This is a genomic window from Micromonospora sp. NBC_01412 (assembly GCF_045040215.1).
GTDB lineage: Bacteria > Actinomycetota > Actinomycetes > Mycobacteriales > Micromonosporaceae > Micromonospora > Micromonospora rubida.
The window spans coordinates 3940850-4053969 of the sequence record NZ_CP109528.1 but is presented as its reverse complement, the minus strand read 5'-3'; the positions used below and the strand labels follow the sequence as shown (position 1 = coordinate 4053969).

Here is a 113120-nt window from a genome sequence, read left to right as displayed (position 1 = left end):
CCCCCAGGTTGCGCAGGATCCGGTAAACCTCGGTGGCCGACGGCAGCTCCTCCGAGGTCTCGATCAGCAGCACCTCGCCCGCGTGGTCGGCGCCCGCGCCGATCCGGTCGGTGGCCAGCAGCCAGTGCAGGATCTCCAGGTTGCCGCCCCAGGTGCGCCCCCGCACCACCCGCGCCGGGCCCTGCCAGCGCCAACCGGTCCCCGGGAACATCACCGGCTCGGCGGCGAGCGTGGCCGGGTCGCGCCAGTCGTTGGGCTGATCGCCCCACTCGGGGGCGGGGGTGAGGTCGTACCAGCCGGGGGTGAAGAGGGCGGCACGCAGCGAGTCCAGGGTCAGCGGGTGCGGCGTGCCGGGGCGTCCGAGGTGCACCAGCACGGACCCGCCGTGGTACGCCACGATCCCCAGCCGGTGCAGGTGGTTGAGGACGTTCGTGTTGTCGGAGTACCCGAAGTACGGCTTCGGGTTGGCCCGCAGCACGGCGTCGTCCAGGTGCGGGGTGACCGTGATCAGGTCGTCCCCGCCGACGGTGGCGAGCACGGCGGTGATCGTCGGGTCGGCGAAGGCGGCGGTGACGTCCCGGGCCCGGTCGCGCGGGTCCGCGCCCATGACCCGGGTGGTCGGGAACTCGACGGGTTCGAGGCCGAACTCCTCGCGCAGCCGGCGCAGGCCCAGCTCGTACACGTGGGGGAAGATCGCCGGCAGGCCGGCGGAGGGTGACACGACGGCGACCCGGTCGCCGGGCCGGGGCTTCGGCGGATAGCGCAGCGACTCCATAATCAGACGCTACCGGCGACCCCAACCGCTTTTCGGCCCCGCCAGTGGCCCGGCGAAACGCCCCAAGCCGGGAATATCGCGCCCTAGGCTGGCCACGTGGACGAGGAGCCGGACATCCCGGTGCGCGACTGGCTGCCCCGCGCCGCCGCCCTGCTGGTCGGCACGCTGGCGCTGGCCGCCGCGTTCATCGCCGCGTACGTGGGGGCGCTGCACCAACCCACGCCCCGCGACGTGCCGGTCGGGGTGGTCGTCGGCGACCAGCACGCCGAGGCCATCATGGCCGCCGTGCGCGGCCAGACCAACACGATCAAGCCCGTCGAGTACGGCGACGCCGAGGCCGCCGACGACGGGCTGACCGCCCGCGAGGTGTACGGGGTGCTCACCGCCACGCCCGAGGACGGGCTGCGCCTGGCCACCGCCAGCGCCTCCGCGCCCGCCGCCACCGAGGTGGTCGAGCAGGTGCTCGGCCAGGCCGCCCGGCAGGCGAACCTGCCGCTCCAGGTCACCGACGAGGTACCGGTCGAGTCGAGCGACCCGCGCGGCCTCGTCCCGTTCTACCTCGCGGTCGGCTACGTGCTGGGCGGCTACCTCGCCTCCACCGCCCTGGGCCTGAAGACCGGCACCGCGCCCCGCAGCCTCGCCCGGGCCGGGCTGCGAATCGCCGCCCTCGCCGCGTACGCGGTGGTGCTCGGCGTGGTGGGCGCGCTGATCGTCGGCCCGGTGCTGGACGTGTGGGACCACGACGTGCCGGCGGTCGCCGCGGGCGGGGCGCTGGCCGTCTTCGCCGCCGCGATGGTCGCCGCCGCGGTGCAGGGCTGGCTCGGGCTGCTCGGCACCGGGATCGTCATCCTGCTGCTGGTGGTGCTCGGCAACCCCGGCTCCGGCGGCGTCTACGCACCGGAGTTCCTGCCCACCTGGCTGCGCGGGATGCACCTCTGGAACGTGCCCGGACTGACCACCGACCTGATCAAGTCGGCGGCCTACTTCGACCGCCGTTCGATGGCATGGCCGGTGGGCGGCCTGGTGCTCTGGGCGGCGCTCGGCGTCGTGGGATTGCTCACGGCCACGCTGGTACGCGGCCGGCGCAGCACCGCCCGACGGCCGCGTACCACCGCCCCCGCCAGCACGGATACCCGATCCGCGGGGTGAGGGCGGCGACGGCAGCCGGGCATTCCAGGGAAAGGGACGAGCAGGACCCCTTCCGTCCCGATGGGTCGGCGCGGATACGATCCAGGAAGTCGGACAGCGCTGTCCTTCGTACTCACGTAAGGAGCGCATCGTGACCGACCAGTACGACCACGACGGCCCCGACGCCGCACTGCGAGCCGACATCCGCCGCCTCGGCACGCTGCTCGGGCAGACCCTCGCCCGGCAGGAGGGTCGCCCGCTGCTCGACCTCGTCGAGGAGATCCGCGCCCTGGTCCGCTCCGACGTCCCCACCGCCGCGCAGCGCCTCGGCGGGCTGGACGTGACCACCGGCACCAAGCTGGCCCGCGCCTTCTCCACCTACTTCCACCTGGCCAACATCACCGAGCAGGTGCACCGGGCCCGGGACCTGCGCCGCCGCCGGGCGGCGCAGGGCGGCTGGCTCGACCAGGCGGCCAAGATGATCGCCGAGCGTGGGGTGCCGGCCGAGGAGATCGCGGCGGCGGCCCGCCGGCTCGCGGTCCGACCGGTGTTCACCGCCCACCCGACCGAGGCGGCCCGCCGGTCGATCCTGTCGAAGCTGCGGGCGATCGCCGACGAGCTGGACGCCGAGACCGCCAACGCGATCCTCTACGGGGCCAGCGACGAGGGGCCGGCGAACCGGCGCCTCGCCGAACTGCTGGACCTGATGTGGCAGACCGACGAGCTGCGGCTGGACCGGCCGGACCCGACCGATGAGGCCCGCAACGCCATCTACTACCTGCGCGACCTGTACGCCGAGGCCGCCCCGCAGGTGCTCGACGACCTCGCCGACACGCTGCGCACCCTCGGGGTGGAAACCGCGCCGACGTCCCGGCCGTTGACCTTCGGCACCTGGATCGGCGGCGACCGGGACGGCAACCCGTTCGTCACCCCGGCGGTCACCCGGGAGGTGCTGCAGATCCAGCACGAGCACGGCATCGCGGCCACCGAGGTGGCGATGGAGCACCTGATCAAAGAGGTGTCCGTCTCCCGCCGGCTGCGCGGGGTGTCGCTGGACCTCTCCGCCAGCCTCGCCGCCGACCTGGACGCGCTGCCCGAGGTGGCGGCCCGGTTCCGCCGGGTCAACGCCGAGGAGCCGTACCGGCTGAAGGCCCGGTGCGTGAAGGCGAAGCTGGCCAACACCCGGGAGCGGCTGCGCCGGGGCACCCCGCACGTGCCGGGCCGGGACTACCGGGGCTCGGCCGGGCTGATCGCCGACCTGGAGCTGCTGCGCGCCTCGCTGGCCCGCAACTCCGGCCAGCTCACCGCCGTCGGCCACCTCGCCTCCACGATCCGCACGGTGTCCGCGTTCGGGATGCACCTGGCGACCATGGACGTGCGGGAGCACGCCGAGAAGCACCACGAGGTGCTCACCCAGCTCTACACGGCCGTCGGCGAGGTGCCCGACTACCCGTCGCTGAGCCGCCTGGAGCGGACCAAGCTCCTCGCCGACGAGCTGACCGGCCGCCGGCCGCTGTCGACGCTCGACACCCCGCTGACCGAGAGCGCCCGCAAGACGTTCGACGTGTTCGGCACGATCCGCGAGGCGCAGGACCGGTTCGGCTCCGAGGTCATCGAGTCGTACATCATCTCGATGACCCTCGGCGTGGACGACGTCCTCGCGGCCGTGGTGCTGGCCCGCGAGGCCGGTCTGGTGGACGTGCACAGCGGCCGGGCCCGGATCGGCTTCGTGCCGCTGCTGGAGACCCCGGCCGAGCTGGACTCCGGCGGCGAAATGCTGGACGAGCTGCTGTCGCTGCCCGCGTACCGGGCCCTGGTGGCGGCCCGGGGCGACGTGCAGGAGGTGATGCTGGGCTACTCCGACTCGAACAAGGAGGCCGGCATCACCACCAGCCAGTGGTCGATCCACCGGGCCCAGCGGGCGCTGCGCGACGTGGCCGCCCAGCACGGGGTGCACCTGCGGCTGTTCCACGGCCGGGGCGGCACCGTCGGGCGCGGCGGCGGCCCCACCCACGAGGCGATCCTGGCCCAGCCGTACGGCACCCTGGACGGCGCGATCAAGGTCACCGAGCAGGGCGAGGTCATCTCCGACAAGTACACCCTGCCGGCGCTGGCCCGGGAGAACCTGGAGCTGACCGTCGCCGCGGTGCTCCAGGCGACCCTGCTGCACACCGCGCCCCGGCAGCCCGCCGAGATGCTGGAACGCTGGGACGCGTCGATGGACGTGGTCTCCCATGCGGCGTTCCGGTCGTACCGGTCGCTGGTGGAGGACCCGGACCTGCCGGAGTACTTCTGGGCGTCCACCCCGACCGAACTGCTGGGCGCGCTGAACATCGGCTCCCGCCCGGCGAAGCGGCCCAACACCGGGGCCGGCCTGGCCGGGCTGCGGGCCATCCCGTGGGTGTTCGGCTGGACCCAGACCCGGCAGATCGTGCCCGGCTGGTTCGGAGTGGGCTCTGGGCTGGCGGCGGCGCGGGCGGCCGGCCTGGAGGACGTGCTCTCCGAGATGAACCGCAACTGGCACTTCTTCCGCACGTTCCTGTCGAACGTCGAGATGATGCTGACCAAGACCGACCTGAGCATCGCCCGCCGGTACGTCGAGACCCTGGTGCCCAAGAAGCTGCACCCGATCTTCGCCAAGATCGAGCAGGAGTACGAGCTGACCAAGCAGGAGGTGCTGGCGGTCACCTCCTCGCCGGCCCTGCTGGAGAACTCGCCGGTGCTCCAGCGCACCCTCGCGGTGCGGGACACCTACCTGGAGCCGCTGCACCACCTCCAGGTGGCGCTGCTGCGGCAGTACCGGGACTCGGGCGCGGCCGGTCGGGCCGTGGCCACCGCCCCGGGCGGCCGGCGTGCCCCCAACGACGGGACGGCCCTGGAGCGGGCCCTGCTGACCACGGTCAACGGCATCGCCGCCGGCATGCGCAACACCGGCTGAGACGTGAGAAAGGTCCCCCGCCGGCGCACCTCGCCTGGCGGGGGACCTTTTTCACGCGTGCCCGGCGTCAGAAGTCCCCGCCCCCGAAGTCGCCTCCGCCGAAATCGCCGCCGCCGAAATCGCCCCCGCCGAAGTCACCGCCCTGGTCACCGCCGCCGAAGTCACCGCCCTGGTCACCGCCACCGTCGAAGCCCTCCTGGCCGCCGGCCTCGGCGCCGTACCCCGGGTCGGCGAACGCCGGGGAGAAGAGCGCGTCCGCGATCAGCATCCCGCCGAGCACCCCGGCGCCCGCGCCGAGCGCGGTCTTCCACCACGGCGTCGAGTACCAGCCGGCCGGCACCGGCCGCCCCTGCATCCGGCCGCCCGGGTAGTAGTAGGGCGTGGCCCGGCCCGGCTGCGGGCCGGCCCGGAAGGACTGCCCCTGCACGTTGACCTCGCGCTCCCGGGTGAGCTGGCCGGCGCCCTGCGCGGAGGCCAGCGGCGGCAGCTCGGGGCCGGGGTCGATGCCCAGCGCGATCCGGGCCGCCCGGGCGTACGCCAGCCCCTCCAGGGCCGTCTCCCGGGCCAGCCGGTACTGGTGGACCGTGCGGGCCTGCTCGAGCTGGCTGCCCGCCGCGTTGTACCGCTCGCCGGCGTCGACCAGGGCCTGTCGCACCGCCGGGTCGTCGCCGTGCAGGTTCATCACCTGGCCGCCGAGGCGTTCGTACCAGCGCTGGGCGTCGGCGCGCCCGTCGGCCAGGCTGCGGGCCTCCCGGGCCGCGCTCTCCCGGCGCCACCAGAGGAGACCGCCGACGAGCAGCGCCGCGAGGATGACCACGAGCAGAAATTCCATGCTCTCGAACGTACCCGGCGTCGTCACCTCGTACGCGTTTGGCAAGCTCTGGTGATGAGCTTCTCGACGCTGGCCGTGGTGGTGTTCTGCCTCACCTTCGGCTGCGCGCTGGGCTGGTTCGCTGCCCGGTCCCGGGCGGCGGCCGACATCGCCCGGCTGGAGGCCACCCTCGCCGCGACCCGGGAGGGCGAGGGGCGACTGGAGCAGTCGATGCGGGCGCTCAGCTACGAGGCGACCGCCCAGTCCCAGGAGGCGGTGGCCCGGGCGGTCGCGCCGCTGCACGACACCCTCCGGCGCTACGAGTCTCGAGTCGCCGACCTCGAGCACGCCCGGGTCGACGCGTACGCCGAACTGCGCGAGCAGGTCCGCGCGATGAGCACCGTCTCCGGCGAGCTGCGCACCGAGACCAAGCAGCTCGTGGCGGCGCTGCGCGCGCCCCAGGTGCGGGGCCGCTGGGGCGAGCACCAGCTCCGCCGGATCGTCGAGGCCGCCGGGATGCTGGAACACTGCGACTTCAACGAGCAGGTCACCGCCACCACCGACCACCAGGGGGTGCGTCCCGACCTGGTGGTCCGGCTGCACGGCGGGCGCACCGTGGTGGTGGACGCGAAGGCGCCCTTCGACGCGTACCTGACCGCGATGGAGGCGCGCGACGAACGCGGCCGGAACACCCAGCTCGACGCGCACGCGAAGCACCTGCGGGCGCACGTCGACGCGCTGGCCGCGAAGTCCTACTGGGCGGCGTTCGACTCGACCCCCGAGTTCGTGGTGCTGTTCGTGCCGGCCGACCCGTTCCTGGACGTGGCGTTGCAGCGCGACCCGACGCTGCTGGAGCACGCGTTCGCCCGCGACGTGGTGCTGGCGACGCCGGCCACCCTGGTGGCGCTGCTGCGCACGGTGGCGTACTCGTGGCGGCAGGAGTCGCTGGCCCGCAACGCGGTCGCGGTGCACTCGCTGGCCCGCGAGCTGTACGGCCGGCTGTCCACCCTCGGAGACCACGTCGGCAAGCTCGGCACGTCGCTCGGCGGGGCGGTGACGGCGTACAACCGGGCGGTCGGCTCGCTGGAGTCACGGGTGCTGGTCAGCGCCCGCAAGCTCGCCGAGCTGGGCGTGTCCGACCAGGAGCTGGCCGTCCCCGCGCAGGTCGAGGTGGCCCCCCGCCAGCCGCAGGCGCCGGAGCTGGCGGAGCCGACCTCGGCGGTGGCCGACCGGCCTTGATCGGCGGAACGCCAGCTGTCGCGGGTCATGACGTCGCTGCCGGCTCGAGGAGTTCCGCCTGGTGCGCCGCGGCCCATTGGGCCAGTTGCGCGAGTGGGCCGTTGGCAAACGACTCGCCCAGAGGCGACAGCTCATAGACGACGCCGCGACGCCCCGGCACGCGTTCGTCGTTGCCCTGTCGGGCGATCAGCCCCCGCGCTCGCAGCCGTTGCAGCGCCTGCGTCAGGACCTTGTCGCTGATGCCCGCGATGCGTTCCAACAGGTCGTTGCGCCTCGTGGGGCCGGCGCGCAGCGCCGACAGGACGACGGGATCCCACGCGTGGTTGATCAGTTCGACTGCCGTGCGGACGTGACAGTCCGACACGAAGGTCTGGCAGGTCCCGTCGATCATCCTCCCAGTGTCGCAGCGATCTCCTACCAGGTGGTAGGAGTCGCCCTCCTAGCGTTCTCCAGGTCATCCCACAGATCAAGGAGATCACTGTGAACGTAGGAATCCTGGGAACCGGCAACCTCGCTACAACGCTCGGCCGAGCATGGGCGGCAGCCGGCCACACGCTCGTGGTGACGGGACGCAGTTCGGAGAACGCCAGCCTGGCCGCCGGCCAGATCGGCGACGCGGCTGAGGCCGTCGGGCCCACCGACTTCGCAGCACGGGTCGACGTGGTCGTTGTCGCGGTCGCATGGGAAGGCCTGGAGGAGGCACTCTCCCTCGTCGGCGGGGCCGACGGCTCCCTGAGCGGCATGACGGTGATCGACTGCACCAACGCCGTCGACTACGCCACCGGGCAGCTGAAGCCGACGTCGGGCTCGGCCGCGGAGCTCGTCGCCCGCATCGCGCGGGGCGCGCACGTGGTGAAGGCATTCCACCTGTTCGCCGGAGCGTCCTGGCCCTACACGGGGCCGCAGGACTCGGCACCGGTCGTGGCGATCTGCGGCGACCAGCCCGAGGCGCTGGAACGCACCGGAGCGCTGACCGCAGATCTTGGCGGGCGGACCGCGGTGATCGGTGGGCTGACCAGTGCACGCCAGCTGGAGGAGGCCGCGGGCTTCGTCATGCGTGTCGTGGGAGCGGGGTCGAACCCCAGGTTCGCCGTCCCCGATGTGGATCCGGCGTCCCTCAACGCGGGATCGGCCACGGCCAACTGATCATCGGGGCACCCGAGGGGCCGTGACCCGCCCGATCGCCGACATAGCCAACGGGGGAGATCGACCGCGGACCGGGGCGGAACCATCGCCGGCAGGCCAGGCCACCTGGGTCCACGTCGACGTGCGGCGTCACCGGCAGCCCGTCCCCACCGGGCGGGGCGGGCTGCCGGGTCGTCGTCCCGGGTCGGTCGGGTACGGGTCAGGCTCGGCGGGCGGACTCGACGACGAACGGGATGCCCTGCTGGCAGGTGGTCATCATGTCCGGTTGGGCCTGGCCGGTGACCGTGACCTTCGTGCCAGGTGTGAGCACGTCGGCGGGGCCGCCGACGAGCTGGTGGCCGTCCAGCAGCCGGCAGCCGGGCTCCACCCCGGCCTCGACGGTGCCCGTCAGCGTGGCCGCGCCGGGGCCCGGCGGAAGGCTCGGCCCCTGCCCCGGGGGCTTGGTGGGCGCCTGCGGGGGCGGCACGGCGGAGGTCGGGTCGGCCGGGTCCGTCGGGCCGGTGCTGGTCGCGTCGGTCACCGGCGATCCTCCCGAGGGGCTGGGGGCGGGCGTGCCGTCACCGGCTCCCTGGCCGCCGCAGGCGCTCAGCGCGGCGCAGACGACCAGGGCGACGAGGGTCATCCGAGGAGTTTTCATACCTGCTCGGACGCGCCCGGACGACGATCCGTTCCGATGCCGGGGTCACGGTTCGCCGCTGAGGGCGACGAACCGGCACCGGACCGGACGGGTGAACCGCCGGGCAAGCCCGACTGCCAAGCCCGACGGCCAGGCACGACGGCCGTCGGCTGAACGCCGCCGTTGGGTGGCCGCCGCCGTCGGCTGACCGTCGCCGCTGGGCTGACCGTCGCCGCTGGGCTGACCGTCGCCGCTGGGTGGCCGTCGCCGTTGGGCACCGGGCGCCGGGTGGCCGTCAGGCGCGGGTGGCCGCCGCCGCGGCGGCGGCCTTCATGTCCCGCTTGAGCTCCTGGGGCAGGGAGAAGATCAGCCGCTCGTTGGCGGTCACCACCTCGTCCACGTCGGTGAAGCCCCGCTCGGCGAGGTGCGCCAGCACCTCCTGGACCAGCTCGTCGGGGACGCTCGCACCCGAGGTCAGCCCCACGGTGCGGGCCCCGGTCAGCCAGGCGTCGTCGATCTCGTGTGCGAAGTCGACCAGATGGCCGGCGCGGGCACCGGCGTCCAGAGCGACCTCGACCAGCCGGACCGAGTTCGACGAGTTGCGCGAACCGACGACGAGCACCACGTCGCACTCGGGGGCGATCTCCTTGACCACGTGCTGCCGGTTGGAGGTGGCGTAGCAGATGTCGTCGCTGGGCGGCGACTGGAGCAGCGGCAGCCGAGCTTTGAGCCGGGCCACGGTCTCCAGCGTCTCGTCGACCGACAGCGTGGTCTGGGAGAGCCAGACCACCTTGCTCGGGTCGCGGACGGTGACCTTGTCGGCATCGCCCGGGCCGTCGACGAGTTGGATGTGCGCGGGAGCCTCGCCGGCGGTGCCGACGACCTCCTCGTGCCCCTCGTGGCCGATCAGCAGGATGTCGTAGTCCTCGGCCGCGAACCGCTTCGCCTCCTGGTGGACCTTGGTCACCAGCGGGCAGGTCGCGTCGATCGCCTTGAGCGAGCGGACCTTCGCCTGCTCGTAGACCTCGGGGGCGACGCCGTGCGCGGAGAAGATCACGGTGGCGCCCTCCGGCACCTCCTCGTTCTCCTCCACGAAGATCGCGCCCTGGTCCTCCAGGGTGCGCACCACGTGCTTGTTGTGCACGATCTGCTTGCGTACGTAGATCGGGGCCCCGTAGAGCTTGAGCGCCTCCTCGACGGTCTGCACCGCCCGGTCGACGCCCGCGCAGTAGCCGCGGGGCTTGGCCAGGAGCACGCGCTTGCCGGTCTGGGGGGTCGCCTGAGCCTCGGTCACCCGCCCATCCTACGTGCCGGCCCTGAGCCCGACGGTCGCTGCGACCCCCGCCACAGCCCCGCCGACCGCCGGGCTGGTCCCCCGGCCGCCGCTGCGGAGGCCGCGAGATTCGGGCCGCGAGACGCCCGCCCGGCGACGCGGAACCCGTGATCGTCAGGGGCGTCCGTAGGGTGAGGGGGTGAGTACGGGTGAGAGCGGGCGGAGCAGCTCCGAGGAGCCGTGGCCGGTGCGGGTGGTCAGCCAGAAGGTCGGGGCGTGGATCGCCCGGCTCGGCTGGGTGTGGGTCGACGGGCAGGTGGCGCAGATCAGCCGGCGGCCCGGGGCCAGCACGGTCTTCCTCACCCTGCGGGACCCGTCGGCCGACCTGAGCCTGACCGTGACCACCAACCGGGACGTGCTCGACGCGGGTGCCCCCGAGCTGCGCGAGGGCGCCCGGGTGGTGCTGCACGCCAAGCCCGAGTTCTACGCGGCCCGGGGCACGCTGAGCCTGCGCGCCGACGAGATCCGCCAGGTGGGGCTCGGCGAGCTGCTGGCCCGGCTCGAGAAGCTGAAGAAGCTGCTGGCCGCCGAGGGGCTGTTCGACCGGGCCCGCAAGCGGCGGCTGCCGTTCCTGCCCGGGCGGGTCGGGTTGATCACCGGCCGCGCCTCCGCCGCCGAGCGGGACGTGCTGACCAACGCCCGTCGGCGCTGGCCGGCCGTGGAGTTCCGCACGGTCAACGTGGCCGTGCAGGGCACGGGCGCCGTCACCCAGATCGTCGACGCCCTCCGGGTGCTCGACACCGACCCGACCGTCGACGTGATCGTCATCGCCCGGGGCGGCGGCGGCATCGAGGACCTGCTCCCGTTCTCCGACGAGGCGCTGTGCCGGGCGGTGTTCGCCTGCCGTACGCCGGTGGTCAGCGCGATCGGCCACGAGGCGGACACGCCGCTGGTCGACTACGTCGCCGACGTGCGGGCCTCGACGCCGACGGACGCGGCCAAGCGGGTGGTGCCCGACCTGGGCGAGGAGCTGCGCCTGATCGGGCAGGCCCGGCACCGGTTGGAGCGGGCCGTACGCAATCTGGTCGACCGGGAGTCGCACCGCCTGGACGGGCTACGGTCCCGGCCGGTGCTGGCCCGGCCGCAGGTGATGGTGGAGCAGCGGGCCACCGAGGTCGCCGCGTTGCGCCAGCGGGCCGGGCGTTGCCTGGACCACCGCCTCGGCGCGGCCGGAGAGGACCTGCGGCACACCCTGGCCCGGCTGCGCGCACTCTCCCCCGCCGCCACCCTCGACCGGGGCTACGCGATCGTCCAGCGGGCCGACGGCCATGTGGTCCGGTCGGCCGGCGAGGTGGGCGGAGGCGACCCGCTGCGGGTACGCCTCGCCGAGGGCGAGCTGGCCGCGACGGTCGACGGTTGAGCGCGCGGGGCGAGCCGATGGCTCGGTCGGCGTGACGCGGTCGGCGTGACGCGGCAGTGCGAGGCGGGCGGGCCGATCGGGCGACGTGACGCGGCGGGTCGAACGGGCAGCGTGACGTGGCGTGACGCGGCGGGTCGAACGGGCGACGCGGGACGGAACGGCGGAGCGCCCGGCGTGGCGAACGGACGGGGATGTGCTGGGATGGGACCGATGACTGACGAGAAGAACGCCGGGCCGGACGAACGGCTCAGCTACGAGCAGGCCCGCGCCGAGCTGGCCTCGGTGGTGGAACGGCTGGAGACGGGTGGCACCTCGCTGGAGGAGTCGCTGGCGCTCTGGGAACGCGGCGAGAAGCTGGCCGAGACCTGCCAGGGCTGGCTCGACGGCGCGCGGGCCCGCATCGACGCGGCCCGTCAGCAGCGGTCGGACGCCTGACGGCGGGTGCGGGGCGGCATCGGCCGGCCCCGCACCCGCCCGAGCCTCAGCTGAACAGGTTGTACAACTCGTTGGGAGCCTCGACGACCTGGGCCGCCGGCGGGCGCTGGGCGGCGCTCGCCGCGCCGTAGTCGGCGTACGTGATCTTGATGTCCTGCGCCTTGTTCTGGCCGGACGCCGGGATCTGGATGACCAGCTCGCTGAGCCGGCCCTGCGGGTCCAGCTTCGCCGTGAACGGCAGCGACCGGGCCTGCTGGCCGAGCGTCTTGATCAGCTCGGCGTTCAGCGAGCCGGCCTCGGCGGCCTTCGTCACGTCGATCGTGCCCGCGTACGCGCCCTCGCCGGTCTGCCGGACCTCGGTGACCCCCTGGGTGAGCACCTCGCTGCCCGCCGGGTCGACCTTGTCGAAGTCGAAGGCCAGGTTGCGGTTGCCCTTGATCCGGGACTGGTCGAGGTGCTGGTACTTGCCGAGGTTGAGGCTCTGCACGCCGGGCAGCTTGGCCGCCTGGCCGCCGAGATCGAGCTTGACCCAGCTGTCCGGCTTGAGGTGCACCAGGTCCAGCTTCATCAGCACGTCCGAGGAGGCGTCGCCGAGGGTCAACTTCATCTCGGCGCTCTGGCTCGGCTCGTGCACCTGCCCCTGGACGGTGGTGCCAACGCCGGCCATGGTGAACCGGAAGTTTCCGTTGCGGATCTCGTTGGTCGAGTTCAACAGTGCCTGTTTGGCGTCGCCCGTGCCGGGCGAGGCGCTGCCCGGGGCGGCGCTGCCGGAAGGTGCGATGCCGGAGACCGTCGGGGACGCGGAGGCCCCCGCCTCGCCGGTTCCGGTGTTGTCGCAGGCTGCCAGGCCGGGGAGGAGCAGCGTCGCCGCGAAGACCGCCGCACTGAAGCGTCGAATGGTCACGTGAACCTCTCAGGTGGGTCGTCCGGCCCGCGAGGGTGCCGGAGGTGTCGCGCCGTAGCCCGATGCCGGCTCCGACGTACGAGTCCCCGCCGGCTGACCGACCACGCCGACGAGGCTCGTACCCCTTCTGTTCCCTGTTGCCGCGTTCCGCAATCCCCGTCCGCTCCCGCCCGGCACCAGAGCGGCCCGGCGGGCGGGCGGCGGGTGCCGCCCGCCCACCGGCACCGGGTCAGTCCTTGAACAGCTTGTAGATGTCGTCGGGCGCCTCGACCACGTCGCCAGCCGGGGGCTGCTGCATGGCAGTGGCCGCGCCGTAGTCGGCGTAGTTGACCTTCACCTCGTGCGCCTTGTCCTCGGGCGTGCAAGGTCGTGCTCGATCCCGGAAAGTGTGGCCTCCTACTCGTAACGAGGCCACACTTTCCCTGATCGAGCACGACCTTGTTCCCCGGTCCAGCGCGATCGTGTGCGCTCGTGTGCGCTCGTACGGACCCAGATCACGCCAGGGGCTCGCCAGGGCCGGACGTGACCGCAGGGAGCAAGCCTGAACGCCCGGAGCAGGCGGGGCCAGGCGAACCCCACCCCACTCTCACCCACGCCGAACCGACAGCGCCGAGCCGAGGCAGGTCGACTTCGACCAGGCTCTAGCGGACGGCGTCGGCGAGCCGGCGCAGCTCGTTCTCCCGGGCGTCGCCGACCACGATCACCGTACGGTCCGGTTCGAGCAGCACGAGAGCCTGCTCGTTGCCCCGGGCGGTGTACCGCTGCCAGCTGCGCCCGCCCAACTCGGTGGGGCCCTGGGGCTGCCCCTCGGCGGTCAGCTCGACGGGCAGCAGGCGCTCGGGCGGCACGTTGCTCTGCACGACTTGGGCGCCCCGCCCCTCCGGGGTCAGGTAGCCGATCCGCAGGCTGGAGCCGCCCTCGACGCTGCGGTAGCTGGCGCTGACCGTCTTCCAGTCGTCGCCGAGCCCGGTGGGCTGGCTCACCGGGAACGCGTTGGCCGCGCGGGCCTGCTCCAGCGCCGGGGCGGGGTCGACGGTGCTCGGCTGGTCGCCGCCGAGGAAGCCCCGGTAGAAGGCGAGCAGCAGGACGATGGGGACCAGCAGCACCAACAGCGAGATCGCCATGTCCTTCGGCGACCGCTCGGACCTGCTCTTCTCCTTGCCGGCTGCCGGCCGGCCCCCGGGCCGACCCGGGAACACCACCGGCCCGCCGGGGGGCGGCGCGGGGTGCTCGTCCGGACCGGCCGGAGATGGCGCGGGGTGCTCGTCCGGACCGGCCGGGCGGGCGGGCGCCGGCTCGACCAGGGCCGGCTCCCCGGCCACGGCCGGCGGGGTCGGCTCCGACGGAGCGGGCGTCGCAGGGGTCGGCTCGGCGGGGGTGCGCTCGGCGGGCTGTGCGGGATCCACCTCCCCATTCTTCCAGGCCTCCGACGAACGGGAAGCGGCCCACCACCGCCGGCGGCCGGCGCGTCTCCTGGCCGGCCGGGGCGAGCGGGAGGAACGGGGTGCTCCGTCCCACCACCGGTTGGCGGGAAGGTGGCCACCAACGCCCCGACCCGGCGATAGGTTGACGATCGTGTGAGGATCAGCGACAAAACTGGCGGTGGCGACGGCCGCATGCCGCCGGTCCACCCCGCAAAGTCGCGAGGAGGAAGCCGTCATGACGAGCACCAGGACGCGTACCCCCCAGGATCTGGACCGCAATCTCGCCCTCGACCTGGTTCGGGTCACCGAGGCCGCGGCGATGGCCGCCGGCCGGTGGGTCGGCCGGGGCGACAAGGAGGGCGGCGACGGGGCTGCCGTCGACGCCATGCGCAAGCTGATCAACTCGATCCCGATGCGGGGCGTCGTGGTGATCGGCGAGGGCGAGAAGGACAACGCCCCGATGCTCTTCAACGGCGAGGAGGTCGGCGACGGCACCGGCCCCGAGGTGGACGTCGCCGTGGACCCGGTCGACGGGACCACCCTGATGAGCAAGGGCATGCCGAACGCGCTCGCCGTGCTCGCGGTGGCCGAGCGTGGATCGATGTTCGACCCGAGCGCCGTCTTCTACATGGAGAAGCTGGCCGTCGGCCCGGCCTACGCCGACGTGGTCGACATCAACGCCGGGGTCGCCGACAACCTGCGCCGGATCGCCAAGGTCAAGGGCACCGACATCTCCGAGGTCACCGTCTGCGTACTGGACCGCCCGCGCCACGACGACCTGGTCACCCAGATCCGCCGCGCCGGGGCCGGCATCCGGTTCATCTCCGACGGCGACATCGCCGGCGCCATCGCCGCCGCCCGCGGCGAGTCGGACGTCGACGTGCTGATGGGCATCGGCGGCACCCCCGAGGGGATCATCGCCGCCTGCGCCCTCAAGTGCATGGGCGGGATGATGCAGGCCAAGCTCTGGCCGACCGACTCCGCGGAGCGGGAGAAGGCGCTCGCCGCCGGGCACGACCTGGACCGGGTGCTCACCACCGACGAGCTGGTCACCGGCGACAACTGCTTCTTCGTGGCGACCGGGGTCACCTCCGGCGACCTGCTGCGCGGCGTGCGCTACCGGGCCGGCGGGGCGTACACGCAGTCGATCGTGATGCGCTCCAAGAGCGGCACGATCCGGGTGATCGACTCGTACCACCGGCTGGAGAAGCTGGCGCTGTACTCGGCGATCGACTTCGACGGTCGTCCGCTGGCCGAGCAGGAGTGACGGCCACCACCACGAACGCGCCGCCGGCTCTGACTGCCGGCCGCCGGATCACCGGCGTCGGGCTGGCCGTCGCCTCCGGGATCGCCGTCGCCGTGCAGTCCCGGATCAACGGCGAGCTGGGCGTACGACTGGCCGACGGGATCGCCGCCGCAGTGGTGTCGTTCGGCCTCGGCCTACTGGTGCTGCTGGTGCTGGTCCCCGCCACCCCCGCCGGGCGGCGGGGCCTGTCCGCGCTGCGGGCCGCGCTGGCGGACGGGTCACTGCGGCCGTGGCAGTGCCTCGGCGGCGTCTGCGGCGCGTTCCTGGTGGCCAGCCAGGGGCTGACCATCGGCACGCTCGGCGTGGCCGTGTTCACCGTGGCGGTGGTCGCGGGGCAGTCCGGAAGCAGCCTGCTGGTAGACCGGGCCGGGATCGGCCCGACCGGCCGCCAGGCGGTCACCCCGAACCGCCTGGTCGGCGCGGCGCTGACCGTGCTGGCCGTGCTGCTGGCCGTCGGCGACCGGCTGGGCGACCCTGGCACGCTGGGCCTGGCCGTGCTGCCGCTGCTGGCCGGGGTCGGCCTCGCCTGGCAGCAGGCGGTGAACGGGCGGGTCAGGGCGGCCTCCGGCAGCGCGCTGGCCGCCACGCTGGTCAACTTCACCGTCGGCACCGTCGCGCTGCTCGTCACGTTCGCGGTCGGGGTGGCCGTCCGGGGCGGCCCCGCCGGTGGCCTGCCGACCGAGCCGTGGCTCTACCTCGGCGGGCCGATCGGCATCGTCTTCATCGCGATCGCGGCGGCCATCGTGCGGTTCACCGGGGTGTTGCTGCTCGGCCTGGCCACCATCGCCGGCCAGGTCGTCGGTGCCGTCCTGCTCGACCTGGTGCTGCCGACCGCGGCCTCGCACCCCGGCGTGGCCACGCTGCTGGGTGCCGCGCTCACCCTGGTCGCGGTGCTGGTCGCCGCCCGCGCCCCGGCCCGCCGGCGGTAGGGAGGGCCTCGGCTCAGCGCCGGCGGTCACCGGCCGACGTCCGGTCGACGGGCGGGGTGACGCCGCGCAGGGCCGCGACGGTCTCGGCGAGCGCCCGGTCCAGCGGGGTCGGCGCGAGGCCGAGCATGGCGGTGGCCGCGGTCGAGTCGAGCAGGTACGGCCGGTCGAACTGGTAGGCGGTCTCCCGCAGCTCCCGGGCGAACGGGTTGACCAGCCCGCCCAGCCAGAGCGCCGGGTACGGCAGCCGGGTGAGCCTCGGAGCGGGGGCGCCGGCCAGGGCGGCGGCCAGGTTGGCCAGCTCACGGGCGGAGACCGCAGGCGGGCTGGGCACGTGCCAGGCCCGGCCCCAGGCGCGCTCGTCGGCGGCGGCCGCCACCAGGGTACGGGCGACGTCGTCGACGTACGTCCAGGTGTGCGGGGCGTCGAAGTCGACGGGCAGCACCACCCGGCGGCCGGCGAGCACCCCGGGCAGCAGCATCATCGGCAGCGAGGTGGCACCGGCGCCCAGGTAGTCGGAGCCGCGCACCTCGGTCACCCGGGCCTGGCCCGCGCGGTGGGCGGCCAGCGCCTCGGCCCACATCCGGTTGCGGACCCGCCCCTTCGTGCCGGGGGCCGCGGGCGGGGTCGCCTCGGTCATCGGGCCGTCGACCGGCCCGTACCCGTAGAGGTTGCCGACCGTGGCGAGCACGGCGTCGGTGCGCCCGGCGGCGGCGAGCAGCGCGGCGGCCAGCGGCGGCCAGTCGATCGACCAGCGGTGGTACGCCGGGTTGGCGCAGTTGTAGAGGGCGACCGCGCCCTCGGCGAGGGCGGCGAGCCGGTCGGGGTCGGCGGCGTCGGCGGCGACCCGCTCGACGCCCGGGTGGTCCGGGCCGGTCCCGCGCCGGGTGACCACCCGGACCCGCTCGCCGGCAGCCGCGAGGAGACGGGCGGTGGCGGTGCCGACGGGCCCGGCGCCGACGATCAGATGCAGCGACATCACAGATCACCTTTCGAAGCATGAGTACGACTAGAGAGCACTGCTCTCGTTGTGGCCCACCCAGCATGCCGCCCAGCCCGGCCGTTCGTCAAGAGCAGTGCTCTCTGTTTTGATGGCCGCTCTCGACTGTGGCAGAGTGAGGACCATGCCCGCCTCCTCGATCCGCGCCCGGGTCCGCGCCGAGATGCTCGACGAGATCAAGGCCGTCGCCCGCCGGCACCTCGCCAGCGACGGGGCGAACCTCAGCCTGCGGGCGGTGGCCCGGGACATGGGGATGGTGTCCTCGGCGATCTACCGCTACTTCCCGAGCCGGGACGACCTGCTCACCGCGCTGATCATCGATGCGTACGACACGCTGGGGGCGGCGGTGGAGTCGGCCGACGCGGGCGCGGACCGGCTCGACCTGCGGGGGCGCTGGCACGCGGCGTGCCGGGCGGCCCGCGACTGGGCCCTGGCCCACCCCGCCGAGTACGCGCTGCTCTACGGCAGCCCGGTCCCCGGGTACGCCGCCCCGGACGACACCGTCGGGCCGGCCCAGCGCCCGCCGGCCATCCTGGTCGGCATCCTGCGCGACGGCGTGGCCGCCGGGCTACTCTCCGCCCCCGACCCGGGGGAGCTGCCGGAGCCGCTCCGGACGGACCTCGCGGAGGTCGCCGACGCCCTCGTCCCCGGGCTGCCGGAGGCGTTGCTCGCCCGGGGGATGGCCGGCTGGACCCAGCTCTTCGGGCTGATCAGCTTCGAGCTGTTCGGCCGGATCAACCGCTCGCTCCCGCACCGCGACGAGTACTTCGACCACCAGACCGCCCTGATGGCCGACCTCATCGGCCTCCCCCGCTGACCCACCCACCCCGCGATCTTGCACTTCCGGCCCCCGGTTCGCCCCTTGTGCACCCTTCGCCCGGGCCGCCACTGCAAGATCGGCGCGTGGGGGTGGGGTGGGGTGGGGGTGGGGTGGGTGGGGGTTAGGTGGGGTCGGAGGAGTGGCCGGGGAAGAGGTGGGCCGACGGGTCGATCGCCACGGCGGCGTTGTTGACCGCGGTGGCCGCCTCGCCGAAGCCCGTGGCGATCAGCCGCACCTTGCCCGGGTACTCGGTGATGTCGCCGGCCGCGAAAACCCGGGGCAGGTTGGTCGCCATCGCGCTGTCCACCACGATGTGCCGGCGGTCCAGTCGCAGCCCCCACTCCGCGATCGGGCCCAGGTCGGCCGTGAAGCCGAGCGCGGCCACCACCGTGTCGACCGGCAGCGTCTCGGCCCCGCCGCCCCGTACGGTGATCTCGGCACCGGTCACCGTGCCGCCCCCGTGCAGGCGGGTGACCTCGGCGTTGACGATGACCCGGACGGGCAGCTCCTGCACCCGGGCGACGGTGCCGGCGTGGGCGCGGAACCTCTCCCGCCGGTGCACCAGCGTCACCGAGCGGGCCAACGGCTGCAACGCCAGCGCCCAGTCGAACGCCGAGTCGCCGCCGCCGACGATCAGCACGTCCCGGTCGGCCAGCGCGGCGGGTTCCGGCACGAAGTAGACGACCCCGGCGCCGGTGAAGCTGTCGGCCACCGGCAGCGGACGCGGGCTGAAGCTGCCCAGACCGCCGGTGACGACCACCGCGCCGCAGGAGAGCTGCTGGCCGTCGGCGAGGCCGAGCACCGGCCGCCCCTCGGCGTGGGACAGCTTCTCGGCCCGGGTGCCGAGCAGGTACCGCGGGTGGAACGGGGCGGCCTGGGCGACCAGGTTGGCCACCAGGTCCCGGCCCTTGACCGCCGGGAGGCCGGCCACGTCGAGGATCAGCTTCTCCGGGTACATCGCGGTGATCTGGCCACCGGCCTCGGGCAGCGCGTCGACCACCGCCACGGAGAGCCCCCGGAACCCGGCGTAGTACGCGGCGAAGAGCCCCGTCGGACCGGCACCGATCACTGCGATATCCACCTCGGACATGACGTACCGTCACTTTCCGCTCACGAATCAACGCGTGCTGGTGCCGACGGTAGGCCCGGCACGGGACCGGGGCAAGCACGTCCCACACCCGGTGTGCCGCCCCCGGGCTACCGGGGGAAGGGGCCGCGTCAGGGCAGGGTGAGCGGGGAGTCCAGGTCGTACGGATCAGACTCGGCCCGGCGGCGCCGGAACAGGATCGCGGCGGCCACGCCACCGACCAGCCCGAAGAGGTGGCCCTGCCAGGAGATCCGCTCGTCGGTGGGGAGGATGCCCAGCAGTTGCCAGCCGTAGAGCAGGCCGACCAGGAGCACCACGCCGAAGTTCCACCAGCTCCGCTCGACCACGCCCCTGGTGAGCAGGATGCCCAGGTAGCCGAAGATGACCCCGCTGGCCCCGACCACGACCGAGTTCGGCGAGCCGGTGAACCACACGCCCAGCCCGCTGACCAGCACGACGACCAGGGTGGACCAGAGGAAGCGCCGGAAGCCGGCGGCCAGCACGAACGTGCCGAGCAGGATCAGCGGCACGCTGTTGCTGTAGAGGTGGTTGAAGTCGGCGTGCAGGAACGGCGAGAAGAGCACCCCGTCCAGCCCGTCGATCCGGCGCGGGATGATGCCGCCGGCCAGGTCGAGGTCGATGCCGAGGCCGGCGTCGAGGCCCTCGACCAGGAAGAGGACCGGCACGACGGCGCACATGGCGACGAAGGCACGGCCGATCGAGGCGTAGAAGGCCTCGGTGCCGAAGCGTCGCGGGTCGCCGCCCGGAGGGTCGCCGTGCAGGGTCACCCCCCAAGAGCTATCAGCAATCCCCGCCGACCGCCACCCGTGGACGCAACGGATCCCGGTACGACGACGGCGGCGGGGGTGCGAACGTCCGCACCCCCGCCGCCGCTATGCCTCGTCGGTCAGTACGAGCCGTTGTTCTGGAAGTAGCTCCACGCGCCACAGGGGCTGTTGTACCGGCCCTTGATGTAGCCGAGGCCCCACTTGATCTGGGTGGCCGGGTTGGTCTGCCAGTCACTGGCGACCGAGCCCATCTTGCTGCCCGGCAGCGACTGGGGGATGCCGTACGCGCCGGAGGAGGAATTGCGGGCCTTGTGGTTCCAGCCGCTCTCCTTGGTCCAGAGCTTCTCCAGGCACGGGAACTGGTCGATGCCGAAGCCGGCGTCGAGCATCAGCGCGCAGCCGATCTTCCGGTTGCCGCCGTACTCGCTGCACGAGGCCGGGATCGGGCCGTCGTACGGCTTGCTCGTCGCCGTCTTCTCCTCGGCGGCCTTCTTCGCCGCCGCCTCGCGCTCCTTCTTGCGGGACGCCGCGGCGGCCTCGGCCTCGCGGGCCCGCTCGGCGGCCTCCTTCGCCGCCTCGGCGGCGCGCAGCTTGGCCTGATACTCAGCGGCCCGCTGCTTGGCGGAGCTGACCCGGTGCTCGGCCTGCCGCTCGCGCTGGTAGTCGTACTCGGCCTGGTCGATCTGGAGGCCGACCTGCGCGGTCAGGCCCTGTTGCTGGGTTTCTCGGTCTTCGCCCAGATAGAAGCCGCCGGCAACGCCCACAGAGAGCAGTGCGACGGCGGCGGTACGGGCGCCGAACCGGCTCCACAGCCGACTCACGAAGTGGTCCCTTCGTCGGGGGCATGGACACGACGCAGCCCCGACCCGCGGAGGGTCGACCCGCGTCGCAAGCGCCCCGACCCTGCCGGTCGCAGCCGACGCACCCGGGTTCCGTCCGCCCCGCCGTCGGACGACGGCGGACGATCTTCCCGGGACGTGGACGCTCGTTGGACACCATTGCGCACAGCGGGACTCATGGGAAACCGTCAGCCCCAATTGTGACTTGGACCACAGGCAGAATCGGGACGAATCGCCATTTAATGGACAAGCATCGCGATCAGAGCGGAATGCCCTCCAACAGGTCGGTCACCATCGCCGCGATGGGAGACCGCTCGGACCGGGTGAGGGTGATGTGCGCGAACAGGGGGTGGCCCCTGAGCGCCTCGATCACGGCGGTCACCCCGTCGTGCCGTCCCACCCGCAGGTTGTCCCGCTGGGCGACGTCGTGGGTGAGGACCACCCGCGACCCCTGGCCGATCCGGGACAGCACGGTGAGCAGCACGCCCCGCTCCAGCGACTGGGCCTCGTCCACGATGACGAAGGCGTCGTGCAGGCTGCGGCCCCGGATGTGGGTGAGCGGCAGGACCTCCAGGATCCCCCGGGCCATGACCTCCTCCAGCACGTTCTCGTGCACCACCGAGCCGAGCGTGTCGAAGACCGCCTGCGCCCAGGGCGACATCTTCTCGGTCTCGGAGCCGGGAAGGTAGCCCAACTCCTGGCCACCGACGGCGTAGAGCGGGCGGAAGACAACCACCTTCTTGTGCCGACGCCGCTCCATCACCGCCTCCAGGCCGGCACACAGGGCCAGCGCGGACTTGCCGGTGCCGGCCCGGCCGCCCAGCGAGACGATCCCGATCGACTCATCCAGCAGCAGGTCGAGGGCGATCCGCTGCTCGGCCGAGCGGCCGTGCACGCCGAACGCCTCCCGGTCGCCCCGGACCAGCCGGACCGTCTTGTCGGGCAGCACCCGGCCCAGTGCGGAGCCACGCGTGGATTGCAGCACCAGCCCGGTGTGGCAGGACAGCCCGGCCGCGGCGTCCACGTCCAGGGCCTCGCCCGCGTAGAGCCGGCCGATCTCGTCCTCGCCCAACTCCAGCTCGGCCATCCCCGTCCAGGTGGGGTCGCTGGCCTGCCCGTGCCGGTACTCGTCGGCGTGCAGCCCGACCGAGGCCGCCTTCACCCGCAGCGGCATGTCCTTGCTGACCAGGGTCACCTCCCGCCCCTCGGCGGCGAGGTTGAGCGCGACCGAGAGGATCCGGGCGTCGTTGGACTCGTTGCGGAAGCCGGGCGGCAGCACGCCGTCGTCGGTGTGGTTCAGCTCCACCCGCAGGGTGCCGCCGTCGTCGTTGGCGGGCACCGGCCGGTCCAGCCGGCCGTGGCGTACGCGTAGCTCGTCCAGCATGCGCAGCGACTGCCGGGCGAACCAGCCCAGCTCCGGATGGTGCCGCTTGCCCTCCAACTCGGAGATGACCACGAGGGGCAGCACCACCTCGTGCTCGGCGAACCGGTGGAACGCCGCCGGGTCCGAGAGCAGGACCGAGGTGTCCAGGACGAACGCCTGGCCGGCTGGTCGGGGCTCCTCAGGCTCGACCGGGGCGGCCGCGCGGCGGCTCCGGGTGGCGCGGCGGGTCGTGGCAGTCGCGGCCGGGGTCTGGTCGGCACCGGCGGGGGTACGGCGAGTCGTCACAGGCCTGCTCCGGCGGATGGGCACCCGGCCATCCGCGTTCCGCCTCGTCCGGTGCCCGGGGACACGGGGTCGGGTGCGGGCCCGTGCGCGAGGTCGCAGATCCGGGCTGGCCGGCTGGCCCGGGGGAACCCCGTGCCATGACTAGACGCTAGCCCCGCCGGGGCGTCCCGGCTAGAGGTTGTCGACTGGATCTCCGGAGGCGGGCCGGCGGACAGGCGCGGCGGACCGGCCGGGATGCATGCCCCCTGCGCGCATCCCGGCCGGTGGGACCACGGTCACCGGTCTGACGTGGCCCCGACGGTGCGCGTCCGCCGCGGACGGCGCACCGTGCTCGTGCCGCTCCGGCTGGAGCCGGCGGTCCACCCCTCCCACTGGCCGGCGGGAGCCGGCGGTTGGGGAGTCCGCCCCTCCTCCTGGCCGGCGGGAGCCGGCGGTCCGGGAGTCCACCCCTCCCACTGGCCGACGGGAGCCGGCGGTCGGGGGTCACGGCCACCGCCGGAAGCCGGCGACGGGCCGGAACCGCCGCCGGGAGCCGGCGGTCGGTCGGGCCGGGTCAGCCCTGCCACCGGATCAGGGCGCCGGTGGGGTGCCGCCCGCTCGCCGTGGCCGGTGCGGCGACCGCCACGGCGCCCCCGCGGGACGGGGCGGCAAAGGATGAGCCGGTGTAGGTGGTGCCCTGCCGGACTGCCTGGCCGCTCCGGTCGCGGGTCTGCGGCGGGCCGGCCAGGGCGGAGGCGATGGCCGCCTGCGCCTCCCGGCGGCGCCGGTTCCAGGCGCCCCGGTCGCCGTCGAAGTACCCCTGCCGGTACCCGAAGCGGTAGCCGATCCGATAGCTGAGCTGCCCGTGCAGCCGGCCGGCCGCGTAACTGGTCGAGCCGAGCACGAGGACGAGGAAGACCGCGAGGAAGGGACTCATCCGGCGGCTCCCCGGCGGGGCGGGAGGGCGGCTGCGCGGCGGGGTGGTGGGGCCGCTGCGCGGCGGGGTGGTGGGCCGTTCACCGTTCCTCCGGCTCGACGAAGGTGGGGTCGGTGGCCAGCAGTCGGTCCAGGTCGTCGGTGCTGACCTCCTCGGTCAGTTCGACGCTGATCCGGCAGCCGTCCAGGACCACCTCGGCGACCGAGGAGCGGCGGATCTCGCCACCGGCGTCGTAGACCCGGACGCTGAGCTCCGGGCAGCCGAGATGGGTTCGCCAGGCGGTCCACTCCGCCCGGTCCCCCACGTTCAGCGACAGGAAACGGCAGCCCCGGGCGAGGTAGAGGCGCCACGGCGCACTCAGCCCGGCGGCCACCCCCTCCGCGATCAGGCCGAAGGCCTGGGCGCGGGTGGCGAGTTCGGTCACCACGCCTCCCTCGTACCGGGTGAGGGACGCATGCGAGCACCAACCGTCTCAGGCACGCGACACACGGTAGATTGTCCCATGGGCGTGACAGTATCAGCTTTTCGTCCGATCGCATCGGCACTGACCGGCAGCCATTCCCGCCCAGGTGAAGCCCTCGAAACCGGTGCGGAACGCTCGGTTGGCACGCCGTACGTGTGTCTCATTCACGTGACACAAACGCGCCCGGCGACCAGACCGGACGTGAGTGGTCGTACCGTCACGGAGTGACCGAGAGCGCTCAGGCCCGGAAGATCGCCTTCGCCACCTTCGTCCGCCGGGCCCTCGACGACTCCCGGGCCATGCGCGCCTGGAGCGGCACCGAGGTCTCCCGGCGCACCGGCGTCTCTCGCCAGACCATCAACCGCTGGGTCCGGGGGGACTGGGTCAGCGACCCGGAGGCCGAGCGGGTGGTCGCCTTCTGCGAGGGCCTCGGCCTCAACCCGACGGCCGCCTTCGCGGCGCTGGGCTGGGACCGGACGGCCACCCCACGCCCCGCACCCGGCCCACCCCCGATGGACCCGGACGTGGAGGCGCTGCTGCGCCGGCTGATCGACCCGAACGTGTCGGACGCGGAGAAGTTCCACATCCGGGAAACCATTCGTTACCTCGCTTATCGCCCAACTCTCCCCGTCGATGTCCGAAAAAGGGGTAATCGGGCGGGCTAGTTCCTCAGATGGCGAAAGAACGGCAAGTCGAACCCAATCGTTTGCCTTCGGGGGAGGAACGGGAGCGCTAGCGTCCCTATTCGTACTGCTTGGGCTCGTCGTCGGCGGGGGGACGGGACAAGGCCGAACTCAGCCCTGCGGGACAGAAGGAGGGGTCTGTCCATGACCCTGAAGTGGTTGGCAGTCGTGGTCGCGGTGGTGTCCCTGACATCGGCCGTGACCGGCAACCTGGTGATCGGCGTGGTCGGCGGCGGGCAGCTTCCCGTGGTCGCCAACGTCCTCGCGCTCACCACCGCCGGCACGGCGGTCGTCCTGGCCGTCGTCGCCGAGCTGCACGACCGGCTCAACGACCGGATCGGCGCGCTCACCGAGTTCCTGGTGGCCCGGCTCAACGAGATCGAGGCGCGCACCGGCGACCGGAACACCGGTTTCGTGGAGGGCTACCTGCTCAGCCACGGCCAGGACGCCGAGGTGGTGCCGTTCGGACGCCGGGGTCGGGGAGCCGCCGAACGCTGACCTGGACCGGGCCGGGAGACTCGTCTCGACCACGAATACGCCGCCCACTCCGGGGTACGCTTTCGCCCGTGCCGCCGTCGAATCTGGGCAACCAGCAACCGAAGATCCCGTTGGACGCCGGCCGGGCCTGGCGGGCGACCGCCGGCCGGGCGGCCGACACCGTCCTCTTCTTCGACTTCGACGGCACACTCGCGCCCGTCGACGACGATCCGACGGCGGTGCGGCCGGCCCCGAAGGTGCTGGCAGCGATCGAGGCCCTCGCGCCACTGGTCCGCCGGATCGCGATCGTCTCCGCCCGGCCGGTGGAGTTCCTCCGCGACCACCTCGGCGGGCTGGACGGCGTCGACCTCTACGGCCTCTACGGGCTGGAGCACAGCCACTCCGGCGGCGAGACGGTCACCGAGCCGGCGGCGCTGCCCTGGGTGCCGACCATGCGGGAGCTGGCCGACCTCGCCCGCGCCGAGCTGCCGCCCGGGGCGCTGGTCGAGTTCAAGCGGCTCTCCGTGGCGCTGCACTGGCGCACCGCCCCGCAGCTCGGCCCCGCCGTGCAGGAATGGGGCCGGGCGCAGGCCGAGCGGCTCGGCCTGCGCGTCCAGGCCGGCCGGATGGTGCTGGAGATCAAGCCGCCGGTCGACGGAGACAAGGGCCTGGTCATCGTCGAGGTGGTCCGGGACGCCGGCGTCGCCTGGTACTTCGGCGACGACGTCTCCGACATCAAGGCGTTCGCGGCGCTGCGCGCCCGCGCGGCGGCGGACCCGGAGTTCCTCGGGGTCTGCGTGGCGGTGGCGAACCCGGAGACCGGCCACGAGGTCGCCGAGGCCGCCGACCTCACGATCGACTCCCCCGCCGCCCTCGGCGACTTCCTCACCGAGGCCCTCCCCCACCTCCGCTGACGACGTCCACCCCGCCGATCTTGCATCCTCGGCCCGGACGAAGCCGACAAAGGGGACGGAACGGGGGCCCCGAGTGCAAGATCGCGGGGAACGGGGGCGGGTCAGACGCCGAAACGGCGCTGGCGGGTGGCGTACGAGCGCAGCGCGCGGAGGAAGTCGACCCGGCGGAAGTCGGGCCAGTTCAGCTCGCAGAAGTAGAACTCCGAGTGGGCCGACTGCCACAGCATGAAGCCCGACAGCCGCTGCTCGCCGCTGGTCCGGATGATCAGGTCCGGATCCGGCAGGCCACGGGTGTAGAGGTGCTCGGAGATGTGGTCGACGTCCAACGCCTCGGCCAGTTCCTCGATGGTCCCGCCGGCCGCGGCGTGCTCCAGCAGCAGCGAGCGGACCGCGTCGGCGATCTCGCGCCGGCCGCCGTACCCGACGGCGATGTTGACCTGGGCGCCGCCGACGCGCTCCCGGGTCCGCTCCTCGGCCGCCTTGAGCGCCGCCGCGTGCTGCGCCGGCAGGACGTCGAGCGCCCCGACCATCCGCAGCCGCCAGGGGTTGCCCTCCTCGGCCAGCTCGGTGCTCAGGTCCTCGATGATCTGGAGCAGCGGATCCAGCTCCTCCGCCGGCCGGGAGAAGTTCTCGGTGGAGAGCAACCAGAGCGTCACGTGCCCCACCCCGGCGGCGTCACACCAGCGCAGCAGCTCCTTGATCCGCTCCGCGCCCATCCGGTGCCCGTCGTTGGGGTCGACGAGGCCCATCTCCCGCGCCCAGCGGCGGTTGCCGTCGCACATCACGCCCACGTGCCGGGGCACCGGCTTGCCCGCGAGCGTGGCCGTCAGCCGCCGCTCGTACACGGAGTAGAGGAGGTTCCGTAGAGTCATCACCTTGCAGAGTAGCGACCCGCCACCCGGATCAGTCCCGCGGTGGCCCATCCCGGCCCGAGAGGCCGATGCCGATCATCGCGAGGGTGCGCGCGTCCAGCCGGCCGTCGCCGAGGCCCAGCCCGACGACGGTGCCGAAGACCCGCTCGTCGCGGCGGGCCGCGCGCACCGCCCCGTCGACCACCCACCGCCGCCGAGCCAGCCGGGCCGCCGCCGAGCTGTGCCGCAGGTGGGCGCCGAGCCGACGGCGTAGGGCGTCGGCGTACCGTCGGGCGGCCCCGCCCGGGTCGCCGGCCGCCGCCGCGCCGGCCAGCGCGCCGGAGAGCAACGCGTAGAAGATCCCCTCCCCGGTGAACGGGTTGATCAGCGACAGCGCGTCCCCGGCGAGCACCAGCCGACCCCGGCCCGGCGACGGGCGGTGGGTGGACAGCGGCAGGTGGTGGGCGCGCAGGGCGGTCACCGTGGCCGGGTCGGTGCCGGGCAGCAGCACGGCCAGCCGGTCCAGCAGGTGGGCGCGGGTCAGCGGCTCGCCCCGCAGCACCTCCCCGTACCCGACGTTCGCCCGCCCGTCGCCGATCGGGAATGACCACGCGTACGCCGGCCAGCGCGGCGCCGAGGTGACGATGAGCTGCTCGGGCGGGCCCGGCCGAGCCGGGGCGTACCCCCGGACGGCCAGCGCCAGATGGCGGTCCGGGTTCGGCGGGTGGCCGAGCGCCCGGCGGACCACCGACCCGGCGCCGTCCGCGCCGACCACCGCCCGCGCGGCGATGTCGCCGTCGAGCACCACCCGCCCGTCGAGCACCTCGACCCGGCGCACCGCGTGCCGGCGCAGCTCCGCGCCGGCAGCCACCGCCGCCGCCGCCAGTCGGGCGTCGAAGACCTTACGGGGCACCGTGTACGCGGGCCGGGGCAGCGGCCGGGCCACCGCGCCGCCCCCGGGCCCGACCAGCCGCAGCCGGGGCAGCGGGGCGTACCCGTCGACGGCGTCGGTGACGCCCAGCCCGGCGAGGACGTCCAGCGCGTGCGCGGCGATGCCGTCCCCGCACGCCTTGTCCCGGGGGAAGTCGGCCCGGTCCAGCAGCAGCACCCGGGCCCCGGCCCGGCGGGCCGCCAGCGCGGCGGCCGCCCCGGCCGGGCCCGCCCCGACCACCGCCACGTCGTACTCGTCGGTCATGCCGCCTCCCCTGCTTCCTGCGCTCAGCCCGGCACGCCGGACGGCGCGCCACGACCTGCTCCGTGCGCTCAGCCCGGCACCCCCGCCCCTCGACCCAGCCGGCGCGCCACGACCTGCCCGGTGCGCTCAGCCCGGCACGCCCGGCCCCTCGACCCGGCCGGCGCGCCACAACCCGTACAACGTCAGGGCGGCGGCGGCGAGCATGGGCCCGCCGTCGCGAACCAGTCCGTCGACGCCGAGCAGCCACCAGCACAGCGGCAGGTCGACGGCGAGCACGCCGAGGGTGATCGCCACCAGCAGCGACCGGGCCCAGCGCTTGCCGCGCATGAGGAAGGCGGTGCAGAGCAGCACGAGGTAGCTGACCCCGATGCCGGCGGCGAACCAGAACAGCACGGCGGGCACGGCGGCCAACCGGCCGTCCAGGATCGCGCCGGTGGCGACCAGGGCCGGGACCAGCATCAACGGGCTGTACGTGAACGCGGCGACCCGGCTGGTGAGCAGCCAGCCGGTGACCGGCGGGCGCTTCGGGGCGACCTCCCGCCAGGAGATCGTCCCGCCGGAGACGACCAGGCCCTTGCGGTGCCGGACCAGATGACCGGCGACCGCATCCGAGCGGTACAGCAGCCAGACCACGGCCACGCAGAGCGCGGCCAGCAGGGCGAAGCCGAGCAGCCCGGGCAGTGGCGGCACGCCCTGCCGGGGCACCACCAGCCGGCCCACCGCGAAGACCGTGGTGACGGCGAGGATCAGCCCGAACGGCCTGGCCACGGTGCGGCCCCGGTGGACGTGCCCGATCAGCACCAGGAAGCCGAGCGAGCGGAGCATCGCCCAGCCGGTGCGTACCGCGAGCCCGAACTCCTGCTCCGGGGCGTACCACCAGTTGAGCAGCTCGACCACGACGGTGGCCGCCGCCGTCACGGCGAGCAGGGTGGTCAGTGCCCGGACGGCGGACGGCCGCCGGACCTGGGTCTCGGCGGCCGTCCTCATGGGATCAGATTGTGCCCCGTACGGGGGCGGATCACACCTACCGCGTCGGCTGCTCCGCGTCGAGCCGGGCGCGCAGCGCGTCCAGCTCGGCCCAGAGCACGCCGGGGAGCTTGTCCCCGAACTTCTCGAACCACTCGGTGATCAGCGGCAGCTCCGCGCGCCACTCCTCCGGGTCGACCTTCAGCGCGATCCGCACGTCCTCCGGGGTCATGTCGAGGCCCTCGACGTCCAGCGCGTCCTGTGCCGGGACCATGCCGATCGGCGTCTCCACCGCGTCGGCCCGGCCCTCCAGCCGCTCGACGACCCACTTGAGCACCCGCGAGTTCTCGCCGAAGCCCGGCCAGAGGAAGCTGCCCTCGGCGTCCTTGCGGAACCAGTTGACGTAGTAGACCTTCGGCAGCTTGGACTCGTCGCCGTCGGTGCCCTTGCCCATCTCGATCCAGTGCCGGAAGTAGTCCCCGGCGTTGTAGCCGATGAACGGCAGCATGGCCATCGGGTCACGGCGCACCACGCCCACCGCGCCGGACGCGGCGGCGGTGGTCTCCGAGGACAGCGTCGCGCCCAGGTAGACGCCGTGCACCCAGTCCCGGGCCTCGGTGACCAGCGGGATGGTGTCCCGGCGGCGACCGCCGAACAGGATCGCGTCGATCGGCACGCCGTTGGGGTCGAAGTAGTCGTCGGCCAGGATCGGGCACTGCGTGATCGGGGTGCAGAACCGGCTGTTCGCGTGCGAGGAGAGGCTGTCGCTCTGCGGCGTCCAGTCGTTGCCCTTCCAGTCGACCAGGTGCGCCGGCGGCTCGCCCATCCCCTCCCACCAGATGTCGCCGTCGTCGGTGAGGGCGACGTTGGTGAAGACGGAGTTGCCGCGGTCCAGCGTCCGCATCGCGTTGGCGTTGGTCTTCCAGTCGGTGCCCGGGGCGACGCCGAAGAGGCCGTACTCCGGGTTGACCGCGTAGAGCCGGCCGTCCGGGCCGAAGCGCATCCAGGCGATGTCGTCGCCGATGGTCTCGACCTTCCAGCCCGGGATGGTCGGCTCCAGCATCGCCAGGTTGGTCTTGCCGCACGCCGACGGGAACGCCCCGGCGACGTGGTAGACCCGCCCCTCGGGCGAGGTGATCTTCAGGATCAGCATGTGCTCGGCGAGCCAGCCCTCGTCGCGCCCCATCACGCTGGCGATGCGCAGCGAGTAGCACTTCTTGCCGAGCAGCGAGTTTCCGCCGTAGCCGGAGCCGAAGGACCAGATCTCCCGGGTCTCCGGGAACTGGGAGATGTACTTCGTCTCGTTGCACGGCCAGGCGACGTCCTGCTGGCCGGGGGCGAGCGGCGCGCCGATGGAGTGCAGCGCGTGGACGAAGTCCGCGTCGTCGCCCATCGCCTCCAGGACCTTCGCGCCCATCCGGGTCATGATGCGCATCGAGGCCACCACGTACGGGCTGTCGGTGATCTCGACGCCGAACATGGGGCTCTCGGCCTCGACCGGGCCCATGCAGAACGGGATGACGTACATGGTGCGCCCGCGCATGCAGCCGCGGTACAGCTCGGTCATCGTCCGCTTCATCTCGGCCGGCGCCATCCAGTTGTTGGTGGGGCCGGCGTCCGCCTCGTCCACGGAGCAGATGAAGGTGCGCTCCTCGACCCGGGCGACGTCCGACGGGTCGGTGCGGGCGTAGAACGAGTTGGGCTTCTTCTCCGGGTTGAGCCGGATCAGGGTGCCGTTGTCGACGAGCTCGTCGGTGAGGCGGCGCCACTCCTCGTCGGACCCGTCCACCCACACGACCCGGTCCGGGGTGGTCAGTTCCGCTACTTCTCGGACCCAGGTGAGCAGTTCGGGGTGGGACGTCGGGGCCTGATCGATACCTCGAACGGTAGCCGGAGCAACCATGACACATCTCCTTGTGGTCGACGCTGACCGATCTATGGGATGCACGAGTTGGGACGGCGCGAGGCGTCGCCTTCGTGGAAACCTGGGATTGGCCTCAGCGTAAACCGGGCGACGTCGCGAGTCAGTGGGACTGGTTGTGAAGAACTGCACAAGGTACGGCCACGCTGCGGCATCACGATCTGATACCCGCTTTCGCGCGCAGTTTCACGCAAATCCTTCGGTGAACCTTCACCGAGATCTCCGCCGCCCGGGCGGCTTCGGGTCGACCTCGATGGGTGACGCGGGTGGGCAGCGTCACGACGCGGGTGAACCGACACCTCGGTGACACGGTGAACCGAAGCCAAAACCGCGCGACGGGTGTCCCACATCCATTCGGCAACCCATCCACAATTGGCCCACCGCGGGTTACGGTGTGCTCACCGACGCGCGTCGACCTCACGGCGGCGCCGGCCGGCCCCGCGCCCCCGCAGCGCGCCGGGCGGCCGGTCGCCCGTTGGTGCCCGCCTCCGGAGGGCGGAACCGGTACGCTCGGCGGGTGGCCGCGACGATGACCGGGGACCAGTCAGGCCCCCCGCCGACCCGCCCGGGTCCCGTACGCGCCCTGATCGACCGCTTCGGTCATCTGGTCCGCGAGCTCAGCAAGTTCGCGACCGTGGGCAGCGTCGCCTTCCTCGTCGACTTCGCCCTCTTCAACTACCTGACCAACGCCCGGGGCGTGGAGCAGGTGACCGCGAAGACGATCTCCACCGTGATCGCCGCGACCGTCGCCTTCGTCGGCAACCGGTTCTGGACGTGGCGGCACCGCCAGCGTTCCAACCCCGCCCGCGAGTACGCCCTCTTCTTCTTCTTCAACGCGATCGGCCTGGGCATCGCGGTGGCCTGCCTGGCGATCAGCCGGTACGGCCTCGGTGCCCTCTGGCCCGACGTGTTCCAGACCGCCCTCGCCGACAACGTCGCCAGCTTCGTCGTCGGCACCGGCCTCGGCACCCTGTTCCGGTTCTGGTCGTACCGACGGTTCGTCTTCGTCGAAGCGGGAACCCAGACCGTCGAAGCGGGAACCCAGACGGTCACGGAAGCGGTCCACGACCGGGAACCCCAGGCGTGACCTGCCGCCCCTCTCGTCCGGCCGGGCCGAACCGGCCCCGCCCACTCGCCTAAGGTGTTGCGCATGCGTCTTGTCCGTCTGCTGCCCGAGCGCTGGCAGAAGTTCATCCACGAGGCGCTCAAATTCGGCATCGTCGGCGGCATCAACACCGTCATCAATTACGCGGTGTTCAACGCGCTGGCACTCACCGTTTTCCGGGACGGTCAGCTCAAGGCGACGGGCATCGCCACAGTGGTGGCGACGATCACGTCGTATCTGATGAATCGCCACTGGACGTACCGGGATCGCCCGAAATCGGCACTGCGTCGCGAATACGCCCTTTTCTTCCTGTTCAACGCGACCGGACTAATCATCGAACTCGGCGTCCTGGCGGCGGCCAAGTACGGCCTCGGCATGACCAGCCTGCTCGCCCTGAACGTGGCGAAGACCGGCGGCGTGCTGCTGGCCACCCTCTTCCGCTTCTGGTCGTACCGGACGTTCGTCTTCCAGCCCGCGCCGGTCGAGCCGCAGGCGGACACCTGGCACACCATTCCTCGAGACGAGTGGGACACGATGGCCGAGATGGACCCGGTCGCCGAGCTGGCCGAGTCGGTCAGCGAGCTGGAGGAGGCCGAGCCCGGACCCGTCCCGCGCCGGCCGGCGGCCCGCCGCGACGGCGCCGCCCCCACCCAGGGGCGTCCCGCGCCGGTCGACGCCGCGCTCGGGGCCGCGCTCGACGGTGAGCTGGCGGCGGAACTCGCCGACGAGCTGCACGCCGGCACGCGCCGGCACCGGCGGTGAGCCGCGACATGACCGACATCGCCACGCCGGGGACCGACCCCGACCGCCCCGGCCTCACCACGCCACAGCCCGGTCCCGACCGTCCCGGCCTCGCCACGCCACAACCTGGCCCCGACCGCCCCGGCTTCGCCACGCCACAGCTCGGTCCCGACCGTCCCGGCTTCGACGGGCCGGAAACGGGCCCTGCCGGTGCTGACCCGACCACCCGGGATCAGGCCGGACGGGTCATCCCGGACCAGACCGGCACCACCAGCACCGGGCCGGCGCCGAGCCAGGGCCGACCGGCCGTCCCGGACCAGGGCCGACCGGCCGTCCCGGACCAGGGCCGACCGGCCGTCCCGGACCAGGGCCGACCGGCCGTCCCGGACCAGGGCCGACCGGCCGTCCCGGACCAGGCCGCCGGCCCGAACCGCCCGCAACAGGACGGGTCTACCGTCGCCGCACCGGCTGGGACCGCCGGGGCCGCCGGACCGGTCAGCCCGGAGCAAGCCGTTCTCGGCATGCCGCCACCCCACCAGAAGACACCGGCCGCGACGCCGGGCGACAGCGCCGTCCCGCCGTCCCCGGCGGCTCCTCCGGTGCGCTCGGGCACGGGCACACCGGCCGAACTGTTCTTCGAGGACCTGACCCCCGGGCGAGCCTTCGACCTGGGCGTGGTGCGGGTGGACGGCGACGAGATGGTCGCCTTCGCCCGCCGGTTCGACCCGCAGTGGTACCACGTCGACCCCGAGCAGGCCGCCGCGAGCCACCACGGCGGGCTGATCGCCAGCGGCTTCTACACGGTCAGCCTCTTCATGCGCGCGTACGTCGACCACGTGCTGGCCCGGGCCGCGGCCGACGCCTCCCCCGGCTTGGAGGAGCTGCGTTGGCTGGCCCCGGTGCGGGCCGGCGACCGCCTGGCGGTGCGCCTGGACGTGGTGGGCAGCCGCCCGTCCGCCGCCCGGCCCGGGCTGGGCACCGTCAGCCTCACCGGCACGATGTTCCGCCTCGGGCCGGACGACCAGCCAGACCGCGAGGTGCTCCGCACCCGCTTCCGCGGCTGGTTCACCCTCCGCCCCACCTAACCCCCCAACCCAACCCCAACCCCCAACCCCAACCCACCCCCGCGCCCCCGGCGCAGGCTCACGCGGTGATCAAGAGGTTTGCGTCACCAGACGTACCATCCCGACGTAAACCTCTTGATCAACCCTGCGGGGGGGGGACCACGCGGGGGCCCGCGGGGGGCCGCGCGGGGGGTGGGGGTGGGGTGGGTTAGGGGGTGGGGTCGCGGAGGGGTTTGCCCTCGCGCATGTCGGCGAGGATCTCGCGCATCTCGCCGTCGCCGAGGGAGTGCCGGTCGTGGTGTGCCTCGACCAGCTCGTACAGCTTGGTCTGCACCCGGTCCACTCCCGGGACGTCGGTCAGCATCGACTGGCCGCGTTCGCCGGCCGACTCGATGGTGAGCGTGCCGCAGCCGACCAGCCGCTCGACGAAGCGCTGGCTCATCGCGTGGTCGTTGATCCGGGTGAGCGGGATGTCCCGCCGGTCCCGCGAGAGCACCCCCTGTTGGAGCAGCACCCGCTCGTTGGTGAACAGGTAGTGCGTGCTGCGCCAGACCAGGAACGGCCAGAGCCCGAACCAGAGCACGAGCAGCAGGGCGAGCCCCGCGACCACGTACATGGCGATGGTCGAGGCCTCGCCGTCCGGCAGCAGGAGCCAGGCCGCCACCACGGCGGCGACGGCGAGCACCAGCACCAGCACCGGCCGCACCAGCGCCTTCCAGTGCGGATGCAGGTGCAGCACGACGTGCTCGTCCTCGGTGAGCACGTCTTCGGGGAACGCCACAGGAACCTCCTCGCAGAACGGACGCGCTGACCGTAACCGGTCGACGCCCGCGGTTGGATCAGCCGGTGCGGTGGTTCCCACCGTGGCGGCTAGCGCAGGTGCAGGACGTCGCCGGCCGCGAGGGCGCGCGGGCCGGCGGGGGTGTCGACGATGAGCTGGCCGTCGGGGTCGACGCCGGTGGCGGTGCCGGTGACCTCGTCGCCGCCGGGCAGCAGCACCCGCACCGGCCGACCGACGGTGCCGCAGGCCGCCAGGTAGGCGTCGCGCAGGCCGCTGGCCAGCGCGTCCCCGCCGGCGGAGCGCCACCGGTCGTACCAGTCGGCGAGGGAACGCAGCAGGGCGCGCAGCAGCGGATCCCGGTCGGTGGCGGCGGCCCCGGCCAGTCGCAGCGAGGTGGCGGGCAGGCCGGTCGGGTTCTCCGGCAGCTCGTCGGCCCCCAGGGTGACGTTGAGGCCGATGCCGAGCACGACCGCCGTCGGCCGGTCCGGGGCCGGGCCGGGCACCGCCTCGGCCAGGATGCCGGCGCACTTCGCGTCGCCGACGAGCAGGTCGTTGGGCCATTTCAGGGCGGCGTCCAGCTCGGCCAGCCGGGTCACCGCCTCGACCAGTGCGACGCCGGCGAGCAGCGGCAGCCAGCCGTACCCCGAGGCCGGGGCCGGCGGCCAGCCGCGCTCCGCGACGGCCTCGCCGGGCCGCAGCAGCACGCTGGTCGCGATGCCCGCCCGGGGCGGTGACTGCCAGGCCCGGCCGCGCCGACCCCGACCGGCGGTCTGCCGCTCGGCGACCACGACCAGCCCCTCAGGCTCCCCCGCCTGGGCCGCCTCGGCGACGTCGGCGTTGGTGGAGCCGGTCTCGGTGCGCAGGTCGAGGTGCCGCCAGGGCCCGTGCGGGGCGACCAGCGCGCGGCGCAGCCGGGCCGCCGACAGCGGCGGGCGGTCCAGGTCGGTGTACGGCGAGCCGGGCATTCCGTCAGCCTACGGCCCGCCCCGGCGGCCGGCCGGGTCCCTTCGGCGGAGCCCGCACTGAGGCGTACTGCACACCGGCGTCGGCCTGAACCATCGTTATATTCCCTGGGTGACTACCGAGACCGGGATCAACATCCACAGCACCGCCGGCAAGCTGGCGGACCTGGAGCGACGGGTCGACGAGGCGGTGCACGCCGGGTCGGCGCGGGCGGTCGAGAAGCAGCACGCGCGGGGCAAGAAGACCGCCCGGGAGCGGATCGAGATGCTGCTCGACGAGGGCTCCTTCGTCGAGCTGGACGAGTTCGCCCGGCACCGGTCCACCAACTTCGGCCTGGAGCGGACTCGCCCGTACGGCGACGGGGTGATCACCGGCTACGGCACGGTCGACGGACGGCGGGTCTGCGTCTTCTCCCAGGACTTCACGGTCTTCGGCGGCTCCCTCGGCGAGGTCTTCGGCGAGAAGATCGTCAAGGTGATGGACCTGGCCATGAAGATCGGCTGCCCGGTGGTCGGCATCAATGATTCCGGCGGGGCCCGGATCCAGGAGGGCGTCGCCTCGCTCGGCCTCTACGGCGAGATCTTCTTCCGCAACGTGCGGGCCAGCGGCGTCATCCCGCAGGTTTCCCTGATCATGGGGCCGTGCGCGGGCGGCGCGGTGTACTCCCCGGCGGTCACCGACTTCACCGTGATGGTCGACCAGACCTCGCACATGTTCATCACCGGTCCGGATGTGATCAAGACGGTCACCGGCGAGGACGTGGCGATGGAGGAGCTGGGCGGCGCGCGGACGCACAACTCGCGCAGCGGCAACGCGCACTACCTCGGCGCGGACGAGGAGGACGCGGTCGGGTACGTCAAGGCGCTGCTGTCGTACCTGCCGTCGAACAACATGGACGAGCCGCTGGTGTTCGATGCCCCGGCCGACCTGACGGTCACGGACTCCGACCGCGAGCTGGACACCCTGATCCCGGACTCGGCCAACCAGCCGTACGACATGCACCGGGTGATCGAGCACGTCCTCGACGACGGCGAGTTCCTGGAGGTCCAGCCGCTCTACGCGCAGAACCTGGTGGTCGGCTTCGGCCGGGTCGAGGGCCGCCCGGTCGGCGTGGTCGCCAACCAGCCGATGCACTTCGCCGGCATCCTCGACATCGCCGCGTCGGAGAAGGCCGCCCGGTTCGTGCGCACCTGCGACGCGTTCAACGTCCCGGTGCTGACCTTCGTGGACGTCCCCGGGTTCCTGCCCGGAACCGGCCAGGAGTGGGACGGCATCATCCGCCGGGGCGCCAAGCTGATCTACGCGTACGCCGAGGCCACCGTCCCGAAGGTCACCGTGATCACCCGCAAGGCGTACGGCGGGGCGTACGACGTGATGGGCTCCAAGCACCTCGGCGCGGACCTGAACTTCGCCTGGCCGACCGCGCAGATCGCGGTGATGGGCGCGCAGGGCGCGGTGAACATCCTGTACCGCTCGGAGCTGGCGAAGGCCGACGATCCGGCCGCCGTGCGGGCCGAGAAGATCGCCGAGTACGAGGACACCTTGGCCAACCCGTACATCGCCGCCGAGCGCGGGTACATCGACTCGGTGATCTCGCCGCACGAGACGCGTACCCAGATCGTCCGCGCGCTGCGGGTGCTGCGCACCAAGCGCGAGACGCTCCCGCCGAAGAAGCACGGCAACATCCCGCTGTAGGCGGGTGACGGGGCTCCTGTCGGGCGCACGTGCCCCGGCAGGAGCCCTCGTCGACGCCGGTCCTCAGCAGGACGGGTTGGCGGCGACGCACAGCCGCCGGGCGGCGGTACGACCCAGTTCGAGCAGCTCCGCGTCGCTCGTCCAGCGGAGGGAACTCGGCAGGTCGACGCCCAGCCCGGACGCCGGCACGATGACGGTGACCAGGTCCCCGACCCGGACGACCATCCGGGTCTCCGAGGGGAACTGCACGTCCAGGGGCTTCCCCGTCGCGACGTCCACCGGCTGCGACAGGGCCTGCCGCAGCAGGACCGCCTCGTCGCCGGCGAAGTCGCGCTCGACCGCCCGCCAGGTGTGCGCCACGGAGGCCGTGACGGTGCCCGGGCCCCACGGCCTGGGCGCCACCTCGGTCCAGCCAGCGCAGGCGGTCACGATGCGGTCCAGCCCGCTGAAGAACCGGGCGGACGCCCCGGGGGCGAGTCGGTAGACGTCCTGGGTGAGCACCGGGCCACCCGACGACCAGGCCTGACCGAGCGTGTCCTTCTGAAGCAGGGTCTGCGAGCGGGAGTAGCGGGACACGGTCTGCTGCCCCGACAGTCCCCTGCCGTCGGCGCAGATCTCCAGCAGCGGGTCCACCTGGACCTGTTCCCCCAGCCCCGTGTCCCCCAGGCGCACGTTGCTCCGCACGCCGACGTCGGCCGGCTCCAACAGCGCCTCCTGCGGGATCTCGGCCTGCCCGGACGGCTTCGGCTCGGGCTGGAACAGTCGCCGGTCGGCCCAGGACGCCAACGGCGCGACCGCGCCGTCCCGGCCCCCGACCGCCACGGCGGAGACCGAGGCGACGGCCAGCACGGCGGTCGCCGCCGCCAGCGCCGTACGCCAGCTGCGGCGGCGGGCCCGGGCCCGGATCTCCGCCGGCTCGGGCCAGCGGACTTCCCGCAGTTCCCGGTGTATCCGTTCGGCGAACGTCAGGTCGTCACGCATCGGTGGCCTCCTCCAGGTCAGAGACGGCGAGCAGCCCGGCGAGCGCGGCCCGCCCCCGGGAGAGTCGGGCCTTGACCGTGCCGACCGGGGCTGCGGTCTCCCGCGCCACCTCGGCGACCGGCATGCCGATCAGGTAGTACAGGGCGAGGGCGACGCGCTGCTCCTCGGGGAGCCGGCGCAGCGCGGCCACCACCGCGACGGTGTCGGTGCTCGGCCCGGGCGTGGTGTCGTCGGCGCCGTGCCGCAGGTACGCCCTGGCCCGGCTGCGCAGGCTGCGCCAGCGGCTGACCGCGATCCGGGAGGCGACGACCCGGACCCACGCCTCCGGGTCGTCGTAGCCGCGCACCGTGGACCAGCGCTGCCAGGCCCGGATGTACGCCTCCTGCGCCGCGTCCTGCGCCTCGGCGATGTTGCCTGTGAGCGCGAAGAGAAAGCCGAGCAGCCGTTGCCGGCTACCCCGGTAGAACTCGTCGAATCCGTCGACTTCCGGCACCTGCCACCTACCCCGTGTCGGTCGAAGTGGACACGCGCGGGCCGGGTGGCGCGGTTGCCGGATCAGCCGACCGGTTTGCCGGCGGGCGGTCGGGCGGGCCTTTCGGCGGTCGGGCGGGCGGTTGGGCGGTCGGCCGGTCGGGCGGTCAGACGGTCAGGCCGGCGTCGGTGAGGATCGGGCCGGCCAGCAGCGCCGCGCCGACGACCAGGGCCAGCAGGTTGACCAGCGCGAACAGCCCCACCCAGAACAGCGGCGGGAACGGGGTGAGCCGGGCGAGCTGGTCGGCGTCGGACTCCGGCCTCCGGCCCCGGGAGCGCAGCCGCTGGAGTTCGGCCACCGGCCGTACGCCGCCGAGGAGCAGGAACCAGACGCAGGTCCAGGCGAAGGCGGCCTGGACCTGCGGGGAGGCGTACCAGGACACGGCGAGCACCACGCCGCCGGTGACCAGCAGCGACAGCGCCCCGAAGACGTTGCGGACCATGACCAGCATGGCCAGCAGCAGCGCCACGGCCACCCAGAGCAGCAGGGTGATCCGGTTGCCGCCCAGCAGCCAGGCGCCGGCGAGGCCGATCAGCGACGGCGCGACGTACCCGGCGAGCAGGGTGAGGATCATGCCGGGCCCGGTCGGCCGGCCCGCCGAGAGGGTCAGGCCGGAGGTGTCCGAGTGCAGCCGGACGCCGTGCAGCCGGCGGCCGGTGAGCAGGGCCGCGAGGGCGTGCCCGCCCTCGTGGGCGATGGTGACGGCGTTGCGGGCGATCCGCCAGGGCAGCCGGGTGGACACCACCGCCAGCGCCACCGCGGCGGTGACGAGGACAAGCAGCGGTGGCGGGTCGGGCTGCGCGGTGAACAGCCGGTCCCAGAGCGTGCCCAGCCCGTCGATCGACACCATGGGGCGCGAGCCTACCGGCCCCGGCCCGACCCGGCCACGCTGCGCCGCCCCGGCCGCTGCGCTCCGACCGGCATCCCAGCCGTGGATGAAAATTTCTTTACGGTCTCTTGCGAGTCAGGGCAATCGTCTTCAAAGATGTGTATCTATGGATTGATGCCCCTGAGGAGGAAACCCATGATCCGTACCGGACTCACGCTGCGCCGGCTGATCGCGGCGGGGATCACCGCCGTGGCGGCTGCGGCCACCGCCCTCGTCGCCACTGCGGGCCCGGCGGCGGCCGCCACCACCCCCGGGATCGACGTATCGAACTACCAGGGGGCGATCAACTGGACCAGCGTGCGTAACTCCGGCATCCAGTTCGCCTTCATCAAGGCCACCGAGGGCACGGCCTACAAGGACCCGCGGTTCAACGCCAACTACGTCAACGCCTACAACGCCGGGGTGATCCGCGGGGCGTACCACTTCGCCCGGCCGAACATCTCCTCCGGCGCCACCCAGGCCAACTACCTCGCCAGCAACGGCGGCGCCTGGTCGGCGGACAGCCGCACCCTGCCGGCCGCGCTCGACCTCGAGGGCAACCCCTACGCCGGCGGGTACTGCTACGGCCTCAGCACGACCGGGATGCGCAACTGGGTCCAGGACTTCCTGAACACGTACCGGGCCCGCACCAGCCGATACGCGGTGATCTACACCACCACGAGCTGGTGGAACCAGTGCACCGGCAGCTGGACCGGCCCGTGGGCCAACCACCCGCTCTGGCTCGCCCGCTGGGCGAGCACTCCGGGCACCCTGCCGGCCGGCGCGCCGTTCTACAGCTTCTGGCAGTACACCGCCACCGGGGCCGTCTCCGGGATCAGCGGAAACGTCGACCGTAACTACTGGAACGGCGACCGTACCCGGCTGATCGCGCTTGCGAACAACGGCTGATCCTGGCGCCCTGACAGCCGATTGGCGGCAGCGGGACCGGATGCGGCCCCACGGTCGGCGTCCGGTCCCGCTGCCGCCGGTTCGTCGCCCGGGTGGCCGGCGTCAGGCCCTCCGCCGCGACACGACCGGCGCCGCGGCCGAGGCGTGAATCCCGTCCTGCCGGGCCAGCGCACCCCGCCGGGTCATTCGCCAGGCTGTCACCCCGGCGACGGTTACGGTCACGACGCTGAGCAGCGCGAACAGCACCGGAAGACCTGCACTCACCAGCAGCAGCACCACGTCGCCGAGGGCGACGAGCATCCACAGCGCCAGCCGGGGCCGAGTGTCCCTGATTCGGTGTCCCATGTCGTACCTCCTTCCGTCGTGGAGGTCATGTACCCCGTGTGACGGAAGGTCATGCAAGTCAATCTCGCGCGGACGGGAATCCCGCCGCGACGCGCGGCCATACTCCCGCGCCGGTCAGTCCTGTCGGTCCGGCGTGAAGTTCTTCGCGATCAGCTCGAACTCGTCGAGGTTGGCCGCCCACTCGGAGGCGGCGACCTCCCAGCGGATGGCGTACCCGCGGTTGCTGGCCGTCACGAAGCCGCGGTTGCGGACGTGGATGCGGGTGCCGTCCCGGGTCTCCAGCCACTCCCAGTCCGCGCAGGTCTTCCAGAAGCCCGGGACGGTGCGGATGCCGAGATTCTTGTAGTTGTTGACAATCCCCCTCCGGGCGCCCTCGATGCCCCGCCACGCCGCGGCGGCGTCGCGCCCCGGCGTGCTGGTCCGATCGATGACCACCTCGCGGACCCCGTTCGGCTCCCGGAACCGCACCCAGGTGCCGCCCGCGCTGCGCCGCCAGCCCTTCGGCAGCGGCATGCTGAAGCCGGTCGGATCCTTGTGCAGGGCCCAACCGTCGGGCAGCACCAGCCCGGTCGGGCTCGGCGTCGGCGAGGCGCTCGTCTGCGACGGCGTGGGCGCCGAGGTCACCGGTGCCGACGGGGCGACGGAGGCGGTGCTCGTGGCACCGGCCTGCTGGCCGCCGCCCTCCTCCGGATCGTCGTCGTTGCCGAGCAGCGGGACCGCCACCAGCAGCCCGATCAGCAGCACCGCGACCAGCGCGCCGATCAGCAGGTTGCGCCGGCGGTGATCGGGCTTGGCGCCCGCGACGACGGCGGCCCGGCCCGACGAGACCGGCGGAGGGCTCACCGGGGCCGGCATCAGGGACGTTGCCCGCTCACGGGGCGGGGTGGGCGGCGAGACCGGCGCGTCGGCAGCCGGCTCGACGCGCGTGTCGTCGACGGCACCGCGCGGGGCGCCACCGCCCCGCACGGTCTTCGGCTCGGACAGCTTCGCGGTCGGCTCGGACAGCGCGGCCGTCGGGTCGGCGGCCGTCCCCGCCCCGTCGGCGATCCTCGCCGTCGGGTCAGCGGTCGCCGGCTGGTCGAAGACCGAACCCGGTTCGGTGACCTTCGCGGTCGGATCCGCGTCGGTGGGTGGCGTCGTCCAGTCGACCTTCGCGGTCGGATCGGCGTCCGCGCCGGCGGGGACCTTCGCGGTCGCGTCGCTGCCGCTCGCGCCGGCCGCCCCCGAACCGGCCGCAGCGGCAGCGGCGAACCCCGGGGTACGCGGCGTGGGCGGGGTGACCGTCCGTTCCGTGCCCTGCTCGGCCGGGCGCGGGGCCGGCACCACGGTCCGGCGCGGCTCGCGCGGGCCGTTCGGCCCCGGCCGGCGTACGCCGTCGAGCAGTGAGATGCCCTTCGCCCGGCGGCCGGCGGCCCGGCGCAGCAACCGCTCCGCAGCCACCGCGTCCATCCGCTCGGCCGGGTCCTTGCGCAGCAGTCCGGTCAGCACCGCCTTGAGCGGGCCGGCGTTCTTCGGCGGCGGCATCGGCTCCGTGGCGAGCGCGGCCAGGGTCCCGATCGCCGACGGCCGGGCGTACGGCGACTTGCCCTCGACCGCCGCGTAGAGCGTCGCGCCCAGCGACCACAGGTCGGCCTCCGGCCCGGCAGTGCCATCCCTCGCCCGCTCCGGGGCGATGTACGCCGGGGAGCCGAGCACCATGCCGGTCCGCGTCACGTTCGGGTCGCCAGGAATGGTGGCCAGCCCGAAGTCGGTCAGCACCACCCGGCCGTCATCGCCGATCAGCACGTTGCCCGGCTTGACGTCGCGGTGCATGACGCCGGCCTTGTGCGCCGCATTCAGCGCGCCGAGCACACCGAGGCCGACATCGATCGCCTTGGCCAGCGACACCGGCCCGTCCTCGGCCAAAATGTCCTGAAGGGACTTCGACGGGACGTACTCCATGACGATCCACGGATCGCCGTCGGTACGCAGCACGTCGAAGACGCGGACCACGTTGACGTGGTTGAGCCGCGCGATCGCGCGGGCCTCCCGCAGCGAGCGTTCCCGCATCTCGCGGCGCTCCTCCGCGGTGAGGCTGGGCGGCGGGACCAATTCCTTGATCGCCACGTCCCGGTGCAGCACCTCGTCGCGCGCCTTCCACACCCGACCCATGCCACCCTGGCCGAGCGGCGAGATGAGCCGGTACCGGTCGGCGACGAGTTGGGGAAGCGGGTTCGACATCGCAGGAGACGGTACCCGGCGGCGGCTCGCCGTACACCGCCGGCACGCCACAGTGCGGCGAAGGTCAAGTTCGCGACGCGTACGCTGAGCACATGTCTGCCGAAGAGCCGCTGTTGCGGGTGACCCGGGGCGTGCCGACCGCCGAGGAACTGGCCGCACTGGTCGGCGCGGTCGTCGCCCGGACCCGCCCCGTCGCCGCAGCCGAACCGGTCGCCGCTTCGGTCTGGGCCCGCAGCGGCCGACCGGCCGCCGCGACGCCCGCCGCCGGTCCCGGCGCGTGGCGCGTCTCCGGCCTGCCCCGCTGACCCCAGGCGTGTACGGGACTGCCGGACGTCACCGACACCCGCTAACCTCACTCAGGGACACGGTGTCGTGACAGACAGGGAGGGTCGATGACCCCCGAGGAGGACCGCCCCGCGACCTGGATGAGTGACCTCGGAGGCATCGAGGCCGACATCCGCCAGCTGCGCGACTTCGCCGACAGGCTCCAGGCCGAGGTGGAGCGGAACTACACACCCCACCTGTCGTACATCGCGGACGACATGAAGGCGAAGATCCCCAACCCCGCCGACGCCTTCGTGGAGCTGGTGCAGTTCCTCCAGGCCCACAACGAGACCCAGCAGGCCACGGCCACGATGGTCTGGTCCGTCGGCGGCGCCACCGGCCGCCTGGCCGCCGCGGCCGGCAGGATCGCCACCAAGTACGCCGACACCGACGTCTTCTCCGCCGCCCGCGTCTCCGACGTCGAACGCGCCCTGGCAAACCCCGGCGCCATCGTCCCGACCCGTCCCACACCGACCCTGCCCGATCCGACCGGCCCCGTCAGCGGGCCGGGCAGCGGGCCGGAGCGGGTGGTGTTGTCGTGATCGAGCGAGGTAGTGGCCGGACGTCCGGCCTCACCGAGTGGCGGCTGATGGACCTCCTCAGCATGTGGGCCTGCATTCAAGACCATGACACCGCCGGGCACTGGAAGCAGGTCGCCGGCTGGCGCAAGGTCTGCGACCTCGCCCAGGCCCACCTGGGCCGCCTGAAGGAGTACCGGCGCGGCCTGGCCGAGGCGTGGCCGCCGGCGACCAACGCCGCCGCCCGGGCGTACCTGGGCGAACTCGACGACCTCATCGACAAGGTGCAGCGCACCCACGACACGGCCGCCGCGAACTACGACGCCCTCGCCGCAGCCACCCGCGCGATCAGCAGTGCCCGCGTCGAACTGAAGCCGCTCCACGATGAGTACGTGACCAAGCTCCAGCAGAAGCGGACGTACGAGGCGACGTTGGCGGACCCGAAGGCGGCAATGGGCAGCCGGGTACCGGACAAGCCGGTGACCGACGTCGACCTGGAACGACTCAACGCCCAGGCCCGGAACCTGATGTACGGCCTCAGCGGCGAACTCCAACAGGCCCAGGTAATGCTCCGCCAACCCCCGCCACCACCACCCCGACCCGGGCGGCAGCCCAATGACCCAGACGTCTACGGTGGCGGCACCATCCCAGTTATTCCACCCGTCCTGCCAGTTCCAATCACAGCGCCTACTACGACTTCGTCAATCCCTTCTCTGAAGGGACCGCGGACAGCATCATCTGCCAATCGCGCCCCAATAATAGGGCCCACCATAGGAGCCGGACCAGTTCTTGGTGGAGCCGGAGCAGGCCTCACCAATCCGCCATCCAGCCCGCCTAGTTCCGGAGGTTTGCCCATCACATCCACCCCGCCACTCGGGCCGGGTGCGAGCTTTCCACCAAGCATCCCAAACGCGTTAGGAATACCCAGCCTGGGCAATTCTGCCGGGCAAACAGAAAACCAAAGCAGCTCAATTAATAGATTGGGAAACAGAAACGCAAGCGGGCTAAATTCGTCACCCCCACCCCACCCCCTCTCACCTGGCGGCTTGATTGGTGGCCCTCCTGGAATGGGCATGAGTCAGCACGCCAATAGCCAACCACCGCGACGAATCAACCCAATTGGCGGGGTGATCGGAGGAGGAGGAGGGGCTGGAACTTCACCAACGGGTGGAGCGGGCTCCCGGCCAGGGGCTGGTCGCGGGCCCCACCTTGGCGCAACCCATGCCGCACCTCCATTCGGCAACTCTTTCGGAGCAGGTGGCGCCTCAAGCTGGAATGGCATGCCTGGCCGCCCTTCATCCCAAGCACAGAATGATGCCAACCCACAGCACTGGGACCCTGACCATCCTTGGGCCACCAACGAGGGTGTCCCGCCAGTGGTTCACCCGCCGACAGAGGACGGACCAATCGATCCAGGGCCGGTCATTGGCTTCGACAGGTGAGGAGTCACACTTTCCGGTGGCGCCTTGCCGTTTCATTGTTGACCCTAGCGGTAAATGCACTGACGATCAACCCTTATAGACTAACCCTCAGTCACGAGGAAGACGGCAGCACTCGCATTCGTGCTGACCAATGGCATCTAAACTACCTCAAGGCGCCGGAAGCTCAGAAGTTCTCTCAAGGAGAAGGGGTTGTGGTAGCGGTTCCAGACACTGGCGTCGACCCTCACCCAGACCTATTGAGAAACCTGCTCAAGGGCATCGATATTGTTGCGGGAGGGGTCGGGGACGGCCGTCGCGACCAGAACAGCCATGGAACCAGCATGGCTGGCCTAATTGCAGCACACGGGAAGAATGCAAACGATGGCGCCCTTGGCATTGCGCCCAAGGCAAAGATCATGCCGATTATTTCCTCATCCTCATACAACTTAGGAGAGGCGGACGATCTAGCTGCAGGAATTGAGTATGCGACTTTAAACGGCGCGAAGGTCATCAGCATTTCCAGCGGGGGCGGGTCGAACACTCGCCTAATTCAAGCGGTCAGAGGGGCGCTTGCAGCGGACATTGTAATAGTGGCAGCCGCCGGCAACGCCCCGCAAGACTCAGGAATTCAGTACCCCGCCACTGAAGAAGGAGTGGTTTCAGTTGGCGGGGTCGATCAGCAGGGCAATCACGCTTCAGCCTCGGTTGCCGGCACAGAACTCGACGTTGTAGCTCCGGCTGTCGACATCTACAGCACCAGCTACGGCGGCAAGTACTCGAAGGGCACGGGGACCTCCAGCGCCACTGCGATTGTCGCGGGTGCTGCCGCCCTGATCCGCTCCAAATATCCCGATCTCCCCGCCGCCGAGGTCGCGCACCGGCTCACTGCCACCGCTGTCGACAAGGGCCCGCCTGGCCGGGACGACGAGTACGGCTACGGCGTCATCGACCTGGTCGCAGCGCTGACGGCAGACGTACCTCCGCTGGGTTTCGAGTCGGCGACGGCGGATGCCCCGCCCGGGTCCGGGCCGGTCACGACGGCGGTCGCGGAGCCGGCCGGCAACGACGGGGGCGACGGTGGGGCGACGGCCCGGGGGTTGGCCACGTTGGGTGTGATCGTGGCCGCCGGGGGCGCCTGGGCGCTGGTCGCCCGACGGCGGCGACGTGGCGACGACCCGCCGCCACGGATCAGCCGGTGAGCGGCCGGCATCGGATCCGCGTCAGGCGCTTCGGCTCAACTTCACGTCGGTGAAGTGGCGAATTCAGGGCACCGGGACACCGGTGTCACTGAGACGGAGGGATCAGAGGCGGGCTCCGGGGCAGGGCGATTGCGAAGTCGGACGGGAGCGCTTCGATCAGGAGGTCTGGGTTCCTGGCGTGGGCGCCGCTCCACGGCAGGTATGCCTCCCGGCGCCTATGGAGCTGAATCGGATACGACATCAGCCACGCCCCCCGCGACCGGCGACCGTAAGCGACGACCCGACGGGGCAGTGGGTGATGCGACGGCGGTGGCCCGACCGGCGGTGATGACGTAAACGACTCAGCTCCAAAGGCACCGCCCCACGACATCGACCGCCCGCTCACAGCTCCGCCCCGGGCCACGGTCCCCGGGCCGACCAGGGACCGCACCCGCGACAACGCAATGACCCTGGCTCCGGGAGCGAAGGAACCAGGGGCGACGTGCCGCGACGCGTGGGGGCGCGGGCAGCCGGTAGCGTCGGCTTCGTGCCGAACTCCATGCCACTCCGTCTCGTGCTCGCCTCGGCGAGCCCCGCCCGCCGCAAGCTGCTCCACGCCGCCGGGATCGAACCCGATGTGCTGGTGAGCGGGGTCGACGAGTCCCAGGTGGTCAGCGAGAGCGCCGAGGAGCTGTGCCTGGAGCTGGCCCGGCTCAAGGCGCAGGCGGTCGTCGGCCGGCTGCGGCCGTCCCCGGACGAGCGGACCCTGGTCCTGGGCTGCGACTCGTTGCTCGCCTTCGACGGCGAGATCCTCGGGAAGCCGGCCGACGCGGCGGACGCCGTTGGGCGCTGGGAACGGATGCGGGGGCGCAGCGGGGTGCTGCACACCGGGCACTGCCTGATCGACGTGGTCCACGAGTCGCGCGCCGAGGCGGTCGCCTCGACGACCGTCCGGTTCGCCGACGTCAGCGACGACGAGATCGCCGCATACGTCGCTACGGGCGAGCCGCTCGCCGTGGCCGGGGCGTTCACCATCGACGGCTTGGGCGGGGCTTTCCTCGACGGGATCGACGGCGATCCGGGGACGGTGGTCGGGCTCTCCCTGCCGCTGCTGCGCAGGCTCCTCGCCGAACTGGATCTGCAGATCACCGACCTGTGGACGAAGATCGCGCCCGGCGGCCAGTCGGTCGAGCCGCTCGGCTAGCTTCCAGGCATGAGTAAATCGCTGCCGCTGACCCCTGAACTACACGCGTACGTCGTGGCCCACGGCTCGGCCCCGGACGAGGTGATGGGCGACCTGGTCGAGGAGACCCTCGCCGCGCTGCCGGCCCAGGCGGGCATGCGGGTGGCGCCGGAGCAGGCGGCGTTTCTGACCTTCCTCACCCGGCTGCTCGGAGCGCGGCAGGCGGTGGAGGTGGGCACCTTCACCGGGCTGTCCTCCCTGGCGATCGCCCGTGGCCTGGCCGAGGACGGGCGGCTGACCTGCTTCGACATCTCCGAGGAGTACACGAACATCGCCCGGCGGTACTGGGCGCGAGCCGGGGTGGCCGACCGAATCGAGCTGCGCATCGGGCCGGCCGGGGAGACGCTGCGCGAGCTGCCGCGCGACCGGCACCTGGACTTCGCGTTCATCGACGCGGACAAGTCCGGCTACCCGGTCTACTGGGCGGAGTTGGTGCCGCGGATGCGGCCGGGTGGCATCGTCGCGGTCGACAACACGCTGCGCGGGGGCCGGGTGCTCGCCCCGCAGAGCGCCGACGACCGGGCGATCGCCGCGTTCAACGACGAGGTCATGGCCGACGTCCGGGTGGAGACGGTGCTGCTGCCGATCGCCGACGGGCTGACGCTCGCCCGGGTGCGCTGACGCCTCCGGGCCGTCCTGATCAGATCGATATGTGGGATGTCGCGGGCTGGGCCGGGCGGGCGGCGCCGGCATGCCGTACGTCATGTCGATCAAGGTCGTGCGGGCGCAGCGCGCGGCCCAGCCGCAGGGTGAGCAGCGCGGCCGTCGCGATGAACCCGGGCAGCAGCAGGAAGGCCAGGTGCGGGCCGACGCCGTCGGCCACCCAGCCGAGCGCCACCGGCGCGATCCCGAAGCCCACCCCCATCGAGTACGACGACCAGCCGGCCGCCTTGTCGGCAGCCGGCCCGGCGACGGCCAGGGCGATCGAGATGGCCAGGGGGTAGTGCAGCGCGTTGCCGAGGCCGAGCACGACGAGCCCGGTCACGGCCAGCCAGCCGACCGGGGCGACCCAGAAGACGGCGAACCCGGTCAGCGAGACGGCCAGCGCGACCAGCAGCAGCGGCACGGGCCGGTAGCGCAGTGCGGCCCGGCCGCCGGCGAGCCGGCCGAGGAACATCCCGCCGACGATCGCGGCGACCGCCGCCGAGGCCACCCCGGCACTCAACCCCGCGTGCGAGCGGAGCACGTCGGCGGTCCAGAGCGACAGGCAGACCTCGATCGAGCCGGTCACCGCCATCAGGACCCAGGCGATCCAGTACGGCCGGGGCAGCCCTCCGCCGCCCGCGCGTCCCGCAGCGGCCGGCGCCCCGGTCGGCGCGACTGCCGGTTCGCCGACGCGGGATACGACGGCGGGGACCGCGTGCTCCGCCGACACGGCGGGGACCGGCGGGACCAGCGACGCGACGGAGGCTGGCGGGGCCGACGACGCGGCGGGGACCGACGGGACCGACGACGCGGCGGGTGGGCGTACCCGGAAGGTCAGGGCGGCGAGGGCGAGCAGCGCGATCAGGCCGACCTCGACGGCCATCACCGGTCGCCAGCCGAGCCCCGCGTCGACGGTCGCGCCGATGACCAGCGGCGCCAGGATGCCCATGCCGGCGCAGGCGGCGTTGGCCTCGGTGAGGGCGGCCGGCGCGGTGGGGCCGTGGTGGGCGGTGAGTACGACGTTGACCCCGCTGATCATCATCATGCCGAAGGTGGCGATCACCACGACGGCGGCGAGGGTCGCGGGCAGCGGCCGGAGGGTGCCGAACCCGGCGACACCGACGGCCACCCCGGCGAGGCCGAGCCAGGCCGCCCGGCCCCGGCCGATCCGGCGGGCGACCGGTGCGAACAGCGCCCCGCCGAGGAGCGCGCCGACGGCGATGGCGGTGCTGTGCAGGCCGGCGACGGCGGCGCTGGTGCCCTGCTCGTCGCGCAGCAGCGGGACGACGGGGCCGAAGCCGTAGAGGAAGAAGCCCCACAACGCCAGTTGGGAGTAGGCCAGCCAGGTGGCTCGGTCACGGGTGAGGCGGGGCACGGCCCTTACGCTACGCGGGTCGGACCGGTGCCCCGCCCTCGGTGAGAGGCAGCTCTCGGCGATGAGTGGCGTCCCCCCGGCCCTGCGTACGGCGGGCGCTGGGAGGGCGCCCTTCGGCTCACCGCACGCTGCGGGCGAACTGGCGGGCGGCCCAGACGACGCCGGCTGCGGCCAGCACCGCGATGATGGCCAGCCCCTGCCAGACCTTGTCGTTGCCGAGGTCCCCGGCGAACAGCGCCCGGGTGCCGTCGACGGCCCAGGAGAACGGGTTCCACTCGGCGATGCCCTGCAGCCAGCCGGGGGCGAAGGTGAGCGGCAGCAGGATGCCGGAGAGCAGCAGCACCGGCTGGGCGACGGTGTTCATCAGCGGGGCGAGCGCGTCCTCACTCTTGACCTTGAGCGCGACGCCATACGACACGGCCGAGGTCATCAGCGCGATCAGGGCGAGCATCAGGTACGCCAGCAGCAGGTCGCCGATGAACACCCGCAGGTCGAACAGGAGCGCGAGCAGGGTGATGATCACGGCCTGGACCAGCAGCGACACCACGTCGCGCATCGAACGGCCGAGCAGCAGGGCGAGCCGGCTCACCGGGGTGACCCGGGACCGTTCGATGATCCCGGCGCGCAGCTCGGCGATCAGGCCGAAGCCCTGGAACAGGCCGCCGAAGATGGCCAGCAGCACGAGCACGCCGGGCACGAAGACCTTGTACGCCTCGGCCTGGGTCGGCGCGTTCAGGGCCGGCTTGAGCAGCGGGGCGAAGAGGAGCAGGTACATCACCGGCTGGAAGACGCCGACGACGACCCAGACCGGGTTGCGCAGCAGCAGTTGTATCTGGCGCTGGAAGATCAGCCACGTGTCGCGGGCGAGTTTCACGGGGGTTCTCCTGTCGGGGGCGGGTCAGGACTCGCGCAGCGAGCGGCCGGTCTTGGTGAGGAAGACGTCGTCGAGGCTGGGCCGGTGCAGCTCGATGGAGCTCAGCGCGAGGCCCGCCTGGTCGATGCGGCGCAGGATCTGCGGGATGGCGGTCGCCCCCTCGTCGACGTGCAGGCGCAGGCCGCCGCCGTCGACGGTCTCCAGCTTGTTGACGTACGCCTCGGAGTCGAGCAGTTGGGCGGCGTGCGGGGTGGTGGCGGTGTCCAGCCCGACGACGACCACCTCGCCGGAGATCTCGCGCTTCAGCTCGGCCGGGGTGCCCTCGGCGACCAGCTCGCCGTGGTCCATGATCGCGATCCGGTCGCAGAGCGCGTCGGCCTCGTCCAGGTAGTGCGTGGTGATGAAGACGGTCATCCCCTCGCTGCGCAGCCGGCGGATCTCGTCCCACATGTGGGCCCGGCTCTGCGGGTCGAGGCCGCTGGTCGGCTCGTCCAGGAAGACGATCCGCGGCTCGTGGATGATGCCGAGGGCGATGTCGACCCGTCGGCGCTGGCCGCCGGAGTAGGTCTTGCACTTGCGGTCGGCGTACTCGGTGAGCTGGAAGGCGGCCAGGGCGCGCTCCGCCCGACGGTGGGCGTCGGCCTTGCTGATGCCGTACATCCGGGCGTGCAGGACGAGCTCCTCGCGGGCGGTGGAGTCGTCCCAGGTGCTGCCGCCCTGGGCGACGTAGCCGATCCGGCGGCGCACCTCGGCGGGCCGGCGGAGCAGGTCGGCGCCGGCGATGGTGGCCGCGCCGCCGTCGGGTTCGATGAGGGTGGCCAGCATCCGCAGGGTGGTGGTCTTGCCGGCCCCGTTGGGCCCGAGGAAGCCGAAGATCTCCCCCTCGGCGACGCTCAGGTCGACCCCGCGGACGGCGTCCACGGTCTTCTTGTCCCGACCGGCACGGGAGCGGAACGACTTCCGCAACCCTCTGGTCTCGATCATCTTCGCTCCTGGTCGTCCGTGGCCGGACGGAACCGGCCGTTCCCCAGGGGTGGCACGGGGGCGTCACCCCGGACGTCCCGGCGAGACTAACGCGATATAGCTTCACTAGTCAACCTTGTTTATTACGCGTTCCCATCCGCGTCCGGGGCGGACCCGGGTTCCGACCCCGGCGTCGGGGCGGTGGCCGGGGCCGGCTCCACCACGGTCCAGCCGTCGCGGCCGGCCAGGCCCTCCGGCAGGTACGGCACGCCGGCCTCGATCCGGTCGGCGACCCGGTCGCACCAGTCCGCTTCTGCCTCCCCCCGGGCGATCCACAACTCGTACGTCCAGGCGACCCCGACCGGCTTGGAATCCCGGATCCAGGACGACTCCATTGAGGCGCGCATGCTCTCCACGCCGGCCCGGATCACCTTGCCCCGGCTGCGCAGCGCGGCCACCACCTCCGGGCGGGGCAGCGCCGGCAGGAACGCGAACGCGGCCATGAACGGATCGGCGGGCTGCTGGTTTCCCCACCACAGGTCGCGCAGCAGGGTCTCGAACTCGTCGAGCCCGCTCGGGGTGATCTCGTACGTCGTCCGGGCCGGCCGGGCCCCGACCTGTTCGGTCGCCACCTCGCGGAGCAGCCCGTCCTGGGCCAGCTTGCGCAGCGCGTGGTAGATCGAGCCGGGCTGCACGCTGGCCCACTTGTCGGCGCCCCAACTGAGCAGCTCACGACGGACGTCGTAGCCGTGCACCGGCTGCATCCACTTGACCAGCCCGAGAATCATCATGCGCGTGGCAGACACCGGAAGAGCGTATTAGACAAGTTTGACTATCGACGTTCGGGCAGTGCCATATGCCACACTGAGCGATCGTTAGGGCGACGGCGGTGGCCGATAAACTCCCGGTCAGTAACCTCCGGGGAGGAGCCACCAAGGTGCGCAAGGTACTCATCGCCAACCGCGGCGAGATCGCCGTCCGCGTCATCCGCGCCTGCCGCGACGCCGGCCTCGGCAGCGTCGCCGTCTACGCGGACTCCGACCGGGACGCCCTGCACGCCACCCTGGCCGACGAGGCGTACGCCCTGGGCGGCGACACCGCCGCCGAGACGTACCTGCGGATCGACAAGCTGATCGACGTCGCCGAGAAGGCCGGCGCGGACGCCGTCCACCCCGGGTACGGGTTCCTCTCCGAGAACGCCGACTTCGCCCAGGCCGTCATCGACGCGGGCCTGACCTGGATCGGCCCGGCCCCGCAGGCGATCCGCGACCTCGGCGACAAGGTCACCGCCCGGCACATCGCCCAGCGGGCCGGCGCTCCCCTGGTCCCCGGCACCCCCGACCCGGTCGGCGGCCCGGACGAGGTCATCGCCTTCGCCGTCGATCACGGGCTGCCGGTGGCCATCAAGGCCGCCTTCGGTGGCGGCGGGCGCGGCCTCAAGGTGGCCCGCACGATGGAGGAGATCCCGCAGCTGTTCGAGTCGGCCACCCGGGAGGCGGTCGCCGCGTTCGGGCGGGGCGAGTGCTTCGTCGAGCGGTACCTGGACAAGCCCCGGCACGTCGAGGCGCAGGTCCTCGCCGACCAGCACGGCAACGTGGTCGTCGTCGGCACCCGGGACTGCTCGCTCCAGCGCCGGCACCAGAAGCTGGTCGAGGAGGCCCCCGCGCCGTTCCTCACCGACGCCCAGCGCGCCCAGATCCACGACAGCGCCAAGGCGATCTGCCGGGAGGCCGGTTACCAGGGCGCCGGCACCGTGGAATACCTGGTCGGCGGGGACGGCACCATCTCCTTCCTGGAGGTCAACACCCGGCTCCAGGTCGAGCACCCGGTCACCGAGGAGACCGCCGGCGTCGACCTGGTCCGCGAGCAGTTCCGGATCGCCGACGGCGAGAAGCTGCGGCTGGCCGAGGACCCGACCCCGCGCGGGCACTCCATCGAGTTCCGGATCAACGGCGAGGACCCGGGCCGCAGCTTCCTGCCCGCCCCCGGCACGGTCACCGCGCTGCGGCTGCCGACCGGCCCGGGCGTCCGGGTGGACACCGGCATCTCGGCCGGCGATGTGATCGGCGGCAACTTCGACTCGCTGCTGGCCAAGGTGATCATCACCGGCGAGACCCGCACCGAGGCCCTGGAGCGGGCCCGGCGGGCGCTGGACGAGATGGTCGTCGACGGGATGGCCACCGCCCTGCCGTTCCACCGGCTGGTGGTGCGCGACGAGGCGTTCACCGCCGAGCCGTTCACCGTGCACACCCGGTGGATCGAGACCGAGTTCGACAACACCGTCCCGCCGTTCACCGCCGCCGCCGGCCCCGCCGAGGCGCCGGCCGAGCGCGAGACCGTCGTGGTCGAGGTGGGCGGCAAGCGGCTGGAGGTCAGCCTCCCCGCCGGCCTCACCGGGGGTACGACCGCAGCCGCGCCCGCCACGCGCAAGCCGGCCCGCCGGGGCGGCGGGACCAAGGCCGGCATCGCGGTCAGCGGCGACGCGCTCACGTCCCCGATGCAGGGCACCATCGTCAAGATCGCGGTCGCCGACGGCGACACCGTCGCCGAGGGTGACCTGGTCGTGGTGCTGGAGGCGATGAAGATGGAGCAGCCGCTGCACGCCCACAAGGCGGGCACGGTCAGCGGCCTCGCGGCCGAGGTCGGCGCCGTCATCACCGCCGGCGCGGCAATCTGCACCATCGCCTGACCACGCCCGCAGGGCGGGGCGGCGTCAGCGCCGCACAGGCCTACCCGACCCCGGTGGGACGCGGGCGGGGCGGCGTCAGCGCAGCTCGGCGCCCGCCACCGCCCGGACGGCGGCGGTCAGCGCGTCCAGGGTGGCGGAGGCCACCCGCCAGTGCTGCCAGTACAACGGGCGGTCCAGGTGACGCCCGGCGCCGAGGTCGACGCAGTGCCCGGCGGCGATGTCGGCGCGGGCGAGCCGCTCCGGGACCATGCCCCAGCCCAGCCCGAGCCGCACCGCCTCGTTGAAGCCGTCGAAGGACGGGACGTAGTGGATCGGTGGGTCGATCCGACGGCGGGTCACCGTACGGGCGAACTTGTGCTGAAGCTGGTCCTTGCGGTCGAACGCCATCATCGGCGCCGACGTGAGGGCTGCCTCGGTGAGCCCGTCGGGGAAGTGGCGGGCGGCGAACCCGGCCCGGGCCAGCGCGACGTACCGCATCGCGCCCAGCCGCTCCACCCGGCAGCCCTGGACGGCCTCCCGCTGCGCGGTCACCGCCGCCATCGCCGTACCGTCGCGAATCAGCTCCACCGTGTGGTCCTCGTCGTCCCGGCGGACGTCGAACAGCAGCGCCATTTCGGTGGGCAGCAGCGCCAGCGCGCCGACGAACCAGGTGCCGAGCGAGTCCCCGTTCGCGACGACCGTCACCCGGGTGGGGGCGGGCCCGCCGACCGTCGGCGGCCGGGCGGCGTGCAGCGCCTCCCGCTCCAGCAGGGCCACCTGCCCGGCCAGCCGCAGCAGCGGGCGGCCCGCGTCGGTGGCCCGGCACGGCTTCGACCGACGGATGAGCACCTGCCCGACGGTCTGTTCCAGCGCCTTGATCCGCTGGCTGACGGCCGAGGGGGTGACGTGCAGGGACTGCGCCGCCGCCTCGAAGCTGCCCTCGCCGACCACCGCGGCGAACGTCCTGAGCTGCGCGGAGTCCAACATGATGAAGCTGAGCTTATCCGCCATGAGAATCTTTAGCTGGGCTGCATCGCCTGCGGCTCGTAGCGTCGGCCCGTGCCCGAAATCCTCAGCAGCTCCGTGGCCGGCTCCGCCGCCGCCGGCTTCTCCCTCTCCATCGCGCTGATCGCCGCCATCGGCGCGCAGAACGCCTTCGTGCTGCGGCAGGGCCTGCGCCGGGAGCACGTCGTGCCGGTGGTCGCCGTCTGCGCCGCGTCCGACGCGCTGCTCATCTCACTCGGCATCGCCGGCATGGGCACCGCCACGGCGGACCACCCCGCCGCCGTCACCGCCGTCCGTTGGCTCGGCGCCGCATTCCTGCTCGGGTACGCCGCGCTGGCCGTCCGCCGCGCGCTACGACCCGGCGCGCTCTCCCCCGCCGACCGGCCGCCGGTACCCCTCGGGGCGACGCTGCTGGCCTGCCTCGCGTTCACCTACCTCAACCCGCACGTGTACCTCGACACCGTCCTCCTGCTCGGTGGGGTGGCCCGCCAGCATCCGCACCACTGGGTCTTCGGCGCGGGAGCCGCGCTGGCCAGCGCGGTCTGGTTCACGGTCATCGGCGCCGCCGCCCACCGGCTCGCGCCTGTGCTGGCCCGCCCGGCGGCCTGGCGGCTCGTCGACGGCGCGGTCGCCCTCGTGATGGTCGCGGTCGCGGTGACCCTGCTGCTCGGCTGACCATGCCGGCTCCCGGGCGTGGTCGGGGTGTTTTCGGCTACCACCGGAGGCGCGGACGCCGACGGGCGGGAATGATGGCGACGTGCGGTTCCTTCATGGCGCGGTCCCCGCGCACGACCTGACCTACAACGACGTCTTCATGGCGCCCGCCCGCTCCGAGGTCGGCTCCCGGTTGGACGTCGACCTGGCCACCGCGGACGGCACGGGCACGGCGATCCCCCTGGTGGTGGCGAACATGACGGCCGTGGCCGGCCGGCGGATGGCCGAGACGGTCGCCCGGCGTGGTGCCGTCGCGGTGATCCCGCAGGACATCCCCATCGAGGTGGTGGCCACCGTCGTCGCCTGGGTAAAGCGGCGGCACCTGGTGCACGACACCGCGATCACGCTCGGCCCGACGGACACCGTCGGCGACGCCATCCACCTGCTGCCGAAGCGCTCGCACGGCGCGGTGGTCGTGATCGACGAGGCCGGCCGCCCGCTGGGCGTGGTGACCGAGGCGGACACCGTCGGGGTGGACCGGTTCGCCCAGCTCCGGCACGTGATGTCGACCGAGCTGCACACGGTGCCGGCGGACGCGGACCCGCGTACCGGATTCGACCGGCTCTCGGCGGGCCGGCGGCGGCTCGCGCCGGTGGTGGACGGCGAGGGCCGCCTCGTCGGGGTGCTGACCCGCAAGGGCGCGCTGCGCGCCACCCTCTACCGGCCGGCGACGGACGACCAGGGCCGGCTGCGGGTCGCGGCGGCGGTCGGGATCAACGGCGACGTCACCGGCAAGGCCGCCGCACTGCTGGAGGCGGGGGTGGACACCCTGGTGGTGGACACCGCCCACGGCCACCAGGAACGGATGCTCTCCGCGCTGCGGGCGGTGCGCAGGCTCGACCCGGGCGTCCCGGTCGCGGCCGGCAACGTGGTCACCGCCGACGGGGTACGCGACCTGGTCGAGGCCGGCGCGGACATCGTGAAGGTGGGCGTCGGGCCAGGCGCGATGTGCACCACCCGGATGATGACCGGGGTCGGCCGGCCGCAGTTCTCCGCCGTGCTCGACTGCGCGGCGGCGGCCCGGGACCTGGGCCGGCACGTCTGGGCCGACGGCGGGGTGCGGCACCCCCGGGACGTGGCGCTCGCGCTGGCGGCCGGCGCGTCGAACGTGATGATCGGGTCCTGGTTCGCCGGCACGTACGAGTCACCGGGTGACCTGTACACCGACGCGGACGGCCGGCGGTACAAGGAGAGCTTCGGGATGGCCTCGTCCCGGGCGGTCAGCGCCCGGACCGCCGACGACAGCCCGTTCGACCGGGCCCGCAAGGCAGTCTTCGAGGAGGGCATCTCCTCGGCCCGGATGTACCTGGACCCGACCCGGCCGGGCGTGGAGGACCTGATCGACGAGATCATCGCCGGGGTGCGCAGCGCGTTCACGTACGCGGGCGCGCGAAACCTGACCGAATTCCACGACCGAGCCCTGGTCGGGGTGCAGAGCGTGGCCGGCTACACCGAGGGGATGCCACTGCGCACGAGCTGGTGAGCCGCCGGTCCGGCGGCCGGCGCCGTCACTCCTTCGGGAAGAGGCGGCCGGCGATCGCCCGGGCCGCGGCCCGGGGGTCGTCGCCGACCCGGGCCGGCAGCGCGCCCGAGAGCCAGAGTGTGGCGAAGCCGTGCACGATCGACCAGGCCGCGAGCGCGTCGCCCTGTGGATCCTCCGCCGTCGGGCGGTCCTCGGGCAGCGCGGCGACGCCCGAGTTCAACGCGGCGCCGGCGCGCTGGCGGGCCGCCACCAGTTCCTCCGCGTCGGGCCGGTAGAGGTCCGGGCGGAACATCACCTCGAAGTGCGCGCGGTGCCGGACCGCGAAGTCGACGTACGCGACGCCCCTGTCCAGCAGGTCGTCGCCCGCGCCGTGCAGCGCCTTGGCGAGCAGGTCGAACCCGTCGGCGGCGAGGGCGGTGAGCAGCCCGGCCTTGTCGCCGAAGTGGTGGGCCGGGGCGGCGTGCGAGACGCCGGCCCGGCGGGCCAGGTCACGCAGGCTCAGTGCAGCCGGCCCAGCCTCCTCGATCACCTGCACCGCCGCGGTGAGCAGGGTTCGGCGCAGGTCGCCGTGGTGGTAGCCGCGCGTTCCAGTCATGGCGCCAGCCTATCTTGCTGTTGACAAGATAGTCGCCGGGAGGCGAAACTTGCCAGCGACAAGATCCGCCCAGAGGAGGCTCCCTGATGGTTCCGCTGATCGCCCTCGTGGCCGGCACCGCACTCGCCCGGCTGGCCGGCCTGGCCGGCGTCGGCCCCCTCGACGGCTGGCACCCCGCGCTGCGCGTCGGGCTGGCCGTCATGTTCGTGCTCACCGGCCTGGCCCACTTCACCAACCCCCGCCGGGCCGGCCTGGTGGCCATGGTGCCGCCCCGGCTGCCCCGCCCCGAGCTGCTGGTCACCGCCACCGGGGTGCTGGAGTTGGCCGGCGCGGCCGGGCTGCTCGTCCCCGCCACGGCCCGATGGGCGGCGGCCGGGCTGGGGCTCCTGCTGATCGCCATGTTCCCGGCCAACGTCTCGGCCGCCCGCCGCGGCCTGACACTGGCCGGACGGCCGGTAACCCCGCTCGCCCCACGCACGTTGCTCCAAGCGGTGTTCCTCACCGTCACCGTCGGTATATCGTTTGGGGCCTGACTATCAGGGAGCTAATCTGAGGGGTATGGATGTGATCGGGCTGGGAGACGTGCCGCTGGGCCGTCTGTTGGTCACCGCCGGCCACATCGTCGGCCAGCAGTGGAACCGCCACCTGGCCGAGGAGCACGGCCTCACCCAGGCCGGCATGGGCACCCTGATCACCCTCGCCCGGCACGGTGAGCTGCCGCACCGGGTGGTCGCCGAGCGCTGCTTCGTCCGACCCGCCACCCTCACCGGCATCGTCGACACCCTGGAACGCGACGGCCTGGTGGAGCGGCACCGCGACGACGCCGACCGGCGCAGCGTGCGGCTGGCCCTCACCCCCGCCGGCCGGGAGCGGGTCGCCAAGCTCATCACCCTCATGCAGACCAGGGGACCGCTGACCTCCGTCGACGCCGACCCGGCGAAGGCAGCCGTGATCCGGGAGTTCCTGATCGAGGTCATCGGCAGTGGAGAGGAGCCACAGATGACAAGTCCCGAAACGAGACCGCAGGAGCCGGCGTGCTGATCCGGCTACTCCGCACCCACCTGCGCCCCTACCACCGCCCGCTGGCGGCGGTGGTGGCGCTTCAGTTCGTCGGCACGATGGCCTCGCTCTACCTGCCGAGCCTCAACGCCGACATCATCGACCAGGGCGTGGCCCGTGGCGACACCGACTACATCTTGCGCACCGGCGGCTGGATGCTGCTGGTCAGCCTGGCCCAGATCGCCTGCTCGACCGCTGCGGCCTACCTCGGCGCCCGCACGGCGATGGGCTTCGGGCGGGACGTCCGGGCGGAGATCTTCGGCCACGTCAACCGCTTCTCCGCCCGTGAGGTGGCCCGGTTCGGCGCGCCCTCGTTGATCACCCGCAACACCAACGACGTGCAACAGGTGCAGATGCTCGTGCTGATGAGCTGCACGATGCTCGTCGGCGCGCCGATCATGAGCGTCGGCGGGGTGGTGATGGCGCTGCGCGAGGACGTCGGGCTGTCCTGGCTGATGCTGGTCTGCGTCCCGGTGCTGGCGCTCGCGCTCGGGCTGATCGTCCGGCGGACGGTGCCCGGTTTCCGGCTCATGCAGACCCGGATCGACATCGTCAACCGGGTGCTGCGCGAGCAGATCACGGGCATCCGGGTGGTCCGGGCGTTCGTCCGCGAGCCGTACGAGACGGAACGCTTCGCCCGCGCGAACGTCGACCTGACCGCGACCGCACTGCACACCGGCCGGCTGATGGCCCTCATCTTCCCGGTGGTGATGCTGGTGCTCAACGTCTCCAGCGTCGCGGTGCTGTGGTTCGGCGCGCAACGGGTGGACTCCGGGCAGATCCAGATCGGCGCGCTCACCGCCTTCCTCGTGTACCTGATGCAGATCCTGATGGCCGTCCTGATGGCCACCTTCATGCTGATGATGGTGCCGCGCGCCGCAGTCTGCGCCGAGCGGATCGTCGAGGTGCTGGACACCGACTCCTCGGTGGTCCCGCCGGCCGCGCCGGTCACCGAGGTGACCGGCCGGGGCGAGCTGGAGCTGCGCGACGTGCGGTTCCAGTACCCGGGGGCGAGCGAGCCGGTGCTGCACGACATCTCCTTCCGGGTCACGGCCGGGCGCACGACGGCGATCATCGGCAGCACCGGATCCGGCAAGAGCACCCTGCTCTCGCTGGTCCCCCGGCTGGTCGACACCACGGCGGGCGCGGTGCTGGTCGACGGGATGGACGTCCGCGACCTGGCGCCCGACGAGCTGTGGCGGCGGATCGGGCTGGTGCCGCAGCGGCCGTACCTGTTCAGCGGGACGATCGCCAGCAACCTGCGGTACGGCAACCCGGACGCCACCGACGCGGAGCTGTGGGCGGCCCTGGAGATCGCCCAGGCGCGCGACTTCGTCGCCGAGCTGTCCGAAGGGTTGGACGCCCCGATCGCGCAGGGCGGCACCAACGTCTCCGGCGGGCAGCGGCAGCGCCTGGCCATCGCCCGGGCCCTGGTCCGGCGGCCGGAGATCTACCTGTTCGACGACTCGTTCTCGGCACTCGACCTCGGCACCGACGCCCGGCTCCGGGCGGCGCTGCGGCCGGTCACCGCAGACGCGGCGATGGTGATCGTGGCCCAACGGGTCTCGACGATCGTCGACGCCGACCAGATCATCGTGCTTGAGGACGGGGGCATCGTCGGAATGGGCCGACACGCCGAGTTACTGGAGAACTGCCCGACGTACGCGGAGATCGTCGCCTCCCAGCAGAGCGCGGGGGTGCCGGCATGACCGCCGTACCGGGTCAGAAGCCCGCGCCGCAGGGCCGGCCCGCAGCCGGCGCCCAGGCGCAGACGCCGAAGCGGCTGCCTCAGGGCGGCCACCGCGGCGGCCCGCTGCCGAGCGCCGGCATGCCGACCGAGAAGTCGATGAACTTCGGGCCGTCGGCCCGCCGGCTGCTGGGGCGGCTGCGGCCACACCGGCTCCCGATCGTCGTCATCGTCGGGCTCGCCCTGATCAGCGTCGGGTTCAGCGTGTACGGACCGAAGGTCCTCGGCCACGCCACCGACCTGATCTTCAGCGGGGCGATCGGCCGGCAGCTCCCGCCCGGGACCACCGCCGAGCAGGCCGTGGCGGCGGCCCGGGCGTCCGGCAACGACAACTTCGCCGACATGCTCGCCCGGATGGACCTGGTGCCCGGGGTGGGCATCGACTTCACCGCGCTGGGTCGGGTGCTGCTGCTGGCGCTCGTCCTCTACCTGGCGTCCAGCCTGCTGATGTGGTGGCAGGGCTGGCTGCTCAACGGCGTGGTGCAGCGCACCGTGCTGCGGCTGCGCGCCGAGGTGGAGGAGAAGCTGAACCGGCTGCCGCTGCCCTACTTCGACAAGCAACCGCGCGGCGAGCTGCTCAGCCGGGTCACCAACGACATCGACAACATCTCGCAGACCCTCCAGCAGACCCTGAGCCAGTTGCTCACCTCGCTGCTCACCCTGGTCGGCGTACTGGCCATGATGTTCTGGATCTCGCCGCTGCTGGCGCTGGTCGTCCTGGTCGCGGTGCCGCTGTCGGTGGTGGTGACCGGCCAGATCACCAAGCGCTCGCAGCCGAAGTTCATCGCCCAGTGGAAGCACACCGGCGAGCTGAACGGCCAGATCGAGGAGGCGTTCACCGGCCACGAGCTGGTCAAGGTCTTCGGCCGGCAGCGCGAGGTGGAGGCGACCTTCACCGCCAAGAACGAGGAGCTGTTCCGGGCCAGCTTCGGCGCCCAGTTCATCTCCGGGATCATCATGCCGGCGATGATGTTCGTCGGGAACCTCAGCTACATGGCCATCGCCGTGGTCGGCGGCCTGCGGGTGGCGTCGGGGTCGATGAGCCTCGGCGACGTACAGGCGTTCATCCAGTACTCCCGGATGTTCACCCAGCCGCTCACCCAGGTCGCCTCGATGGCGAACCTGCTCCAGTCCGGGGTGGCGTCCGCCGAGCGGGTGTTCGCCGTCCTCGACGCCGACGAGCAGAGCCCCGACCCGGCCGCGCCGGCCCGGGTGACCGACCCGCACGGCCGGGTCGAGTTCGAGCACGTCTCCTTCCGGTACGAGCCGGACAAGCCGTTGATCGAGGACCTGTCGCTGGTCGCCGAGCCGGGGCACACGGTGGCGATCGTCGGGCCGACCGGGGCGGGCAAGACCACCCTGGTCAACCTGATCATGCGCTTCTACGAGCTGGACGCCGGCCGGATCACCCTGGACGGGGTGGACGTCACCACCCTGAGCCGGGACGACCTGCGCGGCCGGATCGGCATGGTGCTCCAGGACACCTGGCTGTTCGGCGGCACCATCCGGGACAACATCGCGTACGGCCGGCCGACCGCCAGCGAGGAGGAGATCGTCGCCGCCGCCCGGGCCACCTTCGTGGACCGGTTCGTCCGCAGCCTCCCCAACGGCTACGACACCGTCATCGACGAGGAGGGCAACAACGTCAGCGCCGGCGAGAAGCAGCTCATCACCATCGCCCGGGCGTTCCTGGCCGAGCCGTCGCTGCTGATCCTCGACGAGGCGACCAGCTCGGTGGACACCCGGACCGAGGTGCTGCTCCAGCGGGCCATGGCGGCGCTGCGCTCGGACCGGACCAGCTTCGTCATCGCCCACCGTCTCTCCACCATCCGGGACGCGGACCTGATCCTGATGATGGAGAACGGCAGCATCGTCGAGCAGGGCACCCACGAGCGGCTGCTGGCCGCCCGGGGCGCGTACCACCGGCTCTACCAGTCCCAGTTCGGCCAGCCCGACCCGGTCCTTCCCCCCGACCCGGCCCCGCACACCGCCGCCTCGGTCCAGGGCTGATCGCCGTGACCGGGGATCCAGCGACAGCTACCGACCCCGGTCCGGGTGACGGGCCGGGGTCAGGGCAGCAGCGCCGCCGACCGGGTGACGACCACCGACGCGACCAGGGCCAGGGCGTCGGCGGCGGGCCGCGGGTCCAGGCGGCGGCCGTCGCGCAGGCGCAGGGCGACCGCGCCGTCGGCCGCCTCCCGGGCGCCGAGCACCGCGACGTACGGCACCCGGCGGCGGGCGGTGTCGCGGATCCGGGAGCCCAGCGACCCACCCCCGTCGACCTCGGCCCGCAGGCCGAGCGCGACGGCGTCCCGGGCGAGCCGGTCGGCCGCCGCGGCCTGGCCCGGGTCCTCGGGGTCGACCGGGAGCACGGTCACCTGCACGGGGGCGTACCAGGGCGGGAAGGCGCCGTTGTGCGCTTCGATCAGGTGGGCGAACAGCCGTTCCATACTGCCGACCAGGCTGCGGTGCACCATCACCGGCCGCCGTCGGCCGCCGTCGGAGTCGGTGTACGACAGGTCGAACTTCTCGGGCTTGTCGAAGTCGAGCTGGACGGTGGCGAGGGTGGACTCCCGGCCGGCCGGGTCGGCGACCTGAATGTCGATCTTCGGCCCGTAGAACGCGGCGTCGCCGGGCGCCTCGACGACGTCCACGCCGTTCAGCGCCTCCCGGAGCAGATCCTCGGCCCGGCGCCACTGCTCGTCGGTGCCGACGTACCGCTGGCCCGGACCGCGCAGCGACAGCCGGAAACCCGCCGGGCGGACGCCGAGCGCGGCGTGCGCCTCGCGGATCAGCGCCAGGATCGCCGCGACCTCCTCACCCACCTGGTCCAGGGCGCAGAAGTTGTGCGCGTCGTTGAGCGAGATGGCGCGCACCCGGGACAATCCGCCGAGCACCCCCGAGCGCTCCGCCCGGTACATCCCGCCCAGCTCGCCGACCCGCAGCGGCAGTTCCCGGTAGGACCGGCCCCGGGCCCGGAAGACCAGGGCGTGGTGCGGGCAGAGCGCCGGGCGGAGCACGAACTCGTCGTCCGGGCTCAGCCGCATCGGCGGGAACATGTCGTCGGCAAAGTAGCCGAGGTGGCCGGAGAGCTCGAACAGCTCCCGCTTGCCCAGCGGCGGCGAGTAGACGTGCTGGTAGCCGGCCCGTCGCTCCAGTTCGTGGACGTACGCCTCGACGGCGTATCGGGCGGCGGCGCCCGCCGGCAGCCAGATGGGCAGGCCGGCGCCGGCCAGCGGGTCGGAGACGAACAGCTCCAGCTCCCGGCCGAGCCTGCGGTGGTCGATCATGTCGCTCTCCCTCGGGTACGACCCGGAGGCGACCTGGCCCGGAACGCCGCGAGGCCCCGGGGCGGATCGCCCCGGGGCCTCGATGACGGTGACGTCAGTGCGGCGCGCCGGGGTTTCCCGGCGTCGTGGTCTGTACCGCGCTGCGCATGGGGAGACCGTAGACCGGCGGCAGGCCGGCACGCATCCGATTTCGGGGCCCGTCTGCTGCGCGCATCGCGCCTGGGCGGGCTTCCGACGGGCGCGCGACGCAGGAGCGGGCCGCCGGCACGGGACCTGCCGGCGGCCCGCCGCGGCCCGGTCGTCGGAAACGGGGGGCCCGACGCGCCCGGGGCCGCGCGCCGACAACGGTACGCCGCCCGTAGCCGATCCGCCGCCCGGCTCGGCCCGTACGCCGAGGTCGCCAGGGCAGTCGAGCCGCCGCGTCCTGGCACGTCAGGGGCCGGAACCGCCGTGTCGGTGGTCACCGCCGACCGGGGTGGTCTCCGGTGATGCCCGCCACGGGGTCAGGCTCGGGGCACCCAATCTGCCGGACCCGGCGAGGTGTCAGTCGTGCTTGAGCTACTCACCCACATGGCGTCGCCGCTGTGGGCGTACCTGGCGCTGCTCGGGCTGCTGGCGGTCGACGCGTTCGTGCCGGTCATCCCCACCCAGGCGATCATGATCACGGGTGGGGCGCTCACCGTGTACGGCGGGCTGAACCTCCCGCTGACCATCGGGGTCGGCGCGCTCGGCGTCTTCGCCGGTGACCTGGCCTGTTACCTGATCGGCCGGGGCGCACCGGACCGCCGGCAGGGCCGGCAGGGCGAGCCGAGCCGAGCCCGCCGGATGGCCGGACGGATGACCCGGGGACTGCGCCGGCCCGGCCCGCTGGTGATCCTGCTCTGCCGGTTCGTGCCGGGCGGCCGGATGGCCGCCTGCTTCGCCGCCGGCCGCAGCCGGTACCCGTACCGGTTGTTCCTGACGTACGAGGCGGTGGCGGCGGCCGGCTGGGCCACGTACGGGGCGATGGTCGGGCACCTGGGCGGCACGGCGCTGACCGAGTCGGCGTGGCAACTGCTGGTGATCGCCGGCGCGGCGGCGGCCGGCTTCGCGGGGGCCGGATGGGCGATGACGGCCTTCAGCGCCCGCCGCACCCGTCCCGAGGCCCCGGCCGACTGACCGACGAGCCGGCTGGGGGCGGCTACTCCAGCTCGTGGAGCATGAGCTGGCGGGCGGCCTCCGTGATGGAGCCCGACAGGCTCGGGTAGATGGTGATCGTCTGGGCCAGCTCGTTGACCGTGAGGTTGTTCTCCACCGCCAGGGTGATCGGCAGGATCAGCTCGCTCGCCTTCGGAGCCACCACTACGCCGCCGATCACCTGGCCGCTGGCCGGGCGGCAGAACAGCTTGACGAAACCGTCGGCCAGGTCGTCCATCTTCGCCCGGGCGTTGCCCCCCAGCGGCAGCATCACCTGACGGGCGGGCGTCTTGCCGGCGTCCACCTCGTCCTGGGAGACGCCGACGGTGGCCAGCTCCGGGTCGGTGAAGACGTTCGCCGCGACCGTACGCAACCGCAGCGGCCGGACCGCCTCGCCGAGCGTGTGCCACATCGCGATCCGGCCCTGCATCGCGGCGACGCTGGCCAGCGGCAGCACCCCCGTGCAGTCGCCGGCGGCGTAGACGCCGGGGACGTTGGTCCGGGACACCCGGTCGACGGTGACGTAGCCGCCCCGGGCCAGCTCGACGCCGTACTCGCCGAGGCCCAGGCCGGCCGTGTTGGGGATCGACCCGACGGCGATCAGCGCGTGCGAGCCCTGCACCAGCCGGCCGTCGGCCAGCTCCACCTCCACCCCGTCGGCGGTGCGGTGGACGCCCTCGGCGCGGGAGTTGTTGAGGATGGTCATCCCCCGGGAGCGGAAGACCCGCTCGATGGCCATCGCGGCGTCGGCGTCCTCGTGCGGCATCACCCGGTCCCGGCTGGAGACGAGGGTGACCTCGACCCCCATGGCCAGGTACGCGCTGGCGAACTCGGCCCCGGTGACGCCCGAGCCGACCACGATCAGGTGCTCGGGCAGCTCGGGCAGGTCGTAGACCTGCCGCCAGGTCAGGATGCGCTCGCCGTCGGGCAGGGCGGTGGGGAGCTGACGCGGGGTGGCCCCGGTGGCGACCAGCACGGTCGACGCGGCGATCGAGTACTCCTCGGCCCCGTCGGTGGGGTTGACGACGACCCGGTGGGTGTGACCGAGCGTGTCCTCGCCGAGCCGGGCCGTGCCGGCCACGAAGGTGACGCCAGCCTTGATCAGCTTGGCGTGGATGTCGGCGGACTGGTGAAGGGCGAGCCGCTTGACCCGCTCGTGCACCGCCCGGGCGTCGACGGTGACCGCCTCCAGCCCGTCGGAGTGCACCCCGAACTCCTCGGTGTCCCGGTACCCGGTGACCACCTCTGAGCTGGCGATGAAGGTCTTGGACGGGACGCAGTCGGACAGCACGCAGGCACCGCCGGCCCCCTCGGCCTCCACCACGGTGACATCAGCGTCCAGCTGGGCGGCGACCAGGGCCGCCTCGTACCCGGCCGGCCCTCCGCCGATGATCACGATCTGGCTCACAGCTCTCGCCCCTCGTCCATGCTCACAGTGACTTTCTTCTCTCCGACACGTCCGACACGCACCGTCGTATTCTCCCCCGCCCGTCCGTCGGGCTATCGTCATCGCCGTGCGTCATTACGCCGCCTACGGCTCAAACCTTGACCCCGCCCGGATGCGTGCCTACTGTCCGCATTCGCCGATGGTTGGCATCGGCTGGCTGGAAGGCTGGCGGCTCACATTCGCGGGCGAGGGCGTCATCGGCTGGGAGGGTGCGGTCAGCACCATCGTCGAGTCCCCCGGCGAGCGGGTGTTCGTCGCGCTCTACGACATCAACCCGTACGACACCGTCCAGCTCGACGAGATCGAGGGGGTGACCTCCGGGACGTACCGCAAGCTGCACGTCCGGGTCTCCACCCTCGACGGGGACGTGACCGCCTGGGTCTACGTCTTCGACGGGTACGAGGGCGGCCTGCCGACGGCGTGGTACCTGTCGGAGATCGCCAACGCCGCCGAGAAGGCGGGCGCGCCCGACGACTACGTCAGCGAGCTGCGGTCCCGCCCCACCGGCACCGCGTCGGCGTAGCGCGTCTCCCACGCCCCCCAGTCTGCTCCCGGTGGGTGGCGGCGCGCGGAGCCGCCCCCCGACGGGCGGCTCCGGTCACACGCCGGCCGCCGGAACCGCCCGCTCGTACATGTCGGTCCACCACGCCTCGTTCAGCCCCACCGAGCGGTAGAGCGTCGCCGGCGAGGTCGGATTGGCCAGGTCGACGCCCAGGCCGGCGGACCGCCGGCCCTTGGCGGCGTAGACCGTGAAGGCCCGCCGCAGCAGCGCGGCGCCCACCCCGTGTCGCCGGTACGCCGGCAGCACCGACAGGGTGCGGACCCACCCCTGGTCCTGCTCCAACGCCTGGTCGGACGACTGCAACGCGCCGGCCGGCACCCCGTCGACCTCGGCGACGAACCACTCGTCCCAGGTCCTGGCGTACGGGGGCAGGTGCTCCCGCCACTGGTCGTACCCGACCGGCTCGTAGTCCGAGGTGTCCCGGAACGCCGTGTCGAAGATCCGGTGGAACAGGCGCAGGTCGGCCTCGTCCCCGGCGTGCAGCGGGCGGATCGTCACCCCGGGCGGGCACGGCGGCTCGGCGGGCAGGCCCGTCAGTGTCCTGCTCATCCGCACGTACCGCTTCGCCCGGGTGAAGCCGGCCTCGGCCAGCTCCGCCACCCACCGGGTCTCCGGCGCGCAGGCGGTGGTGCGGACGGTCAACGCGGCCAGGCCCCGCTCGGCGGCCCGCTCCGCGACCCGGTCCAGCATCCGGGTGAGCAGGGGGACGCGCACCGCCTCGGCGCGCACCGGGTCGACGAAGACGCCGACGAACTCCCGGCCCACCCCGGTCGGGTTGTCCACCACGGTCCACCCGACGACCCTCCCGTCGGGGTCGCTGACCAGCCAGGAGTCGAGCGCCGGGTCGACGAAGGGGGCGGTCAGCGCGGCCTCGACATCCTCGGCGTCGAAGTCGGGGTGGCCGATCGCGAAGGTGTCGGCGGCGTGCACCACCGCGAGGATCGCCGGGACGTCGTCAAGAGTGGGGCGGCGCGCGCTCCAGCCAACGGGAAGGGTCACCCGACGATCCTGGCAGCCGTCCACCGCCCGCCGCCGCCCATTTATCTCCGCCCCGGCCCGTCGGGGTTCCGCTGGGCGGGCCGTCCCCGCACCTGCGCGCGGGCGCTGGCCAGTAGGTCCAGCAGCTCGGCGCCCTCGCCGGGGGCGAGGGCGCGGAAGCCCGCCGCGGCCAGCCGGTCGGTCACCGCCTCCGCCCACAACCGCCGCCGCACCAGGGGGCCAACCTGGGGGTACGGCGGCGGCCAGCCGCAGGCCAGCGCGCCGGCCTCCCCCTCCGGCCCGGCCAGCACCGCCTCCAGCGGGGTCATCCCGCCGGCCCGCACGGCCATCAGGTACGCCCCGGCGAGGTGCTCGCGCAGCAGCAGCAACCCGACGGCGGCCCGGGCGCCCGGGGAGCCCTCCGGTGTCGGCATGGCCCGCCAGGCGGCGAACAGCGGCATGCCGCTGGCGTCCGCCGCGTCGACAACCCGACGCAGCAGCGCGCCCAGCCGGTGCACCCCGGGCAGGGCCGCGAGCTGCTCGTCGCCCCAGCGGCAGCACTCCGCGAGGTTCGCGGCGGCCACCTCCAGCGGGCGGATCACCCGGGCGGCGCCGTCCCAGCCGTCGGCGACGGCGTCCGGGGCGATGAAGCCGAGGGCGGCGGCCACCGTCGGGGCCCGGACGTCGCCCAGCGCCCCGGCCCGGCCGGTGATGTAGAAGGCCCAGCCGGAGATGCCCAGCAGGCGGGCCCGGCGCAGCGTGCCGGGGCAGCGGGTGAATGTTTCCCCGAGCTCCAGCACGAACGGCTTGCTCGCGGCGGCGACCTGCTCCGGCGTCATCGGAATCAGTCTGCCCCGCCGTCGCTTCCGGTGGCAGTCCCCTCTTCGGCGTCGATCGCCTCGATCGCCCCCTCGACCTCGCCGGTGCGCCGGCGGGCGGCGGTGACGGTCCGTTCCGCCCCCCGCCGGGCCAGTTTCCGCCGGCTCAGCTCCTGCTCGGCCTCGGCCCGCCGCCGTTCCAACTCGGCCAGCGACCGCTCGATGTCGGCCAGTTCCTCGGCGCCGTCGTGCTCGGCGTCCGCCGCGCCGGCCAGCTCCGCCTCGGCCCGGCCCTGGTCGGTACGCGCCTTCGCCAGTTCCCGTTCCAGCGCCCGGCGCTGCCGGACCCGCTCGGCCCGGGCGGCGCGTTCCGTCGCCCGCTCGTCGCGTTCCCGCCGGTTCCGGTCCCGGTCGACGGCCCGGCCCCGGTCGGCCGGCTGGCCCGTGGCGGCCGGTGCGGGCTCCTCGTAGCCGGTGACCAGCCGCAGCTGGGGGCGGGGTACCTCGCCGAAGCCCGCGTAGCTGGCGGCCCGCAGCAACCGGCCGGTACGCACCTGCTCGGCGACCGCGGTGTCGGACAGGGCGGCGTTGAGCGTCGCCTCCACCTCGGCCAGGGGCAGTTTCCCGCCCGGTGGGCCGCCCTCGGCGTCGGCCGCCAGCCGGCGCACCTCGGCCACCAGCGCGGCGACCACCGCCCGCCGCTGGGCGGAGAGTTCCCGCAGCCGGGGGCCACGCAGGTCGCGCTGGGCCGCGCGCAGCGCCTCGGCGAGCTGGCCCAGGTCGGCGACGAGTTCGGGGCAGCGGACGGCGAGGAGGTTGACCAGCCAGGCGGCCACGGTCGGGCGGCGCAGCCGGGCGATCTCCCGGGCCGTGGCCGGGTCGCCGGCCCGCCGGGCCTCGGCGACGGCGGCGTCCCGGGTGGCGACGAACCGGTCCGGCGGCTCCTCGTAGAGCCGTCGGACCAGGTCCCGAGGGGGCGGCACCGGGTCAGGCGTCGAGCCGGCTGCCCGGTTCGAGGCGCTGGTAGTCGGTCTTGGACAGCGCCGCGTACTGGCGGTTGAGCACCGCGAGGCCGTTGTCGTTGAGCAGCCCGTCGTGCGCGGCGAAGGCGCGGCGCGGGGCGACCGCACGGATGAAGTCGACCACCTCGGAGAACTTCGACCAGGGGGCGTGGATCGGCGCGAAGAGGGTGTCCACCTGGACGTCCTCTGGCACCACGAGGGAGTCGCCGGGGTGGTAGACCACGTCGTTCAGCAGGTACCCCAGGTTGTCCACCACCGGGATGTCCGGGTGGATGACGGCGTGCCGCCCGCCGTACGCCCGGACCGGCACGCCGGCCGCCGTGAACGACTGCCCGGGGACGACCGGCTCCAGCACCTCGGCCGCGTCGCCGAGGACGCCGGCCAGCGAGGCCGGGCCGTGGACGCGGAACGGCCGGCGGTCGAGCTGCCGGGTGACCGCCGCGACGTCAAGGTGGTCGGGGTGCTCGTGGGTGATCAGCACCGCGTCCGCCCCGTCCAGCGCCGCCGGGTCGCTGAACCCGCCCGGGTCGACGACCAGCACCCCGCCGTCGTGCTCCACGCGCAGGCAGGAGTGGGCGTACTTGGTGAGTTGCATCATGACCCCCTGATTATCAAATCGTGACGTCCCTCAGCGCAGTCTGCCGGAACCCGCGGGTCTCCGCGCCACGTCTGACGTATCGCCCGACGGGCCAGGAAAAGGGGGAGCGGGAATGGACGGACGCGCACGAGGTGCACTGCTGACCGCGGTGGGGCTGGCGGCCCTGCTGGCGGTGGGTGGATGCAGTGGTCTCAGCGGTGGGCACACATCGGAGGACTCAGCCGCATCAGCGCCGGATAAGGCGGCACCGGCCGGCGCGGCCCCGGCCGAGGCGGGAGGGGCGAAGGCCGGCACCGGTGGCGGTGCGCCGGACCTACGGGTCGACCAGCGGTCGATCATCTACACGGGAAACATCCGGGTGCGGGTGGACGATGTGGACGCCGCCGCCCGGTCCGCCGTCACGGCGGCCACTGCGGTCGGCGGGTTCGTCGGCGGCGACGAACGCAGCAGCACGGGCGACAACGCCCGCGCCGAACTGGAGCTGCGGGTGCCGGCGGAGCGGTTCACCGCCGTGGTGGAGGACCTGGCCAAGCTGGGCCGGCCGGAGCGCCGCTCGATCCGTACGGAGGACGTCACCGAGGAGACCGTCGACCTGGACGCCCGGATCATCACGCAGCGGGCCCGGGTGGAGAGCGGCCGCAAGCTGCTGGCCCGGGCCAGCTCGATCGACGACCTGGTCAGGCTGGAGGGCGAGGTGGCCCGGCGGGAGGCCGACCTCGCCTCGCTGGAGGCGAAGAAGCGCCGGCTGGCCGACCTGACCGCGCTCTCCACCATCACCCTCACCCTGGTCGGGTCGGACGCCGACACCTCCTCCGAGGAGGAGAAGGACAGGACCGGCTTCCTGGTGGGGCTGCGCGGCGGCTGGGACGCGTTCGTCGCCTCGCTGGGCGTGCTGCTCACCGTGCTGGGTGCGCTGCTGCCCTTCGCGGTGGCGCTGGGCGTGCCCGTGGCGCTGCTGGTGGCGGTGCTGCGCCGGCGCCGGCGCAGGCCGGCGCCGGTGCTCAGCGAGTCGCTGCCAGTGCCCGCAGCGCGGTCTGCACCATGAGCCGGACGCCGAACGGGATGGCCCGCTCGTCGACGTCGAACGAGGCCCGGTGCAGGTCGACGTTCGGCCCGGCCCGGCCGACGCCGAGGCGGGCGAGCGCGCCGGGTACGTGCTCCAGGTACCAGGAAAAGTCCTCGCCGCCCATGCTCTGCGGGGTCTCCGCCACGCCGTCCGGGCCGAGCGCGGCCACGGTGGCGGCGGTGAGCACCTGGATCGCCTTGGCGTCGTTGCAGACCGGCGGGCGGCCGCGCAGGTACTCCAGGTCGACCGTGGCGCCGGTCGGGGCGATGACGTCCCGGACCACCTGAGCGACGATCTTGGGGGCCTGCGCCCAGGTGTCGCGGTCCATCACCCGCAGGGTGCCGGAGGCGCTCGCCTCGGACGGGATGACGTTGTTCCGGGTGCCGGCCGAGGCCTGGCCGAACACCAGCAGCAGCCCGCTGTTGGCCGGCACCCGGCGGGCGACCAGGGCGGGCACCTCGGTGACCAGCCGGCCGAGCGCGTCGACCAGGTCGACGGTCAGGTGCGGGCGGGCGGTGTGCCCGCCCGGTCCGGTGAGCTTGACGGTGACGTTGTCGGCGGCGGCGGTGATCGGGCCGACCCGCAGGCCGATCTTGCCGACCGGTTGGTTGGGGTCGCAGTGCAGGGCGAAGATCTGCACCACGTCGTCCAGCCCGCCGGCCTCGATGACCTCCAGCGAGCCGCAGGGCAGGATCTCCTCGGCCGGCTGGAAGATCAGCCGGACCCGGCCGTCCAGCTCGCCCAGGTCGGCGAGCTGGGCGAGCAGCATGCCGACGCCGAGCAGCACGGTGGTGTGCACGTCGTGCCCGCAGGCGTGGCACACGCCGTCCTTCGTGGACCGGTACGGCACGTCCTTGATGTCGATGAGCGGCAGCGCGTCGATGTCGGCGCGGAGCGCGACGACAGGGCCGTCGGGGCGGCCGTTGACGTCGCAGATCACCCCGTTGCCCTTCGGCAGCAGGCGCGGGTTCAGCCCGGCGAGGGAAAGCTCGCGGGCGATCAGGGCGGCGGTCTCGAACTCCTCGCCGGAGAGCTCCGGATGGGAGTGGATGTGCCGGCGGGTGGCGATGAGCCCGGGCACCCGCAGGGCGAGCAGATGGTCCAGCTCGAAGGGCAGGGGCTGGGATCCGGACGGCGCCTCCGCCGAGTCCGACGACGCCAGCTTGCTGCCGTTCGGCAGTGTCAACGCACTCGTCACGTCGATATCTCGATCACTAGAAATGGATGGATCATCGGGGATGACAGCGGACAGCCTAGACCTCCGGCGGTGACGCTGTGCAACTTCATTCCCGTAGCGGTCGGATGGCGCAGAGTCACGAAAGCCCTGATGGAAGGGCTCGACAATCTGCGGGACAGCAGGTAGATCGCGGTCGAACGCCGTCATCTGCCCCCCACCTCCTACAACCCGTAACCGAGCCGGCGTCACGAAATCACCGTCGATCCGGGGCCGCCGTTTCCCGAATTGTCGCATTAGTCGCTTCGGTTACCTGCCGCTCGGACAATTAGCCGACCGCACACGGTGGCGGGGCGATTCCTGACGGTGGCACGCCGGGGCGCGACGCTCGCGCACACGCTGTCCGTCCCGTTCACCCGGACGGGTTACCCATCGCCCCGGGCCCGCACACACGTGGCGGGGCGGCCGGCGGGGTGATCAGAACCGGTCGCTCGGGCGGTACGTCCCCCAGACCTGGCGCAGGGTGCCGCAGACCTCGCCCACCGTGGCCCGGGCCCGCAGCGCCTCCTTCATCGGGAAGAGCACGTTCTCCGTGCCCTCGGCGGCGGCGCGCAGCTCAACGAGGGCACGCTCGACGGCACCGCCGTCGCGCTCCGCGCGCAGCCTGGCCAGCCGCTCGGCCTGGGTCGCCTCGATCTCCGGGTCGACCCGCAGCGGCTCGTACGGCTCGTCGGTGTCGATGGTGAACCGGTTGAGCCCGACCACCACCCGCTCGCCCGAGTCGATCTCCTGGGCGATCCGGTACGCGGACTGCTCGATCTCCCGCTTCTGGAAGCCCACCTCGATGGCGTCCACCGCCGAGCCGTGGTCGGCCACCCGGTCCATCAGCTCGACCACCGCCGCCTCGATCTCGGCGGTCATCGCCTCCACCACGTACGAGCCGGCGAACGGGTCGACGGTGGCGGTCAGGTCCGTCTCGTACGCCAGCACCTGCTGGGTGCGCAGGGCCAGCCGGGCCGCCTTCTCGGTGGGCAGCGCGATGGCCTCGTCGAAGCTGTTGGTGTGCAGCGACTGGGTGCCGCCCAGCACGGCGGCGAGCCCCTGCACCGCCACCCGGACCAGGTTGACCTCGGGCTGCTGGGCGGTGAGCTGCACGCCCGCCGTCTGGGTGTGGAAGCGCAGCATCATCGACTTCGGGTTCTTCGCCCCGAAGTCGTCGCGCATCAGCCGGGCCCAGATCCGCCGGGCGGCGCGGAACTTCGCGACCTCCTCCAGCAGGGTGGTCCGGGCCACGAAGAAGAACGACAGCCGGGGCGCGAAGTCGTCCACGGCCAGCCCGGCGGCCAGCGCGGCCCGGACGTACTCGACGCCGTTGGCCAGGGTGAACGCGATCTCCTGCGCGGGCGTCGCGCCTGCCTCGGCCATGTGGTAGCCGGAGATGGAGATGGTGTTCCACTTCGGCACCTCCTTGCGGCAGTAGCCGAACGTGTCGGCGACCAGCCGCAGCGAGGGCTTCGGCGGGAAGATGTACGTCCCCCGGGCGATGTACTCCTTGAGGATGTCGTTCTGGATGGTGCCGTTGAGCGCAGAGCCCTCGACCCCGGACTCCTCGGCGACGAGCTGGTAGAGCAGCAGCAGCACCGAGCCCGGCGCGTTGATCGTCATCGAGGTGGAGACCTTGTCCAGCGGGATGTCGGCGAAGAGCAGCCGCATGTCCTCGACGGAGTCGATGGCCACCCCGACCTTGCCCACCTCGCCGTGCGCGATCGGGTCGTCGGAGTCGTACCCCATCTGGGTGGGCAGGTCGAAGGCGACGGAGAGACCCATCGTGCCGGCCCGCAGGAGCTGGTGGTAGCGCGCGTTGGACTCCGTGGCGGTGCCGAAGCCGGCGTACTGGCGCATGGTCCACGGGCGCGACGTGTACATGGTGGGATAGACCCCGCGGGCGTACGGGAACTCGCCGGGGGCGCCCAGCCGGGAGTCCAGACCCTCGGGCAGGTCATCCGCCGTGTAGCGGCCCTTGATGGGGAAGCCGGACTCGCTTGACCGCCGTTCACTCATCCCCGGATGGTAGGACGCGCCGACTCATCGACGGGTGAGGGATTCCGCACAACGGGCCCCAACTTCCGGCGACCCCAGGGTGACCGACCGGACACGTACCGTGGAGTTCGGTAAACGTCCGTCGCGTCGGGTTTCGCATCGGGCGTCGGAACCAGCAAGATAGGGGAGTTGTGTCCCAGCCCCCTCGATTTCCCCCGGTGGCTTTTCTGTGACTCAGATCCCGACGTGGAGCGGCGGACCGGTCAGTCCACCCCACGGACGCGCGGCGCCCGGCACCACCATCGGTGGTCGCTACTCGCTCCGGTCCGCGGTGGGCAACGGCGGCATGGGTACGGTCTGGCGTGCCACAGACACCCTGTTGCGGCGTGACGTGGCGGTGAAGGAGGTCATCCTCCCGCCGGGCCTCGCCCCCAGCGACCGCGACTCGATGTACGAGCGGACGCTGCGCGAGGCCCGCGCCGCCGCGGCCATCCAGCACCCGGCCGTGGTCCAGGTGTACGACGTGGTCACCGAGGGTGGCCGCCCCTGGATCGTGATGGAACTGCTGGACGCCCGCAGCCTGGCCGACATGGTGATCGAGGACGGGCCGGTCGCGCCCCGCGCGGTCGCCAAGATCGGTATCGCCCTGCTCGGCGCGCTGGAGGTGGCGCACGCGATCGGCGTGCTGCACCGCGACGTGAAGCCGGCCAACGTGCTGATCTGCACCGACGGCCGGTGCGTGCTGACCGACTTCGGGGTGGCCAAGCTCCCCACCGACGTGCAGCTCACCACCCCCGGGATGGTGCTCGGCTCGCCGCACTTCATCTCCCCCGAGCGGGCCATGGGCCACGAGTTCGGCCCGCCCAGCGACCTCTTCTCCCTCGGTGTGACGCTGTACACGGCGGTCGAGGGCCGGCCCCCGTTCGACAGGGGCGACCCGATCGAGACCATGCACGCCGTGGTCGAGGACCCGCCCGCCACCCCGCAGCGCAGCGGCCCGCTGACCCGGGTGCTGATGGGCCTGCTGGAGAAGGACCCGGCCCGCCGACTCGACGTGCACACCTCCCGGGCGATGCTGCGCGAGCTGCTGGCCGGCCCGCTGACCAGCACCGCGACCGCCGTCAACTCGGTCACCGACCCGTACGCGGTGGTGCCGGCGCAGCGGCCGGTGGTCGCTCCGCCACCGCCGCCCGCCCCGGAGCCGAAGCCGAGCGGGCAGATCGGCGGCCGGGCGATGCTCTCCCCCGACGAGTCGCTGACCGACCGGCTGGCCGCGCTGCGCCGGGGCGGCAAGCCGAAGCGGGACACCGCCGCGGCGAGCGCCGCCGCGCTCGACGACACCAGCGCCGACGCGCTCGCCGGTCCGCTGCACACCCCGACCGGGGCGATGCCAACGCCGGCGCCGACGTCGCCGGCCGGCCGGACGTACGGCGGGTCCTCGGACGCCACCCAGCGGGTCGACGCGGGCGCCGCGCCGGAGGCCACCCAGCGGGTGACGTACGGCACCTCGCCCGACGCCACCCAGCAGGTCCCGTTCGGGCCCCGCCCGGACGCCACCCAGCAGGTCCCGTTCGGCGTCGGGACGAACGCGACCCAGCGGGTCGGCCAGCCCGACGCCACCCAGGCGGTGCCCGGCTTCGGTGGCCCGCCCGAGGCGACCCAGCGGGTGGGCGGGACGTACGGCGGCGGCCAGTGGTCGGTGCCCGGCACCGGCCAGCCGTGGGCCACCCCGGCCACCGCGCCCGCCCCGGCCGGCGGCGGTGCGACCGGCGGGATCGGCGGCCTCGTCGCCACCGTCAAGGGCTGGCCGCGCAAGGTGCAGCTCGCGGCGGCCGGCGGCCTCGTCGTGCTGCTGCTGGTCGGCGCGGTCGTCCTGTTCGGCGGCGGCGACCCGGACCGGCCGACCACCCCCTCGGCGCAGCCCACCGCCCCCGCCGCCGCGCCGGTGGAGACGGAGGAGCAGTCGGCCCGGGGCGTCACGGTGCAGGTGCCCAAGGGCTGGCAGCGCAACAGCGCCGGCGTGTGGGTCGACTTCGTCGACCCGGAGGACAGCGGCCGCAAGGTGCGCGTCCTCTCCGAGGAGTGGGGCGGCACGTCGTCGATGCGCTGGGCCGAGGTCGCCGAGAAGGGCCTGCGGACCAAATCGACCTCCTGCCCGAAGCCGTACAACCAGGTGTCGATGACCGAGCAGAAGCTGGACGGTCAGGCGGCGGCCGAATTCGAGTACACCTGCGGCGACGGCGACAGCATGCGGCACGGCGTGTGGCGCGGGGTGGTGCACGAGGGAAAGGTCTACTCGTTCTACCTCTCCTCCACCGACGCCCGGTTCGCGGAGAGCAAGCCGATCTTCGACCGGATGGTGGAGTCGTTCAAGCTCGGCGGGGCTGACTGAGCCCCACCGGGCCGACCGGAACGAGGCCGCCGGGACGTGGCGATCCGCCGCCTGCTATCAAGAGGCATGGCGGCGGAACCCATTGACCTTGACGACATTCGCGACCGGGCCCTGCGTTGGCTCGACGACGACCCCGACCCGGCCACCCGCGAGGAGCTGCGAGCCGTGCTCGACCGGCTGCCGGCGAGCGCGCCCGAGCTGGCCGACCGGTTCGCCGGGCCGCTGACCTTCGGCACCGCGGGGCTGCGCGGCCCGCTACGGGCCGGCCCGAACGGGATGAACCTCGCCGTGGTCAGCCAGGCCGCCGCAGGGCTGGTCGGCTGGCTCGCCGCCCAGGGCGCGACCGGCCCGCTGGTGATCGGGTACGACGCCCGGCACGGTTCCCGGGAGTTCGCCGAGCGCACCGCCCAGGTCGCCACCGGCGCGGGCCGTCCGGCGCTGCTGCTGCCCCGCCCGCTGCCCACCCCCGTGCTGGCGTACGCGGTGCGGCAGCTCGACGGGGCGGCCGGCGTGATGGTCACGGCCAGCCACAACCCCCCGCAGGACAACGGCTACAAGGTGTACCTGGGCGCCCGGCTCGGCGGCGAACTGGGCGCGGGGGCGCAGATCGTGCCGCCCGCCGACGCCGGGATCGAGGCGGCCATCCGGGCGGTCGGCCCGCTCGCCCAGGTGCCGCTCGGCCCGGCCGGCCAGGTGCTCGGCGACGACCTGGTCGCCTCGTACGTGGACCGGGCCGCCGCCGTGATCGACCCGGCCGGCCCCCGGGACCTGAAGGTGGCCTACACCCCGCTGCACGGGGTGGGTGCGGCGGTGCTGACCGCCGCCTTCGCCCACGCCGGGTTCGGCGTACCCGGCGTGGTGCCCGAGCAGGCGGAGCCCGACCCGGACTTCCCGACCGTGAGCTTCCCCAACCCGGAGGAGCCGGGAGCGGTGGACCGCCTCGTCGCGCTGGCCGAGCGGACCGGCGCGGACCTGGCGATCGCCAACGACCCGGACGCGGACCGCTGCGCGGTGGCCGTCCGCGACGGCGGGCCGGCGAGCGCCAGGAGTGAGCTGGCGAGCCCTCCGGCCGGGAGCGAAGAGCCGCGCGGCGGCTGGCGGATGCTGCGCGGCGACGAGGTGGGCGTCCTGCTCGCCGACCACCTGATGCGCCGGGGCGTGCGGGGCCTGTACGCCACCACGATCGTGTCGTCGTCCCTGCTGCGGGCCATGTGCACCGCCCGGGGCCTGCCGTACGGCGAGACGCTGACCGGGTTCAAGTGGATCGTCCGGGCCGGCGGCGGGTCCGCGCCGCTCGTGTACGGCTACGAGGAGGCGCTGGGCTACTGCGTCGCCCCGGAACACGTGCGCGACAAGGACGGCATCACCGCCGCGCTGACCATCGCCGAGCTGGCCGCCGGCCTCAAGGCGGAGGGGCGCACGCTGACCGACCGGCTGGACGAGCTGGCCGCCGAGTTCGGCGTGCACCACACCGACCAGCTCTCCGTCCGGGTGGACGACCTGCGGGTGATCGCCGACGCGATGGCCCTGGTCCGGGCTGCCACCCCGACCACGCTGCTCGGGCACCCGGTCACCGAGGCGCGGGACCTGCTCCCCGAGGCGGACGTCGTGATCCTGCGCACCGACACGGCCCGGGTGGTGATCCGCCCGTCGGGCACCGAGCCGAAGCTCAAGGCGTACCTGGAGGTGGTGGAACCGGTCGCGGACGGCGACGTGCCAGCGGCCCGCACCCGCGCGGCCACGGCCACAGCCGCCCTCCGCACCGAGATCGCCACCACCCTGAACCTCTAACCCCCCACCCCACCCCAACCCCGCGCCCCGCCCCCGCCCCCGCAAAGTTGATCAAGAAGTTTGCGTCGCCGATGACGCGCTCGCTGACGCAAACTTCTTGATCAACGCGGGATAGGTGGGGTGGGGTGGGGTGGGTGGGGTGGACCGTGTTTGAGCGCGATCATGCGCGGCGAGTGGCAGGCGGGCGGGGTCGGAGCGGTCCGATGGGCGGGACAGGCCGCCCGCGTCGTCCGTCCCGGCCAGAGGGGTCAGGCGCGCTTGCCTAGGGCCGCGTCGACGGCGGCGCCCAGGGCGGTGACGACCAGCGCCACCGACGGGCGGACCACCGAGGCGTCCAGGCCGACCGTGCCGGAGAAGCCGGCCCCGCCGGCGATCTCCTCCAGCCGTACCCGGGCGTCCCGGGCGGCGTCGCCGGTCAGGCCGAGCGCCGGCTCCATCCGGAGCACCGCGACCAGGGTGGCCAGCGCGGCGGTCCGCTCGTCGGGGAGTTGCCCGTCGGCCAGCGCCTCGGCGAGCCGGCGACGGGTGTCCTCCTCCACCGAGGCGTCCGCCGTCGGGTAGCGGTGCACGTGGATGAAGCCCAGCTCGGTCTCCTCGACGTCGCGCACCGCGCCCCGGGCAACCAGGTCGCCGAGGATCCGGTCGCGCAGGCCGTGGCGCAGCCGCTGCACCCAGGAGGAGGGGGTGTGCGGGGTGTCGGCGGCCATCCGGGCCAGCACCTCGTCGAGCGTCGGCTCGCCCGTTCCGGTGGGGTCGGCGACCACCAGGTTCCCGTCGGCGTACGCGATCCGGCCGGCCAGGGCCAGTTCGATCAGCACCGCGGCGGCCATCCCGAGGTCGAGGCTGATCCGCGGCATGGTCGCCTTGCCGGATTCGTCGTCGTAGGCGAGGAGCAGCAGCTCTTCGGCAAGCGCAACACCAGTCATGGCCCGAGACGGTAGCGCCTGCGCGCCCCCGGCGGACCCCCCAACCCGCCCGGCGTGGCGGGAAGGCCCCCGGTCGATGCCCGAGGGGCGGGAAGGATGCCCTTCCCGCCCCTCCCGAGCGGCACGGCCGGGCCCCACCGAGCGCGGCACCGACGGGCCTTCCCGGGCGGCACCGGCGGCCGGGCCGCCGTCAGAAGCGGGGCATGCCGCCGAACTGGCGGTCGCCGGCGTCGCCGAGGCCCGGCACGATGAACATCTTGTCGTTGAGGCCCTCGTCGATCGAGGCGGTGACCAGCCGCAGCGGCAGGCCGGACTGCTCCAGCCGCTGGATGCCGACCGGCGCGGCCAGCACGCAGAGCACGGTGATGTCGGTGCAGCCCCGGTCGGCCAGCAGCCGGCAGCAGTGCTCCAGGGAGCCGCCGGTGGCCACCATCGGGTCCAGGACCAGCACCGGCAGGCCGGCCAGGTCGCGGGGCAGCGACTCCATGTACGCCCGCGGCTCGTACGTCTCCTCGTCCCGGGCCAGGCCGACGAAGCCCATCGACGACTCGGGCAGCAGGCCGAGCGCCGCGTCGGCCATGCCGAGGCCGGCCCGCAGCACCGGCACCAGCAGCGGCGGGTTGGCCAGCCGGGTGCCCTCGGCACCGGTCACCGGAGTCTGCACCGGGTACTTCTCGACGGGGAAGGATCGTGCGGCCTCGTACACGAGCATGGTGGTGAGCTCGTGCAGCGCGGCCCGGAACGAAGAGGAGTCGGTGCGGGCGTCCCGCATGGCGGTCAGCCGCGACTGGGCGAGCGGGTGGTCAATGACGTGTACGTCCACGATCGCTCAACCTACCGAACGGTCGGATCCCGCAGTGCGGGAGCGGGCGCGGCAGCGACCCGGCTCACCCCGGCGACGCCTCGACGGCACCCCGACGACGCTGCGGTGGCGCGACGACGCCCGCGACGGCCGCACCGTGACCGGTTTCACAACACCCGTGGATGCGTAGACTTCCCGGCATGACGGCGACAGCGACGTCGGCCCGGTCGGATCTCTCCGGGCTGGGACGATCCGAGACCGCTCTGCGGACCTTCCTGCACGGCCTCCCCGGCGTGGACCAGGTGGGCGCGGAGCAGCGGGCGGCACAGCTCGGCACCCGCTCCATCAAGACCACGGCCAAGGCGCAGGCGATCGACCTGGCCATCCGGATGGTCGACCTGACCACCCTGGAGGGGGCGGACACCCCCGGCAAGGTACGGGCCCTCGCGGCCAAGGCGCTGCGCCCCGACCCGGCCGACCCGTCCTGCCCGCACGTCGGCGCGGTCTGCGTCTACCCGGCGATGGTCCCGCACGTGGCCGAGGTGCTGGCCGGCAGCGGCGTGCACCTGGCCAGCGTGGCGACCGCGTTCCCGTCCGGGCAGGCGCCGCTGGCGGTCAAGCTCGCCGACACCCGGGCCGCCGTGGCGGCCGGCGCCGACGAGATCGACATGGTGATCAACCGGGGCGCGTTCCTGTCCGGGCGGTTCAAGGAGGTCTACGACGAGATCGTGGCCACCAAGGAGGCCTGCGGGGACGCCCACCTCAAGGTGATCCTGGAGACCGGCGAGCTGGCCACGTACGACAACGTGCGGCGGGCCTCCTGGCTGGCCATGCTGGCCGGCGGCGACTTCATCAAGACCTCCACCGGCAAGGTCCCGGTCGCCGCCACCCTGCCGGTGACCCTGGTGATGCTGGAGGCGGTCCGCGACTTCCGCGACGCCACCGGCCGGCAGGTCGGTGTGAAGCCGGCCGGCGGGATCAAGACCACCAAGGACGCGATCAAGTACCTGGTCATGGTCAACGAGACCGTCGGCGCGGACTGGCTCGACCCGGACTGGTTCCGGTTCGGCGCGTCCAGCCTGCTCAACGATCTGCTCATGCAGCGCACCAAGCTGACGACCGGCGTCTACTCCGGTCCCGACTACTTCACCCTGGACTGAGAGTGATGTTCGAATACGCCCCTGCGCCCGAGTCGCGCGCGATCGTCGACATCAGATCTTCCTACGGTCTGTTCATCGACGGCGAGTTCGTCGACGGCGAGCATCTCAACAAGTCGGTCAACCCGGCCACCGAGGAGGTGCTCGCCGAGGTCACCTGGGCCGGCAGCGAGGACGTGGACCGTGCGGTCCGCGCCGCCCGCAAGGCGTACGAGAAGGTGTGGGGCCCGATGCCGGGCCGGGACCGGGCCAAGTACCTGTTCCGGATCGCCCGGATCATCCAGGAGCGCTCCCGCGAGCTGGCCGTGCTGGAGTCGCTGGACAACGGCAAGCCGATCAAGGAGTCCCGGGACGTCGACCTGCCGCTGGTCGCCGCGCACTTCTTCTACTACGCCGGCTGGGCCGACAAGCTCACCCACGCGGGCTTCGGGCCGGACCCGAAGCCGGTCGGGGTGGCCGCCCAGGTCATCCCGTGGAACTTCCCGCTGCTCATGCTGGCGTGGAAGATCGCCCCCGCGCTGGCTGCCGGCAACACGGTGGTGCTCAAGCCCGCCGAGACCACCCCGCTGACCGCGCTGCTGTTCGCCGAGATCTGCCAGCAGGCCGACCTGCCGGCCGGCGTGGTCAACATCGTCACCGGCGCGGGCGACACCGGCCGGGCTCTGGTCGAGCACCCGGGCGTGGACAAGGTCGCCTTCACCGGCTCCACCGAGGTCGGCCGGGCCATCGCCCGGTCGGTCGCCGGCACCCACAAGAAGCTCACCCTGGAGCTGGGCGGCAAGGCCGCGAACGTCGTCTTCGACGACGCACCGATCGACCAGGCGGTCGAGGGGATCGTCAACGGCATCTTCTTCAACCAGGGGCACGTCTGCTGCGCCGGCTCCCGGCTGCTGGTCCAGGAGTCCGTGGCCGAGCAGGTGCTGGAGTCGCTGAAGCGGCGGATGGCCCGGCTGCGGGTCGGCGACCCACTGGACAAGAACACCGACATCGGGGCGATCAACTCGGCCGACCAGCTCGCCCGCATCCGCGAACTGTCCGACGCCGGCTCCGCCGAGGGGGCCGAGCGCTGGTCGCCGCCGTGCGAGCTGCCCGAGCGCGGCTTCTGGTTCGCGCCGACGATCTTCACCGGGGTCACCCAGGCACACCGGATCGCCCGGGAGGAGATCTTCGGCCCGGTGCTGTCCGTGCTGACCTTCCGCACCCCGGCCGAGGCCGTCGAGAAGGCCAACAACACGCCGTACGGGCTGTCGGCCGGGATCTGGACCGACAAGGGCTCCCGGATCCTGTGGATGGCCGACCGGCTGCGCGCCGGGGTGGTCTGGGCCAATACGTTCAACAAGTTCGACCCCACCTCGCCGTTCGGTGGGTACAAGGAGTCGGGCTACGGTCGCGAGGGCGGCCGGCACGGGCTGGAGGGCTACCTCAATGTCTGAGCGGGTCGCGGTACGCAAGACGTACAAGCTCTTCATCGGCGGGAAGTTCCCGCGCAGCGAGTCGGGACGGTCGTATCTCGTGCAATCCGCGAACGTGTCTCTTGCTTCTCGGAAGGACGCCCGGGACGCCGTCGTCGCCGCCCGGGCGGCCGTGAAGGGCTGGGCCGGGGCGACCGCGTACAACCGGGGTCAGATCCTCTACCGGGTCGCCGAGATGCTGGAGGGCCGCCGCGAGCAGTTCGTCGCGCTCGGCGTGCCGGCCGACGAGGTCGACGCGGCGATCGACCGCTGGGTCTGGTACGCCGGCTGGTCCGACAAGCTCCCCCAGGTGTACGGCGGCGCGAACCCGGTCGCCGGCCCGTACTTCAACCTGTCCTCGCCCGAGCCCACCGGCGTGGTGGCGGTGGTGGCCCCCGAGCAGCCGGCGCTGCTCGGCCTGGTCAGCGTGATCGCCCCGGCGATCGTCACCGGCAACACGGTGGTGGTGGCCGCCTCCCCGGCGCAGCCGCTGGCGGCGGTGACCCTGGCCGAGGTGCTGGCCACCTCCGACCTGCCCGGCGGGGTGGTCAACATCCTCACCGGGAAGATCACCGAGACCGCGCCGGCACTCGCCGGCCACATGGACGTCAACGCGATCGACCTGACCGGGGTGACCGACCCCTCGCTCGCCACCGAGCTGGAGGTGAAGGCGGCGGAGAACCTGAAACGGGTGCTCCGGCCGGCCCCGGCCGACCACGACTGGTCCGCCGACCCCGGCATCACCCGGATGACCACGCTGCTGGAGACGAAGACGGTCTGGCACCCCAAGGGCACCTGACCCCACCCGCCGAACCCACCTCCGCCCACGCCACGCCCTGCCGTCGCCCGTGCCCTGCCGTGCGAGCGCGTCCACGCCCGGCCGTGCCCGCCCACGCTCGGGAGGTCTGGGGGGCCTGGCGTGGGCGCCGCTCCACGGCAGGTGTGCCTCTCGGCGCCTTTGGAGCTGAGTCGGATACGACATCAGCCACCCTCGGCGCGCTCGGCGACCGTAGGCGACGACCCGACGGGGCGGTGGGTAAACGCGACGGCGGTGGCCCGACCGGCGGTGATGACGTAAACGACTCAGCTCCAAAGGCACCGCGCCACGACATCGATCGCCCCGGCCACAGCCCCGCCCCACGACATCGACCGCCCCGCCCACACCCCCGCCCCGGCCACGGTCCCCGGGCCGACCAGGGACCGCACCCGCGACAACGCAAGGACCCTGGCAGCGCAGTGCAGTGCAGTGCGGAGGGGCGCGGCCCGGCTCAGCGGGGGCGGCCGGGGTGGGGGGTCTACTACGGGGGGTAGGATTGATGGGTGACTCGGCTTGGTGATCTTGAGCGTGCGGTGATGGATGTGTTGTGGGACAACGTCCCGGACACGTCGGACGGGGTGACCGTGCGCGAGGTCGCCGACGCGCTCGACGGGCGCGAGCTGGCGTACACGACGGTGATGACCGTGCTGGACCGGCTCGCCGGCAAGGGCATGGTGCAGCGCCAGCGGGAGGGGCGGGCCTGGCGGTACCGGGCCACGGCCAGCCGCGAGGCGTACATCGCCCGGCTCATGCTCGACGCGCTGGACCTCGGTGGCAGCCGGGACGCCGCGCTGGTGCGCTTCGCCCGCTCGGTGACCGGGACCGAGGCCGACGTGCTGCGCGCCGCCCTGGGCGCCGAGGCGGCCGGCTCGCTGACCGATCGGGTCGAGGAGCCGCGTGCGGACCGGGCCGGGCAGCCCGCCCTGGCCGACGAGGCGACGGACCGGTAGGGCCGCCGTCATGGCGTACGCCGCGCACTTCGCCGCGACGGTCCTGGCCTGCTACCTGACCGCCCAGGTCCTCGCGACCTCCACCTGGACGTGGCGCAGCCCCCGGGTGGCGATCGTCTGCTGGCAGGCGGTCGGGCTCGCGCTCGGCCTCTCCGCGATGGGCCTGCCCATGGCGCTCGGGCTGACCGCGGACGACCGGCCGACGGGCGGCGCGCTGATCGCCCTCGGCTCCGACCTGGCCCACGGCACCCTCCCCGCCGGGATGGGCGCGATCCACCTCGGGCTGGTGGGCGTCGGCTTCGGCATCGGGGCGGTGCTGCTCGGCACGACGGTACGCAGCCTGCACGCGGCCGTCCGGGCCCAGCGCCGGCACCGGGACCTGTTGACCCTGGTCGCCCGCCGGGACCCCGAGGTGCCGGGGGCGCTGGTGCTGGACCATCCGGGCGCGGCGGCGTACTGCCTGCCGGGAGTGCGGCCCCGGGTGGTGGTCAGCGCCGGAACGCTCAGCATGCTCGACCGGGCCGAGCTGGAGGCGGTGCTCACCCACGAGCGGGCGCACGCGCAGGAGCGGCACGACCTCGTGCTGCTGCCGTTCACGGCGCTGTGCCGGGCGCTGCCCTGGTTCCGCTGGGTGCGCGACGCGCACGAGCGGGTCGCTCTGCTGGTCGAGATGCGCGCCGACGACAAGGCCCGGGAGCTGCACGCCGAGGCGCCCCTCGCGGGCGCGCTGCGGCGGTTCGCCGCGGCCGGCCACCGGGTCACCCCGGCCGGCGCGCTCGGCATGGGCGAGGGGGACCTGAACGTCCGGGTCCAGCGGCTGATGATCGCCGACCGGCCGCCCCGGCTGATCGGGGCCACCGCGCTGGCGGTGGCAGCCACCCTGGTCACACTGCCGGTCTCCCTCTTCTTGAGCTGACGGCTTGAGCCGACGGCCCACCGGGCTGACGTCTTTCGATCCCGCCGCCGCACGCCCATCAATAGGTAGGCGCTCTACGTGTAGGCTCCCTACAAAAAGCGAGACCACCCCCGGAGAGCGGCCATGGATCCCCTACTCCTCGCCCGTCTGCAGTTCGCCACGACCACCTCGCTGCACTTCCTCTTCGTCGCCGTCACGCTCGGGCTGGTCACCCTGCTCGTCGGGCTCCAGACCGCCTGGGTGCTCACCGGCAACCCGGCGTACGAGCGGCTGACCCGGTTCTGGGGCCAGCTCTACGTGATCAACTATGCGCTCGGCATCGCCACCGGGATCGTGATGGAGTTCCAGTTCGGGCTGAACTGGAGCGGCCTGTCGCGCTACGTCGGCAACGTGTTCGGTGCGCCACTGGCGATCGAGACCCTGGTGGCGTTCTTCCTGGAGTCCACGTTCCTCGGCATGTGGATCTTCGGGTGGCACCGGCTGCGCCGGGGCGTCCACCTCGCGCTGCTGTGGGGCGTGGCGCTGACCGCGTACGCCTCGGCGTTCTGGGTCATGGTGGCGAACTCCTGGCTCCAGCACCCCGTCGGCTACGAGCTGCGCGACGGGGTGGCCCACCTGACCGACTTCGGCGCCCTGCTCACCAACCCCACCCTCGGGATGGCCTTCGGGCACGTGGTCTCCGCCGCCCTGCTCACCGGCGGGATGCTGATGGCCGCGGTGAGCGCCTGGCACCTGCTCCGGCGTACCCCCGACTTCGCGCTGTTCCGCACGTCGCTGCGGATCGGGCTGGTCACCGCGGCGATCGCGGTCAGCCTGGTGGTGGGCTTCGGCTTCGCCCAGTTCGGGCCGGTCGGGCAGGCGCAGCCGACCAAGTTCGCCGGCGGCGCGGGCCGGGACGCCCTGGTCGCCGAGTGGACGGCCCGGTTCGGGCCCGGCGACTACGCCCCGCCCGTGCTGGCCGACGTCGGGCTCGCCTCCATGATCATGATCGGCATGCTGCTCGGCTGCGTCTGGCTGCTGCTCCCGCTGCTCTGGCGCGACTGGATCATCCGGCTCCGCGTCCCGCTCCAGATCACCCTGGTGACGCTGCCGCTGCCCTTCGCGGCGGTGCTGCTCGGCTGGATCGCCCGCGAGGTGGGCCGCCAGCCCTGGGTCGCGTACGGCCTGCTCCCCACCGGGCAGGCGGTCTCCCCCGTCGGGCCGGGCGTGATGCTCGCCTCGCTGATCGGCTTCACCCTGCTACTCGGCGCGCTCGCCGTCGCCAACGGGATGCTGTTCGCCCGGCACGCCGCCAGAGGCGCCGCCGACCCGCCACTCGGCCGCCCGCCCGCCCCGGCCGCCGAGCCGGTCCGCCCCATGTCCGTCCTCGCCTGAGGGAGCGCCGTGGAACTCGCCTGGTACGCCCTGCTCGGCCTCTTCTTCGCCGCCTACCTGGTGCTCGGCGGCTACGACTACGGCGTCGGGCTGCTGCTCGCCCGGCCCGGCGGCCCGGACCGCCGCCGGGCGGCGCTCACCGCCGTCGGCCCGTTCTTCCTCGGCAACGAGGTCTGGCTGGTGGCGGCGGTCGGCATCCTGTTCGGCGCGTTCCCCACCCTGGAGGGCGAGCTGCTCTCCGGGTTCTACCCGGTCGTCGCCGCCGCGCTGGCCGGGGTGGTCGCGGTGACCGTCGGCGTGCAGCTGCGCAGCCGCCCGACCGACGGCCGGGCCCGGGCCGCCTGGGACCGGGTGGTGGTCACCGGCAGCCTGCTCGCCGCGCTCGGCTGGGGCGGGCTGCTCGCCGGCCTGCTCCAGGGTGTGCCGCTGACCGCCGCCGGGCACGTGGCGGGGCTCGGGCACGTGGCCACCCCGTTCGTGGCCGCCGCCGGGGTCGCGATGGTGGCCCTGGTGACCGTGCACGGTGCGATCTTCCTCACGCTCCGCCTCCCGGCCGCCGACGCCGCGCCGCTGGCGCGTACCGCCCGCCGGCTGGTCGCGGTGGCGCTCGCCGCGGTCGCGCTGGCCACCGTCGCGGGCGGCCTCTCCGATCGGGTACGCGCCGCGGCGCAGCGCCCGCTGTTCGCCGTACTGTTGCCGTTTGTGCTGGTCACGGCGCTTTTGGTGGCGCGGGCGGCGCTCGCCCGGCGGCGGCCCGGGGTGGCCTTCGCCGCCACCTCGGCGGCGCTGGCGCTGCCGGTGGCGCTGGTCGGGGCGGCGCTCTGGCCCTACGCGCTGGTCTCCACCACCGATCCGGCGGCGTCACTGACGGTGGCCGGCGGGGCGGCCAGCGGGCCGACCCTGGCGCTGCTGGGCTGGCTGACGGTGCCGCTCCTGCCGGCCCTACTAGGCTTTCAGGCAATGTGCTGGTGGGTGTTCCGAGGACGGACCGACGGCAGGGCACCGGTGTACTGGTGAACCGCCGTCCCTTCGACCCGCGTCTGCTGCGCCGGGTCCCCGCGGCCCGGCGCGACCTCGCCGTGCTCGCACTGCTCGGCGGGGTGACGGCACTGCTGGTCGTGGGGCAGGCGACCGCGCTGGCCATGCTGCTGGCCACCGCGATCGACGGGCGGCTGGACCGGGCGGCGCTGGGCGGTTTCCTCGCCGCGGTGGCCGGGCGGTCGCTGATCACCTGGGCGCAGGGCACGGTGGCGGCGCGGGCCGCCGCGACGGTCAAGGCCACGCTCCGGGAGGACCTGCTCGCGGCCGTCGGCCGGCACGGCCCCGGCTGGGTCGCCGGCCAGCGGGCCGGCCAGCTCGCCACCCTGGCCGGGCGCGGGCTCGACGCGTTGGACGCGTACTTCACCGGATACCTTCCGCAGCTCGTGCTCAGCGTCACCGTGCCGGTGGCCGTGCTGGCCCGGATCGTCTTCGCCGACTGGGGCTCGGCGGTGATCATCGCGCTGACGTTGCCGCTGATCCCGGTGTTCGGCGCGCTGCTCGGCTGGCAGGCGCAGGCCGCCACGGAACGCCAGTGGCGGCGGCTGTCGATGCTCGGCGGGCACTTCCTCGACATGGTCGCCGGGCTGCCCACCCTGCGCGCGTTCGGCCGGGTACGGGGGCAGGTCGAGGTGGTGCGCCGGATCGCCGACGGACACCGCGCGGCCACCATGAAGACGCTGCGGATCGCGTTTCTGTCCGCGCTGGTGCTGGAGCTGGTCGCCACGCTGTCGGTGGCGCTGGTCGCGGTGCCCGTGGGCATCCGGCTGCTCGGCGGCGGGCTGACCCTCTCCACCGCGCTGCTGGTGCTGCTGCTCACCCCGGAGGCGTACCTGCCACTGCGGGCGGCGGGCAGCCGGTTCCACGCCAGCATGGAGGGGCTGACCGCGCTGGACGAGGCGCTCACCCTCTCCGCGGTCGAGCCGGCCGCCGGCCGGGCGGAGCCGTCGCCGGCCCCCGACGGGCGGGGCGAGATCCGGTTCGAGGGCGTCACCGTCGAGTACGAGCGGACGGTCGCGCTGCGGGACGTCACGCTGACCATCCGGCCGGGCGAGCGGATCGCCATCGTCGGGCCCAGCGGCGCGGGCAAGAGCACCCTGCTCAACCTGCTGCTCGGCTTCGTCGCCCCGACGCGGGGCCGGATCACCGTGGGCGGGGTCGACCTGGCCGGCGTCGACCCGGACGGCTGGCGGAGCCGGCTCGCCTGGGTGCCGCAGCGCGCCCACCTGTTCGCCGCGACGCTGGCCGACAACATCCGGCTCGGCGCGCCCGACACCGACGACGACGCGCTCGCCACGGCGGTCACCGCCGCCGCGCTGGACGAGGTGGTCGCCGCCCTGCCCGACGGGCTCGACACCATGCTCGGCGAGCGCGGCCACGGCCTGTCCAGCGGCCAGCGGCAGCGGGTGGCGCTGGCCCGGGCGTTCCTCCGGCACGCACCAGTGGTGCTCCTCGACGAGCCCACCGCGCGGCTCGACACCGCCAGCGAGGCCGTGGTGCTGGCCGCCACCCGCCGGCTCGTCGCCGGGCGGACCGCCCTGCTGGTGGCCCACCGGCCGGCGCTGCTGGAGGACGCCGACCGGATCCTGCGGGTCGAGGACGGCCGGGTCACCGAGCTGACCCCCGCGAAGGTCGCGCAGGTGGCCCGATGAGCACCGGTCCCGCCGACGGCGCGTCCCCCACGCCCCCGATCCCGGGCGCGGGCGCCGCCGCAGCCCCACCGCCCGGCACGCCCCCGAACCCGGGCGCGGGGACCGCCGCAGCCCCACCGCCCGACGGCCGGAGTGTCCGGGCCGCCGAGCGGACCGTGCTCCGGCTGGCCCGGCCGTACCTGGGACGGCTGGTCGGGGCGGGGCTGCTCGCCGCCGCCACCGAGTTCGCCGGGCTGGCCCTGATGGCCACCGCCACCTGGCTGCTGATGAGCGCCGCCGGCCGGCCGCCGCTGGACCGGCTCACCGTGGCGATCGTCGCCGTCCGGGCACTGGCGATCGGTCGGGGCGTGTTCCGCTACACCGAGCGGCTGGCCGGCCACGACGCCGTGCTGCGGATGATCACCGACGTGCGGGCCCGGGTGTTCGCCACGCTGGCGGGCCGGGGCGACGCCGCCCGGGGGCGCACCGGGGACGCGCTGAGCCGGCTGGTCTCCGACGTGGAGGCCGTGCAGGACCTGCTGCTGCGGGTGCTCGTGCCCGGGTCGGCCGCCGCGGGAGTCAGCGTGCTGGCCGTGGCCGGGGCCGGCCTCGTCTCGCTGCCGGCCGCCGGGGTGCTGGCGCTGGGCCTGCTCGTCGCCGGAGTCGCGCTGCCGCTGGCGGCCACGGCGCTGACCCGCCGGGCCGCCGACGAGGTCGCCCCGCTGCGCGGCGCGCTCGCCACGGACGCGGTCGACCTCACCCACGGCGCGGCCGACCTGGCCGCGTTCGGCGCCACCCGGCAGGCGCTGGCCGCCGCCGGGGGGCGGGCCCGGCGGCTGGCCCGGCTGGAACGGCGGCTCGCCGCGACCGGCTTCGCCGTGGACGCGGCCGGGGTCCTGGTAGCCGGGGCGACCGCAGCGGGGGTGGTGGCCGCCGCGCTGCACGCCGGGGTCGGCGGGGTGCTGGTCGGGGTGCTGGCGGTCGGTTCCCTGACCGCCGTCGAGGTGGCGCTCGCCCTGGTCGGTGCCGCCCGGCAGCGCACCCAGCTCCGGGCCGGCCTGGTCCGGGTCGCCGCCCTGCTGACCGGCCCCGAGACCGGCGCCGAGCCCAGCGTCGCCCCGCTGACCGGACCCGAGACCGGCGCCGCCTCGGCCGCCTCCGAGACCGGCCCCACCCCGGTCCCCGCCACCCCGGTCCCCGCCGCCGAGGCCCGCACCGCCGAGGCCATCGCCACGGTGACCGCCGCCGCCCCGCACGACGTGCGCCTGGACGAGGTGACCGTGCGGTACCGGGTGGGCGTCGCGCCGGCGCTGGACCGGGTCACCCTGGACCTGCCGGCCGGTCGCCGGGTCGCCGTGGTCGGCCCGAGCGGCGCCGGCAAGAGCACGCTCGCGGCCGTCCTCACCGGCACGGTGCGCCCCGAGGGCGGCCGGGCCACCCTGGACGGGGTGGACCTGTCGGCGTACCCGGCGCAGGAGCTGCCCCGGGCGGTCGGCGGGCTGCTCGCCGAGGCGTACGTCTTCCACACCACGGTCCGGGAGAACCTGCTGCTCGGCCGGCCCGCCGCCGACACCGACGCGCTGACCGCCGCGACCCGGGCCGCCGGCCTGCTCGACTGGGTGCGCGCCCAGCCCGCCGGCTGGGACACCGTGGTCGGCGAGGAGGGCGGGCAGCTCTCCGGCGGCCAACGGCAACGCGTCGCGCTGGCCCGGGCGCTGCTCGCCGCGCCCGGGGTGCTGGTGCTCGACGAACCGACGGAGGGCCTCGACCCGGCCGCGGCCGACGCGGTGCTCGCCTCGGCGCTGGCCGCCACTCCGGCGGGGCACTCGGTACTGCTGATCAGCCACCGGCTCAGCGGGCTGGCCGGTCTCGACGAGATCGTGGTGCTCGACGCCGGCCGGGTGGTGCAGCGTGGCCGGCACGCCGAACTGGTCGCCGCGCCGGGCTGGTACCGGGACCAGTGGCTGCTCCAGGAGGCTGCGGAACGCGGCTACCTGGCCCTGACCCGGCGCCCCTGAGCCCGCGTTCCGGGAATCCCCCGGCGCACACCCGGCACCGCCGTGGCCGTTCTTGCTGCTCGCGGCTCGCTGACCCGGACGTGCGGCGGCCCGGTCCGGCACGACCGGCAGCGGCAGCCCGCTGGCACGGGCGGCAGCGGCAGCCTGCTGGCACGGGCGCGTGGCAACCCCGACCGGGGGTACGACCGACGCCGTGGTCAGGCCGGGGTGGCGGGGATGTCGTCGAGGAACCGGCCGATGGTGACGCTGAACTCCCGCCAGCCGGCCCGCTCGGCTTCGAGCGCCCGGCGACCGGAGTCGGTGAGCTCGTAGGTGCGGCGCTCCCGGCCGTTGACGGTGCTCCAGGTGCTGGCCACGTGCCCGGCCCGATCCAGCCGGCGCAGCGCGGGATAGATCGTGCCGGTCGGCAGGTCGAGGCTGCCGTCGCTGCGGACCCGGAGCGCCTCGATGATCGCGTAGCCGTGCAGCGCGCCCCGTTCCAGCACCGCGAGCAGCAGCGCGTCGAGGTGTCCGTGCAGCGCCTGGGCCTTCATAGGTAGCAACGCTACTTGTCCGACCGCCTGGCCGCCATCGGGGTGCGGGCACCGGCCCCCGCGAGCCGCCCACTAGGGTATGTGCCCAGAGTCACTCGGCGGCCGGAGACGCCGCCGGGTGGGCAACCCGAAGCACACGGAGGTCAGCGTGGCCCGCCAGTCGCCCCAACGGCCCGACGCCGACGAGCCCGAGCTCGACGAGACCGACGGCACCGTCGAAGAGGACGGCACCATCGAAGAGGTCGAGGAGGACGTCGAGCGCCCGTCGGCGCGGAACGCCGACCGCTCGCTCTGGGACGAGGTGCGCATCGACCCGGTGGAGATCGCCCTGCCCTCCGGCACCGGCTACACCCTGCGGGCGTACCGGCCGGCGCGGGAGCTGACCCCCACCGACGTCGCCGACCGCGACATCGACGACCCGTTCCTGGCCCGCCGTCAGGCGATCGAGGTCGACGAGGACGGCGACGAGGACGAGGTCGTGATCCTCGACGAGGAGGTGGCCGCCGAGTTCGCCCAGGCCGAGGAGGAGGAGAACGGCGGAAAGTCCCGACGCCGGGGCGCCGACGATTCCTCGACCAAGACCGACGGGGACAAGGCCACCGAGGACGAGGCCGACGAGGACACAGACGCCGAGGACGAGGCCGAGGCCGAGGACGAGGCCGACGAGGAGGGCGACGAGGAGGTCCCGGTCTTCCTCAGCCACCGGGGCAAGCTGCTGCTGTTCAAGACGCCGGAGTCGCTGGTCAGCTTCGTCCAGTCCGGGGCGCCCACCGACATGTCCCAGCTGGACAGCTGGAATGAACTGTCCGATCGGCTGAGTCCGGCCGACATCGCGCCCCTCGACGAGGACACCTACGAGCTCGACCTGGTCGTGGAGAACCTGCGCGGTGGACACGACACCTGGGACGCTCCCCTGCTCATCGAGGCCGGCGAGGCGGCCCGGGACGTCGCGTACGCGCTGCGTCTGCCCGCTGTGCTGGACATGCTCTCCTCCGGCTCCAGCCTGGACAACCTGGACGAAGCACTGCGGTCCACGGTCAACGGCGGGATCGGCGGCTTCCTCGGCCGGCGGCGGCTGAAGAAGATCGGGGCGCAGACCGCGAGTCTCGGTTGGCGCACCATTGTCGGCAAGATCTCTGCAGTCGTGGACTGGCGCGACTGACGCGTTCCAGGGAGCATCAGTCTCTGGCAGAGAAAGACATCAGTCCCGGGAGGAGGACGACGCCGTGGCGCTCGTGCGCGTGTACTGCGGTCTGGCCTCAGCGGATCCGGCCGATCGACCGGCTTCGGCCGGTTCGACGCTGACGTCCGCTGTCGTCGACGACGCAGGCCGGCTGCTCCATGTCTGCGAGATCGGCGACGACCCGGCCGGATACGCCCAGTTGGTCGCCCTGCTCGTGGAGCGGTCGGGCGGGCCGAGCGGCGCCGCGATCGCGGCCGACAGCGACGACCACACGGTCACCTCGCTGCTCAGCGCCGCCGGGCGGCCACTGGCCATCGCCGACGACGACTCGGTGGACGACTTCGCCGAGCGGTTCGCCGACGACGACTCGCTGGAGGAGATGCAGTCCCCGCCGGCCGAGCGGCAGGCGGTCGGGCTGGCCCGGGCCCTCCAGGCCGGGGCGCTCTCCGCGGTCACCCTGCCGGCGCCCCGGGACCTCACCGGCTACAAGCAGGTCCTCGCGGCCCATGCCGCGCTCGCCAGCGGCCGGCACTCCGCCGCCGTGGCGCTGCGCGAGGTGCTGCGGGAGCTCTACCCGGCCGCGCTGCGCGCGTACCCGGACCCGGCCGAGCCGGTCGCGCTGGCCGTGCTCGACGCGCTGCCCGAGCCCAGCATGCTGGGCGGCACGATCGGTCGGGGCCGGGAGATGTCGATTGCGGCGGACGCCATCGCCGCCCACCTCGCGGCCGACGGGGTGGCCGACGCCGACGAGATCAACGACGCGGTGACCGCCCTGCAGGTCGCCATCTCCGAGACCCCACGCCGCGCGGCGGTCAGCCGGGCGCTCACCTCGGCCGTGGCGGAGACGGTCCGCCAGGCGGTCGCCTCGGTGCGGGCCTGCGACGCGGGCTGTGAGGCGCTGGTCAGCGCGCTCGGCGCCCGGGCCACCAACCCGGCCCAGGCGCCCGGCCGGCGGGCCGCCGCTCGCCGGGGCGAGCCGGTCGACGAGCTGGCCGGCCTCGGTGTCACCGGCGGGCTGCGCGCGCTACGGCCCACCGAGCCCGAGCCGGTCGGCCGCCGCAGCCGCCCCGAGCCGATCCCCGGCGGAGGAATGCCGCCCTCGCCCCGGCCCCTCGGCCCACCGCCGAGCGCACCGGAGCCGATCGCCCCGCCGCCGATCGCCCCACGCCCGATGGCCCCGGCCGCCACCGCCGCCCCGCCCGTCTCCGCACCGCCGTCGGCCGGCGACCCGCGCCGGATGGTGGACGGCCCGACCAACCGGCCGGTGTCCGCGCCGCCGCCCCCGCCGCCGGGGATGACCCCGTTCGCGCCGGCCCAGCGCGAGCGTGGCTCGGTGCCGCCGGCCGAGGCCGGCGAGCCGTTCCGGCCCACGCTGACCACCGCCGCGATCCAGCACGCCCGGGCGGAGCGGCAACGCACCGTCATCCCGCCCCGGCCCAAGACCACCGGCGAGCCCGCCCGACCCACCGGCGGGTTCAGCGTCACCGACCTGAGTGTGCCGGTCCCGACCCCGCGGCCCGGCCAGGAGTCCGCTCCCCCAGGCTCCCGGGCGAACTGGCCGCTGGTCAACAACCCCGAGGACCCGTCCGACAGCGCCGCCGACAACCCGGTCGTCCGGTCCTTCGAGGACCGGGGGCCGCGACAGATCGACGGGCCGACGGAGCTGGTGCCGGCCGACGGTCGGGTCACCCCGCCCTGGCTCGCCGACGACCTGCCCCAGGAGCCGCCGATGCTGCGGCTGGTCGAGCCGCCGCCGCTGGCGGACCGGGCGCTGCGCGAGGGGCCGGCCCCGGCCGGTGACCCGCAGTTGGAGACCCCGCCGCTGCGGCTGGTCGACCGGGGAGGGTCTCCCCGCGCCGACCGGCCCGCCCCGCAACCCCACCCTGACCGGCCCGCGATGGAGCACCGTCCTGAGCGGCCGGCCATGGAACACCGTCTTCAGCGGCCCGGGATGGAGCACCGTCCCGAACCGCCCGCGATGGAACACCGCCCCGAGCGACCGGCCATGGAACACCGTCTTCAGCGGCCCGGGATGGAGCACCGTCCCGAACCGCCCGCGATGGAACACCGCCCCGAGCGACCGGCCATGGAACACCGTCTTGAACGGCCCGGGATGGAGCACCGGCCTGACCGGCCCGCGATGGAGCACCGGCCGGCCCCGGTCCAGCCGCCGCGTGCCGCTCCGATGGAACGGCGCACGCCGCCGATCTCCGACGAGGGCGACGGCGACCTGCTGATCTTCGCCGCCGCCAAGTCGGCCTGGTTCGTGGACCAGGACGACGAGGCCGAGGTCGAATGGTCGAGCACCGCAGACACCGGTTGGCAGGCAGCCGAACAGGCCGCCCGCCCGGCCGTGGGTGCCGAGACCAAGGCCGGGCTGCCGAAGCGGGTGCCGCAGGCCAACCTGGTCCCGGGCTCACCGCTGCGCGAGGAGCGTCCGCTTCGGATCGTCCGCGACGCGGCCAGCCTGGCCGAGAACACCACCGGCTACTTCCGGGGCTGGCGCCGCGGGCAGGAAATCGGCGGCTTCGCGGTCGGCGGGCGTCCGGGACGGGAAGCGGCCGGCGGCTGGGACTTCACCCGGGACACCGGGGACCGCGACGACGACCGGGAGTACGAGTACCGGTCCGCCGGATACCGGTCCTGAGACCGGGCACGCCAAATCCGGCCCGACGCGCCGGTGCAACGCCGACCCCCTGACCCGCCACGCCCCGTGGCGGGTCAGTCGGCATGCCACGCCCGTGGCGGGTCAGTCGGCACGCCGGACGGCAACGGCCCGGACAGGGCCCCGCCGCCGCCGTCGATCCCTGGAAACCGCCTCCCACCTGCGTGTTCCTGCCCACACCCGGATAATTTGACGCCGGGGTGCGGCGGCCGGGAACATACCGGGCGGTAACGGCCGGCGGCAGGTGTCGCCGGGGTGGGGAAGGCGACTGGCACATGGCGACACCGGCGATCGACCCGGCCACACCCAACCGGCGGGGGGTGCTCGCGGCTGCGGCGGGCGTCCTGTTGCTGGCCGCCTGCGGGCGGACCGGGGCGGAGGACGGTCCCACCAACGGCGCGCCCCGGACCGGCGGACAGGAACTGGTGCTCGGCGTCAGCCTGGAGCTGACCGGTGCCGGCGCGGCGCTCGGAGTGCTTCAGGAGCGGGCCCTGCGGATCAGTCTGGAGTCGCTCAACGCCGACGGTGTGCCCGTCGGCAACCTGCGCCGGACCGTCCGGCTGGAGGTGCGCGACAACGCCAGCGACCCGGATCTGGCCGCCCGGCACGCCACCGAGCTGATCCAGCGGGACGGGGCGCACGCCCTGCTCGGCGGGACCCTCACCGAGACCTCCGCCGCCATCGTCGGCGTCGCCCAGCAACTCCGGACCCCGTACGTCTCGCTGGCGTACGGGGACGGGATCGTGCTGCCGCTGGCCCAGCGGACGTACGTCTACAAGCTGACCCCGGACGCCTCCGACGTGGCCCGCCGGCTGGCCCGCCTCATCGCCTCGCAGGGGCGGAAACGGGTCGCGGTGCTGGCTGCGGACGGGCTGCACGGCAATTCGGGCGTACGGGCGATGTCAGCGGCCCTACGGACCGTCGAGCTGCCGCCCGGCGAGGTCGTCCGGCTGCCCCGGGCCGGAGAGAGCTTCCTGCGGGCCGCGCAACGGGTGGTGGCGGCGGAGCCGGACGCCGTGGTGGTCTGGGGCACCGCCCCCGACACCGGCGGGGCGGTGCTGGCGCTGCGCCAGGCCGGTCACCGTGGGCCGCTCTACCTGGACGCGGGCGGCGTCGCCGAGGACACCCTGGCCGACGACAACTCGGCCGCCCTGGAGGGCGTGTACGCGGTGCACCCGATCTGCCTCGGCGGGTCCACCCTCACCAACACCACCACGGCGGCGCTGGCCCGGCGGGACTTCGTGTACCGCTACATCCAGCGACACGGCAGCTTCAGCGGCTTCGCCCCGTACGCCTCGGACGCGCTGCAACTGATCGCCAACGCGGCCCGGTCGGCGGCCAGCGTGGACCGGGGCCGGCTACGGGCGTACCTGCAGAACCAGGTCACCGAGGGAATCGCCGGGGCGTACGCGTTCGCGCCGATCCGGCACGGCGGCATGGACCGCAACTCCCTCGGCATCTACCGGGTCGACCACGGCGGCTGGGTCCGGGTGTCCTGACCCGACCCGACCCGACCCGCCCGTCGCCCGAGCGGCCGGCCCCACCCCGCCACCCCGCCAGCTCACCGAGAGGCAGAGCGCGTCGGGCGGCGGTGGCCGGCCTCGGACAGCACGCGAAGCCGCCGCAGGGCAGGCGCGGGGCGGACGGCGGGCGGGCGGTCTCGGAAAAGCAGGCAGCGCCCGGTGACCGGCGGCGTGCCGGTCACCGGGCGCTGCCCGGGCGAATCTCAGGCCGGCGTGACGGCGCGCGTGCGGCGCATCGTCAGCACGTACTCGACCAGCGAGATCAGCACGTGCTTCGTCGACTCCCGGTTCCGGGCGTCGCAGGCCACCACCGGCACATCCCGGGAGATCGCCAGCGCGTCCCGGACGTCCTGCGGGTCGTGGTACTGCATCCCGTCGAAGCAGTTGATGGCCACCAGGTACGGCAGCCGCCGGTGCTCGAAGAAGTCGATGGCCGCGAAGCAGTCGGCCAGTCGTCGGGTGTCGACCAGCACCACCGCGCCGATGGCGCCCCGGACCAGTTCGTCCCACATGAACCAGAACCGGGTCTGGCCTGGTGTGCCGAACAGGTACAGGATCAGGTCCCGGTCGATCGAGATACGACCGAAGTCCATCGCCACCGTGGTCGTCGTCTTGCCCGGCACCTGCCGGGTGTCGTCGACGCCCACGCCGGCCGAGGTCATGATGGCCTCGGTGGTCAGCGGAGTGATCTCCGAGACCGAGCCGACCAGCGTCGTCTTGCCGACGCCGAACCCACCGGCGATAACGATCTTCGCCGACGTCACCCGACCGCTCGGCGCGGGCGGGCGGTGCGACATGTCAGAGCCTGCGAAGTCCACTCAGCACCCTCTCCAGCAGTTCAGTGCCCACCGCGTCGTCGGAGTCGTCCAGGATGGTCGGCTCGTGGACCGCGACCAGGCCGTCCGTCGCCATGTCGGCGATGAGCACCCTAGCTACGCCGAGCGGAAGCTGCAGCCGCGCCGCGATCTCGGCGAGCGACTGTACACGTCCGTCACACAGCGCGGCGATGTACTGGTGTTCGCGACCCTGGCTGCCGTTGCTGCTGGCAGCGGTACGGCCGCGCACCGTCGTCTCGATGAGCGCTTCCAGGGCGATGTCCAACCGGGGGCGGGTACGACCGCGGGTGACGGCGTACGGACGGACCAACGCTCCGGTCGGCTCGTCACGATCGACCATCTCGCCGCTCACCTCCTTCGTCCCTGACACCGGTTGGGCCCTGGAACGGAACCCCTCGTCGTTGTCCTTGCCGCCCCGCCTGACCCACCGGCCAGCGCGTAGGTCAGCCCATCATTCCCACAGCCGCACGCGGCTGCGGGGTCAACGCGTCGCCCACCCGGTCGACCAGGAGGGCCATCTCGTAGCCGACCTGCCCGACGTCGCAGCTACGGGCTGCGAGCACCGCGAAGGACGAACCGTCCGAGATGGACATCAGGAACAGGAAGCCGTTGTCCATCTCGACCACTGTCTGCAACACCGCGCCGCCCTCGAAGCAGCGGGCCGCCCCCTGGGTCAGGCTGACCAGTCCGGACGCGATCGCGGCCAACTGGTCGGCCCTGTCACGCGGAAGGTCTCGTGACGACGCGAGGAGCAGGCCGTCCGCGGAGACGGCGACCGCATGCGCGACACCGGGCACCCGGTCGGCGAAGTTGGCCAGCAGCCAACCGAGATCCTGCGTAGTTGTCATCGTTGTTGCTCCTTCTGCCCGCTCCCGGCCACCGGGCCTGAGCCAGACTGCGAGGATTGCTGCCCTCCCGGAGTCACGTCCGGGCTGGTCGAGTTGCCGTCGGGTTGGGTACGCCCGCGCTGCACGCCTCGATGGTAGGCGGAGAGCAGGCCGCGGACTCCCTCCGGCGTACGGCGCTGGGCGGAGGCGGTCGGCTTCTCCACCGCGCCCGGCACCAACTGGGCCATCGGCACCCGCTTGGGCAGGCCCTGGCGGGTGGTCTCCGCGACCGGGACCTCGGTGGCCGCCGAGGCGGCCCGCCAGCCGTCGTCGGCTGCGGTCTGCCAGGCGCTGCCGGGCCGGCGGGCTGTGAACGGGTCGACGGCGGGACCGCGTTGGGCGCTACCGCTGGTTGTCAGCCCGCTGTCGCGGGGCACTCCTCCGGCCATCGGGATGTCTGCCATCGGCGCGTTACCTGTCGTCCCGGGTGCTGGTGTCTGAACGGCCCGGTCGGCGACGTCGACCGCGGAGAACTGCTGGGTCACGGCACCGCTGGTCCGGTCCGTGGCTCCGTTTTCCGGTGCCGACTGGGCGGCACCCTCGTCGGAGCCCGCACGGCGGGTGCGGAACCACGCCGACTCGAGCTCCCGGAAGATCGGCAGCTCCATCGTCTCGTCGGCGTACCGCTGCTGGTTCTGGGCCTGCGAGGGCACCGGCCGGACCGCTGCCGGCAGGGTCGCCGGGGCCGGCTGGGCGACCGGGGCATACGGCCCCGGCGGCCCGTCGGTGCGCGACACCCGCGGCAGTTCCGTGGTCATGTCCAGGGCGGCGGCGAGGCGCTCGGGCACCGGCGGGGTGGCCGGCTCCCGCGCCGGCGGGGCCACCGGCGGCCAGGCCGGCGGCGCGGCCGGCCCCTGGGCCGACGGCGCCGGCCGGCTCGGCAGCGGCGGCGCGGAGTAGGGCTGACCGGAGACGGGCGCCGCCGAGTAGGGCTGACCGGAGACCGGCTGGCCCGGGAACGGGGCGGCCGAGACCGGCTGGCCGGAGACCGGCACGCCCGAGACCGGCGGGGTCCAACCCCGGGCCTCCGGGCTGCTCGGCAGCTGCCGAGGGATCACCGGCTGCTGACCCGTGCTGTCCGGGGCGGCGTCACCGGGGGCGCGCCGTTGCGGCAGCGGGTCGATCGGCTGCCCGTTCGAGGTGCGCGGGCCGACGGCGTCGCCGCCGCTGACCCCGCTGGCCCCCGTCAGGTCGGACCAGGCCGGCATCGACCGGACGGGACCCCCGGCCGGGGTGGGCGTGCCGTGGCCGTTGCGCGAGGCCGGGTCGAACGTCCGGCCGCCCAGGGTGACCTGGTTGCCGGAGTGCCCGGGCCGCTGCGTCGGCACGGCAGCCGAAGGGCCGCCGCCGAAGGCGGCGAAGGCACCCAGGGCCGGGGGTGCCCCGGCCTGCTGCGGACCGGAGGACTGCGGACCAGCCTGCTGCGGACCGGGGGCCGGCAGAGCGGCCGGCTGCTGGACCCGGCCGGAGAGCGCGCGGGGCACCAGGACCGAGGTGGGCAGGGTGACGTCGGCGACGGTGCCCCGGTCGGCTCCGGGCCGCAGCTCGACCCTGACCCCGTGCCGGGACGCCAGCCGGGCGACCACGACCAGACCCATCATCCGGGAGACGGCCACGTCCACCTGCGGCGGCGTGGCCAGCCGCTCGTTCAGCTCGCTGAGCTGGTCGCCGCTGATGCCGATGCCCCGGTCCTCGACGTAGAGGGAGGCGCGGTCGCCGACGCGGCGGGCCTCCACCATCACCTGCGAGTCCGGCGGGGAGAAGGCGGTCGCGTTGTCGAACAGCTCGGCGACCAGGTGGACCATGTCGTTGACCGCGTGCGCGGCGACCTCGATGTCCCGGTCGATCACCCCGAACTCGATCCGGGTGTAGTGCTCGACCTCCGACTGGGCGGCCCGGAGCACGTCGATCAACGCCGCCGGCTCGCGCTGCACGCGGGTGGAGTCGGCACCGGCGAGCACCAGCAGGTTCTCGTCGTTGCGGCGCATCCGGGTGGCCAGGTGGTCGAGCTGGAACAGCTCGGCCAGCCGGTCCGGGTCCTCCTCGCCACGCTCCAGCCGGTCGAGGTGACCGATCAGCCGGTCGACCAGGATCTGCGAGCGGCGAGCCAGGTTGACGAACATGGTCGCGACGGACGCGCGCAGCGCGGCCTGCTCGGCCGCGGTCCGGACGGCTTCCAGGTGGACCGCGTTGAACGCCTCGGTCACCTGGCCGAACTCGTCCTTGCTGCGGACCGGCAGCGGCTCGGCGATCTGGTTGGCCACCTGGACCGGGGAGAGCTGGCTGGAGATCTGCGGGTCGCGCAGCCGGGCGACCGCCTGGGGCAGCCCGTACCGGGCGATGTTGAGCGCGCCCTCCCGCAGGTCGCGCAGCGAGCGGGCCATCGACCGGGCGACCAGGTAGGCGAAGAGGATGGCCAGCAGCAGCATGCTGAGCAGCAGGCCGGTCTGCAGGAACACGGTGCGCTGCACGTCCGAGCGCAGCCCGTCGGCCTGCCGGACCACATCGCCGTCCAGCTTCTCCTCGACGGTGCGGATCAGCTTGGCGTTGGCCACCATGGCCGCGTCCCACTGGTCCGCCGCGAACGGCGCCTCGGTCATGCTGCCGTTGATGTTGCCGTCGATCCAGCCGGTGTAGTTCTGCGCCTCGCGCCGGTCACCGCCGGCCACGGTCTGGTCGTGCAGGTCCGCCTCGGCGGAGTTGGCGACCGCCTTGAAGCTCTGCAGCGCCTGCTGCTGGCCGGTGCCGCTGGCGATGTAGTCGGTGCGCAGCACCGGGGTCAGCTCGCGCTGGATCAGCGCGCGGTGCACCACGACCCGGCGGACCGAGAGGTATTCCTTCTCGCGGGCGACGGCGGCCGCCGCCCGCATCCGGTCGCTCAGGTCGTTGTCGCCGGCGAGCTGGGTGGCGGAGTCGCGGACGGCGAGCAGGTCGTTGATCAGACCCTCGTACGCCTGCATCGCGTCGATGCTCTTCAGCTTGCCGTTGAACACCTGGCTGCGAGTGCCGGGCAGGTCCTTGAGGTTCTGGTCGATCCCGTCGAGGATGCCGTCCAGGCTGGCCGGCAGGTCCTCGATCTTGGCGCGCTGTTGCAGGTAGGGCTTCGTGGCCTGATCGACCCGGCCGTTGACCCGGTTGTATGACTCCTGGTACCGGGCCGTGGGCTGCTCGCCGCTGGCCCCGAGCAGCAGCACCGCCGAGGTGCGCTCGTCCTGGAGGCTGTTGACCAGGTCGCCGGAGTAGCTGACAAGGTTGGCCAGGTCGCCGGAACGGTTGGCGTTGTTGAGGGTGTCCAGGTTGTCGACGAGGCCGCTGGTGCCGACGACCACCGTCGCGATGGTCGGCACGATCATGATGAGACCGAGCTTGGACCAGATCGGCATGTCGCGGAGCCGGCCGGCCGGCCGACGCAGTCGCGACAGGAAGGAGCCCGCCGTCTTTGGCCGTTTGCTCACGTCACCGCCCTCGCGATCACAGCGTCCGCGCGTTGCCCCGGGCAACGCCCAGCGACCGACCCGGCGGGTCGGACCTCCGAGATTCCATCACGCCGCCTTCCAAAGAGAAAGCCCAGGTTGGCGGTTGCCGGGGGTGTGATGAGATGTTGATGCAATTTGCTCGCAATCCGTCTGGCCGGAGTCACACAAAGTAATGGATCACCCGCACCGTGTCGTCCTGCTCGCCGGCCCATCCGGCTCCGGAAAGTCGTACATCGCGCAACGAACCGGGCTTCCGGTTCTCTGTTTGGACGACTTCTACAAAGACGGCGATGACCCTACGTTGCCACGCCAGAACAACCTTGTGGACTGGGATTCACCGCGGTCGTGGGACGCCGAGGCGGCCGTGGAGACGATTGCCCGACTGTCCCGGCACGGAAAGGCCGAAGTGCCGGTTTATGCGATCGGTGCGGACCGCCGAGTGGCCACCCGGCCGTTCGAGGTCGCCGGGTCGCCGCTCTTCGTCGCCGAAGGAATCTTCGCCGCCGAAATCGTCGAGGAGTGTCGACGCCGGGGGCTGCTCGCCGGGGCGTACGCGTTGCGCCGCCCACGGGGGACCACCTTCCTCCGTCGGCTGACCCGTGACCTCGCCGAACAGCGCAAGGCCCCAGGCGTGCTGCTGCGCCGGGGGCTGGCCCTGCTGCGCGCCGAGCCTGCGGTGCTGCGCCGGCAGGCGGGGCTCGGCGCGCAGCCGGCCCCCGCCAGCGAGGTGTTGCGCCGGGTGGCCGACCTGCTCGCCGGCCACCCGCACCGCCACTGATCAGCCCAGCAGCTTCGCGTACGCGGGCTTGATCACCTCATCGATGATCGCCAGCCGCTCGTCGAACGGGATGAAGGCGCTCTTCATCGCGTTGATGGTGAACCACTGGAGTTCCTTCCAGCCGTAGCCGAAGGCGTCCACCAGCAGCGCCATCTCCCGGGACATCGAGGTGCCGCTCATCAGCCGGTTGTCGGTGTTCACCGTCACCCGGAAGCGCAGGTCGCGCAGCAGCCCGATCGGGTGCTCGGCGATGGACGCCGCCGCCCCGGTCTGCACGTTCGACGACGGGCACAGCTCCAGCGGGATCCGCTTGTCCCGCACGTACGCGGCCAGCCGGCCGAGCGTCGGCGGGTCGCCGGGGATGATGTCGTCGACGATGCGCACCCCGTGGCCGAGCCGGTCCGCGCCGCACCACTGGATGGCCTGCCAGATCGACGGCAGCCCGAACGCCTCGCCGGCGTGGATGGTGAAGTGGAAGTTCTCCCGCTGGAGGTACTCAAAGGCGTCCAGGTGTCGGGTGGGCGGGAAGCCCGCCTCCGCGCCGGCGATGTCGAAGCCGACCACCCCGGCGTCCCGGTGCCGGACGGCCAGCTCGGCGATCTCCTGAGACCGGGCGGCGTGCCGCATCGCGGTGAGCAGGGTACCGACCCGGATCGGGGTGCCGGCCTCCGCGGCCAGTGCCGCGCCCTCGGTGAACCCGGCGACGACGGCCTCCACCACCTCGTCCAGGGTCAGGTCCCGCTCCAGGTGCTGCTCGGGGGCGAACCGCACCTCGGCGTAGACCACCCCGTCGGCGGCCAGGTCCTCGGCGCACTCCCGGGCCACCCGCCGCAGTGCCGACGCGGTCTGCATGACGGCGACGGTGTGCGCGAACGTCTCCAGGTAGCGCACCAGGGAACCGGAGTCGGCCGCCTCGACGAACCACCGGCCCAGCGCCTCGGGATCGGTGGTGGGCAGCTCGTGACCCACCTCGGCGGCCAGCTCGACGATCGTCGCCGGCCGCAGGCCGCCGTCGAGGTGATCGTGCAGCAGCGCCTTCGGGACCTTGACGATGTCCTCGTAACGGATTGTCGCGACCATGCTCAGACCCTAGTCGGCCCCGCCGGGCCCGCCTATGGGACCGGCGGGGATCGGCGGTCGGCGTACCGCCGGTCCGGTCCGGCCTCACGCCCGGTCCGGCCAGGCGCCCCGGGTCGCCCGACCGGACCGGCCCGCGTGGCCGGGTCGAGAGGCCGGCCCCGCGCCTGGTCAGGGACGCCAGCCGTACACCCGCTCGACGGCGAGCCGGAGCACCAGCCGACCGTCGGCGACCATCGCCGCCCGGTAGTCGGCCCAGTCGGGGTGCTCGCCGCGGATCCGCCGGTAGACCTCGACCAGCTCCTCGACGCCTGCGTCGTCGGCCGCCGCCGCCGGCGGGGTGAGCGTGACCACGCCCTCCGCGACCGCGTACGCCCCGCCGTCGGAGGTGGTGACGTGCAGGCTGGCCCGGGGGTCGCGGCGCAGGTTGCGCACCTTGGCCCGGTCGCCGGTGGTGGAGCAGCGGATCAGGCCGGGCTCGGCGAGGTAGTCGAGGTTGGACAGCTGGGGCCGACCGTCGCGCCGCAGGGTGACCAGCACGCCCCGGCCGCGCTCCCCGAACAGCTCCCACAGGCGGGCGTTCATGCCGGCACCCGCAGCGAGGCGAGGGCGGCGGACAGCCAGGCCACCTCGTCGAGCATCACCTCGGCGGCGGAGTCACGCGCCGGGTCCGGCACCAGCTCGCCGGCGTCGTCGAGGGCCCCCCGCAGGAACACGGTCACCGCCTCGTTGGCCGGCATCATCTTGAGGGTGGTCACCACCTGCTTGATCACCTGGACCGCGCGCAGGCCACCGGAGGCCATGCCGTAGCTGACGAAGCCGACCGGCTTGTACTGCCACTCCGTGTAGAGGTAGTCGATCGCGTTCTTCAACGGCGCGCTGAAGCCGTAGTTGTACTCCGGCATGACGAAGACGAAGGCGCTGACGGTCAGGCAGGGCATGGCGGTGTCGCTCCTGTGGTGGCGGGCCGGCGCGGGGCCGGCACGGTGAACTTCGGGATGAGGTGGTGCGCCAGCGGCCCGATGCTGACGGCGAAGAGGAGGGTGCCGGGGCCGACGGTGCCGCCGAGCGCCCAGCCCAGCGCGATCACGCCGAGCTCGATGGCCGTGCGGACCCGCCCGATCGGCAGGCCGCGGGCGGCCAGCCCGGTCATCAGGCCGTCGCGCGGCCCGGGCCCGAGGCGCGCCCCCAGGTACAGGGCCGTGGCGAGCCCGTTGAGCAGGATGCCGGCGACCAGCAGGCCGATCCGGCCGGAGACCGGGGTCACGGGCGGCAGGACGGCGAGCGCGGCGTCGGCGGCGACCCCGACCACCACCGCGTTCGCGAGGGTGCCGAACCCGGGGCGCTGCCGCAGCGGGATCCAGAGCAGCAGCACGACCACGGCGACCAGGTTCACCACCTGGCCGAGGGGCAGCCCGGTCCGCTCGGCGAGCCCCTGGTGCAGCACGTCCCAGGAGGCGAGGCCCAGGTCGGCGCGGACCATCAGGGCCACGCTGACGCCGAACAGCACGAGGCCGGCCAGCAGGCGGACCAGCCGGCTCGGCAATCTGGTTGACATGTCACCTACATTAGGAGGCGGATTGATGACATGTCAACCAAATGGCTAGGATGGGCGGCATGGAACGACCACGCTGGCTCGACGAGCGGGAGCAGAGCGCCTGGCGCGGATACCGGCGGATGCGCCGCCTGCTCGACCTGGAGCTGGCCCGCGAGCTGATGCGGGACGCGGGGCTCTCCGAGCCCGACTACGACGTCCTCTCCGACCTGGCGGAGACGCCCGACCGGCGGCTACGGCTCAGCGAGCTGGCCGACCGGATGCTCTGGTCGCGCAGCCGGCTCTCCCACCACCTGACCCGAATGCAGCAGCGTGGCCTGGTCACCCGCGAGGAGTGCGCGGCGGACGGGCGGGGCGCGGTCGTCGCGCTCACCGCCGAGGGCCGACGCGCCGTCGAGGCGGCGGCCCCCGGCCACGTGGCGGCGGTCCGCCGGCACCTCATCGACCTGCTGACCCCCGACGAGATCGCCGCGCTGGACGCGCTGACCCACCGGGTGGTCGACCACCTGACCGGCCCGGACGACGCGCGGCGGTGACCATGGTGGTGCCCGCACCACCTTCGGACCGGCGTACGCGCCCCGCGCCACCGGAGGCCGTCGTGTCGGCTGGGAGAATGCTCCGATGAGCGGCGTGCGGCAGATCTGGCGGCAGGTCACCCGGCTGGCCGTCGCGGCGGGGCTGGCCTGCCTGGGCATCGTGTACTTCCTGGCCACCCTCCTGACCGCCGGGCTCAGCCTGCTCGGCGTCGGCCTGCCCCTGCGCGACTGCGACGACGACCACCGCCGGGTACGCGCGGTGCTGACCCAACTGGACGCCTGACGTGGACCCCCGCATCGTCGACCGGCTCCGCTGCCCGGTCTGCGCCGAGCCACTGGCCGAGGTCGCCGCCGGCGGTGCCAGCGCACTGCGCTGCCCGCGCCGGCACAGCTTCGACGTGGCCCGCCAGGGCTACGTGAACCTGCTCGCCGGCCGCGCCCCGCACGTCGGGGACACCGCCGAGATGGTGGCCGCCCGCGCCGACTTCCTCTCCGCCGGCCACTACGACCTGATCTCGACCGCCCTCGCCGCCGCCGCGACGCGGGCCGTGGAGCAGGTGGCCGTCGGGGAGCGCGCGGCTGGGGAGCACGTGGCCGTCGGGGAGCGCGCCGTCGGGGCGTACTCCCTGGTGGTGGATGCCGGGGCGGGAACGGGCCGGCACCTCGCGGCGGTGCTGGCGGCGCTGCCGGACGCCGCGGGCCTCGCCCTGGACGTGTCGAAGCCGGCGCTGCGCCGGGCCGCGCGGGCGCACCCGCGCGCGGCGGCGGCGCTCGCCGACACCTGGCAGCGGCTGCCCCTGGCCGACGCCGGCACGGCCGTGCTGCTGAACGTCTTCGCCCCGCGCAACGGGGCGGAGTTCCACCGGGTGCTCGACCCGGCCGGGTCCCTGCTCGTGGTGACGCCGGCCGAGGACCACCTCACCGAACTGGTCGGCACCCTCGACCTGCTGCGGGTGGACCCGGCCAAGGCGGACCGGGTCGCCGAGAGCCTCGGCGGGCACTTCACCCCGACGACGTCCACCGTGCACCGGCGGGAGCTGGCACTGACCGGCCCGGAGGTCGCGACGCTGGTCGGGATGGGCCCCAGCGCCTGGCACACCGACCCGGCCGGGCTCGCCGCCCGGGCGGCGGCCCTCGCCGAGCCCGTCCGGGTGACCGTCGCGGTGCGGCTGACCGTCTGGCGCCCGACGCCCCGCTGACCACCCGCCACTCCCCGTGCCGGCACCCCGACCCACCCGGTCAGGTGGAGAGGTCCACCTCTTCCCAGCCGGGGGGCTCGTCGTGGTACGGCCCGCGCAGGATCACCGCCCACTCCAGGGCCCACCGGCGCTGGCCGATCGCGTTCGCGTCCACCAGCCCCGGCGGCGTCCGGCCGGCCCGCTCCGTCTCCAGGTACGCCCAGTCCAGGCAGTAGTGCAGGTCCAGCAGGGCCGCCGCGTCGGCGGGATGCTGCGGGGCGGTGAGGATCCGGGCCCGCCACTGGCCGAAGGTCTCCCCGTCGGGGATCTGCGGCATCCGCTCCACCAGCCGCTCGTCGACCGGCAGCGTCGGGTCGAGCTGCTTGGTCAGGCCGAGCACCCACGCCAGCGCGAAGAGCGCGTCGTGGTGCAGCACGAACGACCGGTGGTCGCCCTTGCCGCCGGTCACGAACTGGAACTCCGGCGGCGTGACCATGTCGACCAGGTGCGAGGCGAGCAGCCAGCTCATCGCCGACTGCGGCGGCATCCCGAAGCAGCGGGCCAGGATCAGGTGCAGCACCGCGATGCGGGCCTCGATCTCCGCCGTGGGCCGGAGCTCGATCTGGTCGCCGGGCTCCCACACGAGCGGGAACTGGGCCGGCGGCAGCGGGAGACGCAGCCGGGACAACTCGTCCAGGCTCGCCTCACGCACCTCCCGTGGATCGGGGGCAGGTACGGTCACGGCGGAAAATTCCTGTCTGCTCGCGACGACTCAGCGCCGGCTTGTCCCCCTGGCCAGGGAGGATAGCGCTCCGGGTGGGCCGGCACCATGCCCGCCCCGGCGACCGTCGCGCTCAGCCGATCCGCTCGATGACCAGCGGCGTCGCGGCGGGCGCGACCGGCGAGATCCGTACCGCCCGCGCGGCGTCGTCGGCCGCCGCCGGAATCCGGGCGGCGGCGTCCGTGCGCAGTTCGTAGATCGGGTCGCCCGCCCGCACCGGGTCGCCCGGACGCTTGTGCAGCACTACCCCCGCCGGCACGCTGACCGGGTCCTCCTTGCGGGCCCGCCCGGCGCCGAGCCGCCACGCGGCCACCCCCATGGCGTACGCGTCGACCGCCGCCACGAAGCCGTCCGCTTCCGCGCGGACCACCTCGACCTCCTTCGCGGTCGGCATCGGGGCGTCCGGGTCACCGCCCTGGGCGCGGATCATCGCCCGCCAGGAGTCCATCGCCCGGCCGTCGCGCAGGGCGGCCGCCGGGTCGGCGTCCGGCAGCCCGGCCGCGTCGAGCATCTCGCGGGCCAGCGTCAGGGTCAGCTCGACCACGTCGGCGGGGCCGCCCCCGGCGAGCACCTCGACCGACTCGGTCACCTCGACGGCGTTGCCGATGGTCAGGCCGAGCGGGGTGGACATATCGGTGAGCAGGGCGACGGTCCGCACGCCGTGCGCGCCACCCAGCTCGACCATCGTCCGGGCCAGCTCGCGGGCCTGCTCGACGGACTTCATGAATGCGCCGGAGCCGACCTTCACGTCGAGCACCAGCGCACCGGTGCCCTCCGCGATCTTCTTGCTCATGATTGAGCTGGCGATCAGCGGGATGGCCTCGACGGTCCCGGTCACGTCGCGCAGCGCGTACAGCTTGCGGTCCGCGGGGGCGAGTCCCGCGCCGGCCGCGCAGATCACCGCTCCGACGTCGCGGAGCTGGGTGATGAACTCGTCGTTGCTCAGCGCCGCCCGCCAGCCGGGGATCGACTCCAGCTTGTCCAGCGTGCCGCCGGTGTGCCCGAGGCCCCGGCCGCTGAGCTGCGGCACGGCGGCGCCGCAGGCGGCGACCAGCGGGGTGAGCGGCAAGGTGATCTTGTCACCGACGCCACCCGTGGAGTGCTTGTCGACGGTCGGCCGGTCGACGGCGGACAGGTCCAGCCGCTCCCCGCTGGCGATCATCGCGGCGGTCCACCGGGCGATCTCCGGCGCGGTCATCCCGCGCAGCAGGATCGCCATGGCCAGCGCCGACATCTGCTCGTCGGCCACCAGACCCATCGTGTACGCGTCGACCACCCAGTCGATCTGGGCGTCGCTCAGCACGCCACCGTCCCGCTTGGCCCGGATGACGTCGACCGCCGTGAAAGCACTCACCGTTGAGTTCCTCTTCTAGTCGTTGCGGATGCCGGCCCACGGCTGCCACCAGCGGAGCCGGGCCTCCCGGAGCTCAGCCGCCCCAACGGGTCGGGATCTCCATCGGCGGCTCCCCGTCGCCGGCCCAGAAGATGGTGCCGGTCGCGTCGACGACCACCACCCTGGGGGTACGGGCGTGGCCCCAGGCGATCGCCTCGGCCGGGTCGCCCCAGCTCGGGCCCTCCTCCAGCACGCCGGTCTCGGCGCCCTCGGTGTCCCCGGCCGACCGCTCCCAGTACGCCGTCCACACCTGCTGCCCGGCCGACAGGTCCGGGTGCACGAAGACGGTGCCCCGCCCCCGCCAGGCGGCCAGCCGCTCCGGCACCACCGGCACCGGCCGCTCACCGGTCACCGCCTCGATGTCGGCCACGTCGAAGGCGTGCGGCAGCAACTCGGCCATGCTCAGCGGGCCGTCCTTGGCCTCGACCAGGCACTGCGGGCCGCCCTGCTCCCAGAGCAACTGCCGGCACCGGCCGCACGGCATCAGCGGCTCGCCGGTGGCGTCGACGCAGGAGAGCGCGACCAGCCGGCCCCCGCCGGTGGCGTGCAGCGAGGAGACCACCCCGCACTCGGCGCAGAGCACCACCCCGTACGCGGCGTTCTCCACGTTGCAGCCGACCACGATGCGGCCGTCGTCGACCAGGGCGGCGGCCCCGACCGGGAACTTCGAGTACGGCACGTACGCGTGTCGCATCACCTCGGTGGCGGCGGCCCGCAGCCGCTCCCAGTCGATCTCCGTCATCCCACCATTCTCCTCGATCCACGCCCGTCGGCCTCCCGAAGGGCGATCCGGGGTGTCCGGCGGCACCGGCCGGCCGGCGGCACCCCACCTGGCCGCGGAGACGCCGGTGCCCGGCGGAATCCCCCGCCGGGCACCCTGCGTCGCGGTCCTCAGCCCTTGATGTACGGCTTGCCGTCGGCGGCCGGCGCCCGGACCTTGCCGACCAGCCCGGCCACGGCCAGCATGGTCGCCAGATACGGCAGCATGGCCAGGAACTGGCTCGGGATGCTGCTGCCGATCGCCCCGAGGTACGTGCCGAGCTGGTCGGCGAAGCCGAAGAACAGCGCCGCGAGCAGCGCCCCCGTCGGGCTCCACCGGCCGAAGATCAGCGCGGCCAGGGCGATGAAGCCCTTGCCGCCGATCATGTTCTTGGTGAACGAGTAGAGCGCCAGCGTGTACGACGCGCCACCGATCCCGGCCACCACCCCGGCCAGCAGGACGTTGCGGTAGCGCAGCCCCAGCACCTTCACGCCGAGGGTGTCGGCGGCGGTGGGGTGCTCGCCGACCGCGCGGGTGCGCAGGCCCCAGCGGGTGCGGAACAGCGCGATGTGGATCACCAGCACCAACAGCAGGCCGAGGTAGAGGAAGATGTTGCTGCGGAACAGCGCCGGCCCGAGCACCGGAATGTCCCTGAGCAGTGGGATCTCCCAGTTGCTGAACCGGGGCGCGGAGTTGTACTTCTCCGCGTTGGTCTGCATCAGTCGCTCGTAGAGGAAGCCGGTGATACCGACCGCCAGCAGGTTCAGCACGATGCCCATGACGACCTGGTCCACCAGGTAGCGGATGGCGAACACGGCCAGCAGCAGCGAGATGAACGCGCCGCCGATCGCGGCGGCGACCAGGCCCACCCAGACGCTGCCGGAGAGGCTGCCGAACAGCGCGCCGCTGAACGCGCCCATCAGCAACTGTCCCTCGATGGCCACGTTGACCACGCCGGAGCGCTCGCAGAGCACCCCGGCGAGCGCGCCGAAGATCAGCGGCAGCGCCAGGATGAAGGTGCCGCGGACCATGTTGACCAGCGGCATGAAGTTCCGCCCCTCCGGGGCGGCGGAGACCTGCCAGCACAGGAACGACAGCACGAAGGCGACCAGCCCGACGCCGAGCAGCACGGTGAGCCAGCGCTTCGGCACCCCGGCCAGCAGGGCCGCGCCGGCCGCCGCGGCGATGACGCCGAACAGGATCGCGCCGACGGTGCCGTGGATCTCCAGCGCCGCGCCGCCCTCGGTCTCGCTGAGGGTGAAGCGGGCCTGCCGGTCGGTGGCGAGCGCCCCGAAGAGCACCGCCGCGAGCACGCCGAGGGCCAGCAGCACCGCGCCGATCTTGCGGGTACGGTTCCAGAAGCCCTCGTCGACCGGGGCCACGGCGATGTCCGGAACAGCCATGGTTGACATGCGTTACCAGCCCTTCGCCAGGCTCGTCTGCAACCGGGCGGCGCGGGCGGCCCGGAGCTGGAAGATCGCCTTCACCAGGGCCGGCGCGGCGATGAAGATGACGATCAGCGCCTGGAGCACGGTGACCAGCTCCAGTGAGATCCCCGAGTACGACTGCATCCGGTTGC

General features: G+C 73.4%; 105 protein-coding genes (2 of these 105 running past the window's edge). 50 read left to right on the top strand and 55 right to left on the bottom strand.

Features of this window, described 5'->3' with window-relative positions; genetic code table 11:
* Window positions 1-775: the 5' portion of a S66 peptidase family protein gene (locus tag OG617_RS18695; protein WP_405103487.1), read on the bottom strand. The gene continues 266 nt to the left of window position 1, outside the view; 775 of the gene's 1041 nt are visible here — the first part of the coding sequence; its start codon is at window positions 773-775; its stop codon lies off the left edge, out of view.
* Window positions 776-871: 96 nt separating this feature from the next.
* On the opposite strand from OG617_RS18695, the gene OG617_RS18690 reads away from it, so the two are divergent.
* Window positions 872-1924 (top strand): hypothetical protein, encoded by a 1053-nt coding sequence (locus OG617_RS18690; RefSeq protein WP_405103485.1) that lies wholly within the window; start codon window positions 872-874, stop codon window positions 1922-1924.
* 130 nt (window positions 1925-2054) lie between these two features.
* A complete protein-coding gene (ppc, locus tag OG617_RS18685) occupies window positions 2055-4841 on the top strand; it encodes a phosphoenolpyruvate carboxylase (RefSeq protein WP_405103483.1) in 2787 nt (928 codons plus the stop codon).
* Window positions 4842-4908: 67 nt separating this feature from the next.
* Here ppc and OG617_RS18680 read toward each other — a convergent pair whose 3' ends face one another.
* Entirely contained in the window at window positions 4909-5673 is a 765-nt protein-coding gene (locus tag OG617_RS18680) for a hypothetical protein (protein ID WP_405103481.1), read from the bottom strand.
* A gap of 54 nt (window positions 5674-5727) precedes the next feature.
* Between OG617_RS18680 and OG617_RS18675 the strand changes: the two genes are divergently transcribed.
* Complete coding sequence (locus OG617_RS18675; RefSeq protein WP_405103479.1) at window positions 5728-6891, top strand: DNA recombination protein RmuC; 1164 nt, start codon at window positions 5728-5730, stop codon at window positions 6889-6891.
* Window positions 6892-6916: 25 nt separating this feature from the next.
* On the opposite strand, the gene OG617_RS18670 is transcribed toward OG617_RS18675, so the two are convergent.
* A complete protein-coding gene (locus tag OG617_RS18670; RefSeq protein ID WP_405103477.1) occupies window positions 6917-7282 on the bottom strand; it encodes a winged helix-turn-helix transcriptional regulator in 366 nt (121 codons plus the stop codon).
* Window positions 7283-7371: 89 nt separating this feature from the next.
* Between OG617_RS18670 and OG617_RS18665 the strand changes: the two genes are divergently transcribed.
* Entirely contained in the window at window positions 7372-8037 is a 666-nt protein-coding gene (locus tag OG617_RS18665) for an NADPH-dependent F420 reductase (RefSeq protein ID WP_405103475.1), read from the top strand.
* A 199-nt stretch (window positions 8038-8236) separates the two neighbouring features.
* On the opposite strand, the gene OG617_RS18660 is transcribed toward OG617_RS18665, so the two are convergent.
* A complete protein-coding gene (locus OG617_RS18660; RefSeq protein ID WP_405103473.1) occupies window positions 8237-8674 on the bottom strand; it encodes a hypothetical protein in 438 nt (145 codons plus the stop codon).
* Window positions 8675-8948: 274 nt separating this feature from the next.
* Window positions 8949-9947, bottom strand: coding sequence for a 4-hydroxy-3-methylbut-2-enyl diphosphate reductase (locus OG617_RS18655; protein WP_405103471.1), 999 nt, complete (start codon window positions 9945-9947; stop codon window positions 8949-8951).
* 178 nt (window positions 9948-10125) lie between these two features.
* Here OG617_RS18655 and xseA point away from each other — a divergent pair, with 178 nt between their 5' ends.
* Window positions 10126-11346 (top strand): exodeoxyribonuclease VII large subunit, encoded by a 1221-nt coding sequence (xseA, locus tag OG617_RS18650; RefSeq protein ID WP_405103469.1) that lies wholly within the window; start codon window positions 10126-10128, stop codon window positions 11344-11346.
* 210 nt (window positions 11347-11556) lie between these two features.
* Entirely contained in the window at window positions 11557-11781 is a 225-nt protein-coding gene (locus OG617_RS18645; RefSeq protein WP_161687069.1) for an exodeoxyribonuclease VII small subunit, read from the top strand.
* A 46-nt stretch (window positions 11782-11827) separates the two neighbouring features.
* Here the strand turns inward: OG617_RS18645 and OG617_RS18640 are convergent, their stop codons facing one another.
* The gene (locus OG617_RS18640) at window positions 11828-12685 is read right to left on the bottom strand and encodes a hypothetical protein (RefSeq protein ID WP_405103467.1); all 858 of its coding nucleotides are present in this window, start codon (window positions 12683-12685) and stop codon (window positions 11828-11830) included.
* A 641-nt stretch (window positions 12686-13326) separates the two neighbouring features.
* Window positions 13327-14091, bottom strand: a complete 765-nt coding sequence (locus tag OG617_RS18635) for a DUF4245 family protein (RefSeq protein WP_405103465.1) — start codon at window positions 14089-14091, stop codon at window positions 13327-13329.
* A 253-nt stretch (window positions 14092-14344) separates the two neighbouring features.
* On the opposite strand from OG617_RS18635, the gene glpX reads away from it, so the two are divergent.
* Both glpX and OG617_RS18625 read left to right on the top strand, forming a co-directional pair.
* Window positions 14345-15376 (top strand): class II fructose-bisphosphatase, encoded by a 1032-nt coding sequence (gene glpX / locus OG617_RS18630; RefSeq protein WP_405103463.1) that lies wholly within the window; start codon window positions 14345-14347, stop codon window positions 15374-15376.
* Window positions 15373-16344: a DMT family transporter gene (locus OG617_RS18625; RefSeq protein WP_405103461.1), complete on the top strand. Its 972-nt coding sequence runs from the start codon at window positions 15373-15375 to the stop codon at window positions 16342-16344. Before glpX ends, OG617_RS18625 begins: the two co-directional genes overlap by 4 nt.
* 13 nt (window positions 16345-16357) lie before the next feature.
* On the opposite strand, the gene OG617_RS18620 is transcribed toward OG617_RS18625, so the two are convergent.
* Complete coding sequence (locus tag OG617_RS18620; RefSeq protein ID WP_405103459.1) at window positions 16358-17320, bottom strand: NAD-dependent epimerase/dehydratase family protein; 963 nt, start codon at window positions 17318-17320, stop codon at window positions 16358-16360.
* A gap of 145 nt (window positions 17321-17465) precedes the next feature.
* On the opposite strand from OG617_RS18620, the gene OG617_RS18615 reads away from it, so the two are divergent.
* Entirely contained in the window at window positions 17466-18158 is a 693-nt protein-coding gene (locus OG617_RS18615) for a TetR/AcrR family transcriptional regulator (protein WP_405103457.1), read from the top strand.
* A gap of 124 nt (window positions 18159-18282) precedes the next feature.
* Here OG617_RS18615 and OG617_RS18610 read toward each other — a convergent pair whose 3' ends face one another.
* From OG617_RS18610 to OG617_RS18585, 6 genes are all read right to left on the bottom strand, one after another.
* Window positions 18283-19251, bottom strand: coding sequence for an NAD(P)/FAD-dependent oxidoreductase (locus OG617_RS18610; RefSeq protein ID WP_405103455.1), 969 nt, complete (start codon window positions 19249-19251; stop codon window positions 18283-18285).
* Between the two features lie 128 nt (window positions 19252-19379).
* Window positions 19380-20036 (bottom strand): rhomboid family intramembrane serine protease, encoded by a 657-nt coding sequence (locus tag OG617_RS18605; RefSeq protein ID WP_405103453.1) that lies wholly within the window; start codon window positions 20034-20036, stop codon window positions 19380-19382.
* A 119-nt stretch (window positions 20037-20155) separates the two neighbouring features.
* Complete coding sequence (locus OG617_RS18600; protein WP_405103451.1) at window positions 20156-20857, bottom strand: lytic transglycosylase domain-containing protein; 702 nt, start codon at window positions 20855-20857, stop codon at window positions 20156-20158.
* Window positions 20858-21134: 277 nt separating this feature from the next.
* Complete coding sequence (locus OG617_RS18595) at window positions 21135-22544, bottom strand: PhoH family protein (RefSeq protein WP_405103449.1); 1410 nt, start codon at window positions 22542-22544, stop codon at window positions 21135-21137.
* Window positions 22545-23097: 553 nt separating this feature from the next.
* On the bottom strand, window positions 23098-23460 hold the full coding sequence (locus OG617_RS18590) for a hypothetical protein (protein WP_396677834.1): 363 nt from the start codon (window positions 23458-23460) through the stop codon (window positions 23098-23100).
* A gap of 79 nt (window positions 23461-23539) precedes the next feature.
* The gene (locus OG617_RS18585) at window positions 23540-23884 is read right to left on the bottom strand and encodes a hypothetical protein (RefSeq protein WP_396677832.1); all 345 of its coding nucleotides are present in this window, start codon (window positions 23882-23884) and stop codon (window positions 23540-23542) included.
* A 263-nt stretch (window positions 23885-24147) separates the two neighbouring features.
* Here OG617_RS18585 and OG617_RS18580 point away from each other — a divergent pair, with 263 nt between their 5' ends.
* From OG617_RS18580 to otsB, 3 genes are all read left to right on the top strand, one after another.
* Window positions 24148-24588 (top strand): helix-turn-helix domain-containing protein, encoded by a 441-nt coding sequence (locus OG617_RS18580; protein WP_405103446.1) that lies wholly within the window; start codon window positions 24148-24150, stop codon window positions 24586-24588.
* A gap of 162 nt (window positions 24589-24750) precedes the next feature.
* Window positions 24751-25104, top strand: coding sequence for a hypothetical protein (locus OG617_RS18575; protein WP_405103444.1), 354 nt, complete (start codon window positions 24751-24753; stop codon window positions 25102-25104).
* A gap of 68 nt (window positions 25105-25172) precedes the next feature.
* A complete protein-coding gene (otsB, locus tag OG617_RS18570) occupies window positions 25173-25997 on the top strand; it encodes a trehalose-phosphatase (protein WP_405103442.1) in 825 nt (274 codons plus the stop codon).
* 101 nt (window positions 25998-26098) lie between these two features.
* Here the strand turns inward: otsB and OG617_RS18565 are convergent, their stop codons facing one another.
* The 4 genes from OG617_RS18565 to OG617_RS18550 all read right to left on the bottom strand — a co-directional run bounded on the left by OG617_RS18565 (window position 26099) and on the right by OG617_RS18550 (window position 30912).
* Window positions 26099-26869 carry an isoprenyl transferase gene (locus OG617_RS18565; RefSeq protein ID WP_405103440.1) on the bottom strand — a complete coding sequence of 257 codons (771 nt, stop codon included), beginning with the start codon at window positions 26867-26869 and terminating at the stop codon, window positions 26099-26101.
* A gap of 31 nt (window positions 26870-26900) precedes the next feature.
* Entirely contained in the window at window positions 26901-28043 is a 1143-nt protein-coding gene (locus OG617_RS18560; protein WP_405103438.1) for a geranylgeranyl reductase family protein, read from the bottom strand.
* 126 nt (window positions 28044-28169) lie between these two features.
* On the bottom strand, window positions 28170-29030 hold the full coding sequence (locus OG617_RS18555; protein WP_405103436.1) for a hypothetical protein: 861 nt from the start codon (window positions 29028-29030) through the stop codon (window positions 28170-28172).
* Window positions 29031-29067: 37 nt separating this feature from the next.
* Window positions 29068-30912: a phosphoenolpyruvate carboxykinase (GTP) gene (locus tag OG617_RS18550; RefSeq protein ID WP_405103434.1), complete on the bottom strand. Its 1845-nt coding sequence runs from the start codon at window positions 30910-30912 to the stop codon at window positions 29068-29070.
* Window positions 30913-31459: 547 nt separating this feature from the next.
* Between OG617_RS18550 and OG617_RS18545 the strand changes: the two genes are divergently transcribed.
* The 3 genes from OG617_RS18545 to OG617_RS18535 all read left to right on the top strand — a co-directional run bounded on the left by OG617_RS18545 (window position 31460) and on the right by OG617_RS18535 (window position 33861).
* Window positions 31460-32017: a GtrA family protein gene (locus OG617_RS18545; protein WP_405103797.1), complete on the top strand. Its 558-nt coding sequence runs from the start codon at window positions 31460-31462 to the stop codon at window positions 32015-32017.
* Window positions 32018-32080: 63 nt separating this feature from the next.
* A complete protein-coding gene (locus OG617_RS18540; protein ID WP_405103432.1) occupies window positions 32081-32797 on the top strand; it encodes a GtrA family protein in 717 nt (238 codons plus the stop codon).
* A gap of 8 nt (window positions 32798-32805) precedes the next feature.
* Window positions 32806-33861, top strand: a complete 1056-nt coding sequence (locus tag OG617_RS18535; RefSeq protein WP_405103430.1) for a MaoC/PaaZ C-terminal domain-containing protein — start codon at window positions 32806-32808, stop codon at window positions 33859-33861.
* Window positions 33862-34048: 187 nt separating this feature from the next.
* Here OG617_RS18535 and OG617_RS18530 read toward each other — a convergent pair whose 3' ends face one another.
* Window positions 34049-34621, bottom strand: a complete 573-nt coding sequence (locus tag OG617_RS18530) for a PH domain-containing protein (protein ID WP_405103428.1) — start codon at window positions 34619-34621, stop codon at window positions 34049-34051.
* Window positions 34622-34710: 89 nt separating this feature from the next.
* A complete protein-coding gene (locus OG617_RS18525) occupies window positions 34711-35586 on the bottom strand; it encodes a biotin--[acetyl-CoA-carboxylase] ligase (RefSeq protein ID WP_405103426.1) in 876 nt (291 codons plus the stop codon).
* A gap of 109 nt (window positions 35587-35695) precedes the next feature.
* Between OG617_RS18525 and OG617_RS18520 the strand changes: the two genes are divergently transcribed.
* The gene (locus OG617_RS18520; protein WP_405103424.1) at window positions 35696-37279 is read left to right on the top strand and encodes an acyl-CoA carboxylase subunit beta; all 1584 of its coding nucleotides are present in this window, start codon (window positions 35696-35698) and stop codon (window positions 37277-37279) included.
* Window positions 37280-37342: 63 nt separating this feature from the next.
* On the opposite strand, the gene OG617_RS18515 is transcribed toward OG617_RS18520, so the two are convergent.
* The 3 genes from OG617_RS18515 to OG617_RS18505 all read right to left on the bottom strand — a co-directional run bounded on the left by OG617_RS18515 (window position 37343) and on the right by OG617_RS18505 (window position 39642).
* Window positions 37343-38260 (bottom strand): hypothetical protein, encoded by a 918-nt coding sequence (locus OG617_RS18515; protein ID WP_405103422.1) that lies wholly within the window; start codon window positions 38258-38260, stop codon window positions 37343-37345.
* Window positions 38253-38753: a sigma-70 family RNA polymerase sigma factor gene (locus OG617_RS18510; RefSeq protein WP_405103420.1), complete on the bottom strand. Its 501-nt coding sequence runs from the start codon at window positions 38751-38753 to the stop codon at window positions 38253-38255. Before OG617_RS18510 ends, OG617_RS18515 begins: the two co-directional genes overlap by 8 nt.
* Window positions 38754-38898: 145 nt before the next feature.
* Complete coding sequence (locus OG617_RS18505) at window positions 38899-39642, bottom strand: M50 family metallopeptidase (protein ID WP_405103418.1); 744 nt, start codon at window positions 39640-39642, stop codon at window positions 38899-38901.
* Window positions 39643-39816: 174 nt separating this feature from the next.
* Between OG617_RS18505 and OG617_RS18500 the strand changes: the two genes are divergently transcribed.
* Window positions 39817-40569 (top strand): GH25 family lysozyme, encoded by a 753-nt coding sequence (locus OG617_RS18500; RefSeq protein WP_405103416.1) that lies wholly within the window; start codon window positions 39817-39819, stop codon window positions 40567-40569.
* Window positions 40570-40671: 102 nt separating this feature from the next.
* Here OG617_RS18500 and OG617_RS18495 read toward each other — a convergent pair whose 3' ends face one another.
* On the bottom strand, window positions 40672-40914 hold the full coding sequence (locus OG617_RS18495) for a hypothetical protein (RefSeq protein ID WP_405103414.1): 243 nt from the start codon (window positions 40912-40914) through the stop codon (window positions 40672-40674).
* Window positions 40915-41028: 114 nt separating this feature from the next.
* A complete protein-coding gene (locus OG617_RS18490; protein WP_405103412.1) occupies window positions 41029-43134 on the bottom strand; it encodes a protein kinase domain-containing protein in 2106 nt (701 codons plus the stop codon).
* A gap of 92 nt (window positions 43135-43226) precedes the next feature.
* Between OG617_RS18490 and OG617_RS18485 the strand changes: the two genes are divergently transcribed.
* The 5 genes from OG617_RS18485 (at window position 43227) to OG617_RS18465 (ending at window position 48439) form a co-directional block, all read left to right on the top strand.
* A complete protein-coding gene (locus OG617_RS18485) occupies window positions 43227-43439 on the top strand; it encodes an acyl-CoA carboxylase epsilon subunit (protein WP_405103410.1) in 213 nt (70 codons plus the stop codon).
* Between the two features lie 87 nt (window positions 43440-43526).
* A complete protein-coding gene (locus OG617_RS18480) occupies window positions 43527-44000 on the top strand; it encodes a hypothetical protein (protein WP_405103408.1) in 474 nt (157 codons plus the stop codon).
* Between the two features lie 1477 nt (window positions 44001-45477).
* On the top strand, window positions 45478-46596 hold the full coding sequence (locus OG617_RS18475) for a S8 family serine peptidase (protein ID WP_405103795.1): 1119 nt from the start codon (window positions 45478-45480) through the stop codon (window positions 46594-46596).
* A gap of 526 nt (window positions 46597-47122) precedes the next feature.
* On the top strand, window positions 47123-47779 hold the full coding sequence (locus OG617_RS18470) for a Maf family protein (protein WP_405103406.1): 657 nt from the start codon (window positions 47123-47125) through the stop codon (window positions 47777-47779).
* A 9-nt stretch (window positions 47780-47788) separates the two neighbouring features.
* Window positions 47789-48439: an O-methyltransferase gene (locus OG617_RS18465; RefSeq protein WP_405103404.1), complete on the top strand. Its 651-nt coding sequence runs from the start codon at window positions 47789-47791 to the stop codon at window positions 48437-48439.
* A gap of 19 nt (window positions 48440-48458) precedes the next feature.
* Here OG617_RS18465 and OG617_RS18460 read toward each other — a convergent pair whose 3' ends face one another.
* The 4 genes from OG617_RS18460 to OG617_RS18445 form a co-directional block, all read right to left on the bottom strand.
* Window positions 48459-49838 carry an MFS transporter gene (locus OG617_RS18460; protein WP_405103402.1) on the bottom strand — a complete coding sequence of 460 codons (1380 nt, stop codon included), beginning with the start codon at window positions 49836-49838 and terminating at the stop codon, window positions 48459-48461.
* A gap of 118 nt (window positions 49839-49956) precedes the next feature.
* A complete protein-coding gene (locus tag OG617_RS18455; RefSeq protein WP_405103400.1) occupies window positions 49957-50712 on the bottom strand; it encodes an ABC transporter permease in 756 nt (251 codons plus the stop codon).
* 24 nt (window positions 50713-50736) lie between these two features.
* Entirely contained in the window at window positions 50737-51696 is a 960-nt protein-coding gene (locus tag OG617_RS18450) for an ATP-binding cassette domain-containing protein (RefSeq protein ID WP_405103398.1), read from the bottom strand.
* Window positions 51697-51818: 122 nt separating this feature from the next.
* Complete coding sequence (locus tag OG617_RS18445; protein WP_405103396.1) at window positions 51819-52481, bottom strand: PadR family transcriptional regulator; 663 nt, start codon at window positions 52479-52481, stop codon at window positions 51819-51821.
* Between the two features lie 131 nt (window positions 52482-52612).
* Here OG617_RS18445 and OG617_RS18440 point away from each other — a divergent pair, with 131 nt between their 5' ends.
* Window positions 52613-54364 carry an acetyl/propionyl/methylcrotonyl-CoA carboxylase subunit alpha gene (locus OG617_RS18440; protein ID WP_405103395.1) on the top strand — a complete coding sequence of 584 codons (1752 nt, stop codon included), beginning with the start codon at window positions 52613-52615 and terminating at the stop codon, window positions 54362-54364.
* Between the two features lie 75 nt (window positions 54365-54439).
* Here the strand turns inward: OG617_RS18440 and OG617_RS18435 are convergent, their stop codons facing one another.
* The gene (locus OG617_RS18435) at window positions 54440-55330 is read right to left on the bottom strand and encodes a LysR family transcriptional regulator ArgP (protein WP_405103793.1); all 891 of its coding nucleotides are present in this window, start codon (window positions 55328-55330) and stop codon (window positions 54440-54442) included.
* A 96-nt stretch (window positions 55331-55426) separates the two neighbouring features.
* On the opposite strand from OG617_RS18435, the gene OG617_RS18430 reads away from it, so the two are divergent.
* The gene (locus OG617_RS18430) at window positions 55427-56023 is read left to right on the top strand and encodes a LysE/ArgO family amino acid transporter (RefSeq protein ID WP_405103791.1); all 597 of its coding nucleotides are present in this window, start codon (window positions 55427-55429) and stop codon (window positions 56021-56023) included.
* Between the two features lie 82 nt (window positions 56024-56105).
* A complete protein-coding gene (locus tag OG617_RS18425; RefSeq protein ID WP_405103393.1) occupies window positions 56106-57545 on the top strand; it encodes a GuaB1 family IMP dehydrogenase-related protein in 1440 nt (479 codons plus the stop codon).
* 25 nt (window positions 57546-57570) lie between these two features.
* Here the strand turns inward: OG617_RS18425 and OG617_RS18420 are convergent, their stop codons facing one another.
* Window positions 57571-58140, bottom strand: coding sequence for a TetR/AcrR family transcriptional regulator (locus tag OG617_RS18420; protein ID WP_405103391.1), 570 nt, complete (start codon window positions 58138-58140; stop codon window positions 57571-57573).
* A gap of 86 nt (window positions 58141-58226) precedes the next feature.
* Here OG617_RS18420 and OG617_RS18415 point away from each other — a divergent pair, with 86 nt between their 5' ends.
* The 4 genes from OG617_RS18415 (at window position 58227) to OG617_RS18400 (ending at window position 62956) form a co-directional block, all read left to right on the top strand.
* Complete coding sequence (locus tag OG617_RS18415; protein ID WP_405103389.1) at window positions 58227-58673, top strand: DoxX family membrane protein; 447 nt, start codon at window positions 58227-58229, stop codon at window positions 58671-58673.
* 25 nt (window positions 58674-58698) lie between these two features.
* The gene (locus OG617_RS18410) at window positions 58699-59181 is read left to right on the top strand and encodes a MarR family winged helix-turn-helix transcriptional regulator (RefSeq protein WP_405103387.1); all 483 of its coding nucleotides are present in this window, start codon (window positions 58699-58701) and stop codon (window positions 59179-59181) included.
* The gene (locus tag OG617_RS18405) at window positions 59175-60908 is read left to right on the top strand and encodes an ABC transporter ATP-binding protein (protein WP_405103385.1); all 1734 of its coding nucleotides are present in this window, start codon (window positions 59175-59177) and stop codon (window positions 60906-60908) included. The genes OG617_RS18410 and OG617_RS18405 overlap by 7 nt, the downstream gene beginning before the upstream one ends.
* A 119-nt stretch (window positions 60909-61027) precedes the next feature.
* A complete protein-coding gene (locus OG617_RS18400) occupies window positions 61028-62956 on the top strand; it encodes an ABC transporter ATP-binding protein (RefSeq protein WP_405103789.1) in 1929 nt (642 codons plus the stop codon).
* A 59-nt stretch (window positions 62957-63015) separates the two neighbouring features.
* On the opposite strand, the gene thrS is transcribed toward OG617_RS18400, so the two are convergent.
* Entirely contained in the window at window positions 63016-64236 is a 1221-nt protein-coding gene (gene thrS, locus OG617_RS18395) for a threonine--tRNA ligase (RefSeq protein ID WP_405103383.1), read from the bottom strand.
* Between the two features lie 549 nt (window positions 64237-64785).
* Here thrS and OG617_RS18390 point away from each other — a divergent pair.
* The gene (locus tag OG617_RS18390; RefSeq protein WP_405103381.1) at window positions 64786-65394 is read left to right on the top strand and encodes a DedA family protein; all 609 of its coding nucleotides are present in this window, start codon (window positions 64786-64788) and stop codon (window positions 65392-65394) included.
* 22 nt (window positions 65395-65416) lie between these two features.
* Here the strand turns inward: OG617_RS18390 and OG617_RS18385 are convergent, their stop codons facing one another.
* Window positions 65417-66820: an NAD(P)H-quinone dehydrogenase gene (locus OG617_RS18385; RefSeq protein ID WP_405103379.1), complete on the bottom strand. Its 1404-nt coding sequence runs from the start codon at window positions 66818-66820 to the stop codon at window positions 65417-65419.
* A 106-nt stretch (window positions 66821-66926) separates the two neighbouring features.
* On the opposite strand from OG617_RS18385, the gene OG617_RS18380 reads away from it, so the two are divergent.
* Window positions 66927-67382, top strand: a complete 456-nt coding sequence (locus OG617_RS18380; RefSeq protein WP_161686977.1) for a gamma-glutamylcyclotransferase — start codon at window positions 66927-66929, stop codon at window positions 67380-67382.
* A gap of 75 nt (window positions 67383-67457) precedes the next feature.
* On the opposite strand, the gene OG617_RS18375 is transcribed toward OG617_RS18380, so the two are convergent.
* From OG617_RS18375 to OG617_RS18360, 4 genes are read right to left on the bottom strand one after another with little or no spacing between them, the layout of a single operon-like run.
* Window positions 67458-68420, bottom strand: a complete 963-nt coding sequence (locus OG617_RS18375; protein WP_405103377.1) for a GNAT family N-acetyltransferase — start codon at window positions 68418-68420, stop codon at window positions 67458-67460.
* A 41-nt stretch (window positions 68421-68461) separates the two neighbouring features.
* Window positions 68462-69238 (bottom strand): SCO6745 family protein, encoded by a 777-nt coding sequence (locus OG617_RS18370; protein ID WP_405103375.1) that lies wholly within the window; start codon window positions 69236-69238, stop codon window positions 68462-68464.
* 5 nt (window positions 69239-69243) lie between these two features.
* Window positions 69244-70200: a hypothetical protein gene (locus OG617_RS18365; protein WP_405103373.1), complete on the bottom strand. Its 957-nt coding sequence runs from the start codon at window positions 70198-70200 to the stop codon at window positions 69244-69246.
* Window positions 70201-70204: 4 nt separating this feature from the next.
* On the bottom strand, window positions 70205-70834 hold the full coding sequence (locus tag OG617_RS18360; RefSeq protein ID WP_405103787.1) for an MBL fold metallo-hydrolase: 630 nt from the start codon (window positions 70832-70834) through the stop codon (window positions 70205-70207).
* Window positions 70835-70949: 115 nt separating this feature from the next.
* On the opposite strand from OG617_RS18360, the gene OG617_RS18355 reads away from it, so the two are divergent.
* Window positions 70950-71882, top strand: coding sequence for a DUF4349 domain-containing protein (locus tag OG617_RS18355; RefSeq protein WP_405103371.1), 933 nt, complete (start codon window positions 70950-70952; stop codon window positions 71880-71882).
* Here OG617_RS18355 and OG617_RS18350 read toward each other — a convergent pair.
* Together OG617_RS18350 and OG617_RS18345 are read right to left on the bottom strand one after the other, a co-directional pair.
* Window positions 71839-73101 (bottom strand): amidohydrolase, encoded by a 1263-nt coding sequence (locus tag OG617_RS18350; protein WP_405103369.1) that lies wholly within the window; start codon window positions 73099-73101, stop codon window positions 71839-71841. The two genes, OG617_RS18355 and OG617_RS18350, sit on opposite strands and share 44 nt — an antisense overlap.
* Before the next feature lie 453 nt (window positions 73102-73554).
* Complete coding sequence (locus OG617_RS18345) at window positions 73555-75138, bottom strand: methylmalonyl-CoA mutase (RefSeq protein WP_405103367.1); 1584 nt, start codon at window positions 75136-75138, stop codon at window positions 73555-73557.
* Window positions 75139-75346: 208 nt separating this feature from the next.
* On the opposite strand from OG617_RS18345, the gene OG617_RS18340 reads away from it, so the two are divergent.
* Together OG617_RS18340 and OG617_RS18335 are read left to right on the top strand one after the other, a co-directional pair.
* The gene (locus tag OG617_RS18340; protein ID WP_405103365.1) at window positions 75347-77509 is read left to right on the top strand and encodes a protein kinase domain-containing protein; all 2163 of its coding nucleotides are present in this window, start codon (window positions 75347-75349) and stop codon (window positions 77507-77509) included.
* 66 nt (window positions 77510-77575) lie between these two features.
* Complete coding sequence (locus OG617_RS18335; RefSeq protein WP_405103363.1) at window positions 77576-79300, top strand: phospho-sugar mutase; 1725 nt, start codon at window positions 77576-77578, stop codon at window positions 79298-79300.
* A 248-nt stretch (window positions 79301-79548) separates the two neighbouring features.
* On the opposite strand, the gene OG617_RS18330 is transcribed toward OG617_RS18335, so the two are convergent.
* Entirely contained in the window at window positions 79549-80226 is a 678-nt protein-coding gene (locus OG617_RS18330) for a GPP34 family phosphoprotein (RefSeq protein WP_405103361.1), read from the bottom strand.
* A 190-nt stretch (window positions 80227-80416) separates the two neighbouring features.
* Window positions 80417-81049, bottom strand: a complete 633-nt coding sequence (upp, locus tag OG617_RS18325; protein ID WP_161686960.1) for a uracil phosphoribosyltransferase — start codon at window positions 81047-81049, stop codon at window positions 80417-80419.
* Window positions 81050-81228: 179 nt separating this feature from the next.
* Here upp and deoC point away from each other — a divergent pair, with 179 nt between their 5' ends.
* The 9 genes from deoC to cydC all read left to right on the top strand — a co-directional run bounded on the left by deoC (window position 81229) and on the right by cydC (window position 92380).
* Window positions 81229-82188, top strand: a complete 960-nt coding sequence (deoC, locus tag OG617_RS18320) for a deoxyribose-phosphate aldolase (RefSeq protein ID WP_396677738.1) — start codon at window positions 81229-81231, stop codon at window positions 82186-82188.
* 5 nt (window positions 82189-82193) lie between these two features.
* The gene (locus OG617_RS18315) at window positions 82194-83618 is read left to right on the top strand and encodes an aldehyde dehydrogenase family protein (protein ID WP_405103359.1); all 1425 of its coding nucleotides are present in this window, start codon (window positions 82194-82196) and stop codon (window positions 83616-83618) included.
* Entirely contained in the window at window positions 83611-84435 is an 825-nt protein-coding gene (locus OG617_RS18310) for an aldehyde dehydrogenase family protein (RefSeq protein WP_405103357.1), read from the top strand. Before OG617_RS18315 ends, OG617_RS18310 begins: the two co-directional genes overlap by 8 nt.
* 521 nt (window positions 84436-84956) lie before the next feature.
* Complete coding sequence (locus OG617_RS18305) at window positions 84957-85403, top strand: BlaI/MecI/CopY family transcriptional regulator (protein WP_405103355.1); 447 nt, start codon at window positions 84957-84959, stop codon at window positions 85401-85403.
* 10 nt (window positions 85404-85413) lie between these two features.
* Complete coding sequence (locus OG617_RS18300) at window positions 85414-86319, top strand: M56 family metallopeptidase (protein ID WP_405103353.1); 906 nt, start codon at window positions 85414-85416, stop codon at window positions 86317-86319.
* A gap of 123 nt (window positions 86320-86442) precedes the next feature.
* Window positions 86443-87693, top strand: a complete 1251-nt coding sequence (locus OG617_RS18295; RefSeq protein ID WP_405103351.1) for a cytochrome ubiquinol oxidase subunit I — start codon at window positions 86443-86445, stop codon at window positions 87691-87693.
* 9 nt (window positions 87694-87702) lie between these two features.
* On the top strand, window positions 87703-88710 hold the full coding sequence (locus OG617_RS18290; RefSeq protein WP_405103349.1) for a cytochrome d ubiquinol oxidase subunit II: 1008 nt from the start codon (window positions 87703-87705) through the stop codon (window positions 88708-88710).
* Window positions 88707-90383 (top strand): thiol reductant ABC exporter subunit CydD, encoded by a 1677-nt coding sequence (cydD, locus tag OG617_RS18285; protein WP_405103347.1) that lies wholly within the window; start codon window positions 88707-88709, stop codon window positions 90381-90383. Before OG617_RS18290 ends, cydD begins: the two co-directional genes overlap by 4 nt.
* On the top strand, window positions 90380-92380 hold the full coding sequence (gene cydC / locus OG617_RS18280; protein ID WP_405103345.1) for a thiol reductant ABC exporter subunit CydC: 2001 nt from the start codon (window positions 90380-90382) through the stop codon (window positions 92378-92380). The genes cydD and cydC overlap by 4 nt, the downstream gene beginning before the upstream one ends.
* Before the next feature lie 197 nt (window positions 92381-92577).
* On the opposite strand, the gene OG617_RS18275 is transcribed toward cydC, so the two are convergent.
* On the bottom strand, window positions 92578-92913 hold the full coding sequence (locus OG617_RS18275) for a PadR family transcriptional regulator (RefSeq protein ID WP_405103343.1): 336 nt from the start codon (window positions 92911-92913) through the stop codon (window positions 92578-92580).
* Window positions 92914-93031: 118 nt separating this feature from the next.
* On the opposite strand from OG617_RS18275, the gene OG617_RS18270 reads away from it, so the two are divergent.
* The 3 genes from OG617_RS18270 (at window position 93032) to OG617_RS18260 (ending at window position 98260) form a co-directional block, all read left to right on the top strand.
* Window positions 93032-94075 (top strand): DNA primase, encoded by a 1044-nt coding sequence (locus tag OG617_RS18270; protein WP_405103341.1) that lies wholly within the window; start codon window positions 93032-93034, stop codon window positions 94073-94075.
* Window positions 94076-94139: 64 nt separating this feature from the next.
* Window positions 94140-96743, top strand: a complete 2604-nt coding sequence (locus OG617_RS18265) for a transposase (RefSeq protein ID WP_405103340.1) — start codon at window positions 94140-94142, stop codon at window positions 96741-96743.
* Window positions 96744-97036: 293 nt separating this feature from the next.
* Entirely contained in the window at window positions 97037-98260 is a 1224-nt protein-coding gene (locus tag OG617_RS18260; protein WP_405103338.1) for an ABC transporter substrate-binding protein, read from the top strand.
* A 227-nt stretch (window positions 98261-98487) separates the two neighbouring features.
* Here the strand turns inward: OG617_RS18260 and OG617_RS18255 are convergent, their stop codons facing one another.
* The 4 genes from OG617_RS18255 to OG617_RS18240 form a co-directional block, all read right to left on the bottom strand.
* Window positions 98488-99081 carry a GTP-binding protein gene (locus OG617_RS18255; RefSeq protein ID WP_396677713.1) on the bottom strand — a complete coding sequence of 198 codons (594 nt, stop codon included), beginning with the start codon at window positions 99079-99081 and terminating at the stop codon, window positions 98488-98490.
* Between the two features lies 1 nt (window position 99082).
* Window positions 99083-99460 (bottom strand): DUF742 domain-containing protein, encoded by a 378-nt coding sequence (locus OG617_RS18250; protein WP_405103785.1) that lies wholly within the window; start codon window positions 99458-99460, stop codon window positions 99083-99085.
* Between the two features lie 103 nt (window positions 99461-99563).
* A complete protein-coding gene (locus OG617_RS18245; RefSeq protein WP_117671056.1) occupies window positions 99564-99968 on the bottom strand; it encodes a roadblock/LC7 domain-containing protein in 405 nt (134 codons plus the stop codon).
* The gene (locus OG617_RS18240) at window positions 99965-103462 is read right to left on the bottom strand and encodes a nitrate- and nitrite sensing domain-containing protein (protein WP_405103335.1); all 3498 of its coding nucleotides are present in this window, start codon (window positions 103460-103462) and stop codon (window positions 99965-99967) included. The genes OG617_RS18245 and OG617_RS18240 overlap by 4 nt, the downstream gene beginning before the upstream one ends.
* 460 nt (window positions 103463-103922) lie before the next feature.
* Between OG617_RS18240 and OG617_RS18235 the strand changes: the two genes are divergently transcribed.
* A complete protein-coding gene (locus OG617_RS18235) occupies window positions 103923-104261 on the top strand; it encodes a hypothetical protein (RefSeq protein ID WP_405103333.1) in 339 nt (112 codons plus the stop codon).
* On the opposite strand, the gene OG617_RS18230 is transcribed toward OG617_RS18235, so the two are convergent.
* From OG617_RS18230 to OG617_RS18215, 4 genes are all read right to left on the bottom strand, one after another.
* Window positions 104262-105341, bottom strand: a complete 1080-nt coding sequence (locus tag OG617_RS18230) for an adenosine deaminase (RefSeq protein WP_405103331.1) — start codon at window positions 105339-105341, stop codon at window positions 104262-104264. It lies immediately after the preceding gene.
* Window positions 105342-105509: 168 nt separating this feature from the next.
* Window positions 105510-105923 carry a PPOX class F420-dependent oxidoreductase gene (locus OG617_RS18225; RefSeq protein WP_405103329.1) on the bottom strand — a complete coding sequence of 138 codons (414 nt, stop codon included), beginning with the start codon at window positions 105921-105923 and terminating at the stop codon, window positions 105510-105512.
* Complete coding sequence (locus OG617_RS18220; protein WP_405103327.1) at window positions 105920-106279, bottom strand: NADPH-dependent FMN reductase; 360 nt, start codon at window positions 106277-106279, stop codon at window positions 105920-105922. The genes OG617_RS18225 and OG617_RS18220 overlap by 4 nt, the downstream gene beginning before the upstream one ends.
* Window positions 106267-106896, bottom strand: coding sequence for a YitT family protein (locus OG617_RS18215; RefSeq protein ID WP_405103325.1), 630 nt, complete (start codon window positions 106894-106896; stop codon window positions 106267-106269). The genes OG617_RS18220 and OG617_RS18215 overlap by 13 nt, the downstream gene beginning before the upstream one ends.
* A 59-nt stretch (window positions 106897-106955) precedes the next feature.
* Here OG617_RS18215 and OG617_RS18210 point away from each other — a divergent pair, with 59 nt between their 5' ends.
* The 3 genes from OG617_RS18210 (at window position 106956) to OG617_RS18200 (ending at window position 108628) form a co-directional block, all read left to right on the top strand.
* Entirely contained in the window at window positions 106956-107429 is a 474-nt protein-coding gene (locus OG617_RS18210) for a MarR family winged helix-turn-helix transcriptional regulator (RefSeq protein ID WP_161686929.1), read from the top strand.
* A gap of 85 nt (window positions 107430-107514) precedes the next feature.
* Window positions 107515-107712: a hypothetical protein gene (locus OG617_RS18205; protein ID WP_405103323.1), complete on the top strand. Its 198-nt coding sequence runs from the start codon at window positions 107515-107517 to the stop codon at window positions 107710-107712.
* Between the two features lies 1 nt (window position 107713).
* Entirely contained in the window at window positions 107714-108628 is a 915-nt protein-coding gene (locus OG617_RS18200; RefSeq protein ID WP_405103321.1) for a putative RNA methyltransferase, read from the top strand.
* Between the two features lie 40 nt (window positions 108629-108668).
* Here OG617_RS18200 and OG617_RS18195 read toward each other — a convergent pair whose 3' ends face one another.
* The 5 genes from OG617_RS18195 to OG617_RS18175 all read right to left on the bottom strand — a co-directional run.
* A complete protein-coding gene (locus OG617_RS18195) occupies window positions 108669-109349 on the bottom strand; it encodes a DUF4272 domain-containing protein (RefSeq protein WP_405103319.1) in 681 nt (226 codons plus the stop codon).
* A 112-nt stretch (window positions 109350-109461) separates the two neighbouring features.
* Window positions 109462-110742, bottom strand: a complete 1281-nt coding sequence (locus OG617_RS18190; RefSeq protein WP_405103317.1) for a thymidine phosphorylase — start codon at window positions 110740-110742, stop codon at window positions 109462-109464.
* 73 nt (window positions 110743-110815) lie between these two features.
* Window positions 110816-111523, bottom strand: coding sequence for a cytidine deaminase (locus OG617_RS18185; RefSeq protein WP_405103315.1), 708 nt, complete (start codon window positions 111521-111523; stop codon window positions 110816-110818).
* A 149-nt stretch (window positions 111524-111672) separates the two neighbouring features.
* The gene (locus OG617_RS18180; RefSeq protein ID WP_405103313.1) at window positions 111673-112953 is read right to left on the bottom strand and encodes an ABC transporter permease; all 1281 of its coding nucleotides are present in this window, start codon (window positions 112951-112953) and stop codon (window positions 111673-111675) included.
* Between the two features lie 3 nt (window positions 112954-112956).
* Window positions 112957-113120, bottom strand: the end of a protein-coding gene (locus OG617_RS18175; protein WP_405103311.1) for an ABC transporter permease. It continues 1189 nt past the right edge of the window; only the last 164 of its 1353 coding nucleotides appear in the window; its start codon lies beyond the right edge, outside the window; the stop codon is at window positions 112957-112959.

What these genes read in the sequence shown, in the direction of transcription:
- OG617_RS18675 (WP_405103479.1), top strand. Translation starts at nt 5,728, where the DNA reads ATGAGCTTCTCGACGCTGGCCGTGGTGGTGTTCTGCCTCACCTTCGGC.
- OG617_RS18505 (WP_405103418.1), bottom strand. Translation starts at nt 39,642, where the DNA reads ATGGTGTCGATCGACGGGCTGGGCACGCTCTGGGACCGGCTGTTCACC.
- OG617_RS18410 (WP_405103387.1), top strand. Translation starts at nt 58,699, where the DNA reads ATGGATGTGATCGGGCTGGGAGACGTGCCGCTGGGCCGTCTGTTGGTC.
- OG617_RS18575 (WP_405103444.1), top strand. Translation starts at nt 24,751, where the DNA reads ATGACCCTGAAGTGGTTGGCAGTCGTGGTCGCGGTGGTGTCCCTGACA.
- thrS (WP_405103383.1), bottom strand. Translation starts at nt 64,236, where the DNA reads ATGATCGACCACCGCAGGCTCGGCCGGGAGCTGGAGCTGTTCGTCTCC.
- OG617_RS18490 (WP_405103412.1), bottom strand. Translation starts at nt 43,134, where the DNA reads ATGTCGAACCCGCTTCCCCAACTCGTCGCCGACCGGTACCGGCTCATC.
- OG617_RS18400 (WP_405103789.1), top strand. Translation starts at nt 61,028, where the DNA reads ATGCCGACCGAGAAGTCGATGAACTTCGGGCCGTCGGCCCGCCGGCTG.
- OG617_RS18370 (WP_405103375.1), bottom strand. Translation starts at nt 69,238, where the DNA reads ATGACGCCGGAGCAGGTCGCCGCCGCGAGCAAGCCGTTCGTGCTGGAG.
- OG617_RS18275 (WP_405103343.1), bottom strand. Translation starts at nt 92,913, where the DNA reads ATGAAGGCCCAGGCGCTGCACGGACACCTCGACGCGCTGCTGCTCGCG.
- OG617_RS18245 (WP_117671056.1), bottom strand. Translation starts at nt 99,968, where the DNA reads ATGACAACTACGCAGGATCTCGGTTGGCTGCTGGCCAACTTCGCCGAC.
- OG617_RS18225 (WP_405103329.1), bottom strand. Translation starts at nt 105,923, where the DNA reads ATGAACGCCCGCCTGTGGGAGCTGTTCGGGGAGCGCGGCCGGGGCGTG.
- OG617_RS18360 (WP_405103787.1), bottom strand. Translation starts at nt 70,834, where the DNA reads ATGCAACTCACCAAGTACGCCCACTCCTGCCTGCGCGTGGAGCACGAC.
- OG617_RS18255 (WP_396677713.1), bottom strand. Translation starts at nt 99,081, where the DNA reads ATGTCGCACCGCCCGCCCGCGCCGAGCGGTCGGGTGACGTCGGCGAAG.
- OG617_RS18515 (WP_405103422.1), bottom strand. Translation starts at nt 38,260, where the DNA reads ATGCGTGACGACCTGACGTTCGCCGAACGGATACACCGGGAACTGCGG.
- OG617_RS18480 (WP_405103408.1), top strand. Translation starts at nt 43,527, where the DNA reads ATGACCCCCGAGGAGGACCGCCCCGCGACCTGGATGAGTGACCTCGGA.
- OG617_RS18485 (WP_405103410.1), top strand. Translation starts at nt 43,227, where the DNA reads ATGTCTGCCGAAGAGCCGCTGTTGCGGGTGACCCGGGGCGTGCCGACC.
- OG617_RS18210 (WP_161686929.1), top strand. Translation starts at nt 106,956, where the DNA reads ATGGAACGACCACGCTGGCTCGACGAGCGGGAGCAGAGCGCCTGGCGC.
- OG617_RS18565 (WP_405103440.1), bottom strand. Translation starts at nt 26,869, where the DNA reads ATGACTCTACGGAACCTCCTCTACTCCGTGTACGAGCGGCGGCTGACG.
- OG617_RS18220 (WP_405103327.1), bottom strand. Translation starts at nt 106,279, where the DNA reads ATGCCCTGCCTGACCGTCAGCGCCTTCGTCTTCGTCATGCCGGAGTAC.
- OG617_RS18540 (WP_405103432.1), top strand. Translation starts at nt 32,081, where the DNA reads ATGCGTCTTGTCCGTCTGCTGCCCGAGCGCTGGCAGAAGTTCATCCAC.
- OG617_RS18555 (WP_405103436.1), bottom strand. Translation starts at nt 29,030, where the DNA reads ATGAGGACGGCCGCCGAGACCCAGGTCCGGCGGCCGTCCGCCGTCCGG.
- OG617_RS18670 (WP_405103477.1), bottom strand. Translation starts at nt 7,282, where the DNA reads ATGATCGACGGGACCTGCCAGACCTTCGTGTCGGACTGTCACGTCCGC.
- OG617_RS18645 (WP_161687069.1), top strand. Translation starts at nt 11,557, where the DNA reads ATGACTGACGAGAAGAACGCCGGGCCGGACGAACGGCTCAGCTACGAG.
- glpX (WP_405103463.1), top strand. Translation starts at nt 14,345, where the DNA reads ATGACGAGCACCAGGACGCGTACCCCCCAGGATCTGGACCGCAATCTC.
- OG617_RS18215 (WP_405103325.1), bottom strand. Translation starts at nt 106,896, where the DNA reads ATGTCAACCAGATTGCCGAGCCGGCTGGTCCGCCTGCTGGCCGGCCTC.
- OG617_RS18330 (WP_405103361.1), bottom strand. Translation starts at nt 80,226, where the DNA reads ATGACTGGTGTTGCGCTTGCCGAAGAGCTGCTGCTCCTCGCCTACGAC.
- OG617_RS18550 (WP_405103434.1), bottom strand. Translation starts at nt 30,912, where the DNA reads ATGGTTGCTCCGGCTACCGTTCGAGGTATCGATCAGGCCCCGACGTCC.
- OG617_RS18590 (WP_396677834.1), bottom strand. Translation starts at nt 23,460, where the DNA reads ATGAGTCCCTTCCTCGCGGTCTTCCTCGTCCTCGTGCTCGGCTCGACC.
- OG617_RS18535 (WP_405103430.1), top strand. Translation starts at nt 32,806, where the DNA reads ATGACCGACATCGCCACGCCGGGGACCGACCCCGACCGCCCCGGCCTC.
- OG617_RS18560 (WP_405103438.1), bottom strand. Translation starts at nt 28,043, where the DNA reads ATGACCGACGAGTACGACGTGGCGGTGGTCGGGGCGGGCCCGGCCGGG.
- deoC (WP_396677738.1), top strand. Translation starts at nt 81,229, where the DNA reads ATGACGGCGACAGCGACGTCGGCCCGGTCGGATCTCTCCGGGCTGGGA.
- OG617_RS18250 (WP_405103785.1), bottom strand. Translation starts at nt 99,460, where the DNA reads ATGGTCGATCGTGACGAGCCGACCGGAGCGTTGGTCCGTCCGTACGCC.
- OG617_RS18315 (WP_405103359.1), top strand. Translation starts at nt 82,194, where the DNA reads ATGTTCGAATACGCCCCTGCGCCCGAGTCGCGCGCGATCGTCGACATC.
- OG617_RS18680 (WP_405103481.1), bottom strand. Translation starts at nt 5,673, where the DNA reads ATGGAATTTCTGCTCGTGGTCATCCTCGCGGCGCTGCTCGTCGGCGGT.
- OG617_RS18345 (WP_405103367.1), bottom strand. Translation starts at nt 75,138, where the DNA reads ATGAGTGAACGGCGGTCAAGCGAGTCCGGCTTCCCCATCAAGGGCCGC.
- OG617_RS18545 (WP_405103797.1), top strand. Translation starts at nt 31,460, where the DNA reads ATGACCGGGGACCAGTCAGGCCCCCCGCCGACCCGCCCGGGTCCCGTA.
- OG617_RS18610 (WP_405103455.1), bottom strand. Translation starts at nt 19,251, where the DNA reads ATGTCCGAGGTGGATATCGCAGTGATCGGTGCCGGTCCGACGGGGCTC.
- OG617_RS18310 (WP_405103357.1), top strand. Translation starts at nt 83,611, where the DNA reads ATGTCTGAGCGGGTCGCGGTACGCAAGACGTACAAGCTCTTCATCGGC.
- OG617_RS18435 (WP_405103793.1), bottom strand. Translation starts at nt 55,330, where the DNA reads ATGTTGGACTCCGCGCAGCTCAGGACGTTCGCCGCGGTGGTCGGCGAG.
- OG617_RS18180 (WP_405103313.1), bottom strand. Translation starts at nt 112,953, where the DNA reads ATGTCAACCATGGCTGTTCCGGACATCGCCGTGGCCCCGGTCGACGAG.
- OG617_RS18615 (WP_405103457.1), top strand. Translation starts at nt 17,466, where the DNA reads ATGCCCGCCTCCTCGATCCGCGCCCGGGTCCGCGCCGAGATGCTCGAC.
- OG617_RS18260 (WP_405103338.1), top strand. Translation starts at nt 97,037, where the DNA reads ATGGCGACACCGGCGATCGACCCGGCCACACCCAACCGGCGGGGGGTG.
- OG617_RS18420 (WP_405103391.1), bottom strand. Translation starts at nt 58,140, where the DNA reads ATGACTGGAACGCGCGGCTACCACCACGGCGACCTGCGCCGAACCCTG.
- OG617_RS18620 (WP_405103459.1), bottom strand. Translation starts at nt 17,320, where the DNA reads ATGTCGCTGCATCTGATCGTCGGCGCCGGGCCCGTCGGCACCGCCACC.
- OG617_RS18230 (WP_405103331.1), bottom strand. Translation starts at nt 105,341, where the DNA reads ATGGTCGCGACAATCCGTTACGAGGACATCGTCAAGGTCCCGAAGGCG.
- OG617_RS18495 (WP_405103414.1), bottom strand. Translation starts at nt 40,914, where the DNA reads ATGGGACACCGAATCAGGGACACTCGGCCCCGGCTGGCGCTGTGGATG.
- OG617_RS18465 (WP_405103404.1), top strand. Translation starts at nt 47,789, where the DNA reads ATGAGTAAATCGCTGCCGCTGACCCCTGAACTACACGCGTACGTCGTG.
- OG617_RS18335 (WP_405103363.1), top strand. Translation starts at nt 77,576, where the DNA reads ATGGCGGCGGAACCCATTGACCTTGACGACATTCGCGACCGGGCCCTG.
- OG617_RS18205 (WP_405103323.1), top strand. Translation starts at nt 107,515, where the DNA reads ATGAGCGGCGTGCGGCAGATCTGGCGGCAGGTCACCCGGCTGGCCGTC.
- OG617_RS18525 (WP_405103426.1), bottom strand. Translation starts at nt 35,586, where the DNA reads ATGCCCGGCTCGCCGTACACCGACCTGGACCGCCCGCCGCTGTCGGCG.
- cydC (WP_405103345.1), top strand. Translation starts at nt 90,380, where the DNA reads ATGAGCACCGGTCCCGCCGACGGCGCGTCCCCCACGCCCCCGATCCCG.
- OG617_RS18660 (WP_405103473.1), bottom strand. Translation starts at nt 8,674, where the DNA reads ATGAAAACTCCTCGGATGACCCTCGTCGCCCTGGTCGTCTGCGCCGCG.
- OG617_RS18415 (WP_405103389.1), top strand. Translation starts at nt 58,227, where the DNA reads ATGGTTCCGCTGATCGCCCTCGTGGCCGGCACCGCACTCGCCCGGCTG.
- OG617_RS18500 (WP_405103416.1), top strand. Translation starts at nt 39,817, where the DNA reads ATGATCCGTACCGGACTCACGCTGCGCCGGCTGATCGCGGCGGGGATC.
- OG617_RS18185 (WP_405103315.1), bottom strand. Translation starts at nt 111,523, where the DNA reads ATGACGGAGATCGACTGGGAGCGGCTGCGGGCCGCCGCCACCGAGGTG.
- OG617_RS18295 (WP_405103351.1), top strand. Translation starts at nt 86,443, where the DNA reads ATGGATCCCCTACTCCTCGCCCGTCTGCAGTTCGCCACGACCACCTCG.
- OG617_RS18355 (WP_405103371.1), top strand. Translation starts at nt 70,950, where the DNA reads ATGGACGGACGCGCACGAGGTGCACTGCTGACCGCGGTGGGGCTGGCG.
- OG617_RS18450 (WP_405103398.1), bottom strand. Translation starts at nt 51,696, where the DNA reads ATGATCGAGACCAGAGGGTTGCGGAAGTCGTTCCGCTCCCGTGCCGGT.
- OG617_RS18300 (WP_405103353.1), top strand. Translation starts at nt 85,414, where the DNA reads ATGGCGTACGCCGCGCACTTCGCCGCGACGGTCCTGGCCTGCTACCTG.